Here is a 92,498-nt window from a genome sequence, read left to right on the forward strand (position 1 = left end):
TTGATGTAACTTGAGTTCAGACGTGTGCCATTCCGATCCTCAGTCCTCAGTCCTCAAACCTCAGCCCTCAGACCTCAGACCTCAGCCCTCAGCCCTCAGCCCTCAGACCTCAGACCTCAGACCTCAGACCTCAAACCTCAGTCCTCAGCCCTCAAACCTCAGTCCTCAGACCTCAGTCCTCAAACCTCAGTCCTCAGCCCTCAGACCTCAGACCTCAGCCCTCAGTCCTCAAACCTCAGTCCTCAGCCCTCAGACCTCAGACCTCAGCCCTCAGCCCTCAAACCTCAGTCCTCAAACCTCAGTCCTCAGCCCTCAGTCCTCAAACCTCAAACCTCAGCCCTCAGTCCTCAGTCCTCAGCCCTAATACCTCAGTCCTCAGCCCTAATACCTCAGTCCTCAGCCCTCAGTCCTAAAAATGCGGAACCCGGGACTTGAACCCGGAAGTCCTTGCGAACACTAGAACCTGAATCTAGCGCGTCTGCCAATTCCGCCAGTTCCGCTTATCTTGATTTAGATCACCGATTTACCATTATGCAACAAATTCTATAATTTGTCAACTCCTTTGCTCCGGAAAAGTGAACCGATACAAGGTACAATGCTTCATCGAGTGACAATGAAGATAGATCGCTAATCTAGACATTTGAAATCTTTCCTGTAGAATCAAAACCAAATTTAAAAAAATGCCACCCTATTCCGTGAAATTTGGAGGATAGACCTATTAACCCCCCTCTCAGCCTGACCGATACCTACTCTCTGCCCGAAGAAGACAAGTCCGTCCTGCACATTTGGGGTAGAGCTTCCCTGCAAGGGCACGTCAAGATTAGCGGCGCAAAGAACGCGGCACTAGCAATCATGGCAGGAGCCTTGCTGTGTCCTCAAGATTGCCGAATCCGTAACGTTCCCTCGCTTGTCGATGTCAAGCGCATGGGTCAAATTCTGTCGTCCCTAGACGTGAAGCTGGAATGGAATGGCGACATTCTCGACATCAACGCTAGCCACATTGGACAATCAAAAGCGCCCTACGAGTTAGTTTCTCAGCTACGAGCCAGTTTCTTTATCGTTGGCCCGATGCTGGCGCGACTGGGTGTAGCAAGAGTGCCACTACCTGGCGGTTGTGCTATCGGTGCCAGACCCGTCGATCTTCACGTCCGAGGTTTGCGGGACATGGGGGCAGATGTACAAATCGATCATGGGATGGTAAATGCCTATGTGACTGGGGGCAATCGAAGGTTAAAGGGAGCAAAAATTTATCTGGACTATCCCAGTGTTGGTGCGACAGAGACACTGATGATGGCGGCAACCCTAGCCGAGGGAGAAACAACCCTAGAAAACGCCGCCCAAGAGCCAGAAGTCGTGGATCTGGCTAATTTTTGCAAAGCGATGGGAGCGCGGATTCGCGGTGCAGGCACCAATACAATTGTGATTTCTGGCGTCCCCAGCTTACATTCTGTGGACTACAGCATCATTCCCGACCGGATTGAGGCGGGGACATTGCTCGTTGCAGGGGCGATTACCCATTCAGAACTGAGTCTGTCCCCGATCGTTCCAGACCATCTCACGGCTGTGATTGCCAAGCTGCGGGAAATTGGGGCGACGGTACTCGAAGAAGCGCCCAACCGCCTGCGGATTATCGGAGGGCAAACACACGGGGCAACAGATATTGAAACATTGCCCTATCCTGGTTTCCCCACAGATATGCAGGCGCAGTTTATGGCTTTGCTGACCCTCAGTGAAGGGGACAGCGTGATTAGCGAAACGGTGTTTGAAAACCGATTGCGTCATGTGGCAGAGTTGAATCGCATGGGTGCAGACATTCGCGTGAAAGGCAATCATGCAATCGTGCGGGGAGTGCCAATGTTATCGGGGGCACCTGTACTGGCTACTGATTTACGTGCTTCGGCGGCGCTAGTTCTGGCAGCGCTGGCGGCAGAGGGAAAAACGACAATTCAGGGATTGCAGCATCTAGATCGGGGTTACGAAAAGCTGGAGGATAAACTGCGGAAGCTGGGAGCTAAACTACAGCGGGTGCAGGATGATGACAGTTTGCCAGTTGAAGGTTTAAAGGTTGAAGATAACAACCTGCCAGTTGAAGGTTTGAAGGTTGAAAGTTGAAGGGAGGGTAAATAGGTAACAGGTAGAGTGATGAGTGATGAGTGATGAGGTATTAACTCAAAACTCAAAACTCAAAACTCAAAACGATTACCTTTTTCCCAATTATTTATTCCTTCACAATTTCCGTCAGCGCTGGTTTTAGGGTCGAATACTGATATTCAAAACTTTGGGACAGGGTGCGTTTTGGAAGAACTTGTTGCCCTTCCAAAACGACTTGGGCACCATCTCCCAAGAGACCTTCTAAAACAAAGCCGGGAACTGGCAGCCAGGAGGGTCGATTTAAAACTTCCCCCAAAGTTTGAGCCAATTCGTTCATCCGGACTGGATTCGGAGCTGTACCGTTTAGGGCACCTTCGATTTCTGGGTGGCTGAGTGCAAATAAGATCAGATTCACCAAATCGTCTCGGTGAATCCAGGAGAACCACTGACGCCCTGTACCAATGGGGCCACCGGCAAACATTTTGAAGGGGGGAAGCATTTTGGCAAGTGCCCCTCCCATTCCTAGGACAATTCCAGTTCGCACAATTACCAGTCGCGTGCCGCTGTCTTTGACTTTTTGGGCTTCTGTTTCCCACTCTTTGCAGACAGTGCTGAGAAAATCGTTACCGGCTGAGCTGGTTTCATCAAAGGCAGCCGTTTCGCTGGTGCCGTAGTAGCCAATTGCAGAAGAATTAACCAAGACAGAGGGCTTGGGATTCGCTTGGTTAATCGCTTCTACAATTTTTTGCGTCCCTATCTTACGGCTATTTAGGATCGTCTGCTTTTGTTCTGGAGTCCAGCGCTTTTCCGCAATCGGTTCTCCCGCTAGATTCACCACAGCATCGCATCCAGCAATGGACTGTTGCCAGGAGCCTGATTCAGTGGGGGTATAAGGAATGATTTCGAGATTGGGATAGGTGTTGGCAAGAAAGACTTGCTTCGCTTTAGCGGGGTTACGGCTGAAAACCAATATTTGATTTCCTTGAGCGTGTAGTCGTTCTACCAGCCGAGAGCCGACAAATCCAGTTGCTCCTGTAATGGCTACTTTCATGCTTCTGTCGTTGCCTCGCTAGCGGGGGATTTTTTAGTGTCGTAAGCCATACCATTTACCTCAGCATAGCGATTCATAAACCGCATGAATCGCTCCCAGTGGTCTTCTCGCTGAATTTCAAATTCACAGTCCAGCCGCTGAAAGTTATCCCCTTCAGGCCCGCTGAAAACAAATTTTACAGAAGAAGGCTCAACGCTTATTTCACCTTCTTCATCCGTTAACCGCAGCGCATTAGAAAATTTATTTTTAAAGCTGTTGAATTTTTCTATGGCTTTCAGCTCTTTAAATGTCATCAATACACTACGGACTCCAGAACTGCGATTCCGTCGTAGGCTGACGTTACTGATTTCTTCAGGAATTCCTTCAAAAAATTGAATTAAGGGTGTATTAGAAGTCATGCACAAAATTAATGAAACTCATAAAGTAGTATACAAAAGTTAAACGCCTTCTGAGCGTTGACTCGGTGAGCTAGTGAGTTTAGGAGCGATCGCCTAAAATATTTTTAGCAAGTTGTAGGTGAAAGTGTACTAAGACTGACATCCAAAGTACGGAATTTCAAACCAACTTTTGCCTAACCAGATTTTGAGCAAGTAGCAATAAATTTATTAATTACATATGGTGGAGTGAGATTAAGCTGTATGAATCCCTGTCAGGGATTAAAATAAGCGGTTTTTCAAGCTATTTGCTCAATCATTGTCTTTCCTGTTTGTTTATCCTCCTAGTCTTAACCATCCAAACACATCCCCTACCGTTAACCGCAGTTCTGTTAACAAGTCTGGAACGGGTAGCACGTCGGCTGCTTCCTGCAACAATTCTGGTTGTTGTCCGGGAGGGTAGACTAGCACGGAGCGTTCCTCTGGATCGAGCAGCCAGCCTAATTTGCTACCGTGTTTGAGGCAGTGCAGGATATTTCCGGTTACTTTAGTCTGGCTTGGTTCTGGAGAGAGAATTTCAATTGTCCAATCTGGAGCAGCCTGGAATACATTAGCAACATCCCCATTCTCATCAAGGGGGATTCTATCCCAAGCAAACACCGCCACATCTGGCACGATTGCTCGTCCGCCAAAGGTACACCGTAATTCCGGAAAGGCTAAGGCAATTCGCTTAGCTTCAACTACCTCGTTAATAGCAGTGACTAGCTTTCCTTGTAACTTACTGGGCTTCCCCTGCGGCATTGGTTTTTGGATAATTTTACCGTTGATGTATTCACTGGCTGGTTTAGTTTCTGGTAATTTCAGAAACTCCTCTAGAGTCAGTGTTTTAGTAGGTGTTTGTACCATAAGCGATCGCCTTCTACCTCTGCTATCACCTTTGCGGTAATCGAAAATTTCTCTACTCGTACAGTTTCACTCCCCGAATTGACAAATCCAACAACTCTACGGGATGCATGATGGGAATTGCCTTTTCTTGAAGTTCTAAATGCTTGCTAATTTGGATCGTACAACCGGGATTCGCAGACGCAATTAATTCAGCACCTGTATTGAGAAGGTTCTCAACTTTTTGCTTACCCAATTCTCCAGCAACTTCAGGTTGCAACATATTATAAACCCCAGCACTGCCACAACACAAAGCTGCATCAATAGGTTCCCGCAGTTGGACGCCTGGAATTTGTCGTAATAATTGGCGCGGTTGCAAACTAATTTTTTGCCCATGCAATAAATGACAGGCATCTTGATAAACCAAAGTCAGTGGTTTATCAGAAAGCGGGGAAAGTTTCGCAGTTATTCCTGCTTCGTAAAGAAACTCTTGAGCGTCTTTCACTTGAGCGGCAAATTTTACGGCTTTCTCTTGATAATCAGGGTCATCTTGGAGGAGGTGTCCGTATTCTTTTAGAGTATGACCGCAACCCGCAGCATTGATGATGATGGCATCAACATTTGTACCTTCAAAACTATCAATCATTTGGCGAGCGATCGCTTTTGCTTGTTCTTCCTGTCCTTGGTGATGCGGCAATGCAGCACAACATCCCTGAGTCTTTGGAATCACGACTTCACAGCCATTGGCGGTTAATACCCGCACCGTTGCTTCATTTACCTTTGAAAAGAATAGACGTTGCACGCAGCCCAAAATAACGCCCACCCGATAGCGTTTCTCACCCTCAGCCGGAATCAACTCTGGTAGGGTGTCTACAAAGCTACTGGGAGTAATTTCTGGCAGATTTGATTCCATCGCCGCCAAGCGAGGAGAAAGGCGCTGGAGTAATCCGGTCGAACGAACTAATTTTTGCCAGCCTAATTTCTGATAGACCATCAGAGGCACCAGCAAAACTCGCAGCCGATTGGGATAAGGAAATAGCGAAAAAATAAGTTTCCGATACAACTTGTCTGGCAAACTGCGCGAATAATTACGTTCAATTTGGGGGCGCATGGCAGTAATCAACTTGTCATACTGCACGCCAGAAGGACAGGTTGTGACACAGGCAAGACATCCCAAGCAAGAGTCAAAATGTTGCACTGTGGCAGTATTCAGAGGAATCTCACCTTTATTGATAGCATCCATGAGATAAATTCTGCCTCTGGGAGAATCCATCTCTTTGCCAATCACCCGATAGCTGGGACAAGTAGAAAGACAAAAACCGCAGTGAACGCAGCTATCAATTAACTTGGGATCTGGGGGATGATCGTTATCAAATCCGTTAATTTTAATCGGGTTTGAATCATCTAAATTTGTCAAAGAATTCTCTGATGTTTGCATGGATGGGTGTAATCTTCCCTACTTTTTAGGCGGTATTTTCGGCGATGAAAGCGCTTTGTTCACATTCCACCGACAAAACGATTTGGACTTAAAATATTTTCTGGATCAAATTGCGTTTTGATTTTCTGCATTAAATCCAGGGCATTGCCGGTATAACCCCAGACATCTAGTTGCTGCTTCAAGGAGATAGGCGCTTCCAGAATCGTCAGAAACCCACCGTGAGATTCACAGAGCGATCGCATCTGTTGTAAAAACGCGATCGCTGTTTTCTCTCCAACATCACCATTGCACCGCAATAGCCCCAACCCACTCCCAGCATGAATCAGACACATCACCGATGGGACGTGGATTTGCAGATGAGTCAAAATGGTAGCGGCGGCAGTCGGTAATACTCCTATTTTGCAAGCGATCGCTGCCTCTGTGTGGGATGTCCACATTTGTTCTTGTAACTTCTGCCATAACTCAGCCTCATCGGCATCTGAATACAGGACACCCTGTAAACCCAGATGCTGCCCCACTTCCAACCATCGAGCGCCCTGTTCCTTCACACTCGGCGATATACTTTGAAAGCGAGCGATCGCCCCAATTCCCTCCCCTAACCCTAAACTAGCCACGATCTGAGTTGATAGCAAGTCAACAGCCGTGGGCGTCAAGGCTGAAGCTAGCAAAGTTTTGGTTGCTGCGGCAATTCCTTCGGCTGTGCCAGTCAGCACTACGGTTGCAGATGCCTCAGGCAGGGGATAAACCCGAAACGTAACTTGACTGACAATCCCTAGGGTTCCAAAAGAGCCGGTGAATAGCTTCATCATGTCGTAACCGGCAACATTTTTTACCACCCGACCCCCAGCTTTGGCAATTTGACCATCGGTGCGGACAAAAGAAAGACCCAGTAGCATATCCCGAACTCCGCCATAGCGTTGTCGCAAGGAGCCGCCCCAAGCTGTCGCCACAATGCCGCCAATAGTGGCGTCTTTTGGATAAGCTGGATCTAGAGCAAGAAATTGACTTTGTTGCGCTAAAATCTTTTGCAGTTCGGCAAATTTCATGCCTGCTTCCACCGTAACGGTTAAGTCGCCAACCGCATGAGCGATTAAGCGATTGAGGCGTTCGGTACTGACAACCAAATTGACCCCATCTACCAATCCGCCCCAATCCAGTTTGCTGGCGCTGCCACAGGGTAAGACGCCCCATCGTTGCTGGTAGGCACAAGCCATAACCTGAGCGAGTTCTTCCTCCGTGTGGGGATAAACAATGCAATTAAGGGTGGTTCCCGGTGCAATTGCTTGAGATATTTGTGCTTTTCGGGTGCCTTCTATCTGTTCCCACTGAACAATGCCGGAGCTGGAGAGGAGACTTTCAAGTTTTTGGGCTACGCTATTCATTGCTTAAAAAATCATCTGTGCGATCGCACTCAGGTGGACATGAACACTAGCAAAACATAAGCACGGCACGCAAGTAGCACTCAATTCTCGGCGTAACATCATTTAATTATTTAGTTACAAATTTATTTTTTTTCCATCTCAGGATAGATGTAACACTTCATACTGGTATTTAAGGGATCTATTTCTCTCTCTAGACAGGTTTAATTGAATGGTTCGACGAAAGAATATACCGACATTACAGCAAGCAGGAAGGACGGGGACAACCCGACCTTACGATAGAGAAAACTTGCTAAATCGAATTACGACGCGAATTCGCCAATCTTTAGAGCTACAAGAGATATTGGCGACAACAGCGCGGGAAATTCGTTCCTTTTTAGACATGGATCGGGTCAAAATTTACCGATTTCATCCGGATGCCAGTGGCGAAGTGATTGCCGAATCTATAAATGGCGATCGCTTACCCTCTATGATGGGGCTGCGGTTTCCAGCGGAGGACATTCCTCCCCATGCTCGTGAGTTGTTTGTCAAAGTCCGCCAGCGAGTCATTATCGATGTCGTTTCTAGGCAGAAAACTCAAGAGCAGTTAGATTGTCTATCAACCGGCAGAAATCTAGCAACTAGAGATATCCGCTATTCCCCAGTCGATCCTTGCCACGTCGAATATCTGACGACGATGGGGGTGAGGGCTTCTCTAGCCGTGCCAATCCTGCATCAAAACAGCTTGTGGGGGTTGTTGGTGTGTCACCACGTGTCCCAGCGAAAACTTAGCGAACAAGAGTTGCAAATTGTCCAGCTGCTGGTGGATCAGGTGTCAATTGCGATCGCTCAGTCCCATCTTCTCCAAACCGCACGCGAACAAGCTCAGCATGAGTCAACGATCAACCAAATCAGCAGTCTGCTCCACTCCCCATTAAAAATTTCCGAAATTCGGCAGACCGTTTTAGAAAAAACCGTTAACGCCTTACAGGGTGACGCTGGCAGATTGTATATTACAGCAGATACAACTGGTCAACCTGCTCAACTTTATACCTCTGGCAAGCAGCCAATCCTGCCTTGGATTGAAGAAACTCCCTTTTGGCAACAAATTATCTCCGGGAAACCGAGAAGCGTCAGCATCCCAGGCAGTGCTACTGCAAACCATTACAAAGACAACAATCAAGCCGTCAGTCATCAGAATCTTATCCAGGAATCTTCTGACTCCTGGTTTCTAGAGTCAGAATTTAACCCTCAAAACCATATCCTTGAATCTTCGCGCCACCGCTACGGAGCAGCTAGCGAAATATCAAATTTTAAAAGTCAAAATTTTCTCTACACCATTCCCGATTTATATCAAGAACCACAACTAAAGTATTTAGCCTCTGCTTTCAAGCCAACGACCATTCGCTCTATTTTAATCGTGCCTCTGACATATCATCAGCAATGCGTAGGGTGTCTCACCATCTTCCGCCATGAGATGAATACAGAAACCCTATGGGCAGGGCGTCAGAATTCCGACGAACGCAACGTGCGCCCCCGCCAGTCATTTGAAGCATGGCGAGAAATCACCCAAGGACAAGCTAAAGAGTGGACGCAAGAAGAACTCAAGCTGGCTCAAGCTGTGGGAACCCACCTCTACATGGCAGTAATGCAAAGGCGGGTAGAGGATACAATCCGACATCAGGCGTCTCATGACCTCTTAACTGGTTTGCCCAACCGACTGCTATTCAATGACCGGCTTTCTCTGGCACTAGCAAGCACTCATCTGAATCGCGGCGATATGCTGGCGGTGGTGTTTCTCGACCTGGATGGCTTCAAAACGATTAACGACACTCTCGGTCATGCCGTAGGCGACCTGCTGCTGCAAGGTGCGGCTCGACGCATCGCAGACTGTCTGCGAGAAAGCGACATTGTTGCTCGTTGGGGTGGGGATGAATTCACCATTATGCTGTCCCCAATCACTTGTCTGGAAGATGTTACCAAGATTGCGAAAAGAATTCTGGGTTCCCTAAACGTTCCTTTTCATTTTGACGATGTAGAGACATATCATGATAGCTCTTTACACATCAAGGCGAGTTTGGGGATTGCTTTAGCTCCTTATGATGGGGAAGATGTAGAAACGCTGTTAAAAAACGCCGATGCGGCGATGTACAGAGCCAAGCAACAAGGTCGCAATAATTACCAGCTATATACACCAGCCCTGGGGGCAAAAGCGCTAGAACGACTGAGGTTAGAAAACAGACTTTACAAAGCCTTAGAACGCGAGGAATTTCTGTTACATTACCAGCCGCAAGTAGACTTAAAAACAGGTCAAATTGTGGGCATGGAAGCGCTGATTCGGTGGCAATCTCCAGAACTAGGATTAATTCCACCTTATCAATTTATTCCCCTTGCAGAAGAAACGGGTTTGATCTGTCCGATTGGAGAATGGGTTTTGCGGACAGCTTGCATGCAAAATCGTCTTTGGCAATTACTTGGCTTGCCGCCAATCCGGGTTGCCGTGAATCTTTCAGGGCGTCAAGTTCAGCAACCCAATTTAGTAAAAGTTGTTAAGCAAGTTCTGGCTGAAACTGAGTTGGAACCTCGTTATCTGGAACTCGAAATTACTGAAAGCATTGCGATGCAGGATGTGGAATGGACAATTTCTGTGTTGCAGAAGTTGCAGGATCTGGGAATTCACATTTCAATGGATGATTTTGGGACGGGTTATTCTTCACTGAGCTATCTAAAACACTTTCCGCTCAATACGCTAAAAATCGATCGCTCATTTATTCGCGATCTGATGACGGATACTCATGATGCTGCGATTATCAAGGCAGTCATGGCACTGGGTCATGGACTCAATTTAAAAGTGATTGCTGAGGGTGTTGAAACAGTAGAACAATTGGATTTTTTGTACTCAGTTCAGTGTGATGGCTTGCAGGGTTATCTGTTTAGTCCCCCGGTTCCGGCGGAAGCGGCAACAGAGCTTGTTAAATCTAAGAGGTTAAAAAATAAAAGTTAGAAATTATCAATTTGTAGGACAGGGCGATGCTCTCAATGATTTTGGTGTACGCTAACGCGAAGAGCTGCTTATAGGATGTTTGAAAAGTTGTATTGGCATCAATACGGTTCGGTTAAAAATAATTGTAGGTTGGGTTTCGTTCCTCAACCCAACAAAACATAAGCATTTGTTGGGTAACGTTGCCTCAACCATTCCCTACGCGAACTAACGCGAAGAGCCGCGTCTAGCCGCATACGCTAACGCGATCGCGTCCCTCTTTTTTCGCTTGATACAGCGCCTCATCGGCTGCTGTAATCAGCGCTGCCGGTGAAGACGTTAAACTGGGAACCATGCTGGCGACACCCAGACTCAGCGTGACGTATGGGCTGACTGGTGAGTGGACGTGGACAATCTCTAAGCTTTTCACCATTGAACGGATCGACTCGGCGATGTAACCGGCACCCGCAGAGGGAGTGTTGGGCAAAATTAGGGCAAACTCCTCGCCTCCATAACGGGCAACTAGATCGCTTGAGCGCTTCAGCATCAAACGAATCGCACCAGCAACCTGTCGCAAACAGCTATCTCCAGCTTGATGACCGTAGGTATCGTTGTAGATTTTAAAACAGTCAATATCGCAGAAAATCAGCGAAATCGGCGCTTGTTCTCGTGCCAGCCGCCGCCACTCTTGGGCTAGATATTCGTCAAACCTGCGCCGATTCGCCACCTGAGTTAAGCCATCCAGAGAAGCGATGCACTGCAACTCCCGGTTGGCTTCCTCCAGCTGTTTGAAGAGGGAAGACTGCTGAATTGCGATCGCTAACCCGACGGACAATTGTTGCAACAACTTAATTTCATACGGCTCCCAGTGACGAGATCCAGAGCATTGATGGACGCAGAGTATCCCCCATAAATGAATTTTGGCAGATGGATTCGATAAAGGGGGACGCAAAGGGGCGGCATTTTGGGTTTTGGATTCATTCTTCCCTTCTCGGTTTCCCCCTCCCTGTTCCCGAATCAAGATTGGCACCATCAAATTTGCCTGAATTCCTGCTCCTGCCAGTAACTTCACGTAACTCGCAGGCAGATCCGCTTGGTAAATATCATCCACCGCCGACACATACCCGGTGGTTTGAAACTTTTGGATATATTCCGCCTCAAAGCAGGGGTCATACAGCGAGACATCCAGAATAGATTCACCACCGGGTGCGACAGATTCGACGACAAAGCAGGCACCGCGAGGATCGAGCCGATAAAGAGCAACTCGTTCCGCTTGCAGAAAGTTTCGCACCTCCGCAACCGCTGTGTTGAGGATTTCGTTCAAATGCAACGATTGGCGGATGCGCCCTTGTATCCTCCCTAGCAAGCGCTCCCGCTCAATAGAAGAGTGCAATGCCTCCTCCGTTCGCGTCCGTTCGGTAATGTCAAGAAAGCTCCACACCCTGCCAATGATTTGTTCGCCGAGTCGGTGCGGTGTGGAGTAGCGCTCAAAGATTTTCCCATTTTTTAATTCCAGAATGTCGTCTGCCTTGGCTTCTGGTTGCCTGGAAAGTTCCCAAACCCGTCTCAGATAGGCTTCTGGCTCTTTAAGCTGGTTTTTAAGAAAGATTAGTCGTTTGTCAGCGCGAGGTGAGCCTATCAGGTCTTCTGGAACCTGCCACATCTGAAGAAATTTCTGATTGTAAGTGACAATATCTCCTTCCAGGCTCACTGCCACGATGCCGTCCGCAGTTGATTCAAGCGTGGCGCGAAGCAGAGAAAGCGATTTCTCAACTTTCTCCTCTGCGGCTTTACGCTCTGTGATATCAACGTAAGCGATCGCAACACCATAATCTTTGAGAGGAATGGGAATAGCAGTAACGTTAATCCAGGTTATTTCATCCTGGTCGTTCACAATTCCCATTTCTCGATTTTCAATCACTTTATTTTCTTTTAATGCTCGAACGCTAGCAAATTCTTCCGGTGGCATTGGGGTGCCATCCGGTCGAACGATGCGCCATTCTTTGCTGTCACAGCTTCTTGTTTTATGTTTTTCAGTGGATAAACCGAGAATCTTTTCTGAAGCTTGATTAGCTTCAATAATATTGCCGTTTTTATCGGTAATGCAAATGCCAATTGGAAAACGTTGAAAAATAACTTTGTATTTTTCTTGACTTTCTCTTAACTCGGTTTCTGCCTGCTGGCGCTGGCTAATATTGCACGAAACGGCGATGATTTCTTGCACTGCACCCGTATCCGGATGGCGGATAGTTCGGAGCGTAGTTTTTAACCAGATGTAATAACCTTGCCGATGACGAATCCGGTAGCTAACTGTGCCGATTTCTGGAAAGTTTAGCTGGGTTGAATGTTCTCTTAAAGTAACAGTGTCATTCTGAGCAAATTGCTCCATCACTACCAAATCTTGCGGGTGGCAAAATTCAAGCACCGAGTGTCCCAGGAGTTCATCCGGCTCATATCCCAGTAAAATACTGCATACAGGTGAAACGTAAAGATAAACACCTTCCGGAGTGTGAGTGGAAATCATGTCGGTGCAGTTTTCTGCCAGCAATCGGTAACGAGCTTCCCTCTCAGGCAATTCTAAGTTTGAATAGCCGAAGAAGTTTTCCGGTTTCGGGTTATAGCGATCGCTAACGACTGGCATCAGACTGGTTGGCGTCATGATTCCTACCAGTTGACCGGATTCGTCCTGTACAATCAACAGATGGCGAATCTGATGGTGGCGAAACAGTCGGCTGATGGTTTGGATATCTTGTACTTGGGATTCGTTGAGGGTGATGAGTGGCTGGTTCATCAGTGCAGCGATCGCTACACCTTGAATGTCCCTACCTAAAGCCGTAACTTGAACTAAGTCCCGTTCTGTAAAAATTCCGATCGGGGTTTGTGTTGCTACTTGTGTTGGTTCTTCCGCCGTTACCTGCTGTTGCTCTACCACGATGACACAGCTAGCCTGTGCCCGACTCATCAATGCGATCGCCTCTGTGGCTAGCGTGTCTGGAGTCACTGTCAGAGGGTTACGATCAATTGCTTGATGGAGCGGTAAAGCGTAAGGGTCGAGCATAGAGAATATATTATTAGTTTCTTTAATAAAATTAACCATTTTTATTAATTATCTTAAATCTAAATTGAACAAAGCGCGATCCCTTTGGTGTGTAACACGGTAGGTAGTAAGCATAGGAGTAGCTCTTCAATCACCCCTGACTAGGCGGCTAAGGCTTTACAGACAGCTTTTTAAGCGATGCAACAATTGTATTTTGTAATAAAAAAACTAGCTAGCTAAAAATCCTCACCGAATAGAAGGGCGAAGTCATTAACATTCTTTATCAACTTTCTAGGCAAAAACCGGACGAGACAGCAATTTACTTCTAAAAAAAGTCTAAAATCTGCTGCCAAGGGTGCCTCTAAACAGAACCGGATTTGCTCAAAGGTTAGCGCGATCCGTCGCACTTGCCAACGCTATAGCAGTCCTAAATGATTCGTGAAGGCGAGATACCCGACTTCTCTTACGAAGTCGGGTATCTAAACCGCTGGCATCTCACAACTCAAATAGGATTGCTATATCTAATTAGAAAATAAAAACATCAAACAATAAAATTAATCCTTTAATTTGCTAAATTTGCTAATATATTGCAGTTGTTGTCTTGCTTAAAAGAACGATCTAGTCTAGAGAGAGGTATTCAGTCCTGGGCTTGGTCAATTAAACTGAAGGCGCATTGCTGAATGCCGACGGCTAAACACATATCCAAATCTAGAGAATTCAAAAATCCTAAAATGTTTGACTTTCTTAATCCAATCCTAAAGCGTCATCCAGAACGCAACAAAGCCAACGTTGAAATCTATACTTGGCAAACTTGTCCCTTTTGTATCAGAGCAAAGATGTTGCTCTGGTGGAAGGGCGTCAACTTTACCGAATATAAAATTGATGGTGATGAGGCAGCCAGAGCTAAGATGGCTGAGCGTGCCAACGGGAGTCGAAGCGTGCCGCAGATTTTCATCAATGAGCAGCACATTGGTGGAAGCGATGACCTCTATCAGCTGAATACAGACGGAAAATTAGACCCCCTACTGGCTCAACCCGCCATTTAAGGCTAAAATTAGCCAGCACAGGCGAGTTTAGTTTGTATAGCCGGTACGGGCACTAGCATGGCTATGGAAATTCCGCCACCAGGAATTGAGGACTCTGCGTACCTAGTTCACCGACAATGGATGAGTCGAGCGCTAGAACTTGCCGAGAAGGCGGGTGATGCTGGGGAAGTGCCAGTGGGAGCAGTGATTGTTAGTGCAGATGGTAACTTGATTGCAGAGGGTGAAAATCGCAAAGAGCGCGATCAAGACCCGACTGCCCACGCCGAAATTTTAGCTCTTAGAGCTGCTGGGCAAGCAATGCAGAACTGGCACCTTAACCAATGCACCCTCTACGTTACCCTAGAACCTTGCCCCATGTGCGCCGGTGCGATCGCGCTAGCACGTCTGCGGCTTCTCGTTTACGGTGTGGACGATCCAAAAACTGGCGCGATTCGTACCGTTGCCAATATTCCAGATAGTGCTGGCTCTAACCACCGCTTGCCAGTCATCAGTGGTATCTTAGAGTCTGCCTGCCGCCAACATCTGCAATCCTGGTTTGCCCAGCGGCGCTTAAAAAGTCAAAAGTAAAAAGGCAAAAGGCAAAACAAAAGAATTGCTCTTATTATGTTTACTTTTACTCTGCTAATGACAGCATGAGAACTGTCCTTCTAGTAGAAGACAGATGCCGTAATCATACATAAGCTGGAATTATGGATGCTGTGAGAAGTTTTATTCGTGATGACTCAGTTCGACCCCTCTGAACAAACGATAGAGACACCAAAACCTGTCAAGGTAGTTCCTGTTACTTCCCGTGTTTTACCTTGGCTAGCTTCCTTAGGCTATAAGCTGACGAAATATCTTGTCATACCGTTTTATTTTGGTAAAGCCGAAGTCACCGGACAAGAGAATATCCCCGCTACCGGGCCGGTGATTCTGGCTCCGACCCATCGCGCCCGCTGGGATGCGTTTGTCGTGCCTCACGCCGCTGGACGACCTGTGACGGGTCGTGACCTGCGGTTTATGGTGTCAGCGGATGAAATGAAAGGGTTGCAAGGGTGGTTCATCAGCCGCATGGGAGGGTTTCCAGTGGATACTCGAAATCCGGGAGTTGGCACTTTTCGTCATGGCGTCGAAGTTCTCCGCCAGGGAGAAGTGCTGGTCATCTTCCCAGAGGGCGGCATCTACCAGGATAAGCGCGTTCACCCCCTCAAGTCGGGTTTGGCTCGAATTGCCTTGCAAGTGGAATCCAGCCAACCAGAATTGGATGTCAAAATTGTGCCCATCAGCGTCCGTTACGGCAGCCCGGTGCCGCATTGGGGCTGCGGTATCAAAGTTCACATTGGTTCGCCGATCTCAGTAGCGAATTATTGCAGCAATACGCCAAAACAAAGTGCGAAAAAACTAACCGCCGATTTAGAAGCTGCGCTTAAACAGATAGATGGATGCGAAGTAGAAGAGGTGGATACGCTCTGTGCTGCTCCCCCCTTAGAGAAAGTATCGGGCGCTCAGTCATCGTTTTAAAATCTCTATCGCAATTCTCATTCATTCGCGAACAAAAGCTTTTAGGTAATTGGTAATGGGTAATTGGAGAGAACCCATTACTGATTACGGTTGCCGCTATTTCTATACATCAATTCGGATTGCTTGCTATAGACAATCCCATTTAAGTAGAGACGCGATATGTCGTGTCTCTACAGAGTTTCACGAATCATCTAGAGCGTCAGTCAATTACGGTATTGATCGGGACTTACGCAAAGCTTATACATATAGAGTTTTGTAGGAGCAATCCCCTGTGGTTGCCCCCACATGTGGTGATGTTGCGTAAGTCCTGTTGATAAAAGTCAACTTAAGCCCTGGCGACTGGAAGTTGCGGCTACGCCAACCCCCCTTACCCCCCTTCAAGAAGAAGAGGGGCAGAAGTTGCTTCGCATTTATAAACTAAGCCCGCCTGACGCGGACTAAAGAAAAATCATGAGTTTTGAACTGGAGAAGGCAGGTGCGAGTCTGTATAGCTGCGGTTTCAACCGCCAAGCCAATCTTAAGTGGACACCAATGGGCACGGCAGTGCAGTGCCCTACTCAGACGCCCAAGGTTAATTCCCAGCTGTTCAAAGTCCCAGTATCCATCTGGGCATAATCCACCACCCACAACTGCCAGACGCCTGCTGCGGGTTTGTTGAGGAGTTGCTTGAGTGCGGGGGTATTTTGCAGCGTGTAGGTGGCTTGCAATTGAGTTGTAGAACCCAGCGTGCGACCTTGCAACAGCACCGTAATCCCGTTAGGACTTCTCAAACTAACCTCGATATCCCCTAGAAACTCGTGTTGAATGTTGACGCTGACTTGGATATCTCGTAGGGGGCTGGCGTTAGTCGCGTTAATTGCGCTGGTAACACCTTGGGAGTTGTAGTCGGGAATGGGGACGAGGTTGTCATTGCGTCCTTGCAAAACTTGGGAGGCTTGCGATGGTTGGACGCGCTGCTGTTGGGCAGCTTGAACAGCTTTAAAAGCATTGACTTTGCCATAGCCGAACCACTGAGAGAAACCGTTCGCATCGTAACTGCCCAATCGAAAAGTCAATTGGGGGTCGGAGTCGGGGTCAACTACTTTGTCAGCGGTTTGTTGCAGAATTTGCCTGACTTCTTTTGCAGTTAAATCGGGATTGGCTGACAGAATCAGGGCAGCGACGCCTGCGACAACGGGACAAGCACTGGAGGTGCCGCCGAAGTCACTGGTGAAGTTGTTGCTGTCGTATCCAGCTGCCCCTAGTCGGTCAGTGGTAAAGATGCCCAATCCTGGCAGCAATGCTCTGACTTCGGGGGCGGTACTGACATAGCCGGTTTGTTCAAACCACATTCCTGGCGGCGCATTATTGCTGGGGGCACAGACAGAGACGTTGGTTCCCCAGTTACTGTAGGCAGATTTTTTGTTGAGGCTGGTACAAGCAGAAACCGCGATCGCATCTGGATGAACGGTGAAACCACCCAGCCACTGGGTAGGACCTTTTAACAGGTTATTAGGCCATCCCTGCTCGTTAATCGTGCCGCTGATAGGACGATTCGCATTCCCAGCAGCAAAGACGATGACACAGCCTTTACCGTCCCGTCCTTGGGTCGCGGCACGAGTTAGGGCGGCGCGTTGCCGCAGGGAGAGGGGGAAGTAGACGGCTGCTGGCCCCCAGCTACAGGAAATGACCGCAGCACCGTTGTTGATCGCCCAGTCAAATAGTTGTTCGATGGCTTCGTCATCTAGATAGCCAGTGGTGCGGAGGGGCATCAGGGCACAGCCAGGGGCGACTCCCACAATGCCGGTGCCGGTTTCTTCTGCCACTGCAACCCCAGCACAAGCGGTTCCGTGGTTTTCATTATCGTCTCCAGGTAGCGGCAAGAAGTCTTGTTCTTTGAAGTCTTTAGGGGCAACAATTTTGCCAGTTCCCTGAAAATCCGGGTGGTTGAGGTCGAAGCCATCATCTGCCACTGCGACAACGATGGAACGGATGCCTCTGGTGATATCCCAAGCTTTCTCAACCGAAATGTGAGAACCGGCTGCCATCTGAGATCCGCCAAGGTTGTTGAGATACCATTGCTTGGAATATAGGGAATCTTTGGGTCGGTAGTGCTTTTCTTGTCGCACGACGATGTTGGGTTCGGCGGTGAGTACCTCTTTTCGCCCGATTAAGCGGTTGGCAATTTTGATGGGATTTTCCTGTGCTTGCGGACTGACCTCGAAGACGAAGGTGTTGGGAATCCCGCTGACAGGTCGCAGCAATTGTAAGCCAAATAAAGATGCGATCGCTCTTTGGGTTTCCTCATCCACCAGCGGGGCAAATTGAATTGTCACCTGATCCGTTAGGTAAATTAACGTCTGCGGATTCTCTTTGAGTTTATAGACATGACTGGCAAAGGCGACATCCTCTGATTCTCGTGCCGCCTGCATGGCTTCGTCTCGCTGGGATGGGTCAACAATAAATTCTTGTAGGGGAGGGGTCATCCCGCTTCTACCGGGAATTTCCTGGTGCGCTTGGGCGGGAATTGTTAGCGCGAACTCCTCAGATGTAGCGTCGGAGGTGGCGGGGCGAACCGTGAAGCGATCGCTCACTTTCTCCAGCGCCAGTTCTTCACCCCCCCGCTGTAAAATACGACCCACACTTTCTTCTGGCACACCACCCGCAGATTGGTAATTAGTCATTGAGCAAAATACGATGTTTAATTTTTACTTTCTATTGTCTATTACCAATTTTTATTCCTATCAATTAATCGGCAATTCAACTAAAAAACAGGTTTTTTTAGATGTACTTTCAACTTTAATAGATCCTCCTAAATAAGCTACCAATTTTTGGACGAGTGCTAGTCCTAAACCAGTCCCGCCATGCTTCCACGGGTCATTACTCGGAATGCGGTAGAACTTATCAAAGATACGGGAAAGTTCATTCGTGGGAATCTCGATCCCAGAATTGCTCACTTCGATCTGAAGCTTTTCCGATTTAACATAAACAGCTACCGTAATCTTTTCTTCTGGTGGAGTATACTTACAAGCATTATTCAGCAATTCGGTGAGGATACGTGCCAAACTGAATGGATCCGAAACAAGAAGAGGCAGTTCTTCGGGAATGTTTACTTGTAATATTTGCTGGTATTTTTGAGTTCGCTGTTCAAAAGGTTCTACGATATGGGGAATCCAGTCTTGTAAGTGAATACTTGTCTTTTCTAAAGGATGCGCCCCTGCATTGAGTTGCTGTAATTGCAGTAGATCGTTAATTAGGTTCATTTCTCGGTTGCACTCATCATTCAGCAACTCGAAATAGCGATAAATTGGGTGATCTTCGACCTTTTGACTGGTTATCTCATCATACCAATCGCATTGTTTTTCCATAATAACTTCCAACATTTGAATTGCCATTTTCATGTTGGATACCGGGGTGCGTAATTCGTGAGAAACCGTACTTAAAAAATCATCTTTGAGTTGATTGAGTTTTTCTAATTCATTTACTTGAGCCAGTGAAGCTTGGTAAAGTCGGGCTTGACGAATAGCGATCGCGCATTGATTAGCGACCTGTTGTAATAAACGAATCTCTAGTTCGTTAAAAATATATCCCCGATCGTTTAATAACCACAGATCGCCCAAAACCCCTTGGTTATCAAAAATAGGACAAGCCAAGACTGAAGATTGACCGGAAATCGGCTGAATTGGGTTGGGACCTAGTTTGCAAAATTGCAGATACTTTCCTTGCAACAGTTGGGAGTAAATCGCCGGATTACTTGCCATTTGGATTTCGCTTCCCTCAGCTGAAGGCATTGAGAGCGTGTACTCATAGCAAACCGTGGAAGTAGCCCCATTGATGTCATACAATGCCGTATCGCAATACTTAACTCCCAGCACTTGTGCTAATTCTTGCACGGCTGTTTGCAAAATGTGGCTTTCATCGAGGCTGTCGCGCACTTTATCAGTAATTCGTTTGAGCATCGCTTCAAATTTGAGAGCTTGCTGCAACTGAGCGGTGCGTTCCTGTACCTGGTGTTCGAGGTTTGTGTTGAGCTGCTGCACCTGATGGTAAAGTTCAGATTGTTGAATGGCGATCGCTACCTGGGTTGCCAACGAACAGAGAAAATCTATCTCCCACTGTTGCCATTGCCGAGGTTGCGAACAGTGATGAGCAATCAACAGTCCCCATAACTCAGTGCTATCCGTGCTGAGGGCTAAAGACTGGGGGCTTCCCGGCTCCCCTTCCTCAGTCCTGAGTCCTTTCACCTCAGTCCTGTTTTGCAGGATGGGTACCACCAAATTAGCTTTGACTTGAAACTGAGACAATAAATCGATGTGACACTGTCTCAAACCGGCTGTGTAAATATCCGCCGTGGCGCTGATACGACCGTGTTTGTAAAGCTCGACATAATTTTGAGTAAAGCACGGATCTAAAAGTGTTTTCCCTAAGATCGGAGTCCAAGGCTCATCTACAGATTCCACCTCCACGACGCCACTCCAATCCGGATTGAAGCGATAAATAATCACTCGGTCGGAGGCAAGAAATTGCCGCACCTCGCTGGCTGTAGTATTGAGAATTTCTTCCAAGTTCAGAGATTGGCGGATGCGCTCTAACATCGCTCCCATTAGCCGTTGTCGCTGATTTTGCTGTCGCAATTCTTCCGCTGCTCGACTCGCCTGGAGGAGACGGCGCACCCGTTGGCGCAGCACTGCCCAGTGTACCGGCTTAGTGACATAATCGGTGGCACCTGCCTCAAACGCCTGATTGACGGATTCTCGGTCGTCAAGGCTGGTAATGATTAAAACAGGTGTGCGATCGCCTTGAGGAAGGGATTTTAACTGGCTACAGCAAGCAAAACCATCCAGAATCGGCATCAACGCATCTAGCAAAACAATGTCTGGATGCAGGCTTGTGTAGGCAGCTAAGCCTTCCTCTCCATCACTTGCCTCTGCCACCTTGTAGCCTTCGTGTTCCATCATGCCGCGCAGCTGCATCCGCGTGAATCTGTCGTCGTCAACAATCAGGACGAGGTAGGAATCTGGTTCAGTGCAAGTAATCTTCATCGCTGATTTGATTGTGCTGCCATCTGCAAAGCCGCCTTAACGGTTTCAGACTCTGTTTCGATCTGTACAACAATTTTGGATGCACCAGCAATTTCTCCAGCCCGACTCATCGCTTCGAGCTGTTTACACAAAGTAGCCAGTTGTATTGCACCAAGAGCAGCACTGCTGGCTTTTAAGGTATGAGATGCTTGCCTAAGCGCGATCGCATCTTGGTTACTCGCTGCTGTCCCGATTGCTTGCAGCAGTTTGGGAGCATCTTCTAAATAGCAATTAATCAATTGAGTCAATAAATTTGAGGCGTTACCTCCCACTGTTTTAGCAAATGATTGCAGGGTATTGGCATCAATAGGACTACTGAATGATAATGTTGCGTCACTACCCTGTCCGGACTCAGTGTGGAGTAAAGTAGTGGCTTCGCCCTCTGTTGTGTTGTCTCCCCCACTTCCCTGCACCTCTGCACCTCTGCACCTCTGCAAAGCCTGAACTAACTCTTCCTTTCGGATCGGCTTGCTGATATAGTCGTCCATGCCAGCTTCCAGACACGCTTGGCGATCGCCTTGCATGACATTAGCCGTCATAGCAATAATCCAAGGTTTTGTAGGGCAGGCATCCCCTCTACCATCGGTTGCCAACCCTTCTTGGCAGATGCCACGACTCGCCTCTAACCCATCCATTTCTGGCATCTGCACATCCATCAGCACCAGATCGTAGGATTGACGCCGCAAGGCTTCCAGCACTTCTAGACCATTGTCAACAACATCGGCTTGATATCCCAACTGTTGCAGTAAGTGCAAAGCCACCTTCTGGTTCACCCGATTGTCCTCGGCTACAAGAATTCGCAAGGGGAGAGCTTCGGCAAGGTGGGGCTGAAGCTCAGGTAAAGTAAAGGGCGGGCGCTGCACCTTGATCGGCTCTCGTGCCAACAGACCACTCAAGGTATTGTAAAGCTGAGATTGTTTAATCGGCTTATTCAGGAAGGCTGCAAATTTTACTCGCTCTAACTGTTTTTCCCCCGGTTCTTTGCCAAACGTAGTCAACATCACCACGGGTAATGCCTCAGCGTTAGGTAATGAGCGAATTTCTGTCGCTAGGCTCAAGGCATCCATCCCTAGCATTTGCCTATCTAGAATCGCCATATCAAAACGCTCACCTTGACGAAGCCAGCCTAAAGCCTGGGCACCCGATTCAGTTGCCTTCGTCATCATCCCCCAAGATTGGGCTTGCAAAATCAAAATCTGGCGGCTGGTAGCATTTTCATCCACAATTAACAGCCGTTTTCCAGCTAACTGCGGCTGGACAGCATCGAGTTCAACCAGTGGACAGCCAGGAAAAGATCGGGCGATGACGGTGAAATGAAAAGTGGAGCCGTGTCCAACTTCACTTTCAACCCACATCTGACCCCCCATCATTTCACTCAAGCGTTTGCTAATCGCCAGTCCCAACCCCGTGCCCCCATATTGACGGCTGGTAGAGGAATCAACTTGGCTAAACGACTTAAACAGGCGATTCATTCGGTCTGAAGGAATACCAATTCCGGTATCTTTGACGGAAAATTGGATTTGGTAACAGGTATTTGGTAATGAATAAGGAGGAATGGGTGATTGGTTTTCTTGCCAGTTACTGATTGCCGATTCCCGATTAACCATTACTTCTTTTGCCGTTACTGAAACCACTACTTCCCCGGCAGAAGTGAATTTAATTGCATTACTCAGCAGATTCACCAGAATTTGGCGCAGTCTGATTTCATCTCCCAGCACTATGCTGGGGGTTCCTGTCTCGATTTGGTAAGCGAGTTCTAAGCCTTTTTCATAAGCACGGGGAGCGAGTAAATCTAAGGCAGCTTCAATGCAATCTAACAAGCTTAAAGGTTGTTCTTCTAATTCCAGCTTGCCGGACTCGATTTTGGAGAAGTCGAGAATGTCGTTAATGATTGTCAGTAAGGAATCGCCACTGCTACAAATTATCTCGACAAAGTTCCGTTGCTGGAACGTTAGTTCTGTATTCAACAGTAGTCCCGCCATCCCAATGACTCCGTTCATCGGAGTCCGGATTTCATGGCTCATCATTGCCAGAAATTCACTTTTGGCTCTGGTTGCTTCCAGTGCTGCCATTCGCCGGACAACTTCAGATTGTACGGCTTTTTGAGCGGCGAGTCGCAGTTCCAATTCATCAAGGACAATGGCGGCTAAGTCTGTGAGAGTTGCCTTTTCTGCCTCGGTCACTTGACGGGGTTGATAGTCGATTACACAGATAGTTCCTAAGTTGAAACCATCGCGTGTCTGCAAGGGGGCTGCTGCGTAAAAACGAAGTCCAAATTCCCCAGCTACTAAGGAGTTTGCTAACGTGCGGGGGTCTACTTTGGCATCCAGAACGGTGTAAACTTCTTCTTGCAAAATCGCACTGGCACAGAGTCCGAGTTCGGGTCCAATTTGCTGAACTTCTAGCCCATGATGAGATTTAAACCAGATTCGGTCATGGTCAACGATGCTAATAATGGAAATCGGGACGTTGAAAAACCGGGTTGCTAGGGCTGTGATTCGGTCAAAGGCTCCATCCGGTGGTGTGTCAAGAATGTCGTAGCGGCGCACTGCGGTGAGTCGTTCGGCTTCATTGGAGGAAATCATGGTTTTATAAATAAATTATCATCAGTAATTGTCTGGCTAACATACCTGCGGGTAGACGCCATTCTCATCCTTGATTGCATTCTTGTCATTTTTCAATTTATAATTTTTATTTTTAGAATTGCTCGGAAACTGGCAACCCAGACCATGCTAATTCCTTTTTCAGAGCTTTGAGTTACTGTTGCACAAGTAGCGCGTCTGAGCCTAGGGTTCCTTGCAGGTAGAATGGGAATGTTGCACTGGTGGCGATCGCTTTAAACACAACTGCATCAAGACACCGCAGTACAACTATTTTAGCAATTCCCACGGTCGCCGTCCCTGCCCTGGCGACTAAAACAACGGGCCGTAAGGGCGGTACAGGATGGGTAAGTAACAAGGAAGCGCTTATGACAGCGATTACACCCACGGTCAAACAGTCCCAACCCTTCTATCCAAGTGCTGATGGTGCAGTGGCAGAAACTTATGCTCACCTTTACGTTCTACTGACAACGCTAGAAGTCCTGAGACAATATCTCAAGGGTCGTCAAGCAACTGTTTTGGGCAATCAGTTTCTCTACTACGCTCAGGGTTTTCCCAAGTTGCGAGTTGCCCCAGATGTGATAGTAATTTTTGATGTTGAACCGGGAGGAAGAGACAACTACAAAACTTGGGAAGAAGGTCAAGTTCCAGTTGTAATCTTTGAGATGACTTCTACAGGAACTCAAGCGCAAGATACAGGTTTCAAAAAAACCTTGTACGAGCAGTTGGAGGTTCAGGAATATTGGTTATTTGACCCCAGACGAGAGTGGATAGAAGAGCAGTTGCGGGGGTATCGACTTCAGGGAGAAAGCTATCAGCCAATTACAGATAGCCGCAGCGAACCGTTGCAGTTACGCTTGGCTGTGGAGGGGGAACTGATTGGTTTTTATCGGGAGGATACCGGAGAGAAGTTGTTAGTTCCTGATGAGTTGGTGGAGGCACTTCAGCAGGAAACGCAGGCGCGACAGCAAGCAGAGGAACGGGCGGAACAAGCTGAGGCTCTATTGGCTCGTTATCGAGAACGTTTTGGAGAATTGCCTGAGTAGACTGACTTAGTTTGAATCAGAAGCGATCGCTTTCTTGTCATCCTACTTGAATCCGAAACCAAATTTCCTAATGTCATACAGAAGCTGGGTTACAACTTATCAAAATAGCAACTCATTCTGAAATACTACCCAATGACTATTAACAAAAGCTTCTACATTTCACGAGAAGATTACCTAGAGGGAGAACGAACCAGCCCTATAAAACATGAATATAGACGAGGACAAGTCTATGCAATGGTAGGGGCGAAGAAACCTCATGTTATTATTGCTGGCAACTTAGTAACCCTGTTCAATAATCATCTGAATGATACCCCTTGCCTTGTTCTCAATTCGGATATTAAAGTCAGGATTGAATCAGCAGACTGCTATTACTATCCCGATGTTGTAGTAACTTGTGACGAGCGGGATACAGACTCTACAGAAGACTTCATCCTCTATCCGATCTTGGTGATTGAAGTATTATCTCCCTCAACAGCAGCTTTTGACAGAGGGGAGAAATTTGCTGATTATCAAACGTCGCCATCTTTACAAGAATATGTGTTAATTCATCAATCTCAGATGAGCGTCGAGTGTTTTCGCCTTTCCAATTCAGGCGATTGGGTTTCTCAAATCTATAGACAAGGTGATGAAGTTTACTTTGCAAGTATTGATTTTCGCGGCGATATTGCCTGCATCTATCGAAAAGTGCCTGGAATTCAGAATTCTGATGCGCGAATATGAAAGCGATCGCTTTCTTGTCATTTTACTTGAATCCGAAACCAAATTTCCAACTGATAAAGACCTCGTAGGGAATGGTTGAGGTACGAAACCCAACATTTGCAAAGGTTCGATGGGTAACGCTTACGCTCTACTGGAACAGAATCAGGTTGATGATTAAGGGGAGCGATCGCCCCACCGATAATCACCTCAAACCTGTACCTCACCGACAACCTATTTAAACTCCATCTCCTAGATCGTCTAGGTCATCTACAGTTAATGGTGCTTGAACACTATGGCGGACGTACAACACGTAGACTGTAGTATCTCGAATAGTAAACAACACTCGATATATGTTTTTGGCTTTCCCGTAAAGTAACTGCCGAACTTCTTCAGGAAAAATTTCGCGTTCAACTGCCAAGGCACAGCGCTGGGGCTTCTCTTGGAGTGTTGCGTTAGCGTAGCGGCTCCCCTTGGGAGCATCGCATTCATCAACCCTCGAAACCAGCGATAGGCAAATTCGGGATTACGCTCTCGATACCATTGGTAGGCTTGCTCGATCTGAGCTTCGGCAATCGGAGTAATCTCAACCTGAAATGTCATACTTTTGCTGCATTTCTTGGATGAAATCTCCGATAGGACGAGTTTGACCGCGCTCTAGTTCCTCGAAGCCTTGCTGAATGCCTGCAATCGTTTCTAACTGATCGATCAGTTGGCGCACTTTGGTGAGATCGATTTTGCCAGGATCGAGAAAGGTGATCAGAACTTGGGTGCGATCGCTCACATTCTGCGGCAGTTCGGTGAGTTCAATTTGTCCGTTCTGATAAATGCCTTGGACAGTTTTTAGCATAGGTAGTAATAGGGTTAATAGCTCTCTCAATTCTACTAATTCTCTCCTGTGATATCTGTTGCAATTGTCCGATCAATCACCTCTTTCCCTCTGCCCTCGCCGACAACCTAAAGTAGTGCGCTCATGCTTTGCTTTTCTCGCTTGCGCTATGGCAAGTCTGTAGGTAGGGTAAATTGCTACGAAACTCATCCGGCAAAGAAGATATGGTTTCTAGAAAGGTGGATCATCCCCCTCAAATGAGAAGCTGTTTGGCTTATTATCCTTTAGCAATTGCACACTCGTGATTGCTCCCAAATCTAACAGCTCCTCCCTATCCATGAATATGATATGACGACGGGCGGCAGCATCCAGATGTTCGCTCAGTAAAGCTCTAGCTTGCTTAGTAATGAAGTTAGCAGAAATGATAAAAACATGATCCAGTAGATTCTTTCGATTCGTCTCTGGATCGAATATTGGATGATCTAAAGCCATACGTACTTGAGCTAAGATACCGCTAATGTTGCTGTTAATATCTCGCCCTGCTGCATCGATTTTATCTTTTTTGACTTGGGCGCTGAAGTAGATGAAGTGTCCTGTTGGAAGTTGGTACTTCATCCACAAATCTTTGCCATACTCAAGAGCTTTATCACGATGACCAGTCGCCGTTACGCGCAGGAAGCCTAATTGACGAAAGAGTGGAACAAGAAGTTCTTCAATAAACTCGTCTTCAGAAGCTGTATCTAAGAAAGTTGCAATTTCGTTCCGTCGGCTGAGTTCTATAGGAGAAAGTGGACGTGCTTGGATTTTGGAAGTGGCTGAAGTAATACTCGTTTGAACATTTCTGACGTGACAACGTCCAGCAGCATCAAAGTATGCGTGAATACCGTCTCTACCAAGAACATGATTCAAGTCTACAAGTGCAGCATCACGGTCAAGTTTCTCCCTCTGATAGTCAACAGCATCCATAAGCTCTTGAATGACTCTAATAATTGAATCAGATGGTAGCTGTTGAACTGTTACTAAACCTTGATTCAGTTCTTTGAGTATGGTCTCTACCCAGTACTTTCTGGTATCGCCATCATGTATGTATGGTTGGTCACAGGAATGAAAGAACTGCGTAAGCTGTGAACTTGATCGATATGGGAAGTTATTCCATCTAAATCCTCCACTTCCTCCGCTACCGCCACAAATCAGTTCTGCTAAATCACTAATGGTTCTGAAAGATATTCGCATCAAGTTTTCTGTACAATTAACAATGGCAAATATTGGAGGAATTGTTCTGTCTTGCTCAACCCAACTGTCTCTCGACGGATACCTGAATGTCTGGAAATGTCAACGGCGCGTTAGCGATACTTAACAAAGTTATTGCTCCTTCACGAATGACCTGATGCTACAACATATCGACCATTTTGAGACTCTCGAAACACATTTGCTAACTTTGTAAATAAAATTAAAGCTCTAATACTCTTGAATTTCAGCACAATTGTACTTATCGGATTAGTGAGTCATTAGTTGTAGTATCTTGTTATGCTGCAACATCACCAGATACTGGCTCAAAATGCAGCACCATAATCTGATCTGGACGCAGACCAAGAGACTCATAAGTGCGTCCTGTGCGATCGCTAAATTCAACTTCAAAAGCCCTACCATCGGCAAGGATTTCAACAACTGTACCCACTTGCCCACGCCACAGATTAAACTCAGGCAAATTGGCTGTAAGAGCAACTATATCTAACAACTTGATTGTATCTGTCATATAAACCTCCAACTCTTACAACGGGTAGCAGGTTGTCAATCTTGGAATATCTGAGCCATGTTCGATTATCCAACCGCTACGAACTGTAGCGCTTCTCTCCCCCCATTCAAGCACAAAGCCAAGGGTATAACGTTGCCCGTAGTCGTCCCTTCGCCCTAGCTGTACCTCATGTGTTTTGATAACTTCCAGTAAAATCCTACGTAACTCCTCTGCATCACTAGGAGTTATGCCAAGCATGGATTCAAACAAACGTGCCTTATGTTTGCCTTGATCGTGTGTGGAATTGAGACAGTAATCACGTAACTTACGGACATCAACCACAGCACGCTCTGCATTCGGAATTATCATACAACTGACACAAACGACTCAAGCAAAAAGTCTCTCAACAGATACCTGAACATCGGGAAATGCCAATGGCGCGATCGCACCTTCACGAAGAACTTGTTGTGTAAGATAGCGACCATTTTGAGGCTCTCGAAACACAATTACTCGCTTAGCAGATACATCCAAAATCCAATACTCTTGAATTTCAGCAGATGCGTAGATAGAAGTTTTGAGGTCTAAGTCTTTTTTCAGGCTGGTCTTAGCAACCTCTATGACCCAAAAGATATCATCAGGTTCGGGATGGCGATCGCTGTATGCAGACTCTGGCAGTCGAACAATCGCAATATCCGGTTCGGGTTCGGAGTCAGGTAGTGTAATTGGGCCATTGAAACGAACATCGGCTTTCCCCTGTAGCAACTCCTCCAAGTATTTCGCGCCTCGCTTTGCCGTATTGTAATGAATCGGTGTCTCTGGACTCATTTCAACAATTTCACCTGCTAGCAACTCCACACGGCGATCGCGCAAAATTCCCGCTGCGATCATGCGGTGATAGTCATCCACAGACCATTTAGCTAGCGTCTTCATTGCTCCAATCACTCATTCTTCTTGCTTTGATTGACTCAATTCTAGAGTTTTTAGCATGAGAAGCGAACGACTTCGTCGCGCTTTGCTAACGCACCATCCCCCTCAAACTTCATTCTCCCAAAGCTGAAGCAGTACGAGAAGCGATCGCTCTATTCCATTCAATTCAGCTTTGACCGTTCAAAAACGTCTCAGGGTCAATTCCTGATGCTCGGAGTCGCTCAATCAGCGACTGTAACTGAGCTTCCGCTTGTTCAGCTCGCTGTCTCTGTTGTTCAGTTCGCTGGCGTTCCTGTTCCGCCTCAGTGAGAATCCAGTTTCCCTGAGCGTCATACCAACGCAACCACAAACGCTCAATTCCCTGATATTCACCTTGCCACAAACCCAAGCCCAACTCTAACTCAGGTATCCACACTCGTGGCTCCTGTAACTCTAACTCTTGATAATGCGCTCCCACTATCTTAAAAGCTCGTAGCCGATTGGTATAACGACTAAAAACTATATAGTAAGGAATGCGTAAAATCTGCTCGTAAACCTCCCATTTTCGTGGGGGTTTCTCATTACTCTGAGGCTCAATTGCTTGCCCATTGTCTACAACTTCCTCAGACGCAAGTGGCAGTTCCTGATGAATTTCCCCTAAGTCTTCTTTTTCTGTCCCCGGCGAGAGCAATTCCACAACCACAAAAGGATTCACGCCCTCTTGCCAAACCACATAAGAAAGGCGCATATCGACATCATCATAAAGTCGAGGCACGCCCACAACACCAAACCAATCCGGTCGCTTGTACCATTGAGCGTGACGCACATCATAGTAAAGGTTCATGTCGCTGGCACTGAAGACCCGCGAAGCCGGATAGTGGGTTGGGCAGAACGTGAGACTCAAGAATTGCGCTTGCAAGTCATGAAATTCATCGGGCAAGCCAGGTTCCTCCGAGTCTTCGCTAGGCAGATCGTACATGGTGGGCAGCGTTTCTCTGGGCGATCGCGGCGGGTCAGTTTGAGGAACGGGGTATTTGACCGGAAACATAAAGTATTAGAAAACTGGCTTTATATTAACGCTTCACACCTTTTCCTTCTGTGGTGATGTGATGCCGCGCTTGGTCAGATTTTCTTCGAGTTCCCTGATGAATTCAAAGTCCTCCTCAGGCAGAGGCTGACTTCCACCCCCTAAGAAACCCTCACCGATAGAAGACTTCTTCTTCAGGAAGGTGAACGCCCGCCGGAACTGATGCGGACTTGCCTCAATCGGCGCATCAAAGTGGCAGGGAATAATTCGCTGGAAATTCCAGCTTGCCACCTCGTCCGCCCAATCAAGGACTGCCTGAGGCGCTTGGGTGAAAATGAACGATTGCAGCATCGGTGCCACGAACGGGCGACCGCCCCCTCGCAGCGCCTCGAATGACTGCTGCCAGTGAGCCTTCCATTTGAACGGAAACCAACCGAAATACGCCTTCCTTGACCGCTCCGGCGCTTTCAGGGCATCGCGCAATGCCTGCCACTGTCCGCTCATTTCCAAGGCGCTGGGACGGAGGTACAAAGCAAACAGCGAAATGCGCTGCCATCCCTGGCGACGATTCGCCTCACTATCTTCAACCCTCTCCAAGGCGCTGTCTCTGGCGTGGAACAGCAAGGGATACGGGTCAACTTGGACAATCTCTGGCGGAGACTCTGGCACTGAAAGTACCGAGTCTGTCAGCAGCAGAGTGCGCGATCGCTTGTGCAATAAAGCAACTTCTTCAAACGACCCTCGCCCCAAGTTGATGCTCAGCACCGCATAATTAAAGTCATTAGCAAAGGGCGCATCATTGCTATTCTCCGGAAGTATCTGGGTCCGTTTGCTAGGAAAGCCGAGCCAACTCAGCGGCAGATTTACCGGGAAACTCCACTGGTTCGCAGTCACGAAGACCTGTGCTACAGGAAAGCGTCTGGCGAACGGACCCGCGAAAACCTTATGTTCTAAGCCAGAAGCGGTTGGCAGGATGATGTACTTAACATCGCCGTATTTCACCTCCAACTCCTGAACCAGCCTGATACACTCTCTGGTCGGCGCGACAGGAGCATAGACGAGAAGACCCCCTTCAGAGAGCTTAACGACGGTCATGCGAATCGGTACGACAGTGTAAAGGATGCCCTGCATCTGGTCAAAAGTCCAGATCGTGTCCTTCACGACTTCTTTGCGGAGTGTCCGCCGCCGACTGTATGGGTAGAGTGGCACAGCCAGCCAGAAAGGCCATGACCAGTCCCCAGGTCTGATACTCAAACTATCCTGTTGCCCCTGCCCAAACGATGCCCTCAATAGGTGCGTCTGGTGCGCTTTCTTTCGTGGTTCTATCCACTCCACGACCCCTTCCCCTTATTCATGAATGCTGACGCCTGTGTTTGTCGAATTTATAACTGTTGGAGGAAAGCAAATTTTTGACTCTATAACCGAATTGTTATCTAAGCTCTAGACTCTCATGACAATTAGACTTTAAGCAAACACTAGTTTTCTACCTTATGGGATCAATACTCCCCCGATAAAGCAGACCTAACCCCCTCACAAGGGTAGGTTTTTTAGATTTGGGTAAAGGAGTGGGAGAAAGCCGATTTTTCCGTAGATGATTCATCCCCTTGTCCCCTTGTTTTTGAAAAAGGTTCACAGCAAATTACCCTGACTTTGCCACGGTGAGGACAACTACGCGGCTGTCTACATTTAGAACTTGGACTCCTGGGAATAAAGTAGTCATCGGCACCTTCCAATGGGAGTGACCGCAAATGACTAACAACTCGTTCGCTGTGGCAAGTTCAGCGCGAATTGACTGATTTCCGATGAGTTTGGCGTCTGGCTCATTGGGGCCTTCGTGCAAAATTAGGATATCTGGTAACTCCTTGAGCAGTTGGCGAATGGCTTGATGAAAATCCTTTTCTGAACGACGCCAAAGTTTAGTAGGCTTGCCGATAATACCTGAGATGCCAGCGATGCGAAATCCATCAACCAAAGCGATTTCACCATCTAAGTAGCGGATACCTCGCCCATTTTTAAATGTTTGAATTTCTTGTGGCGTGTTTCCCAAAATGTCATGGTTTCCTGCAACTCCAGCAACCCAACGAAAACGGCGACTGAAAGATTGCCAGACTTCGCGGACATCTCCTTCACCGCCACGCTTATCGCTTCGTGCGTAAAGATCGCCTGCCAAAATAATGCCTGTTGTCTGTGGCGATGGAATCTGTCCCTGGTCAGCTAAAGTTTCTAATTCTTCGGCGACACGATGACCGAGAAGGCGTCCATCTGTGGGATTGATACCCTGTAAATCGCTAGCGACGATGATAGCGTCTAAGCCAGGTGGAAGTGAGTCAACTTGTGCCGATAAAATCGGTAAAACTTGCTCAACCACACCGATATGACCTGACGCAGCGGCGGTAATAAAGGGGATTTGATGAATGGGGTGGTCGGAAATAGAAGCAATCCGCATAGGGCTTAATGGTAGCGTTTGCCTTGAAAAGACGTTGCCATCTTGACGCCAGTTCAACCGCGAAATTGCTGCTATTCCTGGCACTGAGTGATTGGAAGAAAGATTTGGTTTTGATATAAACCTACATTATTTAAACATTTTATAAAAGCAGGGCGTCTACTGGATTGCTCATGATTTTGGTTTAAAAGTGTCCGAAAAGCTAACTTTCGGTTTTGATAGAGTACTAAATCTTGGAGCTTTAAAAGTAACTTTACTGCCTCATCATAAGCTTGCGCCTGTGACTTTTCTAGCAGGCGATTGACATTTTTCCAAGCATCGGCTTCCCGTGTCCTTTCCTGTTTCTCTTCTTTTTATGCCGCTTCAAACAAATGCTTGATAGTCCGTTATGGCTGGTTTTCAGGTTGAGGTCTAGCGATTAGTTCAGATAATTTATTATTAAATTCAAAGGAAAGATTCTCTTCTCCCTAAGCAAGCCGCAGCTATACCCGCTCGATCTTCAGGTAGAGATTTGTCAATTGTTTGAAATTCGTAAAGCTGGTATTCGCTCATTGGTACTTAATAGGCTTACAGTTATTAAGGCACTTTGTTGGTCTCTACATCTTCTAATCGTGTAAGTACAGAGCAGAAGATTCAAATGCTGCTTCAGGTGTTCCGTAAAAGCTACCATGTTTAAACATGGAAAGTTCGTACTTCTCGTTACTGTAGGTATAAAACGAAAAACTCCAGGCTTCCTCATCTCCAAAGTAACGGAGCCTACACAAATGTGTTGGGATATTTTGTATTCGTTCGAGATATTCTTCCCTGGATATCGGAAAATTTGCTAGAGGAAAGTCTGGCTCTATCTGAGGATTTTGATAAGCATCTATATAACAGAACTGGCTGCGAAAGCGGATATCAAGGCGAGTATATTTGCCCGCATAGCGAGCTTCAGCATATTTGAGAATCCGCTGCTTGATGCGTTCTTGAACAGCTTTTGGAATCTTAACTCCGCCAGAGTCAGGATCTTTCACCCAAGGAGACATTAGACCTATCCTTGATTTTGTTATTGATAGTCTAAGTGTAAAATAAATTAGCTCCAGAATGGAAGAGTCCGACAGCCACTAGATCCGCTACTTGCGCCTTCTCCGTTTTGTCTGTAGCATTTTAAGATTGCCTTCCAGAGGCGATCGCGCCTAATCCCCATACTGAGGAGGCACTCTTCAGTATGGGGAGCGATCGCTGATAACAATCAACTAAGTGAATCCTATCAAAATTATGACTAATTTCCTTGAGAAAACTTACCCAAGCATTGCCAATTTTGTTTATAGCTATGGTTGGATTGAAATTGGGCAAGATGAAAACAGTAGTTCTTTTATCAAAGCCTTTAATGAAGGTGGAGATGTTTGGATAGGCGCAGATAAATATGAAAGTTTAGATAAAGCTTTACAGGATTTAGAATCCGCTCTTTGTGAGTGGTTGAAAGAGGTCGAATGAGATCGGCAATCTATGATGCCAGTTGCCGAGAGTGGTAAGCTATTCTTGCCTCCCCGAAGCTAAAATCAAACATATAGCAATCCTAAATGATTTGCACTCTCCCTGTAGAGACGCGATTAATCGCGTCTCTACCTACACTAAGGCGAATACTCGCGCACAACTTAAATAGGATTGCTATAGCCCCCAGATGTCTTATTTCTCGGAAAACGTCCAGCCACGCGCAAAGCGATCGCTCTATAGCAATCTTATTTGATTTGTGAAATATTGTTTTTTAACGAACCGCAGAGGACGCCAAGGACGCAGAGAAAAGAAATAGAGAGTTTTAGTGCTAAAAGTAGCGGATCGACCCTTGGCGGAACTCCTGGCGCGAGATGAACGGGTGAGTGCGAACCTGCGAGGAAGACTTTGCCCGTCACTGACAGCTTTTCTTGACGGAACAAGGCTACAGCTACCAAATTGAAATTCTTGACCTTTCCGCCTAAATTCGCAATGCGCGATCGCATTAGATGAAATCGCTCTAAGGATATCCGAGCTTTTGCTCAGGAAATCTCTACCCTTATTTTTTATATTATTAAAGAATATTCGGAAACTTTTTTAGAGTTTTGTCAATCTAAACAGGGCATGACTTTGGGAATTTATCAGCGGTTGGTCTTAAACGTGGTGAGTCCGACAATGTTAAGATACCCAAAGTTTGTCATCGTTCTGTTTTCAGCCCCCAAATAGGGTTATTTTATGGTATCTTCTGGAACTGCTCGTCGCCTCGGTTTTACCTGCCTTGCTGGCCTACCTTTAACAGTGTCTTTGGCTCTGCTACAACCCGTGCAGGCTCAGAACCAAATCCCTGCTCTACCAGAAGACGCCAGTCAAACACAACCAGATTTAACCGATCCCAACAATCTCCGCCCCATCTCTCAGGAGAGTGGCTTGTTGAGTATGCAAGGAGGGCAGCGTTTGCTGAGTGAGGCAGATAGTGCCGTATCTTCGCAAAACTATACTCTAGCCGCCAAGAAGCTCCAAGAGGCTCGTCAGGTTTTCAACCAGTTGTCCAATTTCTATCAACAACTGGGTTCTAGTTTTTCGGGAATTGATAATCGAGTTTACGAGAGCCAGCGACGCAAGGCTGTAGAAGCTGCTCAACTTCGAGATCGGGCAACTTATCAGCTGGCGCTGGTGCATCGAGCGCAAAATCAGCCAGATTTGGCAGTGCCTTTGTTGATTCAGATTGTTCGCAGCCAGCAGCCGACACGCGATCTCGGCAAGAAAGCTTATCAGCAGCTGCTGGAAATCGGGTTTATCGAATCTCCTGATTCCGCGCCTGCTAATTCTTCGAGCGATCGCTCCAACTCATCTTCCTCTGCACCCAAACGGTAGATTAGAATTAGCAACTTGAAGTGAAACGGGAGTTTAAATGGTTAGCCCAGATCAGGTAGAGGCGATGATCAAAGCCAAAATGCCAGATGCCCAGATTCAAGTTCAGGATCTGACTGGCGGTGGCGACCATTACCAGGTGACAGTGGTTTCGTCGCAGTTTGAAGGCAAAAGGCTTGTACAACAGCACCAACTGGTTTACGGTGCGGTGCAGCAAGCGATGGCTACAGAAGCTATTCATGCTCTAGCACTGAAAACCTATACTCCCCAAGATTGGGAGTCAGCTACGAAGCAAGGTTGAAGCTGAATAAAAATTGCGTTCTCGCGCACTGGCATTACACTAGACAACAGAGGCATTCCAAGCAGAACTATGACGCCAGAACTAAAAGAGCGGATTGACAGCTTGCTCAAAGAGCATAAAATTGTGGTCTTTATGAAGGGCAACAAGCTGATGCCCCAGTGTGGTTTTTCCAACAATGTGGTACAGATTCTGAATACTTTGGGCGTACCCTACCACACGGTTGATATTTTGGACGACTGGGAAATCCGGCAGGGAATTAAGGAATATTCTAATTGGCCTACCATTCCCCAGGTTTACGTTGATGCTCAGTTTGTTGGCGGCTCAGATATTCTGATTGAGCTGTACCAAAAGGGCGAATTGCAGGAAATGGTTGAAGTTGCTTTAGCTTCCTAAAGCTAAGGCAAGCAAACCGAAAATTCCCTCCTTGTTCTTCAACTTAAGAATCAAGGAGGGAATTTTTATGGTGTTTAAGATAACTTGGAACTAAAATTTAAAAGCTAATTCAAAAGCAGTGCAGTCTAAATCATCCTAAATAGCATGATTGACTGGACTAGAGAGTAAGGGATAGTAAGGGCGATCGCTTTTTTTTCAAATCTTTACTTATCGGCTGTATTAAGTTACAAATCCGATCAACGTTAAAGATGATTAGCACCCAGAAGCTCGCTGTTTTCTCCCCAAATCGTATACCTGTGGGCAATTTAACCACATTATCCACAGGCAACTATGGCAAGACCGATCCTGGTAGGCTCAGCTTGACCAATCCAGCCAACCCCAGCTAATAATAGTCTGATTTAGGTTGAGTCTGCGTCATGTCAAAGTTGGATGGATCGTAAATGTAACGGGTAACTTCTTCTTCTAAGCGGTGAATGAGAAAGGGTTCCAGAACGCTAGAATGACGCATAGCTGCGAGATAGCCATCTAAAAACAGCCGCAAATCATCGAAGCGATAACCCCGATTCCACATTTCGACGAGGGCGTCGGTGAGTCTTTGGTAGTAGCGGATGGTTTGAGAGTCCTGTAGCATGGTCGGAAGTATCAGGTGTGAATTAGTATAAGGGGTGAAGTTGGAAGAAGGAAACTTTCGCCGTGAGCGGTTAGCTCAGTTGAGCCTAGTTTCCTAACCAGAACTACAGCGGTTTGGAGTTGCTGTGCGGAAACCGAAAACGGGTGCATACCAGTTTGGTGATGATAGAACGGTTGGTTGTGTTCCTTGAAGATTAAGGGAATAACAGCAAAACTCATACCTCCGATGGCGGCGAGTTGCGCGATCGCTCTCACTTTAGTTTTATCGTAGAAAACCCGATCCCCAACGTCATGCATCCGTCGAGCGATTTGTGCCATCTTTTCCAGCAAGCATTGCAATTTAGTCGTTGCGTGGTTTAAACTGCCGCTGGACAAAGAAAGTCTCCTAAATAAGCAGATTCTTGAACTTTTGTCAACAAAATTTCGATTGTTTAACCGCAATTTCCAATTGCCAGGATAGATTTGCCTGTTGCCCCTTGCCGGGAATATCCAAAAAGCTATTTGTCTGTTGCCTTTTGCCTCACTCAGTGGGTTTCTGGTAGGAAAGACATCCTGCTTGGTCAAGCCGGATATACTGATTTGTTCATCGGAAGCTATTGGCATGGCATCGTTCAGCAAACTTGACTAAACGTTAACCTTGGTTAACTTTCATTTTACTCATTGCTTAGTGAAATGGCAGCTTCGGCTTCAGGCTCTCTCTAAATCGGTAATATTACTCTTAAAAGTATTAAAAATATAAAACAAAAGTTTAAATTTAAAGAGAAAATTTTTAATTTTAATTTTTAAGTTTTAATTGTGTAGCCCCGATCCCTCGTAGCCTTGGTTACAGAATCCTGACATAAGCTTTGTTAAGCTGAAGCTCACCAGCTTGAAGGGAAGCATGCCACCGTGGGATCGATTTGCATTCAGATCATCGAGGGGAACCCGCACCTGCGATCGCTACTGGGCTGGCACTTACAGCAAGCAAGCTACTGGGTGTGTCAATCCGCTGGCGTTCATCAAGGTAGAGAAACGTTTTATACTCGCCAACCCACAGTTGTCATCCTTGATTCCGACCTGCCCGATGGCGATGGAATTGAATTTTGCCGATGGCTTCATCAACACGGACAGGTACTCATCTTGATGCTGTCTGCCCGCAGTCTGGAAGCCGATATCGTCGCTGGGTTAAAAGCAGGAGCCGACGATTATTTGACCAAGCCATTTGGGATGCAAGAATTTATGGCGCGGGTTGAGGCGCTGATTCGCCGTGTCCGCGTCACAGCCGCACCCATGTCCCTAGATTATGGCGACCTAAAAATAGACTTAGTGCAACGCCGCGTCCGCTTCAAAGAAGAATTCATTGAGCTGACGCCCCAAGAGTTCAGCCTGCTTTACGTCCTGGCACAGGCTGGAGGAGTGGCGCTGAGTCGTTCCGAACTGCTGCGCCGCGCTTGGCCTGACGCCATCGATAACCCGCGCACCATTGATACCCACGTCCTCTCCCTACGCAAGAAAATTGAGACCGATCCTCGACAACCCAGCATGATTCAAACTGTCCGCAACGTGGGCTATCGGTTCAATCCAGAGATTCTTAAGGGGGCGGAACCAGCTGCCTTGACATTTGATGACGATTCCAAACCGCTCTCTGCCCATGCTACCCCTAGCATGGTAGGGGGACAGAACCGCCACCGCTAAGATCGACTTTTAAGATAGACTTTGCCGCCTGCCTCAAATCCATCGCTCTTTGGGCTTTCTCTTTGGGCGACTCGGCTACTTGGACAGGACTTACGCAAAGCTTGTACATATAGCGTTTTTTCGGGGTAGCGTTTTTTCGGGTTCAATCCCCCTGTGGTTGCCCTCAGATGTAGTGATATTTGCGTAAGTCCTGTCAAATTCAATAAAACGCTGATGGGCTGAGCTTCGATCAGCCCATCGATTCAGGCTACGGCTGAAGTTTCTCGATCAGCGCCAGTGCTTTTTTGGACTCATCAGGCTTGCCTTGCTTAGCGAAGAGTTCAGAGGCTTTCTGAAGGTCTTCAATGGCTTTCTTGTCTTCTTCTAGCTGGGCATAAGCGATTCCTCGCTGATAGAAAGCTTCTGCTTGATCGGGCTTCAGTTTGATAACTTCGGTGTAATCAGCGATCGCTCCTGCGTCATCTTCTAACTCGGTACGAGCCAGTCCTCGATTCAAGTAAGCTTCATCATCCTTGGGATCGAGTTGCAGCACTTTGCTGTAGTCAGCGATCGCTTTCTCGTAGTCCTCTAGCTCAACAAGAGCCACGGCTCGGTTGTAGTAAGCTTCCGTATCATTGGGATTCACCTCCAGCACCTTCGACAACAGATCGACGGCTGCCTTATAGTCTCCAGCGTCAAGTTTGTCTAACCCCTGTTGGAGCAGCGCCTCAGGATTCCCTTGGAGGCGGGGACTGGTAGGAGCAGGCGGTTTAATTTGGGGACTAGGAGCAGGGGATGGTTCTGACTGGGCACGAACTACAGGGGTCAATCCACCCACTCCGATAACAACTCCTAAAATTGCGATCGCTGTCTTGATGTGGTGCATAAATTTATTTAGTGACGAGTGATTGGGTATTCGACAATCAGTTCAAAAGTCTATACCCACTCTGGTTGAGAGGCAATTATTCGTTGTTCGTAGTAGCTGAACCCGATGATTCTGCTGAGGAAGGTGCGGCTCTGCGCCGCCGCGCCCGTGGAGCTTGTTGTGACTGACTGGCTGAACCGGCTTCCAGACGCCGCTGCCGCCGCGCCCGTGGGGCTTGCCGCACTGCCGGACTAGAGGCAGATTCCACGCGCCGCCGCCGTGCCCGTGGGGCTTGCTGGGACGGACTGGCAGCCGCAGATTCCCCGCGCCGCCGCCGAGAACGACGTGGCGTTTCCGAAGCGGTGGAAGCAGATGCCGATTCCAGACGCCGCCGAGAACGACGTGGCGTTTCCGAAGCGGTGGAAGCAGATGCCGATTCCAGCCGCCGCCGAGAACGACGTGGCGTTTCCGAAGCGGTGGAAGCAGATGCCGATTCCAGCCGCCGCCGCCGACTGGTACGCCGTGTTTCCGAGGCGGTAGAAGCAGATGCCGATTCCAAACGCCGCCGCCGAGAACGACGTGGGGAATCTGAGGCGCTAGTGGAAGCAGATGCCGATTCCAGACGCCGCCGCCGCCGGGGAGTCGATAACTCCGAGCTACGGTCGGAAGATGCCGATTCTGAGCGACGACGCTGGCGAGAACGGCGCTCCCGCTCCGATCCCTCTAGCTGAAAATCAACTGAAGCCCGAACCCCCTGTCGTCTACCAGAGGAAGAATCGAACTTCCAATCTCTTGCGGCTCTAACAGCAGCTTCATCGAGTTCACTGCTACCGCTGGAACGCGACAGCCGAACATTGGTGACATTTCCTTTGTCGTCAACATCAACACTGACCTGGGATGCGCCTTCGACGCCTTGCCGTCTCGCATTGCTTGGATAGTTGGGCTTGTCACATTTAACGCAACCGATTCGGCTCGATCCCGATCTCCTCGAAGGACGTTCTTCATTCCTCTCTCTTGGCTCAGTTCTCGGCTCGGTTCTTGGCTCAGTTCTTGGCTCGGTTCTTGGTTTGAAATTTTCTGGAACTATTGCTACATCCCTTCCACTTCCCGATTCTTTGCTGGTGCCAGTGCCCGTACCCGAACTACTGCTAGTGCTGCTACCCGTACCAGAGCCAGTGCCCGTACCCGAACTACTGCTGGTGCCACTGCCCCTGCCGCTTCCTTGTCCTGAGCCTTCAGTGCTACTGCTCGTACCCGAACCACTGCCTAGCAGACTTCCCGTTCCGGCAGCCACAGTAGAGCCGCCGACGGTACTGCTTTTATCAGTTTGGCTACCACTATTTCCGGCACTTTCTTGAGTTTGTCTGGAGCCGGTGATTCCTCTAACCAAATCTCTAAATCTTTCAGACGTTTGTTGCTGGAAAGAGGGACTCGCCTGTGTTGGAGCTGCTGGCTTGTCATTTTGTGGAGACGGCGCAACGGCAACCGAGCTAGGCTGGGGAATTGGCTGCGAACTACTTGCTGGATTGGGTTCCTCAGTGCGTTCCAAAGACGGCTTCTCTACTGGTTTCGGCGGCACGCTTGCCACTGGATCGGGAGTTACTCGTTTGGGCGTCTCAGCAACGGGTTCTTCACGCTTGACAGGTGTTACTGAATTGGGAGCGACTGGTTGCTCGACTCGTTTGGGCGTTTGAGCTGGTCGGAACGGGGGTAAGTTTACCACGAGCGGCTGCCGTACTGGCTGCGGTACCACTTCAGGGGGTGTGGGCGCTGGTTGTGACGCTGCGGGTGGAGAGGGAGCGATCGCTTTTGGTTCTGTGCGAGGTTGAGATGCGGGCGCAGAAGTTGTATCGGGTGTCCCGCCGCCTGAACCACCTGCTGCAACTGAGCCTGTTTCTGATGCACTGCCAGAGCTAGTTAAGACGCGAGAACCTCCGGCTGCAACTGAACTTGCTGCTGATGGAGTATTCTCTTGTTGAGTTGCCTCTTTTGGTGTATCTTCCTCTGGTTCCAAAGCTTGAAGGCTCTCAGGATCGAGAACTATCACTTCCATTGGCTCTTGTGCAACGATGTCAGATGTTTTCACCCAACGATTGCTCATAGCCAGCACTCCGATATGGAGTGCGAGGGAACCGATGAGACTATAGGCAATAAAAGACCTCAGAGCCTCTTCTTCTTTTTCTCGCTGCTGAACAGCAACACTTGACAATCCCATATATTATTGCAAGTTATTTGCACTTGTTTGGTCAAGGTAAGATGCACCGAAGTAAATGTCAAGGGGTAGAACTAGGGGAATTGGCTGTTGCTACCGTGAGCAAAACCTCTCGAAACTTAGTTTTCATAAGCTTTTCACCCTTGGTATCGGCTTTGTTAAAATTACTCAATAAAAATCATTATTCTCAAAATCGGGAAAAACTGCTTGACATAGATTCTCATTAGGTTTAATTTCTGTTGAGAACTTCTATCAGCTTTAATACTCAAGTAAGCTGGTAGGCAAAGCCTTGTTGATTGCCCTAGAGAAATTAGATGGGAATTAGTAATCTTTTTGCAGCGGGCGGCGTGGTCATGTGGCCACTCCTAGGATTTTCTATATTAGCGATCGCCCTAGTTATAGAGCGTTCAAGATTTTGGTTTCGCATTAACCGACGGCAAAGCCGGGTTGTCCGAGACGTGATGAAGCTTTATCAGCACGATCCAGAAGCTGCTGTACATCGGCTACAGCAGAATGCTGACTTACCGATTGCGCGAATCTTTTTGGCAGCATTGGAACTGGAACAACCCAATCCAGAAGAATTTCGATTAGCGCTGGAAAGTGAAGCGCAAGCAGAGTTACCTGGATTGAAACGATTCAATGTGGTGTTTGAAACGATCATCGCCCTTTCGCCGCTGCTGGGGTTGCTGGGAACGGTTTTGGGATTGATTAACTCCTTTGCCTCGCTGACGCTAGGGAGTGTAGGAGGCAGCCAGACGGTCGGTGTCACGGCAGGGATTAGTGAGGCGTTAGTTTCCACCGCCACCGGATTAATTGTGGCGATCTTTGCCCTAGTGTTTTCAAATGCCTTTCGAGGGTTCTATCAGAGACAGTCGGCACACATTCAAGAGTACGGCGGTCAGTTAGAACTGTTATACCGCCGCCGTTATGAAAAAGGAGAGCCTTCTTATGCGACTACCCGATGAGCCGGATATCCCAGTGCAGATCAACATCGTGCCGATGATCGATGTGATCTTCGCCATTCTGACCTTTTTCATCATGTCCACGCTGTTTTTGACCCGTTCAGAAGGGCTATCGGTGAATTTGCCTAAAGCAGCGACCGGACAAGCTCAAAAATCGACACCCGTTACGGTGTCAATTGACGAGGAGGGAGAAATAGCACTCAACCGCCAGCCAATTGATTTAGGGGAACTGGAAACCGGAGTGCGATCGCTGATTCCGTCCGAACAAGAAACCCTCATCGTGCTAAATGCTGATGAAAGAGTCAATCACGGTCAAGTAGTGGCGGTGATGGATCAATTGCGTAAGGTTAAAGGTGCAAAATTAGCGATCGCTACGAAGAAGTAATCATTCCATTTGATGAAAGGTTATTCGTTATCAGTCGATAGTCATTAGTTTGTTGCTACTAACTAATGACTAATCACTAATTACCTTTTAACCCCAATCTTGAGCGGCTTGGGCTTCCGCTTGGATAAAGCGATCGCGTAAATTACTCCAGTCTATCTGTGTTGCTGAGACATCCTCAAGCAACTGCCCATCCTGCAAATACAAAACCCGATTGCAAAACATTTGGGCTAAATCTAACTGGTGGTTGACCATCACCACTGTGGTTTTTCCCTCGTTGCACAGTTGCGTCAATACTTGCAGGACATAAGCAGCACGACCCGCATCTAGGGCAGAAGTCGGCTCATCAAGTAATAAAATTTTAGGTTGGATAACGAGGGCACGGGCAATTCCTACCAATTGCCGCTGTCCTTGGGACAGTTGCACTTCCGTCCGCCCTAACCAATCTTCTGGGATGTGCAGTTGCTCGATCCATTTGAGCAATTGTTGCTGAATCACCTGTTTCGGGACACCTTGCAAAACCAGAGGATAAGCTAAGGCATCTCTGACAGTCATTCCCAAAAGTTTTGGTTCTTGAGAAACCAGCATTACCTGCCGCCGCAACGGGATAACCGGAAGTTTTTGATAATCTTGATTTTCCAGATAAATTGCACCAGCAGTGGGTTCCAATAGCCGGTTCAATAGCCGCAACAGCGAAGTTTTTCCGGCACCAGAAGGGCCAATCAAACATAAGCGATCGCCCGGAAACACCTCAAACGAAATCTCCTTCAACAAATACTGCGAACCGACTGGCGCGGCTAGACTCACCCGTTCCAGTCGCAGCAAATCTTTTTGTGCTTTCGTGTCTTCGTAGTTCAAAAAATTATGTCAATCGTCCTTGTGTAGTCGCCATCCAAATTGTCCAACCATCTGTAACAAAAAGCAGCAGCGCGAACACTAACAAAATTAGATACATCCAAGGCTGAGACAAAGGACGAACATCAGTTGTATCAATTCCCGTCTTGTCTTCCACCAGTTTAACTAACCGAGCAAAGCCAACGACACGCATCGGTAGCAAATAAGCTTTTTGTTCTGACTTGCTAACAAAGTAATAAACGATTCCACCTTGCCCCGTGGTGCGAAGTTTTAAATCTTTGACTTCTGCCCAAGGTAACGCCCAACCTCTGCGGAAGAAAACCGGAACCCAGCCAGGATAAGTTACCTGGATTTTTTCATCATCCACAATCACCCGTTCGCTGAGGACAGCATATAACGGTACTAACCCCAAGGCAATTCCCAGCCACAGCAACCAAGGCGGTAGGGGTGACGCAGATGCCTGTGACAAAAACGGTAGCGCAATCGTCAGTGCCAGGTAAAGCGCCATCAACGTGATGCGAATCAGGGGGGAAATGCGAAACAGGAAACGACTGGTTGGCGCTGATTCCGGCTGTAATTCAAGATTTTGTGACACGCTTTTAACCCAAAATCTAAAATTTAAAACTGAAATTGCTTTATCCTTGCGGCGTCCAAACAGTTTGAGTGCCTTGTCCCCAAAATCCATCAAATTTGGTGACTTTGACATCTCCTAAAACCTGCGTTTGACAAGCTAAGCGCCGGTTTACCGTGGGAGAATGGGGAGGAAGCGATCGCCTGGTTTTATCTTTCCAGTTGGCTTCGGAAACGTTCCCTTCCACTGCCACTGCACAGGTGCCGCAGGTGCTAAGTCCCTGGCAGTTAATGATTTTTGCCTTGCCATTGTAGAGGTCGATGCCATTTTCTAGTAGCACTTGACGCAGATTGGCACCCGTACTGCACTCAAACGTTTTTCCTTGAGCTGTTACCTTTGGCATAATGATGTATTCAACGAGCCTCTTGAGTGATTGTTTGTCTTAACTTTATTTTTACAGTTCTTTACAGAATCATCTGTTAAATTTTCTCCCTCGGCTACAACTTCCCATGCACTCAGATCAAACAAACCGAATTTGGATTTACGACACGACGTTGCGCGACGGTGCCCAACGCGAAGGGCTATCGCTGTCACTCGAAGACAAGTTGCGAATTGCCCGAAAGCTAGATAAGTTGGGCGTTCCGTTCATTGAGGGCGGTTGGCCTGGGGCGAATCCCAAAGATGTACAATTTTTTTGGCAATTGAAGGAAGAACCGCTCTCCTCAGCAGAAATTGTCGCCTTTTGTTCTACTCGTCGTCCCCATACAACTGCGGCAGAAGATCCGATGTTGCAGCCCATTCTCGCGGCGGGAACCCGCTGGGTGACGATTTTTGGCAAATCGTGGGATTTACAAGTTACAGAGGGTCTGAAGACCAGTTTAGAAGAAAATCTGGCGATGATTGGAGATACGATTGAATATCTCCGCAGTCAGGGGCGGCGGGTAATTTACGATGCCGAACACTGGTTTGATGGCTATAAGCACAATCGGGATTATGCGCTCAAGACATTAGAAAGCGCGATCGCAGCCGGTGCAGAATGGCTCGTCTTCTGCGACACCAATGGCGGCACGCTTCCTCACGAAATTAGCCAAATTGTCCGGGATGTCGCCAGTGTAATCGGAATCAGCGCTCAGCAGTCAGAAGCCAGCAGTGAGTTCAAAACTCGAAACCCCCTGCTTCTAGGCATTCATACGCACAATGATTCTGATACAGCGGTGGCGAATGCAATAGCCGCCGTCATGGAAGGAGCCAGAATGGTACAAGGCACCATCAACGGCTACGGCGAACGCTGCGGCAATGCTAACCTTTGCTCTGTGATTCCCAATTTGCAACTCAAACTGGGATATAACTGTATTCAAGACGAACAACTGCTACATCTGACAGAAGCCAGTCGTTCAATCAGCGAAGTCGTCAATCTTGCTCCCGATGAACACGCACCGTTTGTTGGTCGTTCTGCGTTTGCTCACAAAGGCGGCATCCACGTTTCAGCGGTTGAGCGCAACCCGTTGACTTACGAACATATTCAGCCAGAACAAGTCGGCAACGAGCGTCGAATTGTGATTTCCGACCAAGCTGGATTAAGTAATATTTTGGCAAAGGCTCGCAGCTTTGGCATTGATCTAGATAAGCAAGATCCCGCCTGTCGCCAACTTCTACGCCGCCTCAAGGAACTGGAGAATGAAGGCTATCAGTTTGAAGCAGCAGAAGCGAGTTTCGATTTGCTGATGCGCGAGGCATTGGGACAACGACAGCAAATGTTTGAACTCAAGGGTTTTCAAGTCCACTGCGATATTGTCAGGAATGCTAACGCCCTCGCCACCGTGAAAGTCGCTGTCAATGGCAAAGATATTTTGGAAGCTGCGGAAGCGAATGGTCCCGTTTCGGCGCTGGATGCTGCATTACGCAAAGCTTTAGTCAATTTCTATCCAGAAATTGCTGTATTTCACTTAACCGATTACAAAGTGCGGATTCTCGATAGTGGCGCGGGGACTTCAGCCAAAACTCGCGTTCTAGTAGAATCTAGCAACGGTCATCAGCGCTGGGCAACTGTGGGTGTTTCTAGCAATATCCTAGAAGCTTCTTATCAGGCGGTCGTCGAGGGAATTGAATACGGTTTGCTGTTGCAATCTTCCGCAAGTCGGACGACAGAAGTTGCAGCTACATAAAGCAAATTCAGCAAGTGGGATGAAGGGGAGGGCGCGGCTTCAAACTTTATAGCTTCCTCCTCGCTCCATCGTTTGCACAGCTATATTAGCGTAGAGTTTATTACTACTAAAAGCTTAAATTAATCGAGTTTTTAAGTTTATGTAAAAATCTTTGCAATCATCCTTGCGGCTCCAGAAAAAAGGCATTGTAGTTTCATCAGTTGACTCATAATTATAAACTCGTACAAGGTATCCATTGCCATGTCAGTTAAATCATTAATTTAATGTAATATCCCTGGATTAAATTGGCTAAACGAATAATATACTGTTCAAGCAAAACTGATTTAGTAACCTATAAGTAATATACCTTTCAAAGGTAAAATCAAGCGATTGTTTATGTAAAGTAGTTCCAAAAACTTATAAATTTTTGCAAAGTCATCTCTACCCCGATAATCATTTCTTACTGCTATAATCAAATACTCAACTCCAACCATCATACTTGCTTGAAATATATCTTTAAGAAATTGATAATTATCAACTGCTCTACCAGCCTCAATTTCTAAAACTATTTTGCCATCTTTACTTAAGGCATCAGCATCAAAAGATATATCAACTTTATTGTTTAATCCAAACAAAACTGGAACAGGAATTTTCTGTTCTCTTGCTTTACCTGCTTCAACTAGCATCTCAACCGCTAATAGGTAGGGTCGCAATATATCCAACACTTGATTACTTGAAAGAGTATGGTTAGGTGACTTTATTTGTTCTTCTACTCGGAGAAAACATTCTACAATTGCTTGGCTTTGTTCATTTATTTTAATGGATTTAGGGAAAAATTGATATCTAATCATAATTCATGTTTCTATTGTATAGATTTGATTTTTAAGAATAATATTTAACCTTTAAAAACTTGCAAATTTTTAAAGGTTAAGAAATATATTTTAAGGCAATTAAACATAGGCTTAGCACATTTTTGATAATGGTGTTACCTACTTACCGATAAACTTATAATACTCTTGCAAGTCTCTTTGCTGCTTCTGGAAAACACGTTAATTAAGTTTAATTTGGCTTGATGGTAATCGTCTCTTAAAGTATGCAATGCTTCTTGCATACTTTAAAGCCCTTCCTTGCTGGTTGAAGATGTTTTGCTTATGACTCTATATCTACTGATATTGATAAGATTCCGATAAGTAGCAATATTTCCGAAACCAGAACGCGATCGCATCCTCCTTATAAACCTCACCCCTAAGAGATCGCTACTCAGGCTGTTCCTCATCCTCAATCAGCTCATTCAAAGCTTCAGCCAGGGTTTTGCACAAGTTTGAGCGTGGAGTCCTCTTGTACCAGGTTCTAATCCTGGTGAGGTGATGAGTATTTTGACGTGGTAAATTCTGATTCATTAACGGAAGCGATCGCTTTACTCCTGATGAGAAAGCGATCGCTTTGCGTCAAGCATCCCAAATCCCTGACAATAAAATTAAGTCAATGCGATGTAGAGGCAATTCAACCCGAATGAAAACTGCGATAACTGCCCAGCAACTAGATGCGATGATGCCTGATGCCAGTCAACTGTACAGTGATGAGCCTGAAATGGAAAGTTCTTTGCATTATATGCAACTGCTGTTGCTTGTCACTTGTCTGGAATGGCTGTGGCGTGAAAGAGAGGATTTTTTTATCGGTGCCAATCTCACCATTTATTTTAGTCGGCAACAACTGCGAAATCGTGATTTTCGCGGTCCCGATTTCTTCTTAGTCAAGCAGACCCAAAAACGTCCTCGCAATGCTTGGGTGGTGTGGGAAGAAGATGGCAAGTATCCCAATTTGATTATCGAGTTGCTATCGACTTCTACCGCCACGACAGACCGCACGTTGAAAAAAGATTTGTACCAAGACCGCTTCCGCACGCCGGAATATTTCTGGTTTTCGCCAGATACGCTGGAATTTGAAGGATGGAGGTTGCAGGGAAATCGGTATCAGGAAATTGCCCCGAACGAGACAGGCTGGCGTTGGTGTGAGGAGCTAGGCTTGTATATGGGCGTAGAACAGGGACAGCTACGCTACTTTACTCCAGAAGGCTCAAGCGTCCCGACCCCGGAGGAAGCCGCGAAACTCGCAGTAGAACGCGCTCAGCAAGCTCAAGTGCAAGCTCAACAGGCTCAAGCTCAAGCTCAGCAAGCTCAAGTGCAAGCTCAACAGGTACAAACGCAACTAGAACAAGCACAAACCCAAGCTCAACAAGCACAAACGCAACTAGAACAAACACAAACCCAAGCTCAACAGGCTCAAACGCAACTAGAACAAGAACGACAACGCGCCGAACGGTTGGCTGAACGACTGCGATCGCTAGGTATCGATCCAGAGTAAGCGATCGCGTCATAGCGCCAGATAACTTTTAAGCGATCGCTCTCACCCTATTTACCTACCTTTTGGTAGATGACGGCACAAAAACCGATAGAACTTGCGGAATCACTCGAAATCGGGCTGGCGTCTCCGTTGTTCTTTCCCCATCGGTATTAATTGGATAAGGTCTTCGAGTATATAACTCAATGTCTTTACCCTGAATGGTACGCACCCCCCTACCTGTCGCCGATTTCCCCCGCAAGGCAGCAAATACCAACGGCAGCGTTTCCCACCAATGCTTAATTTCCAAACTATGCAGATCCAGCCTTTGGTCGTCAATGGTGGCATCATCCGCAATCACTAAGCCACTGCCGTAATAGCGACCATTCCCCACCGTAATCTGCAAAGTTTTTACTTCGATAGACTGACCTTCCCAGTGGATATCAACCCAAAAGGGTCGCGCAGTCGCAATTACTTGCACTGCTGTAGCAATGTAAGCAAAAACGCCCCAATGCCGCTTCAATCTTTTGGAAACTCTGCGGTTCACTTCTGCACTCAGTCCCAGACTGGCAATATTGAAAAAATACTGCCCGTTCACCCAGCCCAAGTCAATCCGCTGAATTTGACCATTGGCAATGATTTGACAAGCCTCTGGCAGCGACTGGGGAATATTCAGGGTTCTCGCCAGATTATTGGCGGTGCCTAAAGGCAAAATTGCCAAGGGTAAGTCAGTATCTAACAATCCTTCCACTGCCGCATTGACACTGCCATCTCCACCCCCAATGATGACCAAATCGACCTGTTGGCGGTGTTTCCGAATTAGTTCAGAAAACTGCTTGGGATTTTCACTCTTTTCCTCCACCAGTTCAAAACCCAGTTGTTGCAATTGTTCAACTGCTTGCCGTCTGGCGTCTTGACCTCGTCGAGCATTCGGATTCACTAATAGCAGTGCCCGGTGACTCATTTGTATTGTTTTGAGGGAAATTCGGTCAGCGGAGAAAGAAATCACCCCAATCCTCCCAGCCTCAAGTATATGCTTCCGATTGCAGCAGGCGATACTGTCTGTCTGTGTTGCGAGGGAACTGCCAATGGCTCTCAGGGAAAGAGACGGTAGTAATTTCCGTACAAAAGCCGTCAAAACACTTGCCAGAATACCCTAATATACGCTACAAGGATAAAGGATTGCTTCCCTAGCGCATAGAATTCTACGCATTAAATATCAGAAGCGGGAAGCTTTTTTACTTTCTAGTATTTGCAAAACTGATTTCTAGACCCTATGACTCAGCAAGTAATTCACCCAATGGTGAAAATGCAGCGTCAAATGCATTCACTTGTAACATCGAATATTATCAAGCCCACTGATAAACTCTGGAAAATCGCTCTCCTCTACGGAGATGAGTGGTCTTACTGGAAAAAAGAACTGTTGGAATTTGGATTTACCATGCAAGATCCAGTCAGCGAACTGCTGGCGGTTGAAGCTTGGGAAGACGAGGATTAAAGGCAGGCGGTTAAAGCTTGAGAGAGTTCCTTTGCCGTTTGATAGCGATCGCTCGGTCGGGGTTCTGTCACTTTCTCAATCACTATCCGCAGTTGGGGTGTAATTGTCGGCATCCCTTCAACATTGAATCTGTAAGCCATCCCCCGTCGTTTATAAAACTTTTGGGGGCTTTCACCACTTAACAGAAAAATCAGGGTCGGTCCAATCGCATATAAATCCGATTGCGTCACTGGCTGACCCCGGTCTTGTTCTGGGGCGCTATAATCCGGGGCACCAATGCGTGTCCCTGGTGGCGTGCCAATTTCTTTGACTGCCCCAAAATCCAATACCACCACCTGATTGTCCCGAAAGCGCACCATCAAATTTGCCGGTTTAATGTCCCGGTGGATGAGGGGCGGGTCTTGACTATGGATATAGCCCAAGATGTCGCAGGCTTGAATCATCCACTCAATCGCCTGCTTGAGGTGTACTGGTCCCTTTAGATAGATGCGCTTTTCTAAATCCTCTCCTTGGATCAGCTCCATTGCCAGGTATTTCTTGCCACCCTCCACAAAAAAGTCATAATACTGCGGAATTCCTGAATGATGCAGCGTCTTGAGGGTGCGAGCCTCTCGTTCAAAGAGTTCTCTAGCTTTGGAATTTTGTGCCATATCGGCATTCATTTCCTTTAGCACCACTAGAGCCGCCCCGCGCGGACGTTCGGGGTCCCAGGCAAGATAAGTGGTGCCCATTCCTCCTTGTCCCAGCGTCCGCAACACCTGATACTGACGGATGTGGCGATGTATCTTTACCAGAGGTTGCCCGCAGTGGATGCAGAACAAGTTACCCAGCGGATTTCCGGCGTGAGAACAAGCTGCTTCAGAACTGGCTGCTGGCTGTGGGAGCGGACTACTGTGTGCCCTTTCTCCGGGCTTCTGAGAGAGAGTTGCTGGCTCCTCTTGGCTGCTTTGGAATTTCAGTACCGGCCCTCCTCGCGCCAGCTGGATGAGGGAATCATCCGATACCACTCCCTGGGAAACCAAGATGCCATTGACAAAGGTGCCATTCGTGCCTTGATTGACCAGCAACCATTGCACGGATGGGGTGCCTCCGTTGCTACTGGATGAGTTGCCTACTCTCCGAAGTTCCAGATGGTGCCTGGAAACCATACCATCGTTAAGAACTACGTCATTATCAGGGGCGCGACCAATCCGAATCGTGGATGCTCTTGGGAAGTTCCACTGCTGCGGAGAGGTAGACGATGGATCGAGAAGGGTCAGCGTAACCATAATAGTTTTGAGTTATTAGTTTTGAGTTTTGAGTTTTAAGTTTGAATTCAAAACTCAAAACTCAAAATTCAAAACTTTTAAAACATCTGATGTTGATCCAGGTTGGGTCGCACTTTCGCGCGGATAACCACTGCTGTGATGTTATCGTGACCGTTGTGCTGATTGGCGAGGTCAATGAGTTGCAAAAGACCCTGATCCAGGTTGGCTCTAGAACTCAACAGAGGCAAAAGGTGAGTTTGCCAGTGAGTTTCTATGAGGTCATTGTCTGATAAACCATCGGAACACAAAAGCAGTAAAGTATCTTCATTGAGTTCCAAAAATTGGATATCAGGACGGACAAAATTCTCGTCTCGCGGTCCCAAAGCTTGGGTTAGCTGGTAGGCATCGGGGCGGGAGTAGGCAACTGAAGGTTCTACCCCTCGCTGGATTTCCCGTTGACCGACTTCGTGATCGATAGTAATTTGTTCTAAACCTCGTTTACGGCTGAGACGATACAGGCGACTATCCCCGACATGAGCGATCGCTACCTTAGTATCCTCAATCAAAACCATGACGAGGGTAGTCCCCATTCGTCCAGGGCCAGAACGTTCGTGGTGTTGGTTAATATCAAAAATTGCTTTATTGGCTAAAAGCACTGCCTCCCGAATGCGGTCTTCTGTTGGTAAATGGTTTTGCCAATTGTCTTGGAAATAGCGCCTGACAGTATCCACCGCCATCACACTTGCCACTTCGCCCCCAGCGTGTCCTCCCATGCCGTCGCAGAGAATATAGATCCCCCGTGCTTGGACGGTTCGACCTAATGGAGTTTCCTGCTTTTTAACTTCCGTGTTAATGCCGAAGTTGTCCTCATTGTGTTCCCGTTGCCGCCCGATATCCGTGCAACCAGCATCGTCGAGACTGAGCAACTGCATCGGCAGGATGATCGTGGGCATATCATCGCCCTCGCTGGTGTCAGGGATGGAATCCTCTGAGGTGAGGGGTGGCTGAATCCGAGTTTTGGAGGGTTGAGAATCTTCTTGTTCTTGAGCGATCGCCTTTAGCTGCGATTGCAGGTCTAAGGGGGTTTGAATCTTCCCGCTTTGCAGATTGCCCAAGAGTTGATCCAGAGAATCTAATTGCGATCGCCCTGATAGGTCAAATAATCCTTGCCACACTTGCCCCAAATTTTGCAGTGACAGCGTTGCGTTGGCTGGCTCTCTATACAAGCGTTGCAGGCACAGTGTTTGATCCTCATCCACGCGCAGATTTGATAACTCCAGCAGACTCTGACGCATCTGCCAGGGTTCTAGCGCTACCCACAATTTTGCCATTTCATCTAGCCAGTACAAAATCTGCAACAGCGGAATTTGAGCATAATTGCTCAGGTCATTGAGCAAAGGCCACTGGGAACGGTCTTCTAGCAGCAAAACGGAAGTTCGGTCCTGCTGCCATGCATCGTGAATAGCTGGCAGGGTCGGGTACAACTTATTCTGTAAATCCAAATATGCTTGGGCAATGTTGGGAATACTTTTGGCGGCTAACGAGTTTACATTTAGAGTCTGGTCAATAAAAGTCCGGTTTTTGACCGATTGGGCCGCAGCAGACATCGTTTCTGAGTTACTCGCCGCATTTACTGCTTCAGCACCTTGTAGTTGCTCCATGATGGCTGTCAGCGGAGCTTTTTGGAACGGCTGGCAGTCTAAAACTCTCACCATCACCTCAGCGCTGTCCGCATTGCTTGGCAGAGAGTCTAGCAATTGATAACGCTGCTGGGGGTCTAAATATACAACCTGTGGTGTTACTTGGATGTCCCCACTACTGCTATTTTCACGGGTTGTCTCTGTCGAAGTCTCCGCAGCCGAACTTGAGGCGATTAATTCGTTCTCCGCCATTGGAGTCTCGACATCTGTTGATGAGACAGAAGCGGATGGTGACATGGCAGAAGCTTGAGAATCTGCTGACAAAGTGTTTTCCTCTGGTACAGAGGTTGCCTGCAACTCCTCGACCCCTGAAGCGGTCGGCAAGGGTACAGTTGCCCCGTCTGGCTCAGATGCAACGTCTGCTGGCATTGTAGCCGCGTCTGAAGCCGCAGCCGTTACCGGCTGTGTTGTTTCAGCCAGGTCGATATCTGCAACTCCCATATTCTCGCTAGAATCAGCTGTTGCTGCTTCCGACCCAAGCGTGGGAGAGGCGACTGCGGCGAGTTGCGAGTTTGAATCTTTCGAGAGAATCGCCCACCACACCGTTCCCGTCGTGGCACCACAATTGGGACAATTTACGAGATTGAATGGCACTTGAGTTGTGCATTCAGAACAAACTTTGTGGGTTAGGGAAGTTCCACATTTTTGACAAAACTTGTTGGTATTGGGATTTTCAAACTGACACTGGGGACAGACAAGCATGGCGGAACTTCCTCGATTCCCGTGTGGTATTTTGATTTAAGGGAGACAAAGTAACTGCGATCTAGTTTGCCACGTCACAATCGAAGCTTCCAACTTCGACAGGTAGAAGTCTTAAGGTCAGCGTTAGCAGACGGGGAAGCCATACGCACGTCTTGCACCCTCAATGATTCGTGCTACGTCTACACTACGCGATCGCTATCCACCGAGCGATCGCCACTCGTAACTATTTATGCGACTAGCATCAGTTTGACACAGCTTCTTTAATAGTTCTAACTCAATTGGAGTTAGATCGCGCCACTGTCCGGGTTCCAGACCCACAAGATGCAGGTGAGCTAGAGCAACTCGCACCAGCCGCAGCGTCGGAAACCCTACCGCCGCCGTCATCCGCCGCACCTGCCGGTTCCGACCCTCCGTCAAAGTCATCTCCAGCCATGCTGTCGGCACATTCTTGCGAAAGCGAATCGGTGGATTGCGAGGCGGTAGCAGTGGTTCATCGGGTAATAACTGCGCCAAAGCCTGTCGCGTCCGGTAATCTTGAATCACCACGCCTTCGCGCAAACGTCTTTGCGCCTCTTCATCCGGAATCCGTTCCACCTGCACCCAATAAGTCCGGGGATGTCCAAAGCGAGGATTGCTCAAGCGATGCTGCATTTGCCCATCATTCGTCAACAGCAGCAATCCTTCACTATCCCAATCTAATCGACCCACCGGATAAACCGAGGGAACAAGGATGTAATCTTTCAGCGTGCTGCGTTTCTGCTCAGTTGGACTGTTGTCCGTAAACTGAGTCAAGACGCCATAAGGCTTGTAAAAAATTAGATATCGCTTGTCATCAGTCATTAGTCATTAGTTTAGTTATTTGTCATTAGCTTAAACAATGAATGTGCCAACGCCGCAACTGACGCGGAACTAACAAGTAATGACTAATAACTAATAACTCATTAGTTGATTTTGACCCGGAAACGGATAAAGCCAAAATTACTACCAGCCGTATTAGAAACAGTGCCTAAATTTAGGATAACTGCCCCGTCGGGATTGGTTTGGTTAGAGCAAGCGTTCCCCGTAGGTAATGGAGCTAGCGGCGAGAAAAATGTCCCAGCATCTGTATCTGAAGTATTCGTTTTGGCAGTCACTGTTCCTGCTTGATTCACCGAAATCCCGCTACCTGACCCAAAACTATCGGCGATAAACGTTGTCCCCGATGGAATCGCATCGCAGAATCTGACGTTGTTGACTGGGGCAGTTCCATCAGATAGGAAATAGATAGTGTAGTCCACCTCATCACCGCTTGCCAAAGGCGTTTCTGATCCTAACTTACTCACGCCCACTGGCGACAGTTGAGAAAAGCCCGAAGCATCATCATTCGGGTCATTTTGGTTATTTACAAAGCTACCAAAATTAATCCCGCTAATCGGAACGCCATTTCTCGTTGCATTGGTAATTCGCTTCACCAAACGCAGACGCGGTACTCCAGAAGCAACGACACTTACCACAGTTGGGTCATCATCCCCAGTATCTCCCAGGTTGCCCTGATTAATCCCATCATCCAACTCCTGCGGCAAGTCATTAGATCCTGCAACCCCATCTGTCACAGAGTTATTGACCGTTCCACCTGTCGATGTGGCTCTAGCTTGGTTGATAATCTGCACGCCAGTCGTCGCCGTCACCGTAGCACGGAACTTGATCGTCACCTTGCCACCACCTGCACTTAGTTGACCTTTAGTGGTGGGATTGGTAAGGTTCGTGTCGGTGGTACCGTTGTAGCTAGAGTTCCCCGTAATTGTTGTCCCAGTTCCAGAAGACGTAAAGCTATAACTCCCTGGGACAAAACTCAACTTGCTGGTGTCGATGCTGTCAGTGGCCAGGAAGTTGTTGACAACAATATTGGGAGTGGTGTTGATGTAGGTGATGGTGTATTCAATTACATCACCTGTCGTGACAGTACCACTGCTATCAGTATCGGTAAACAGACGGACAGATTTGGAACCGCTGGGTGAGACAGGATTGACAAAGTTAAGAATGTTGGGGTCAGCACCGCTTTGATTGGGTTGGTTCACATTGCCGCCAGAACCAATATTACTGGGATAGCCCGGATTAGTTCCAGAACCAGGTTGCGTGGGGTTTGTAGAGTCACTGGCATCTGTGAGTATAGGATTGCCATTATCTCCGGCAAAGTTCACTCTCCCTTGGTTAGTAATCGGATTAGCCGCCCCTGGTCTGAGACGGGCGTTAAACTTGAGAGTAACGGTGGCACCAGGGGCTAGGGTTCCTGGTTGGGTGAAAGGCACAGGAGTGCCCGTACCGTTGAAGTTACTGCCAGGGAGACTAGCGGCAAGGGCAAAACCAGCGTCTACAGTAACGGTATTCCGCAGCACCAGCAACTGTGTGGGAATAACGTCGCTGATGACTAAGTCATTAATCAGACTGGATGTGGGATTGCTAACAATGATGGTGTATTGAACGTCATCACCGATGGTAAGTGTGGTTGTGCCATCGTTGTCACTCACAAAGCGGACGGATTTAGTGGCGGTAGGGACAGGGACGGGGACTAAGCCAATGGTCAATCCAGTCTTGTCGGCAGGGCCAGTATCGCCGTAGGGCGTTTGGCTAATGCTGCCTGATGGAGTATTAGCATCGGTGGGGACTCCTCCGGGTGGGAAGCCAGGGGTAGGAGAAGTGGCAGTAGCTTGGTTGAATAAGTTGCCAGTCACTCCACTGCCAACGGTAGCATCCACGGTAACGGTGATAGTGCCATTAGGTGCTAAGACGGCTCCAGCAGCTAGTAAGGTATTGGTTCCAGCACCGTTATAAGCTGGATTAACAGCGGCACTGGTGCCCGTTCCAGCAACAGTGACGGTGGGTGTTGCAGCCAGGGTCAGTCCAGTAGGTAAGGCGTCTGTAATTTGGAACTCGTTGGCGGCACCCGACCCCGTATTTGTATAGATAATTGTATAGCGGACGCGATCGCCCGGTGTCACCGAACTCGTCCCATCTGCATCTGTTGCCAGAGCAACGGATTTTGTACCAGTGACGACGGGTGGAGTGGGAATAGTCGTAGTTTTATCAACAAATTGTGGAGTCGGCGGTTCATTACCAGCTTGCTGGCGTACCTTTTGATCTATAAAAGAAACTCCACTAATTCTTGTAACATCCTGAGGAGGTGCCCCAGGATTAGGAGTTACACACAAAGTAAAAACTTTGCTTTCTCCTGGCTGCAAAATTCCCGTGTCCAAATTTCCATCGCCATCGGTATCTGGAAGAACAGTCGTACCGGCAGCATTTCGCAATTGCACCGTGTACTTCGGATCGGTGCCTGAAAGCGTTAGGTTAATAATATCAGTGGTAAAAAAGTTATTTGTAACCGTAAACGGGTGACAAACTTCGTTGCCAATTGTGGTTGCCAGTGTAGTGTTTTGCGTAATTGTGAAGTTACCTGCTTTTTGGGGAGGCTGATCGAATAGAGGCAGACGGCTTCCATTGCCATTATTCGCTTCAAGAAGACTTTGGTTATTAATATTGAAATTTGTGATTGTCAGCCCCCACCTTCCAGCATCAGCGATCGCATTTAATGAGGCGATTGTATCTCCCCCGTTGTTCAAATCGCCGCCGACACTATTCCAAATACCACCGTCTGATACAGTACCTGCCGTAGTTGCACCATTTGGGCGGATATAACTTATCCCTATATTTCCATTACTATCCAGGTCAAAGTTTCGCAAAAACAGGCTGTTAGTTCCAGGTCCAACCAGAAAAAAGAATGGAAGGTTTTGAGTGGCACCCGCGTCCTTCTGGAAAGTGCCTTGAAACTGACCAATTAGCACTTCGGAAATAGGGACAACAATAGAAAAGCCATTATCATCGTTATTCAGAGTCGCCGTGAAATTCCCAGAGATTGGGCCTGCACCCGTCACGCTCGTAACCTGGTAGATGCCAGGTGTGGTTATGGCTGGAAAGGTGACGGTTGTGCCATTGGCTGAGCCTGATGGTACTGTTTGACTGTTGATCGGTAGTGCCCCAGTCGGACCAAATAACTCAAAGCGGGTGGGGTCAGGTGTGCCACTTACTTCATCTGGTAGTGTCCCGTTACTCTCTGCGTCATTGACACTAATAACAATGCCTCCGGGACCTGCTGCGGCTATATCAGCTTCGGTAATGCTGATAAAGAAGCGGTGAACCCTATCGGTGCTGGCGCTGGTTGCGGTGGTGTACCAGTCCCCAACACCAGGACCGCGAGATCGGCCACTTGTTTGAAAGTTGAGTCCTGGTGTAGATGGCAGAGTTGTTTGAGCTTGGGCACAAGTAGAGTAACAGACTAAAGTTGCAACTAAAGTGATGCTTGGGAAGAGAAATGAAAGAGGGTCATATAAGGAAGAGAAGTTTCTTTTATCCTCTATTTTCCGTCCTTGCGCTTCCTGAGAGTGCTTGAATAACGTCTGCATAATTATAGTTTTTAAGAAGAAATTACTTGGAAATACAGAATTATTGCATTAATGGCGTAGATATCTCTATAGGTTGATGTGTGTTTAAACAGAGAAGGCAGTCGCGCGATCGCCTTCTCTGCTCCCTTTAGTTTAAATACTTGACAATCATCGCAAAAAGTGATTATTTTATTCTGCCGAACGAGTCAGCTGCGCCGAGGAGCGTTCAAGCAATCAAAACGCCAATTTGTTCTAAAAGCAGTTGCATCTGTCGTTACATATAAAAACATGGAGCTAGTTGGGGAAGTGGGTGTTTTGTCATACTTTTTTCTCATTTGTACTGTTGTTAAATCAACTAGGTTAAAACACCCTCAAGCTTGTAAAAACATAGCCAGTACACATCAGTTAATTTTGACGCGGAAGCGGGTAAAACCATAGTTGCTACTCGTTGCATTAGAAATATTACCCAGATTCACAATTACTGCCCCATCAGCATTATTTTGGTTAGAGCAAGCATTTCCCGCAGGCAAAGGAGCAAGCGGCGAGAAAAATGTCCCTTCATCTGCATCTGAAACGTTAGTCCGGGAAGCAATTGTCCCAACGCGATTCACCGAAATTCCCGTACCCGAACCAAAACTGTCGGCGATAAACGATGTCCCTGTGGGAATTGGATCGCAGAATCTGACATTGTTGGCGGGAGCCGTGCCATCAGAGAGAAAATAAATGGTGTACTCGACTTCGTCGCCGCTTCTCAAAGCTGTTTCAGCCGCTATATTAGGAACTCCCACCGGCGACAGTTGCGACCAGCCAGATGCATTGTCATTGTCGCTATTTGGGTCATCTACAAAACTATTGAAGTTAATCCCACTCAGCGGCGCACCGTTTCTAGTCACAGATGTAATTCGCTTTACCAAACGCAAACTCGATCGCCCAGGTGAAGCGACAATTAGCACAGTCGGGTCATCATCCCCAGTATTCGGAAGGTTCCCTTGATCAATTCCGTCATCTACAATTTGAGGCAAGTCGCCATTCCCTTGAATGGCATCTGTAACCGACGAGTTAACGGTGCCACCTGTGGATGTGGCAACAGCTTGGTTGCTAATCTGCACGCCAGCAGCCGCCGTAATAATTGTCTGGAACTTGATGACCACCCGACCACCATTTCCACTCAACGTTCCCAAGGTTGTCGAGTTGGTAAGGTTCGGGTCAGTTGTACCGTTGTAGTTGGGATTCTGTGTCACCGTTGTCCCCGTACCGGAGGCTGTAAAGCTATAACTGCCAGCAACAAAGCTCAATTTACTGGTATCAATGCTGTCGGTCGCTAGGAAGTTAGTGACAGAGGTAGGGGAATTATTGACATAAATAATTGTAAATTCAACCGTATCTCCAGTCGTCACAGAGCCGCTAGCATCTGCATCTGTGGTTAGACGAACTGATTTGATGCCAGTAGGCGTAACTGGGTTAGGTTGAATGGTAGTCGTAGTGCTTGATGTGTTGTTGTTGGGATTGGGGTCGGTCACATCATTCGGTCGCGTAACCGTTGCCGTGTTGCTCAATGGCTCAGATGGAGCGATGGGAGAGATGGCACCTGTTACGGTATAGGTAGCAACAGCTGCGTTGTTGAGATTGACTGTAGTATTAATAGCATTTCCCGTACCGCTAGCTTGTCCGCAACTACCAGTCCCCGTAGTAATGGCGCAAGTCCAAGTGACTCCAGTAATTTGAGATGGGACGTTGTCTGTCACCGTTGCTCCAGTTACATTAGAAGGGCCGTTGTTTGTAACGGCGAGAGTGTAGGTGACAGGGCTGCCTGCAACCACTGGGTTCGTCACCAGCGTTTTTTGAATCTGCAAATCGGCTTCTGATATGGTGATGCCTTGAGCAAGGTCGGTGAGTGTAGATGGGTAATACGTCCAGGTATCAATACCTCTGTTATTACCAAAACCTTGCTCACTAGAGCCTGGAAACACATGAGCACCATTGCTACTGGAAATTCCTCCTAGAGCATCCAATGGGTCGGGTGCTTCGGGGGGAGGCTGTTGATTCTGTGGTATTAAAGGCTTGTCGTTATAGTAAACGGTAAACGGATTGGGAGTCGGTAACGTTGCCGAAGCTGGCTCATTGAGTCGTTGGATGATTAGACCACCTGGGTTGTTTTCAGGATCTAGCAATGGAAAATGAATTTCACCCGCACTGAGTAAGATTTGTGCGCCGTAAGCGATACTACTAGCAGGGATAGTCGCTTCATTCGCATCTAAGCCATCCCAAGGTACAGTGTTTAACCCAACATCTGCGGTTCCTACGAGTACGCGATCGTTTGCATTGCCGTATATCTTGTCTTGGTTGAGATCGAGAATAATCTGATAACTGCCCGATGCCGGGGTGTTAAAGCTAAAATTACCTCCCAATGGCGTAGTCGTACCCGCTTGCCCGTCAGTCCCTTCTGTGCCCTTAAATTTAAAATCAGTGGGAGTTGGGGGTGCAACGGCTGGCGTCAGCAGCCAAACGGAATTAGGAGTCGCTTGAGGCGCACTAGCTGGATTTATAGGTGCAGATAGTGGCAGGTCATTGTTGGGCTTATTAAAGAAAATTTTATAAGTAACATCCGTCCCAAAATCTGGCTGATCCGGGTTGTATATATTACTTCCTGCCAGTAGAACAGATTTGTAAACGGGATCGCCGTTTGGATTGGCTGTAAAACCTTTGTTATTAGCAAAGAAGATAAATCCAAAGGGGTCGAGACCCTTTAGTTTGATTAGGTACTGATAGCCTTCCCTGGTCAGAACAAAAGCTTGGGATTGGAGACTTCGCCCAATGCCTCCCATGTTCAACGGCAAATAATTAGCGTAGGCGCGACCAGGAATAGCTTCACCACTACTACTCCGCACCGTGACATCCCAAGCGCTGACGTAACTGACATTCTTGGGTTGATTCCAGTCAGCATCAGCATTGATGGCAGGTGGGTCAGTAGTACTAGCGGAAATTGGACTGATGAAGTCAATTTCCCAGACGCCATCTTGACCAGATGCGACGTTAATTGTGCAGGGGGCGTAGCCAACTCCAGAACCAGCTTTTTCTGCGGCACGGTTAGGAATAAAACCAGTTCCGGGAGCCGAGACACTACACTGAGACTGAGAACCATTCGGTTGCCGAAACCGGATATTGCCCTGACCACCCCCAAGACCGTAAGCCATAGCACTGGAGCCAAGATTAATCGTCTCGCCTTGTTTAGCGAAAACCCTAATTGTGGTTCGACGTGCAATACCTCCCGTCGTATCGTTTCGATATTCCAAGAAGGGGCGATCGCCAGTGTTGTTGGTCAGTTCCCGACTGCCTTCAGCCGATGCCGCTTGAGTCCAACAGCTAATCGCACAGATGGATAGGGCAAGGCTGCCGAAGCGACAACTCCAGCGGCTAGCGGAAGCGCTAATTTTTTCCAAGTTTTGGGATTTTAACGGCGAACTCACTCTGCTTTCTCTCGCTAGGGGTGAAGACATCAAGATGGGAGGGAACAGATAACGGGTTGATGGCGGAAGAGAGATGGATTGGTAACGATTCCTACTCCAACTGCAAATCTTCTTCTTGGACAAAGAGTTCTAGACCTCTAGCATCTTTGAAGATAAATTCGACCCGACGATTACGGGCATAATCCAGACGATTTCTTCCAGTTACTCGCGGTTGAGATTCACCCAAGGCGCGAATTGTCATGCGTTCTGGGGCAATGCCTTGACGCAGTAAATAATTTCTCACTGCGATCGCTCGCCGATTTGATAAGTCAAGATTATAAGCATCGCTGGCACGGGGGTCGGTGTGACCCCGAAGCTCAATCACGATAGGGGGATTTGCTTGTAAAACTTCGGCAATTCGATCGAGAACTCTGGCACTTTCTGGGCTAATCGTGGCTTTGTCGAGGGCAAAGTGGACGTTAGTTGGCACCTGGATGCGGATGGGTTCTGGCGGCGGTTCTTCCGGCGGCACCTGTACTACTGGCGGATCGGGTGCGGTGGTACATTCAGGAATTGTCGATGGTTCTGGGTTATTCGTTGTCTGTGGTTGTTTACCACCGACTATTGATGAAATTAAGGCATTCGTGGCGGGTTCGGAGGTACCATACTTGGGATTTGTCGCGATCGCGCTGACTCTATCTCCCGGTACCAAATTATTGATATCGAGCGTGAGGCTAAATTTTCCCCGGTCATCCGCTGTAACCGTTGTCAGCGGTTCCCTTAAAGCACCATAGGGCGTCTCGGTATTTTCCTCCACTCGATAAATTGTCACCTGAGAACCCGGATCGGCAGTTCCATACAGATTCGTTTTATTACCCACTACAAAAAATTCGCGGCTAATGAACTGGGGGGCATTAATCGCTGAGTTAGCCGTATCCAAGCGACGATTGGGCGAATTCCGGGGAGGATTTGGACCATCTCCTCGTTGGTAATCTTGGACACCCGTATTTTGTTGAGCGATTAAGTCAATGCTCAAACCGACTAAATTGAAGAAGCGATTGGATTGAATGATATTGCGATCGCTCTTGGGATAAGATGCAACCACTACACCCGGTCCTGTTTGATGACCGATTTGGTTCTCGATCACCTGGTGATCGTTCCCCATCAGGTAAACTGCTGCCCGACGCAAGCGACGACCGTTATAAACAATTCGGTTATTATTAATCTGCGCCGCACCTTGGGGTTTAAATAAAAAGACGCCACTGCCATCGTTGCCGCAAATCAAGTTGGCGCTAACCTGCGTCTTATCAATCATTCCTTCTAAGCGAATCGCATCGGGCATTCCAGCAATCCCGTTGCCAACAATAATGTTTTCTGTCACCTGCAAATTCTCAGCTTGGACAGAGGTAATAATCCCGCTGCCATCGTGGTTAGCAATCCGGTTTCGTTGGATAGTTGTCCCCAAGCTGTTAAATACAAATACCCCAAATGCCGAAGTTTGCTGCGGCACACTTTGATCGGGCGGAATCCCTAACCAGTTGTTTTCAATTACTACATTTTTTGGGGAATTGGAAATGGGTGATGGTTTGCCTTCCCGATTCTCCGTTAACTTTTGACCATTCGCGGCTCCCCTAATCGCAGCAGACTGAGGATTATCGATAAAAATATCTGCGGGTGGCAAGGTAGCAGTGGCGCGATGGCGGGAGGTAAAACCGTAGAGGCTTAATCCGCGAATTGTCACCCCATCAGCAACAACTGTTAAGCCACGGAAGACTTCTTGAGAAGCGGCGGGAGTAATTGTCACTACCGGAATCGGAATTGCAATCTCGACAGTTGCAGTCTCTTCGGCATCATACCCTGGTTGAGTTGTACCATCGACGATTAATCCCGGACGAGCCAATGGTGGCAACACATCAACGAGGCGGATGGTGGTATCTGTTGGCGGCAAATTAAAAGCAATCAGCGTCGTACCAACATTACTTGAAACCAGGCTTTGTTCGGCACGACTGAGACGATCTAAAGGTAATGTACCATTGACAATCTCAATCGCTTCCCGCAGCGTCAAGGCATCATCTGGATTAACTGCTCCATCCTGGTTGCTATTAACAACGACTTTTAAATTTTCTGTCTGAGCAGTTGCAGAAAAAGGCAACAGTAAAAAAACGAAAGGTAAAAGGAGAAATTTTTTAGCGTTCATCTGTAGTCATTAATGATTAGTTATTAGTGATTGATAATTGGTCATTCTTTACCGATTACCCATTACCAATTACCCATTTCCCATTCCCCATTACCTCTCTACCGCTACTGGTTGCACCTGGGATTCTTGCTGCTGAGGCGGTGACACTTTTTGTCGCCCGAAGCCGCCGAATAGTTCATTTACCTTCAGCGTTAAGCCAAAATAAACGCCACCCTCCGACCGATAGCCGCTAAAATCGCGGTCATCTACACTGCCAAAGCTATATCCCAGCGAAGCTCGCAAGTCTGGCGTCACATAATAACCCGCCTCTAGAGCGAAGCCTGTTTCATTAAAATCCGTGTCGGGTTGCCCAATCCAGCGAGCTTCCCCCGCCACATCCCAGCGATATCCCAGCCGGTACGTCGTCCGCAACTGTGCCAGAAATACAGTCGAAGAGTTGCTGAAGTTATTGGCTAAATCGGTGGTGCTGTTCCGCATGGCATACTTGCCATAAAATTCCCACTGCCAGGAAGGAGCATAAATCGCCTCAGCAGCGATGATGTGATCTCTGTAACCCGTGCCACTGCCCAGCAGCAATGTCTCTGGAATCGTCGAGGGGTTGCGGCGATATTCATAACTCAACAAGCCGTTCCACTTGTCAGAGTTGGGATTGCGATAAGCCATGCCCAGCTTGACATTCATCGTGTCTCCCAAGGCGTATAACAACTGGTTAGAAGCACTGGCTTGTTGATAACGCACCAAGGCAGTCAGGGCGGGAGAAAGTTTACCGGCAGCAGTGCCAGAAATCACAGTGTTACTGCCACCAGAGCCATTACGATGCTCGAAGCGGGCAGATGCTTGGAAATTGGGATTGTCAGTATATTCCACCCCAACACTATAGGCATCGCCACCGCTGAGTCCTAAGGCAGAGGCACTCTGCCCCGTGGCGTAGGGCTGTTCAAATCGCGGCCCAGCAGCAGTACGGCTAAACAGGTTGCTAAAGATATGCTCGTAACCTAGATGAACTCGCAATCCTGGGGCAAGCACAATCCGGTGGTTTAGACCGACCGCCCCCTGCCCCGTGATGCTGTTGAAGCCGCTGATGATTGAGTAGCGCCCACTGATAGCAGTGTTTTCGCCCAACTTCTGCTCTACCAGCGTGTCTAGGCTAGTGATGGAATTGCGACCAAATACCCTGGTGTCTGCAAATTGGTGGGCAAGTCGCATAGTAACGCCAGGGAGCGCTGCCCAGTCCAGCCCGAAAGTGGTACGGTCGGGATAAAGGGCGTCGCCGCTATTACCCAAATTCAGTTCATTTTGTGCCCGAAACGTCAGCGCATCACTTAAGGCAACATTCAGGCGAGAGACAATTTGGCTGGCGGAGCTATCAAAGGTGTCGCCAATCCGGTCGTCGCGAGAGCGATTGACGTATTCTAAGCTGAGGTCTGAAGCCCCAAACTTTTGCAGAACTCCAGCGCGAATCGTGGTCAGAGAATTATCGACTCTCTCTCCAGGTGTAGGTTGGGGTTGAGGGTTAAAAATATCGAAAAAGTTAACCCGCTCTAAGGGCGCAGTCCCGAAATTCACCTCGTGGTCGTAGCTAGCAGTTAGCAGCGTGGTTTTGAAGAGTTGGGCGGCAACGTTCGCGCCGTATCTCGTCTGACCGGGCGTAAAACTGGTCGTCGCATTATTAGAAAAATTTTCTTCCACAGAACGGTAATAAGCGCGGGCGAGAATACTCTTAGCTAAAGCTCCATACGCTTCCAGTCGATAAGCATTGCCGTTCACATCCCCATTAAAAGGAGAATTATGCGCTGAGCGGGCATATTCCCCCACAATTTGACCGCTATTCCCTAGTGGGAACAGGAAATCTACACCCAATAGCTCAAAATCCTGCAACCCCTCATCTTGCCGGAAATAGCTAGCTCCAACCCAGGCTTGGCGACTCAACTCTTGCGAAAAGTTATACTGCGCCCGCCCCGCATAAATATTTGTCTCTTCGCTATCAACACCTTCATGCTGATAAGTGACCACAATTCGCTGCACCTGAGTCACGCCAAACGGGTCAAATCGCGTCGCGAAGATGGGACGACGAAATAGCAGCGTCCCCCGGTCGTAGTCAATTTCGTAGTCAGGCCCGCGAACCAGGGGTTTGCGCGATGTCACCGTTCCCGGACGATTAATTTCTTCTGTTTCTAAGAAAACACTCTCACTACCCGGAATCAGCAGCCGACGCGACAAAAAGTAATAGCCACTGGTGCCATTAGGAGCAACAGTATCTCTCTGAAATCCCTCGACATCCGGGCTATAGAGAGCAGTGATTTGCAGATTGCCCAGGTTATAGTTGCCCTTAAACCCGTGTAACTGCCGAGAAGTGGCGCTAAATAGCTGGGAGGCGCGGGCGAATTCGGTAGTGCTGTAATCTCCCCACATCACGTAGTCTGGTTCGGCACCAAAAACAGGGGAAGTGCGTTCCAGACGGAAATACAAGCTGTCTTTTGAAGGGGTTAGATAATCAACAGTGGAGCTATCCCCATAGACCGGATATTGTTGCTCGCAGAATTGCGGTCCCCGGAACAGGGTGGTGATGCCATCGCAAGTTTGATTGAGCGGACGAGCGCTATTATATGCCCCCGTCAGCAGCCACTCCCCCACCTTACCCGTAGCGAAAACCGCAGCACTCAAATCGATATTGGTGCCATCGTCAATCGTATCCGGATTGAGAAACTCCCGGCGCGGTCCCCAGAAATTTGTGCCTGACGGGCCAATCCGCAGATTCACCACGCCCGAAACTAAGGAAGGGCGCAGATTGGTGATGAATTCTACCTGGGTATAAGTTTCTAGGGTGTTAGCAGATATTTCGTCTTGGGTATAAGCGACTGGGTGGTCAGTCGGAGGTACCGGCGGGTATTGAGTATTAGAGGGGATTGGATATTGTTGCAGATTGGGAGACAGGGGATTGGAGTTTGGGGATTGGTTAATCGGTGTAGGTGAGCCGTCTTTCCCAACCCGGATGCCCTCTGACCTAGTACCCTCTGTAGCGGCTCGAATGCGGACTCTCTGCGCTTCCAAGCTGGATTGCAGTTGGGCGGTAAATTGTCCTCCTCTGGCAATCACCTGAAATCCGGCTCGATCTTTGTCCTCGTCAGCACCGACAAACTTACCGGCGCTAGTGGTTAAAGTTACGACTGTGTCTTCGCGGATTAATTCGCCATTGTCATTCGTGATTCTCCCCGCCAGGGCCATGAGACTTCGCCCATCAGCGGGAATCCGGGCATCACTAACCGGCGCAATTTCTAAGGTTTGGGCAGTTGTCTTTTTTACAGTTAGCTTGACACTTACCGACGTGCCGTTATTCGCTTGCACTGTAATTGTGTTCTCGCCCTTCTCTAGAGGGACGTTGTACCAAACCTGAGTGATGATGTTTTGGGCTTCGTCTCGCTCTATCTGTGTGGGTGTTTTGGCATCCAGTGGTTTTTTGTTGACCCTGACTTGTACCTGAGCTTGGGTGTGGTACTGGACGACGAGGTTAGTAGAAGGCTCGCCCAGTACTCCACTTTCAGGGGTCAGAATCCGAACTTCGGTAGGTGCCAGAATCGCATCTGAGTTTAACCGAGGAGGCTGCTGGGCATTCGTTTGAGCGATCGCTCTCAGATCATCGCTGGCGGTTGGTACGGTCGTTGTCGAGTTCTTAGGGGCTGACCCAACCTGTTCCCGAAGTTCGGGGAGGGGTGAAGCCGTCGGTGCGGTATTTTGAGGCGCTACGAGGCTGGGCGCTGATGTTGCTGGTTTTGCCGCCCCTACTGCTTTCTCTACTGAAGGGAAGGGTGAAGCTGTCGGTACAGTATTTTGAGTTAAATCTAGAATTTCTGCTGAATCTTGGACAGCGAATTCAGAATTTGCGTCTAGGACTTCTGAATTCTCTGGTGTCGTCTCTGGGACAGCCGTCTGCTCGATTGCAGGGAGGGTTGTGGAATTTTTAATTGCAAACTCGGAATCTTCTGCCAGTTTGCCTTGAGGTGGTGCAGACAGTTCATTCGCCTTCGCAGAGCGAGGAAGTAAGAAATAAAAAGTAAAAAGTAAAAAGAACGAGAAATACGTCAAAATCCCTTCTTTTGGCGGCTGCTTTTTGCCTTTTGCCTGGTTCATCACTGCTGGCCCTCCCGATAGGTGGGTGTCACTCCGAAATTCATCCGTACTAATCCTCCCGGTTCGAGTTGCACCAGGCGGGACTGACTATTGCGCTCAATAAATTTTTGGTTGGGAGCTAGAGTGTAGCCCGGTAGACTGGTTAAATCCAGCGTGCCGGTGCGATAGCCAGAGATGACATTGGCGAGTGAGAATAAACCGTTGGCATCGGTGGTGATGCGGTTGCCGTCATCCATGAAAATTACGGCATTGGGCAATCCTGGCTCTCCTGGCTGCTGTTCGCCGTCAAAGTTTTTATCGACAAATACTCGCCCTATGAGGGTGCCGCAATCTGACAAAATGCCGGGTCGAATCCGCAACTGATGGCTGGCAATGTTGCTCCTGGTTTCTTGAGCCTGATTTCTACCGTTACCGCGAATGGCGTCTGGCGTTACCACGGCGGCATAAACCACGTTCAGAGTTTGATTCGGATCGAGTTTGGGAAATTTAAAGGTGACTGTCCGGTTGGACGCGATCGCGGGTTGTATAGTGATTCGGGCGGTAGTGGTGCCAGTTGTCAGCGAGGCTTGCAAGGACTCTGGCAAATACCGTAAGCCCACAGGCAGGGTGTCTGTGATGCTGATATTGCTGGCGGCGGCTGTGCCGGTGTTTTTCAACGCCAAGCGATAAACAACGGTGTCGCCCGGTTCCGCAGCGGCGCGATCGCCTGTTTTGATCAGCTCTAGAGCCGCTTGACCCGCTGTTACTGAAGTTTCATTGGATTTCACGCCTTCTGGAGGGAGATTGTCACCCGCAGCCGAGGCGGAATTCAAAATCTCAATCGCGCTCACGGGCAACGACCCAAAGGCAAAGGCAAACGAACACGTTAGGATAGCTGTTAGAGGCACGTAGACACGCCCCAACAGAGGTTGCAGGGATTTCATTCTTCAGAGTTAACTCACGTCAAACACCCCATTGCTGGACTGTTAAAGAGATAAAGAAATTGTGGCGGTAGGCTCCCTGATGCTCCCTGACGGGTATAGACCCTGATTAGGTGAAACTTACACTAGCAGGTTTCTACGATCTACGACAATACCTGTATCTGACTCGCTTTTGCAAGATAATTTTTTAATGAATATTGCTACAAGCAGAATTTTCATTTCTGCCTTAATAAATTTTTATGCCTTTTGGCAGATGAAATAAACTCAAAAACATAATTTCATTGTTTCTGCCTCTGTAGTCGCCGGTTCTTGAGCGCGAAATTGTTAAGAAATTAGCCAGTTTTACTCAAAATCTTAAAGTTCCTGCATTTGGGGCAAATTTAATCAGCGTTGACTCTCTAGGCGCGATGGGATGTTGAAGAATCCATCTAATTGCTCATAGAAAAGAACCCCACCCCTAACCCCACCCCGCAAGCAGGGAGGGGAGCCGAAAAGCAGGTGATGGCAGGGCGGAGGGAAAGGCGGTCGTTTTTTGTGAACTAAAATTCACCAGCTAAGGCGGGAATGCAGCGATCGCACAACAGGGGATGCTCGACAGATTCGCTAACATGAACCGAGTAGTTCCAGCAGCGATCGCATTTTTCCCCGTTTGCTTTATCTACGCCAATCGATAAAGCTGCTGTCTGCGAACTGTATTTTAAGCCTTGCAACGCTTCCGGAGAATCCACCAGCTCTACGAGTGAGGCGATAAACAAGTATCTCAGCTCATCCACACCATTACCCAGTGCTGAGGACTGTAGGCGCTTCGCCTTCCCGAAGGGTGGATGGGGGGCTGAGTTCAAGTTCAAAGGTTGCAGTAAAGAGCGCAACTCAGCATTCGGGACATAAAGTAATACCTTGGCTTCCAGAGAAGATCCAATCATTTTTTCTGCCCTTGCTTGCTCCATCACCTTATTCACCTCAGTGCGGATTTGTCGCAGTTGTTGCCATCCTGCCAGTTTTGGATCGTGCCAATGCTCCTCTAACTTCACCCACCCGGCTTCAAACACGGATTTGTAAGGTGTGGGATAGGGGAGATATTGCCAGATATCTTCTGCCGTATGACAGAGAACCGGCGCGATCGCTCGTGCTAAATTTTCCAGTGCGATCGCCAAAACTGTCTGACAACTACGGCGGCGGAAGCTATCTGGGGCGCTGATGTAGAGCCTATCTTTGGCAATATCCAGATAAAAATTAGACAAGTCAACAACGCAGAAATTCTGCACCGTCTGGAAAAAGCGGAAGAACTGGAAACTCTCCATAGCTTGCGTTACTTCCCCGAAGACTTCTGTCATCCGGTGCAACATATAGCGGTCGAGTTCCGGCAGTTGTTCGTAAGGTACCGTATCTTTAGCCGGGTCAAAATCGTGTAAATTTCCTAGCAAGAACCGCGCCGTATTGCGAATCTTGTTTCTAACATCTCCCATCTGCTTGAGGATGTTCTTGCTGATGGGGACATCCGAAGAATAATCCACCGAGGAAACCCACAGGCGCAAAACATCAGCACCGTAGGGCGGCTCTTCTTTTTGATTTTTGCCCCCATTGATGACAATCAAGGGATCGATGACATTGCCCATCGATTTACTCATCTTGCGCCCCTGCTCATCCAAGGTAAAGCCGTGCGTCAAGACGGTTTTGTAGGGCGCGATGCCGTTTGTTGCCACACTGGTGAGCAAACTCGACTGGAACCAACCCCGGTGCTGATCTGACCCTTCGAGATATATATCCGCTGGATATTGCAATTCTGGGCGCTGTTGCAAAACCGCCGCCCAAGAGGAGCCAGAGTCAAACCAGACATCCATCGTATCGGTACCTTTGCGGTAGGTGCGACCGTTATGGCGATAACTTTCTGGCAATAGTTCTTCTACCGGCATTTCCCACCAGACATCCGAACCCTTTTGGGCAATGATTGCCTGGACGTGGGCGATGGTTTCCTCGTTCAGTAGCGGTTCGTTGGTTTCCAGGTCGTAGAAAACGGGAATTGGCACGCCCCAGCTGCGCTGACGGGAGATACACCAATCGGAACGCTCTGCGACCATTGCCGTGATGCGGTTTTCACCTTGAGCGGGAATCCAGGTAACAGACGCGATCGCTTTTAGCGCCTCTTCTCTAAATCCCTCCACTGATGCGAACCACTGTTCTGTGGCTCGATAGATGGTTGGCTTCTTGGTGCGCCAGTCGTAAGGATATTTATGAACGTAGGGTTCCTCTTTCAAGAGCGATCGCGCTTCTCTTAGCGCGTCAATCACTGCCTGATTTCCATCACCCAACACGTTCAACCCCGCAAACTGCCCCGCTTCTTGCGTGAAGTTGCCATCGGCATCTACTGGCGACAGCAGTGGCAAACCGTAGCGTTGACCGACCTTGTAATCCTCATCCCCATGACCGGGAGCCGTGTGAACCAATCCCGTACCGGAATCGGTGGTGACATAATCGCCCCCAATCACAATCGGACTCTCGCGGTCGAACAGCGGGTGCCGGTAAGTGCTGTGTTCCAAATCTTTACCCGGTACTGTAGCTTGTACCGTGAGATTCGTTGAGAGCGTCGTTGACAACCGTTCCACCAAATCGGCAGCCACCAACAGGTATTTGGTAGAAATCGGGAGAGAATTTGCCTCCAGTTCCACCACTGCGTAGGTTAGTTCTGGATTCACGCTCACCGCTAGGTTGGCGGGAATCGTCCAAGGAGTTGTCGTCCAAATCGCCACACCCAGATCGGGCAAGAATGGTTGCAATAGCGATCGCGCAGCTGGTCCCAGATTCGTCATCGGGAAAGCCGCATAAACGCTGCGCGAGGTGTGAGCTGGGCGACCTTCAGAATCTTCCGGATACTCCAACTCTGCCTCAGCCAGCGCCGTTTTAGAACTGGGACTCCAGTGAACTGGTTTCAAGCCGCGATAAATATATCCCTTCAGCACCATCTGACCGAAAACGCCAATTTGAGCGGCTTCATACTCTGGTTTTAAAGTCAGATACGGATGCTCCCAGTCGCCCCAGACGCCGTAGCGTTTGAAGCTTTGGCGCTGCTCGTCTACTGTTTTGAGGGCAAAGTCTCTGGCTTTGTGGCGCAGATCCAGAGGCGTCAGATTTTGCCGCTCTTGTGACTTCATTTGCTGAAGGACTTTCAACTCAATCGGCAAGCCGTGACAATCCCAGCCAGGAACGTAGCGAACCTTGCGTCCTTGCAGGAGCTGGTAGCGGTTGATGATGTCCTTAAGGATTTTATTTAAAGCATGACCAATGTGGAGCGAACCATTGGCGTAGGGCGGTCCATCATGCAAAACAAAAATTTCACCGGGATTGTTCTGCGACAGTCGCTCGTAAATTTGCTGTTCTGCCCAAAATTTTTGCAGTTCCGGTTCCCGCTTAATAGCGTTCGCCCGCATATCAAATTGGGTTTTGGGCAGATTAACGGTGTCTTTGTAGTTCCCTGTTGCTGTCACAGTTTAATGCCGAGAAATGATGGAGTCCTCTTTCAATTATTATCGGTTACAAATCGCAATATCTTCAAGTTGCGGCGGGAAAAATGAACCACAAAGATGCAAAGAACACAAAGCCAGAAAATGCAACAAGCAGCTATCTTCCGCTTTTTCCTTGGCGCTATGCAGCGTCTTTGCGGTTCATTATCCTCCTAGCCTTGATTTTCAAGTTGGGTTGGGTGGATTTTCTAACGGCTGATTTGCCTGCTCTGTTCCACTCGCTGAGTCACTCGTTTGTGAATCGGCAGTTTCTGGAGGTGAAGCCGGAATATGCTTTTCTTCAGCATCTTCCAGAGCGGCTTCCACCAGTTCGGGGTCGGGAGGGTTCGGGCGAACTGGTTCGGGCACGTTTTCTGGGTTAGCCTCCCACTCTGAGGGTGCTGTTGTGATTGTTTCCCCTGTAGTCGCTGCTTCTACAGATGCTGGGGGTTCCAAGTCATCCAAGTCTCTGTCTTGGACACTTTCTTGAGATGGGATGGATACCACTTCGGGCTGAGAGGGTGCGGGTGAAACGGGTGGTTGATTGAATAACACCGTTTCATCCTCATCTTCATCCAGTATCCGGTTATCCAGCACGGTGACACGGGGTTTTCCGGTGTCGGTGGCTGGCGCAGGTGTCGTCTTGGATGCCCCTGGTGGGGTCGTTCCAGTGCCCGATTTGCTTTGGCGCTGAGTAACTTTACTTGCCGTCTGCTGAGCTTTGTCTTTGAGATTTGCAAATAGACTTGTTACTCGCTGCGGTATGGATAAATTGGTCAGTTTTTCTTGCAAGGCTTCGGGGCTAGGAATCTCAGTCTGCTGCGCTGCGGGGGTAAGACTTCGTCGTAATGTCAGGGTTTCCCAACCTAACCAACCGACTAGGGCTACGCTAGCGATTTGACCTAGCAGCACACCGCCGGTGATGCGTCCAGCACACACCCATAAAACTAGGGCATAGAACAATCCCACCCCACTCCAGATAAAATCACTCTTCCGGTGTATTTCGGGGAAAAAGAAAGCCGCCATGTAAAGGGCGAAGCTACCAACTGCAACAGCGATCGCTAGGATATATGCCAGCATTTCGGGGATGCTCCAAAACTTGTGTCTATGTTTCAATTCTGCTAGAGATTGTTGACTTAGATACAAATAAAAACTAAATCTGCTGTTTCAATTTGATGATTCTTTGGCGAACGAGGCTTTCCTACTCTTGCGACTCTTAATATCTTCTTTAGGGGAAACTCTCAGGATATCGGGCTACTCTGAAGGAAAAGCAACTGTTCAAAAGCATTGCAGAGTTGAACATTGAATCTTATGACACAGCAGAGCTTTGGTGTGATTGGTTTGGCGGTCATGGGCGAGAACTTGGCGCTGAATGTGGAGCGCAATGGGTTCCCCATTTCCGTCTATAATCGCACGCCAGAAAAAACCGATGCCTTTATGGCTGAGCGAGCGCAGGGCAAAAATGTCTATGCCGCTTATTCCATTGAAGATTTTGTCCAATCCTTAGAACGCCCCCGCAAAATCCTGATTATGGTGAAAGCTGGTGCGCCGGTAGATGCGGTGATTAACCAGCTCAAACCGTTACTGGATGAGGGTGACATCATTATTGATGGCGGCAACTCCTTGTTTGACGATACCGCTCGCCGCACCCGCGAATTAGAGCCATCTGGGTTCAGATTTATCGGGATGGGCGTCAGTGGAGGTGAAGAAGGAGCGCTAAATGGTCCTAGCCTGATGCCGGGAGGCACGAAAAGCTCCTATGAGTATCTGGAGCCAATTTTGACGAAAATTGCGGCTCAGGTGGATGATGGCCCCTGTGTCACCTACATCGGCCCTGCTGGTGCCGGTCACTACGTCAAGATGGTACACAATGGCATTGAGTACGGCGATATGCAGCTGATTGCAGAAGCATACGACTTGCTCAAGACTGCGTTGGGACTAGACGCTAAGCAACTACACGAAGTATTCGCCGAATGGAATACTACCGATGAACTCAATTCTTATTTGATTGAGATTACAGCGGATATCTTTAACTACAGGGATACCGACACTCATCAGCCTCTGGTCGATGTGATTCTTGATGCGGCTGGACAGAAAGGTACGGGGCGCTGGACGGTACAGAGTGCGTTGGAATTGGGGATCTGTATTCCGACGATGACGGCGGCGGTGAATGCCCGGATCATATCTGCCTTTAAGAAGGAGCGGGTGGCGGCTTCGGAGATATTAACGGGTCCTAGTGGCAAGTATGAGGGAGATACCAAAACCTTCATTAACCAAATCCGGGATGCTCTCTATTGCTCGAAGATTTGCTCTTACGCTCAAGGGATGGCGCTATTGAGTGCGGCGTCGAAGGCTTATTCGTATGACCTGAATTTGAGCGAAACTGCCCGGATTTGGAAGGGTGGTTGTATTATTCGAGCGGGGTTCTTGAATAAGATTAAATCTGCTTTCAAGGAAAATCCAGAGTTGCCTAATTTGCTACTGGCTCCTGAGTTTAAGCAGACAATTTTGGATCGCCAGGATGCTTGGCGGGAGGTATTGGCGCAGTCGGCGAAGCTGGGGATTCCAGTCCCGGCATTCAGCGCGTCGCTAGATTACTTCGATAGTTACCGACGCGATCGCTTACCGCAAAATCTTACCCAAGCTCAGCGCGATTACTTTGGTGCCCACACCTACGAGCGCATTGACAAAGCAGGCTTCTTCCATACCGAGTGGACTCAAGTTGCCGAGGAAACCATTCAAACCTCTACGCCTGAGCCACTGCAAGCCCAAGACCCTGCAGAAACTGTACGCACGACGATTACATAAATAGCAGTAGTAGGGCGGGCATTGCCCGCTCTACTAGGAACTTGAATTGATGCAAAATCCTTTACAAACTCCCCACAGTGGCTACCACTGGGACGGCACCAGCCAGCGATTCTTTGAAGGTTGGTACTACCGCGTCACCTTACCAGATTGCGGACATACCTTTGCTTTCATGTACTCCATCGAAGATCCCTTGGGTAATCAACCCCACAGCGGCGGTGCTGCCCAAATTCTGGGACCAGAAGATAGTTACCTTTGCCGTACTTTCCCTGATGTCAACAAATTTTGGGCATCGCGGGACGTTTTAGCCTTGGGACACTGGGGCAAAACCGATTTATCAACCAAACCCACCTACCTTCCCCCAGAGGCTTTTGAGCGTCACGTTCAAGATGGCTATCAAGCTACCGCTACTTGGCATCAGGGAGTTTTACACGATCCGGGCACGGGTTCCCAAGCGCGTTGGCAGTATGAGATTAAACCCGTAGATGGATGGGGGAATCAAAATGAGCCACAACAATCAACAGCCGGATGGTTGTCTTCTTTCCCCATTTTTGAACCCGGATGGCAAATTTTGATGGCTCGCGGGCTGGCAACTGGCTGGATTGAGTGGAATGGACAACGCTACGACTTCACCAACGCCCCAGCCTACGGTGAAAAGAATTGGGGGCGCTCTTTTCCTCAAAAATGGTTCTGGCTGAATTGCATTTCAATCCCTATTTCAATCCCTAATAGGGATTTAGAGCAACGCCCTCCTAACAGCCTACATCAATTTACTGATAGGTCTTTTGACGATGAATCCGATTTCGCCTTAACTGCTGGTGGAGGCAGACGCGGGGTGCTGTGGTGGATGGAATCGGTGGCGATGATTGGCTTGCACTATCGAGGCAAATTTTATGAATTTGTACCGTGGAACTCGAAGGTAAGTTGGAATATCGAGCCTTGGGGCAGCTGGCAAATGCAAGCCCGTAACTCTGAGTTTGAGGTTGAGTTAACCGCCACGACAAATCTACCGGGAACTCTCCTGCGTGCCCCTACGGAAAAGGGTTTAATCTTTTGTTGTCGCGACACGATGAACGGTCAACTTGACCTGGAACTGCGCCAACTGCGTGGCGACAAATCTAAAATTATCCTGAAAGCTCACAGTTCCGTATGTGGATTGGAAACAGGCGGTGGCCCTTGGGAAGAAACTTGGCGGTCTACTTAAATTCAGCTGGGTAATGCTGCCCAAGGGCTGCTATGATCGCCTTAGAATTGGGGCTGTAGCTCAGTTGGATAGAGCGAGCGCCTCCTAAGCGCTAGGTCGCCGGTTCGAGCCTGGCCAGTCCCGTTGTCTGCTACTCTCTAATACAGTCACTCGCCCAGTGGAGTGTATCTACGTGGACGCTAGCTGGGATAGGGAATTTTAACGAGTTAGCGATCGCTCTTCGTGCGTATCGCTTCCCATCTAAACACGGCTTTCTCAATTGATTGATGACCCTGAAAATTGGTTCTAGCCGACAAAAAAACTTGTTTTCCAAGCCTTCGCGCTCTAAAAGTAGATATTCTCGGTTACTAATGCTAGCTCTACCCGTGGCGCTGTGGTTTGGGTACAAGGAAGTTGAAAAAAGCCTGGTCAAACCCCAGGCAATGTTAGTTTTGGGTGGCTCTACCTCAGCCTTGGAGCGAGAGAAGTTGGCAGCTCAATTGGCTCGTCAGAACCCAGATTTGCCCATCTGGGTTTCTTCGGGTAGCACTAACAAAGCCTACGTTAAACGGGTTTTTGCCAAAGCTGGGGTTAACCCTAATCGTCTGCATTTGGACTATCAGGCGATGGATACGGTTACGAACTTCACGACACTGGTTGATGAGTTGCAGAGCCTTGGGATTGCCAGCATCTATTTAATTACCTCTGACTTTCATATGCGCCGCGCCAGAGTAATTGGAGAGATTGTTTTGGGCAGTCGGGGTATTACTCTGAAGCCGGTCGTCGTGCCTTCGGGGAACCCGCCAGAGCCGATTGAGAAATCAATTCGTGATGGAGCCAGAGCCATTCTGTGGGTGACTACCGGCTATACGGGAGCCACCCTCGGTCAGTCATCAAATCAGATTAAGCAGGAATCGCTGCCGTTTCTTGCACCAAGACATAAGGCGACACGATCAGAGCGCTGAATCGCTTGTTTTTGTTGTCGTTCCAATCTTGTTTCTGAGCTTCCGAGGGCTTGTAAATCAATTGTTCGCCAATCCAGTGCTGCACGGAGGAAACATCATCATTAGCGATCGCTACCCCGACATCCAGCAAGTCCAGCTCTGGAACTACGATAACCACAGCCTCCCGTTCCGCATGAGGCATCAGCCAGTTCCACTCAGCCTCATCTATCAATTCTGCTAATTCTGCTCTTAAACCCTGCATTTTTTAGTTTTTTGATTTCAGTAAATTTTATTTTAATCTATTTTATAGAAGCTGCTACTCCTCATGACATTCCTCTAAGATTCTGCTTTCATTTCGTCAATTTCAAATAAACTGACAATTACTCCAGTAATCGGAATTGCAATAAAAATTCCGAGTAATCCTGCTACTCTAGCACCTACTAGCAAGGCAAGAAATACGACAACTGGATTAATATTAAGCGAATTTTGCATGATCCGAGGTGCGATAAAATTGTCTTGTACCTGCTGGATTATGATACAAGCCACTACTACTTGAACGGCTAACCAAACACTCTGAGACAATAAAATAACAAAAACGATACCAACCCCTAAAGTAGCTCCAATCCCAGGGATTAGATCGAATAATCCAGCAATAATTGCCAATAGCAAAGGAAACGGTACCTTTAAAATTAAGAAAACTAAAAAAGTAGTAATAGTCAGAAATAAACATAAAATCATCTGTCCTCGAAAAAATCCGAGAAACTTGCGTTGAATTACAAGTGTAAATCTATTTTGTAAATGGGCGGGAACAAGTCTAAGAATAAACTTCCAAAGTTTTTCTCCATCTAGCAGCATGAAAAAAGAAATAACGGCAATTAATATCAAATTAAGAAAATTAGCAAAAAATACTTGTATAGTCGTTAAACTGTAACCAATGCCCAATCCCAGCGATGAGACGATTTGATTTTGAAATTGTTCTTGAATAATGCTCAAATTTACTTGAACATTAAATCTTAAAAGAAATTTTTCTATTTGATAAGCCAGAGGAATTAGAGAATTTAAAAAGGCAGTTAAACTAGAAATTAATTGTTGTCCTTGCGATACAACTGTTAAGCCAACTGTGATAGTAAGACTAGCAATCACGATCATGCCTAGAAAAAAGACTACAGTAACGGCTACACCGTGGGGCAAAAAACGATATAGCGATCGCACGGGATAACTCAGCAAAAAAGCGACAATGGCTGCAAATGTAAAAATGACAATAACTGTTTCAAAGTAAGCTAAAATTCTTACAAACGCCCAGCCTGAAGCAACCAAAAGCAAAAATCTAACCAACGCCAAATTGTTAAGTCGTTGCAAAAGATACTTGGCAGAAGGTTCGCTCATTTTCTTTTTAGGATGGTGATTTAATCCAGAATCCGGCTGATTGACTCATTTTTTCATTGAAGGAGGCAATAGCAGGATATCCAGGCGGTGGCATAACCTAATCCTACAGAAAGCGTAACTGGAAGTACATCATCCCAACGTTTCAATTTTGCCAAGAAAATCTTGTATTTGGAAATCCCTTAACGACCTAAATCGTGCAACGTATGAATCGCCGTCGCGCATTTTTGCGTTACCGCCTGTAACTCATTCCGGTCTGTCGAATTAGGAGGGTCAATTACCTGACCAATTCGCACCGTTACTGGCACCGGACGCGGAACGAGCGAACCTTTCTCAAAAATCGCCTCCGTACCCCACAAACTAACGGGCAGTAGCGGTACCTTTGCCTTGGCAGCAATCAGCGCCGCACCCAGCTTAGGGTCTGAAATCCGGGCGTCTGGCGTCCGCGTTCCTTGCAAAAAGACACCGACCGCCCATCCTTCCTCTAAAAGAGACAGCGCCGAACGAATCGCACTCCGGTCTGCCGAACCCCGCTTCACTGGGTAAGCACCATACAACTTAATTGCCTGCTTCAAAACCGGGACTCGAAACAGTTCTTCTTTCGCCATATAAGCAACGGGTCGCCGCACGCAGCAGGCCAAAATCGGCGGATCAAAATCACTGGCATGATTGCTAACCACTATAAGCGGTCCAATCGGAGGCACCTGTTCAGACCCATAGATACGACCTCGCAGGTAAACATGAAGCACGGGGCTTACCACCGACCACTTAAACAGGTGGTATAGAACTAAACTCGAAACAGGTTCGCGGCTTCTGCCCAGATTAGACAATTCGCTATCCACCGTACTCTCGCTGTAAACCTTTAAACGCCTTGTCTGGTTTTTCTCGTTCCCTGTCCGATCGGGGAAGGAGGGAATTTTTCCATTCTCTCACTCTCTCGCTTTCCCTGTCGCCGTAGTTTATTCTGAGTTCGGCAACTCTGCAACGCTACCCACGTTTTCTAATGTTAAATCGGGGCAAGTGCGTTTAATTAAACCCGTGAGAACTTTCCCTGGGCCAATTTCCACGACCTGCGAAATTCCTTGTACCGGCAATTGTAGGGAAATTTCTCGCCACCGCACCGAACCTGTCATCTGACGGATGAGGCGCTCTTTTAAAATATCAGCGTCCACACATGGGACGGGTTCTACATTTGACAGCACTGGCACTTGGGCAGAATTAAACGGAACCGACTCCAAAACTGCCTGGAACTCGGCAGCAGCTTCCGCCATTAAAGGAGAGTGAAAGGCTCCTGACACATTCAAGCGGACAACGCGCTTAACCTTTACCTGACTTAGCACCGCCTCCACCGCTTCCGGCGTTCCAGAGATAACGACTTGAGCGGAATTGTTGTCGTTAGCTAATACAACGTCTGGGGTCTGCTGAATTTGTTGTTCCAGCTGTTCGCGGTCGAACCCAATCAGAGCCGCCATCATGCCATCGGACGCACTATCCATAAATTCTGCCCGACGTTTGACCAGACGCAACCCAGCCTCAAAGTCAAAGACACCGGCGACGTAGAGAGCGACGTATTCTCCCAGGCTGTGACCGGCAACGAGGTTAGGTTGGTGTCCCCTAGCTTGCATTCGATCCGCCAAAATGCTTTCTACCACATACAGGCTGGGCTGGGTGTAAAGAGTGCGGGATAACTTATCTTCCTGACTCTGACAGATTTCTGGTACAGACCAGCCTAAAATTTGCTCGGCTTGCTCAAATTTAGCCTTCGCCTCTGGCAAGTCTAATAAATCTACTCCCATTCCGATTGCCTGGGAACCTTGCCCAGGAAACACCCATGCGGTCTTTGTCATTGGTCATTGGTAATTGGTAATTCGTAATTGGCGATTAGTAATTGGGAAAAGTTTTCAGTTGTAGAGACGCAATAAATCGCGTCTGAGTTTTGAATTAAAGAAGTTTTTTCTTGCCTCAAAACTTATCCTTAACATTCATAACTTTCATTACCCATTACCGATTCCATATCGAAAATTATCGGAGGCGGAGAAACTCCGACCTCCGCAAAATTAAAAATCTAAAATTGATTTATCTGCCCCATTGGAAAATCGCTGCGCCCCACGTCAGACCAGCGCCAAAACCCGAAGTAGCAATAACATCTCCTGATTTAATTTTGCCTTCTCGCACTGCTTCGTCCAGCGCTAAGGGAATAGAAGCAGCAGAAGTATTGCCGTAGTTAGCAAGATTGCTAAGGACTTTTTCGGCAGGAATTTTTAAGCGTTGGGCGACGGCATCAAGAATGCGCTGATTGGCTTGATGCAAAAGCAGCCAGTCAATTTGTTCAACGCTGATACTTGCTCGAAACATGGCTTTTTCCAGTACTTCCGGCACTTTTTGCACGGCAAAGCGATAAACTTCTTTGCCGTTCATGGTAATGGGGTGGTAAGTGCCAACTTGGACGTTGATCCCAGGAACCAGTTCTTTGAGCTGTGCCGTGTAGGCTAGGTTGAGGGATTTGTGCTGGGTTCCATCACTGCGGAGTTCAAATCCCAGTAAGCGATCGCGATCGCTCGCCTGCATGACAATGGCACCGGCACCATCCCCAAATAACACGCAAGTTCCCCGATCTGACCAATCTACCCAGCGCGACAGAATATCAGCCCCAATCAGCAAGACATTTTGATAGACGCCGGTGCGGATAAACTGCGATGCCGTGACTAGACCAAAAACAAATCCAGAGCAAGCTGCTGTTAAATCAAAAGCTACCGCCTTGGATGCTCCCAGTTGAAACTGAATTGATGAGGCACTCCCAAACAAATCATCGGCAGTTGAGGTTGCCAAAATAATTAAATCCAGGTCTTCTGGAGCAATCCCAGCCATTGCGATCGCTCTTTGTGCCGCGAGTGTGGCGATCGCACTTAAGGACTCCTCACCCGCCAGCCGCCGCTGACGAATCCCCGTGCGGCTGGCGATCCAATCATCAGAAGTTTCTACCAGCTGAGTTAGTCCTTGATTATCCAGGGAAACTGAGGGGATCGCAGAGCCGCTTCCGGTAATGGCGACGCCGACGCCTGTTTGTTGCAACATTGCTCTCCATGCTTGCTGGGGTCTTTAGGTATCAGCTATCAGCATTTTAGCTTTTAGCTAAATCGATTAATTTTAAACGATCGACGCTGGAATGTCACATTTTACCCTTCATCCTTCATACTTGCCGCTATTCACCGATTGCCGATTGTTTAGCACTGATATCTTGAGACTGAATTCGCTCCAGTACCTGATTATCAACAGCTTCTTTCGCCAAGCGAATCGCGTTAAAAATCGACGGAGCCTGGGAGCTACCGTGGCTAATAATACAAATGCCTGCCACCCCCAACAACAAGCAACCGCCATGTTCCGCGTGGTCTACCCGCTGCTTAATCCGCCTCAAGTTTGGTTTCAACAAAGCCATGCCGAGGTGCCCGCGCAGTCCTTGAGGTAACTCTTCCTGGAGGATTTGCAATACCGCCTCACCAACCGCTTCAGCAAATTTCAACAAAACATTGCCAGCAAAACCATCGCAAACGACCACATCAAAGTTACCCGTCAGGACATCTCGCCCTTCGGCATTGCCAGTAAAGCAAATTTGTGAATTCTCTTGCAGCCTTTGGTAAGTGCGAACCGCCAAATCGTTCCCCTTACACTCTTCTTCACCAATGTTGAGCAACCCCACTTTGGGAACGGTTACACCCAGCACATACTGGCTGTAAATCGATCCCATCAGTGCGAACTGCTCCAAAAATTTAGGACGACAATCGACATTTGCGCCGACATCGAGAATTAGCACCGATTTACTGGCTACCATTGTTGGCAAAACTGCCCCAATGGCGGGTCGGTCGATACCTCGAAGGCGTCCCAGTCGCAGCAGAGCCGATGCCATAGCGGCTCCTGAGTGACCCGCTGAGACCACTGCTTGGGCTTGTTTTTGTTTTACCAAATCCATTGCTACGTTGATCGAAGCCTTGGGCTTGCGTTTTAAACCACTTAGAGGCTCCTCGTGCATTTCAATTGTGCCCTCAGAAGGCACAATTTGAGGAAGATGAGAACTGGTGTGTTGCCCTAGGGAAGCTTCAATCTGATGAGGATCGCCCACCAGCAAAACCTCTACGTCTAATTCTTCCTGTGCCCTAAGCGCTCCAGCAACGATTTCGGCGGGGGCGTGGTCGCCACCCATAGCGTCAATTGCGATCCGTGCGCGAGTCGATCCCATTGCTCAAAGTGATATAAACCTTAAAAATTCTACCAGTACCCGATGACTCCTGGAGAAACCGGGTCAATCCGGGAGGATGAAAGAGGACGGAGCAAGGATGAATAAAAGAAGGGTGAAAAAAAATGGTACTTCTAAATAGGTAAAGATAGGGAACTGGCGATCGCAGAGAGTTTATCCCTTTTCGCTCAACCCATTACCCATTTTTTTTTCCTGCCTGTGCTTTACATATACGCGGACTCCCGAAAAAATATCTTCATTCTAGCGGAAGCGATTTCCGCCTTTGGTCTTTGTTGTAGCTTGCACATCCGGCAGGCTCTTTGTTTAGCGAATAAAGGAAAGTGAGGAATGTTGCAATTATTTGGCTCTGGATTGGTGGCGCTGTGGATGACTATGGCTGGGGTGAAAACAACTGAGATAGATACTGCCCAACTGATAGCGTGGCGGGGCGTTCCCTTGTTTTCCCTATCGATGGCGACCGACCCGGTAGCTGAAAACACGATGCGGCAATACTTGAAGGGCTGGAGCGCTAAAGGCATGGGGGCGGCTGCTCAAGGGGTGTGGATTCAGTCGGGGTCGATGCCGCTGGCAACTCACCAGGGAAATATTCCCTTACCGGCTGCTTCTTTGACCAAGATTGCGACTTCTACCGCTGCCTTGGAGACTTGGGGTCCGGGTCATCAGTTTGAAACCTCAATTGGTGCCACCGGACCAGTGAGAAATGGGGTTTTGCAGGGAGATTTGGTGATTAATGGCAGTGGCGATCCCTTTTTTGTATGGGAAGAAGCGATCGCCCTGGGTAATGCCTTAAATAAACGGGGCATCCGCCGCATTAACGGAAATTTGGTGATTGTGGGCGATTTTTACATGAATTATCAATCTCACCCTTATTTGGCGGGTCAGCTGTTCAAACAAGCATTTAACCCCACCTCGTGGCCCAGAGATGCCCAATATCTATACAACTTAATGCCGCCAGGAACGCCGAAGCCACAAATCGCGATCGCGGGTTCTGTCAAAGTTTCGTCAATTACAATTCCCAAGCAAATTTTGTTGTTGCGCCATCGCTCAATGTCGTTGGCACAAATCCTCAAGGAAATGAACATTTACAGCAACAACGACATGGCGGAGATGCTGGCAAAATCTCTTGGGGGGGCACCCGCCGTCGCTCAGTTAGGGGCTACCTCTGCCGGTGTCCCCCAACAGGAAATTCAGCTGGTAAATGGCTCTGGGTTAGGGGTAGAAAATCGCATTTCGCCCCGCGCTGTCTGCGGAATGCTGACGGCGATTGAAAGTTACTTGCAACCTCATCAGCTGACGGTAGCCGATCTCTTCCCGGTAGCGGGACGCGATCGCCGGGGAACGATGGTATCCCGCCACATCCCCACAGGCACGATTATCAAAACTGGCACTCTGCGCGATGTAAGTGCCCTTGCCGGGGTAATGCCGACACGCGATCGCGGTCTGGTTTGCTTTGCCATCATCAACCGGGGTGGCGATGTCGATGGCTTCAGAAAACAGCAAGACCAAATACTTCAAAAACTCGTGCAACGATGGGGCGTTGCCCCCACTCTACCAGCCGCGATTCTTCCTAGCACGGGTAGACCTGATATTGCTGGATTTCTCGGTGACGCCAGTCGCAATGAAATTCTCTCAGACTTTCAGGCGCGACGATAATTTAGTTACAGCGGGCAATTGTGCCCGCCCTACCACTAACGCTTTATCGCTGATTAAGGAATAATTTCCGTCACCACCCTGCTACCACTGCCACTAGCACCACCACCAGTGACAACAACCGTTTGACCTTGAAACTTGCCGACTGCTCTGGAACCCGTCAGGTGCAACGGCGGGTCAACTTGTTGATGATAAATTACATTGCCTTGGGCATCGAATTCTTCAGTCGGAATATTCCAAGTCACCTGATTGGCGTAAAGTTGGGATTGATTCCGACTGCCGACGCCTTGGACGCCACCAACCAGACGAGCCACTTTTCCCTTCAGATCCACCTGACCCTGGTTCCCCGTTAGCGTCACTTGTTGCTGCCGATGCACAATTTTCACGGGTTGGTCTGACGTAACCATTTGGGTGTTTAAGTTCCAAGTGACAGAATTCCCAGCGATTTGCACCGGCGGCTCTAAAGAAGTCATCTGTACATTCTTTGTCAGCGTTGCCGTCTTCGTTTTCAGGTTTACCTGACCGGAGTCTCCCACTGCTTGGTCTGTCACGCGATTGCCCGTGTAGCGGTCAATCTGGATGTGGCGATCGCCAATTACCATCTGCTGGGGAATTTGCCACACTAAATGCTCGGTTCTTATTTGTACCGCTGGGTCTTTCGATGTGGCGACAATTTGACCCAATAATTCCATTTGCTGCGACCGACTAAAATATCGTCCTTCCTTCGCTATAATCTCCATCTGTTGATGGGTGCCGACGAGATTTTGACGCATTATCAAAAGGTCTTCCTTCGGTCGCCACTCTAATTCATTCCCCTTTAAAACTGCCCCATTCCGAGGGTCTGTGGCAACAATCTGACCCTTAAGAAATATTTTTTTACCATCCTCTTGAACTTCCCCACTATTTGCAGTAATTTTCATAACCATTTTTCCATCTTGGAACAAATCCCCGCTGGGATTTTGGATGCGAGCAGCTTTCTTATCTTTGGTGTAAACCGCCTGCTTCGCCTTCACTTTCCACAAAGGTCGTCCCTGCTCATCTGCCTGATCCAGGGTCACATTTTGAAATACCAAACTTCCCTCGAAATCCGTCACGGAGGCAGTATCTTTCTGCAATTTTTTTTCCGTGCGTTTTTCGGTATTACAAGCAGTGACTAAAAAAGTGAACATTAAAAAGTAAATAGGCAAAAGAAATAATTTTTTGCGAGAAGCTACTTTTTTCATTTCTTTTGCCTATTTTTTCCTAATTTGCCTTATCTTTCTTCTTGGTCATCCATAAAGCCAATGCCCGAAAGTGGACGGTAGGTATAATTTTGTCTGGGCGTCTTTTGGATATCTTCTTTGATGCTATCCAGGTCAATGTATCGATCTGATACGTTGATCAAACTGTCGCTGGTCATGGAGCGCAAACTGACCACTTCCACGCGGACACCCCGATAGCTAACGGCATCGACAGCGTAAGCTAAATCCCCATCGCCGCTAACGAGAACAGCGGTATCGTAAGACCCCACTAAAGCCATCATATCGACGGCAATTTCCACATCCAAATTGGCTTTTTTAGAGCCATCCGGCAGCTGTACCAAGTCTTTGGCAATGACACGGTATCCATTGCGACGCATCCACAACAGGAAACCCTGTTGTTTTTCATTCGTGCGATCGACTCCCGTGTAAAAGAAAGAGCGCAACAAGCGAGACCCAGCGGTTAAGCGGCACAGCAATTTGGTGTAATCAATTTCTATACCGAGCTGTAGTGCTGCGTAAAATAGATTTGATCCATCGATGAAAATTGCTACACGACCGCGATTTTCTAAAACCTGTTCTGGCGTAAATACAGAGTCGTTACTGCTGAAATTATTCAACATGATTGTTATGCCTCGATTTTTTTATGAAAAAAGCAATTAGCGATTTTGATGAACTTTTAGCTTTTGAGAGAGCGGTCTGTACCAGAGTCTTTACTTTTGTATGTAGCAGCAACCCAAGGATCAATCCGCTAACAGCCAACAGCTATTAGCTACTAAGACGAAACTATTTAGGCAAGTTCCAGCCTTGGAAAAACCGGTCTGGCTTCACCTAAAGCTTGTCTTGCAGTTAGTGTTCCCCAAGTGGCATGGGCGGAAAACGCAGCCGAAACATCTATTAACGTTTTGTTATTAAAGTCAATTGAAAAACCTAGCTGTTGGTAAATGTCACTGCTGATGGTGGGAATAATTGGTGACAGCAGATAAGCTGCTAGTCTAACAGATTCTAGAACCGCATACAGGACTTGTTCGACGACCTGCTGTTGCCCCTGTTTGTATAAAGTCCAGGGAGCTTGATCGTCAATAAATTTGTTGCTGGCTCGAATTAGAGTGAAAATATCTGCGATCGCTTCGCTAAAAGCCAGAGATTCATAAGCTTGAGCTACGCGATCGCCTAAACCAAGGCCAATTGCTTTAATTGTGTTATCGGGGATGTTTTCAGCTGAGCAATCAGGGACGATGCCATTGCAGTATTTCTTTGCCATGTTCAACGTCCGATTGAGTAAATTGCCCAGGTCGTTTGCTAAGTCAGCATTGAGAATATTGATAAACCGAGTTTCGTTAAAATCTCCGTCTTGCCCAAATTCAATCTCCTTGAGAAAATAGTAACGAATGGCCTCAGCCCCGTAACGTTCGACCAAGGCGACGGGATCGATAGTATTACCCACCGTTTTACTGATCTTTCGTCCGTCTTTCGTCAGAAAGCCATGCCCAAATATTCGACCGGGTATCGGCAGACCAGCTGACATTAACATGGCAGGCCAATAAACCGCGTGAAACCGCAGAATGTCTTTACCAATCAGGTGCATATTAATCGGCCACCACTTGGATAAAGCATTCTCTAGCGTTGGTTCGCTATCCGGTTCAAGCAATGCCGTGACATAGCCCAGCAAGGCATCAAACCAGACATAGATGGTGTGGCTGGGATCGACGGGTACAGGGAAGCCCCAGTCTAAATTCACTCGCGAAATGGAGAAGTCTTGAAGCCCCTGACTGACAAAGCTCAAAACTTCATTGCGGCGAATTTCTGGCTGGATAAAATTTGGTTGCTGGCGATACAAATCTTCCAGCTGGTTTTGGTACTTAGAGAGGCAAAAAAAGTAGTTTTGTTCATCCCGCCACTCGACTTCTTTATTGGGGTGGAGGGGGCAGCGGTGTCCTTCTAGGAGGTCGCGCTCATCTTTGAATTCTTCGCAGGAGACGCAGTACCAGCCCTTTTGTTGCCCCAAATAAATGTCATTTTTTTCCCAGACGCGCAGGAAAAACTCTTTGACAATGGCGTGGTGGCGGGAGTTGGTCGTGCGGATAAACCGATCGTACTGGATGTTGAGCTTTTGCCAAAGGACATCGAATCCAGCCGCAATTTCATCAGAGTGAGCTTGTGGTGCCAGCCCTTTCGTTTCTGCTGTGCGCTGAATTTTCTGTCCATGCTCATCCGTGCCAGTAATCAATAGCACGGACTTCCCCCGGAGTCGTTCAAACCGAGCCATCACATCCGCCGCCATCGTTGTATAAGCGCTGCCAATGTGGGGTACGTCGTTCACATAATACAGCGGTGTAGTAATTGCAAATGTATTTTTACTTGTATGGTTAGCACTCATAAATATAAAAAACAACCCCCTTTCTTGCTTTCGATCATATCCTTCGGGCTGCAATTTTGTATCTTTTCGTTATCTTGTCTTGAGAGTTTCACTTAGCTCCTGGCAATATAAGTATAAATTGTCACTTTTTTTTGACTGCTTGAAAATTGTAAAAAATCTTTACTGATTATTTCTACCCTAAGAGATTCGTATACGCGCGGAAGTTACGTTAATAATTGTATTAAGAAAAGTTAAGTTTTGGGGCGACCGATCGCTTTTGGTCAACGAATAAAGTCCAGGCTAAGTAGAAAATGGAGAGTTAACTCAAGAGTCTAGAGAAGTCTCCCTCTCGACTCTAGCCATTTACAATCAAGCCGATTGCCTGTTGGCTGTAGCGATCGCGCTTCCTGCAAGAAAGCCTATAGAAAGCATGTCTTCAGATAACCCATTACAGATTTCTCGCTTGCTGCTTTCGGCACTGGGAACGCAGATGTATATTTACCATCAGGATCGCGTTCCTCAAGAAGGTGGCGTTTTAGTGGTGAGCAATCATCGCAGCGTCATGGATGCGCCAATACTGATGGCAGCTTTAAATCGTCCGATTCGCTTTGCCTGTCATCACTACATGGGACAAGTGCCCGTGATGCGGGAGATTGTCAATCAGCTAGGTTGTTTCCCTTTAGAGACGCCAGAACACCGACAGCAAGATTTCTTTAACAAGGCGATTAGGCTGTTGCAGTCCCAGCAGGTGGTTGGGATATTTCCAGAAGGTGCCCAACCGATGGTAAACCTAACCCAGCCGAATCAAATGAAAACTTTTCACCGGGGATTTGCCCATTTGGCTTTGCGCGCGCCGGTGCAAAATTTGGCAATTTTACCTGTCGCGATCGCCTCCCACGAAGAAACCAATAACTCAGCAGTACCCCTGCGATTATTAAGTTTATTTGACCCTTCCGAACCCCTATTTAAACAGGCAGGCTGGCATCCGATGGTCGTTTACCGTCGATCTAGCATCCTGATTGGGCGTCCCTGTTGGATTACGTCTCAAGCGCGGGAACAATATCAAGGAAAGCAAGCCAAAACTGTTGTTGCCAGTCTTATCAATTACTGTCAGGAAGAAATTGCTGGTTTACTTCGTCAGGTTTGTTATTAGTTCACAAGTATGGGAGCCTGCGGTAGAATAAGAATTAATACCTACGTCTAGAGGCAGATGACTTATGGGTAGACAAATGGCACAGTCCGCTCTCAGTAGTCGTCACCTTGAAGAATTGGGACTTTCCCTAGTTGTTCGCCGAAGTGCCTTGAGTCCTCGAATCGTTCGCACCCGCTCCGAAGAAAGCAATAAATCTTTGACCTGTTGTTTTTAAATGGATATTACGAAATGCCAGACGTAAAAAGCCATCCATGTTTTCTCACCCCCAGGCTGTTAAATCCAGACTACCCACTGTTTGTGTTCCTACCAGGCATGGATGGCACGGGTCAATTGCTGCGAACGCAAACGGAGGGGTTAGAAGCAGCCTTTGATATTCGTTGTTTGGTAATCCCCGCCGATGACTTGACCAGATGGGACGATCTCACGGATCAAGTGGTAGCGCTGATTGAAGCAGAAGTGGAAAAACAACCACAACGGTCAGTTTATCTGTGCGGCGAGTCATTTGGGGGCTGCTTGGCGATGAAAGTAGCACTGCGATCGCCCGAACTATTTGACCGAATTATTCTGATCAACCCCGCTTCTTCCTTTAATCAGCGACCTTTGCTGGCTTGGGGATCGCTGGTGAGTGGCTGGATACCCGAAGTCCTCTACCGAGTGGGATCGGTGTGGTTATTGCCGTTTTTGGCTCATTTAGAACGGGTTACACCGCGCGATCGCCGTGCGCTTCTAGACGCTATCCACTCCGTACCCCCAAAAACTGTCCTTTGGCGACTGTCCCTGATCAGAGATTTTGATGTTGATGCTTCCCAATTACGTCGCATCACCCAACCCACCCTGGTGATTGCCGGAGGCACAGACCGGCTACTTCCCTCTGTAAGTGAAGCAAAGCGCTTAGCTTCTTGCCTACCCGACAGCGAAATGGTAGTGCTGCCGAAGAGCGGTCACGCCTGTCTCTTAGAAGCTGATGTCAACCTCTATGCAATTATGAAAGCTGAAAATTTTTTAGAACGTCGGGATGAAGCTTCCCTATTGGCGGTTTCTTAGTGATTAGTCCTTAGCCATTCAGAAAGAGAACTAAATTAAAGCTTGTCATTTTGTCGGCTGAGTTATCCCCCGTGCAGAGGGGTTCTCGGCGTTGAGGGCGTGGCTTTTGAGGTGGATTATTCATTTGCTGTTACTAAGGAATAATGACTTTTACCAGGGATTGCCAATCATTGTAAAAGCAGACCAGTAATAAGGATGAGAGAGGACTTGATTTCCAATTCCTAGCAATTGGGGTGGAAATCCAATACTCAAATGGGTTTGATTTGTCTACTTCGCGGCAAAAAGATATCCCCACCGCGAGTCCGCAACTTTCCACCCTCCAGCCGCACCTGCCCCTTGAGCATCGCCAACTGAGCCTGACGTAGCGCCTCTGCCTTAATCGGAGCTGTTTTTAATTGCTCGTAAAATTCTGTCATCAGCCCCAGAGTCCCCTCATCGCTGACATACCACAAACTTGCCAACGCCGATTTCACACCTGCTTGCACGGCTAATCCCGCAAAGCCCAACTCCGCTTGCTCGTTCCCTACTGCTGTGCGGCAGGCACTCAGCACTAATAACTCTACAGGTGGGTTATTCCAACCCAATTCCCGCCACTGATCGAGCCGCAGCTTGGTGTCCCATAACTGAATGTAGGAGTTGCTGGGCGAACCTGGATTAAACTCTCCGTGAGTTGCCAGGTGTACAATCTCAAACGGTTGTTGTTGACGCTGTGCCTTCAAATTCTTGAGAGTAAAATCCTCATTGAGAAAGGACTTGCCTTTCCACAGATAGGGCACAATTGCTGATAATTCCCTCGGTACTGCGGGTAAAGGATTTTCATCCGTAAACGTTGAGATCCCCATTGCCAAAACTTGAGCATTTTTCAAACTCTGGTAGCGAGTATCAGTGAGGCTAAGGCTGGGCATCAAACCAACGCTGTAGCGCTCAAGGATAAACGCTTTACCATCGTGGAGGGCAGCGATGGGGATCGTGCGTAGACCCCCATCCATGAGGAAGACAAGATTCTGGATACCGAGTTTTTGTAAATCTTTCTCTAGGGGTGCTAGCAGCCATTGATACATCTGCTGAGAGGGGGCTATGTAGCCACGAGAGCTTTTAACGTTAGTCACTTGCGTCTGGAATTGGTCAGCAAGTTTGAGAACTTTTTCCCGTGTTGCACCCGTAAGTCGTTTCCGAATCGGTTGTCCCTCTGCCGTCACCAGTAGGAGTTCCAGATGATCTTGAGGATTTTCTGTTTTTTGTGGTTCTAGGCTGTGCGTATTCTGGTGAATTGAGGAGGATGGGCTTTTTGCCTCATTTGCTGTCAAAGTTGTGGGAATAAAAATGGCATAAATGAGTGCCGCTTTGATCCCGCTGGATGCCTCGATGCCTTGCAGGGTACTACGGGCATCGGTAAGGCTCATCGGGGGGGTATCGTTCACGCCCAGATATTGTTCGTATTCCTGGGTGAAAGGTTCGTCAATTTGAGCCAACGCAGAATCAACTTCCACTAGGGACTGACTGGTACTGCCTGGAGGGGAAAGCGCAGTAGTCCCCTGCGGTTGTGATGCCTCTTGCTGTGGGATTTCGACTGGCTGCGAGGGGGTTTTAGCGGGAATCAGATCGGGAGTCGGACTGAAGGTGATGATTTTAATGTTGCCCTGGATGTAAGTGGCAGGCGGTACGGGTACTGAAAAGATTGTGGCAATCGTATTGCTTGCCCCGCTAGTAATCGATCCAGCCGTTCCGTTGAGGGTAGCATTGCCGATGATGAAGGGAGTTGTGGTGCTGCCGTTGTGACGGATGGTGATGTTACCGCCGTTGGTTCCGCCAGCGGTGGAAATGCTGGAATTTAGGCTGTTGCGGTCTGCAAACGTGCCTGTAGCCCGAAAGAATTTACCAGCAGTAATGTTCACAGTTCCTCCAGTGCCACTTCCCAGACTTTGGGCATTGATGGTACTAGTAGTAAGATTGCCGTTGTTAGCCGTTAGGGCGATCGCTCCCCCGTTGCCACTCTGCGAGTCAGAAGACAAATTTTTGGTATCGATCGATCCCGTAATGCTGTTGAGGGCGATCGCTCCTCCATCATTATCAATTGACCAAGATTCCACATTACCTGTGGTAATGTTGCCGAAAGCTTCTAGGGCGATCCATCCCCCGTAGCCTTCAGAGGAAGTTGCATCTAATAACCCAGTATTAATCGTTCCCTGGTCACTGTAGAGGGAGATATCACCGCCATCATTATTAATTGACCAAGATTCCACATTACCTGTGGTAACGTTGCCGAAAGCTTCTAGGGCGATCCATCCCCCGTAGCCTTCAGAGGAAGTTGCATCTAATAACCCAGTATTAATCGTTCCCTGGTCACTGTAGAGAGAGATATCACCGCCATCATTATTAATTGACCAAGATTCCACATTACCTGTGGTAACGTTGCCGAAAGCTTCTAGGGCGATCCATCCCCCGTAGCCTTCAGAGGAAGTTGCATCTAATAACCCAGTATT

74 protein-coding genes, 2 tRNA genes and 1 pseudogene are annotated in these 92,498 nt (G+C 48.0%); 26 read left to right on the forward strand and 51 right to left on the reverse strand.

The features are described 5' to 3' along the window. Positions 1-24 precede the first annotated feature (24 nt). Positions 25-435 carry a hypothetical protein gene (locus AC2VDX_RS13990; protein ID WP_486928181.1) on the forward strand — a complete coding sequence of 137 codons (411 nt, stop codon included), beginning with the start codon at positions 25-27 and terminating at the stop codon, positions 433-435. Here the strand turns inward: AC2VDX_RS13990 and AC2VDX_RS13995 are convergent. Then, positions 417-500 (reverse strand) — tRNA-Leu (locus AC2VDX_RS13995). The genes AC2VDX_RS13990 and AC2VDX_RS13995 overlap by 19 nt on opposite strands. A gap of 202 nt (positions 501-702) precedes the next feature. On the opposite strand from AC2VDX_RS13995, the gene murA reads away from it, so the two are divergent. Further along, entirely contained in the window at positions 703-2,112 is a 1,410-nt protein-coding gene (murA, locus tag AC2VDX_RS14000; protein WP_378181707.1) for a UDP-N-acetylglucosamine 1-carboxyvinyltransferase, read from the forward strand. A 106-nt stretch (positions 2,113-2,218) separates the two neighbouring features. On the opposite strand, the gene thyD is transcribed toward murA, so the two are convergent. The 5 genes from thyD to AC2VDX_RS14025 all read right to left on the reverse strand — a co-directional run bounded on the left by thyD (position 2,219) and on the right by AC2VDX_RS14025 (position 7,218). Beyond that, positions 2,219-3,142, reverse strand: a complete 924-nt coding sequence (thyD, locus tag AC2VDX_RS14005) for a thylakoid membrane protein ThyD (RefSeq protein WP_378181710.1) — start codon at positions 3,140-3,142, stop codon at positions 2,219-2,221. Beyond that, a complete protein-coding gene (psb28, locus tag AC2VDX_RS14010) occupies positions 3,139-3,540 on the reverse strand; it encodes a photosystem II reaction center protein Psb28 (RefSeq protein ID WP_378181713.1) in 402 nt (133 codons plus the stop codon). The genes thyD and psb28 overlap by 4 nt, the downstream gene beginning before the upstream one ends. A 312-nt stretch (positions 3,541-3,852) precedes the next feature. Next, positions 3,853-4,422 carry a Uma2 family endonuclease gene (locus AC2VDX_RS14015; RefSeq protein ID WP_378181716.1) on the reverse strand — a complete coding sequence of 190 codons (570 nt, stop codon included), beginning with the start codon at positions 4,420-4,422 and terminating at the stop codon, positions 3,853-3,855. A 52-nt stretch (positions 4,423-4,474) separates the two neighbouring features. Then, the gene (locus AC2VDX_RS14020; protein WP_378181719.1) at positions 4,475-5,836 is read right to left on the reverse strand and encodes a (Fe-S)-binding protein; all 1,362 of its coding nucleotides are present in this window, start codon (positions 5,834-5,836) and stop codon (positions 4,475-4,477) included. Positions 5,837-5,895: 59 nt separating this feature from the next. After that, positions 5,896-7,218, reverse strand: a complete 1,323-nt coding sequence (locus AC2VDX_RS14025) for an FAD-binding oxidoreductase (RefSeq protein ID WP_378181722.1) — start codon at positions 7,216-7,218, stop codon at positions 5,896-5,898. Between the two features lie 208 nt (positions 7,219-7,426). On the opposite strand from AC2VDX_RS14025, the gene AC2VDX_RS14030 reads away from it, so the two are divergent. Beyond that, a complete protein-coding gene (locus AC2VDX_RS14030) occupies positions 7,427-10,198 on the forward strand; it encodes a bifunctional diguanylate cyclase/phosphodiesterase (protein WP_378181725.1) in 2,772 nt (923 codons plus the stop codon). Between the two features lie 223 nt (positions 10,199-10,421). On the opposite strand, the gene AC2VDX_RS14035 is transcribed toward AC2VDX_RS14030, so the two are convergent. Continuing rightward, complete coding sequence (locus AC2VDX_RS14035) at positions 10,422-13,232, reverse strand: diguanylate cyclase domain-containing protein (protein WP_486928182.1); 2,811 nt, start codon at positions 13,230-13,232, stop codon at positions 10,422-10,424. Between the two features lie 710 nt (positions 13,233-13,942). On the opposite strand from AC2VDX_RS14035, the gene grxC reads away from it, so the two are divergent. The 3 genes from grxC to AC2VDX_RS14050 all read left to right on the forward strand — a co-directional run bounded on the left by grxC (position 13,943) and on the right by AC2VDX_RS14050 (position 15,757). Beyond that, a complete protein-coding gene (gene grxC, locus AC2VDX_RS14040) occupies positions 13,943-14,257 on the forward strand; it encodes a glutaredoxin 3 (protein ID WP_378181731.1) in 315 nt (104 codons plus the stop codon). A 63-nt stretch (positions 14,258-14,320) separates the two neighbouring features. After that, the gene (gene tadA / locus AC2VDX_RS14045) at positions 14,321-14,824 is read left to right on the forward strand and encodes a tRNA adenosine(34) deaminase TadA (RefSeq protein WP_378181948.1); all 504 of its coding nucleotides are present in this window, start codon (positions 14,321-14,323) and stop codon (positions 14,822-14,824) included. Between the two features lie 150 nt (positions 14,825-14,974). Further along, positions 14,975-15,757 carry a lysophospholipid acyltransferase family protein gene (locus AC2VDX_RS14050; RefSeq protein WP_378181734.1) on the forward strand — a complete coding sequence of 261 codons (783 nt, stop codon included), beginning with the start codon at positions 14,975-14,977 and terminating at the stop codon, positions 15,755-15,757. A 557-nt stretch (positions 15,758-16,314) separates the two neighbouring features. Here AC2VDX_RS14050 and AC2VDX_RS14055 read toward each other — a convergent pair. The 4 genes from AC2VDX_RS14055 to AC2VDX_RS14070 form a co-directional block, all read right to left on the reverse strand. Then, entirely contained in the window at positions 16,315-18,420 is a 2,106-nt protein-coding gene (locus tag AC2VDX_RS14055) for a S8 family serine peptidase (protein ID WP_378181737.1), read from the reverse strand. Between the two features lie 60 nt (positions 18,421-18,480). After that, entirely contained in the window at positions 18,481-20,778 is a 2,298-nt protein-coding gene (locus AC2VDX_RS14060; RefSeq protein WP_378181740.1) for a GAF domain-containing protein, read from the reverse strand. Then, positions 20,775-23,402: a GAF domain-containing hybrid sensor histidine kinase/response regulator gene (locus AC2VDX_RS14065; RefSeq protein WP_378181743.1), complete on the reverse strand. Its 2,628-nt coding sequence runs from the start codon at positions 23,400-23,402 to the stop codon at positions 20,775-20,777. Before AC2VDX_RS14065 ends, AC2VDX_RS14060 begins: the two co-directional genes overlap by 4 nt. Positions 23,403-23,574: 172 nt before the next feature. After that, on the reverse strand, positions 23,575-23,775 hold the full coding sequence (locus tag AC2VDX_RS14070; RefSeq protein WP_378181746.1) for a hypothetical protein: 201 nt from the start codon (positions 23,773-23,775) through the stop codon (positions 23,575-23,577). Positions 23,776-23,785: 10 nt separating this feature from the next. Between AC2VDX_RS14070 and AC2VDX_RS14075 the strand changes: the two genes are divergently transcribed. Together AC2VDX_RS14075 and AC2VDX_RS14080 are read left to right on the forward strand one after the other, a co-directional pair. Beyond that, a complete protein-coding gene (locus AC2VDX_RS14075) occupies positions 23,786-24,463 on the forward strand; it encodes a Uma2 family endonuclease (RefSeq protein WP_378181749.1) in 678 nt (225 codons plus the stop codon). 132 nt (positions 24,464-24,595) lie between these two features. After that, positions 24,596-25,183 (forward strand): Uma2 family endonuclease, encoded by a 588-nt coding sequence (locus AC2VDX_RS14080; RefSeq protein ID WP_378181752.1) that lies wholly within the window; start codon positions 24,596-24,598, stop codon positions 25,181-25,183. Positions 25,184-25,397: 214 nt separating this feature from the next. Here AC2VDX_RS14080 and AC2VDX_RS14085 read toward each other — a convergent pair. From AC2VDX_RS14085 to AC2VDX_RS14130, 10 genes and pseudogenes are all read right to left on the reverse strand, one after another. After that, positions 25,398-25,762, reverse strand: a pseudogene (locus AC2VDX_RS14085) (type II toxin-antitoxin system RelE/ParE family toxin). Beyond that, on the reverse strand, positions 25,746-26,009 hold the full coding sequence (locus AC2VDX_RS14090) for a hypothetical protein (RefSeq protein WP_378181755.1): 264 nt from the start codon (positions 26,007-26,009) through the stop codon (positions 25,746-25,748). The pseudogene AC2VDX_RS14085 and the gene AC2VDX_RS14090 overlap by 17 nt, the downstream one beginning before the upstream one ends. 210 nt (positions 26,010-26,219) lie before the next feature. After that, the gene (locus tag AC2VDX_RS14095) at positions 26,220-27,221 is read right to left on the reverse strand and encodes a hypothetical protein (protein WP_378181758.1); all 1,002 of its coding nucleotides are present in this window, start codon (positions 27,219-27,221) and stop codon (positions 26,220-26,222) included. 292 nt (positions 27,222-27,513) lie between these two features. Further along, positions 27,514-27,744 (reverse strand): DUF4926 domain-containing protein, encoded by a 231-nt coding sequence (locus tag AC2VDX_RS14100; RefSeq protein ID WP_378181761.1) that lies wholly within the window; start codon positions 27,742-27,744, stop codon positions 27,514-27,516. 15 nt (positions 27,745-27,759) lie between these two features. Then, positions 27,760-28,092 (reverse strand): DUF6883 domain-containing protein, encoded by a 333-nt coding sequence (locus AC2VDX_RS14105; protein WP_378181763.1) that lies wholly within the window; start codon positions 28,090-28,092, stop codon positions 27,760-27,762. 18 nt (positions 28,093-28,110) lie between these two features. Beyond that, on the reverse strand, positions 28,111-28,653 hold the full coding sequence (locus AC2VDX_RS14110; protein WP_378181765.1) for a Uma2 family endonuclease: 543 nt from the start codon (positions 28,651-28,653) through the stop codon (positions 28,111-28,113). A gap of 163 nt (positions 28,654-28,816) precedes the next feature. After that, positions 28,817-29,677: a Uma2 family endonuclease gene (locus AC2VDX_RS14115; RefSeq protein WP_378181768.1), complete on the reverse strand. Its 861-nt coding sequence runs from the start codon at positions 29,675-29,677 to the stop codon at positions 28,817-28,819. 33 nt (positions 29,678-29,710) lie between these two features. Then, on the reverse strand, positions 29,711-30,946 hold the full coding sequence (locus AC2VDX_RS14120) for a DUF4336 domain-containing protein (RefSeq protein WP_378181951.1): 1,236 nt from the start codon (positions 30,944-30,946) through the stop codon (positions 29,711-29,713). A 349-nt stretch (positions 30,947-31,295) separates the two neighbouring features. Then, the gene (locus tag AC2VDX_RS14125) at positions 31,296-32,102 is read right to left on the reverse strand and encodes a metallophosphoesterase family protein (RefSeq protein ID WP_486928183.1); all 807 of its coding nucleotides are present in this window, start codon (positions 32,100-32,102) and stop codon (positions 31,296-31,298) included. 602 nt (positions 32,103-32,704) lie between these two features. Next, entirely contained in the window at positions 32,705-33,124 is a 420-nt protein-coding gene (locus AC2VDX_RS14130; protein ID WP_378181773.1) for a hypothetical protein, read from the reverse strand. A gap of 214 nt (positions 33,125-33,338) precedes the next feature. Between AC2VDX_RS14130 and AC2VDX_RS14135 the strand changes: the two genes are divergently transcribed. Next, complete coding sequence (locus tag AC2VDX_RS14135) at positions 33,339-33,575, forward strand: hypothetical protein (RefSeq protein ID WP_486928184.1); 237 nt, start codon at positions 33,339-33,341, stop codon at positions 33,573-33,575. 245 nt (positions 33,576-33,820) lie between these two features. Here AC2VDX_RS14135 and AC2VDX_RS14140 read toward each other — a convergent pair whose 3' ends face one another. Continuing rightward, the gene (locus tag AC2VDX_RS14140; RefSeq protein ID WP_378181779.1) at positions 33,821-34,078 is read right to left on the reverse strand and encodes a hypothetical protein; all 258 of its coding nucleotides are present in this window, start codon (positions 34,076-34,078) and stop codon (positions 33,821-33,823) included. A gap of 229 nt (positions 34,079-34,307) precedes the next feature. On the opposite strand from AC2VDX_RS14140, the gene AC2VDX_RS14145 reads away from it, so the two are divergent. The 3 genes from AC2VDX_RS14145 to grxD all read left to right on the forward strand — a co-directional run bounded on the left by AC2VDX_RS14145 (position 34,308) and on the right by grxD (position 35,637). Beyond that, complete coding sequence (locus AC2VDX_RS14145) at positions 34,308-34,946, forward strand: hypothetical protein (protein ID WP_378181782.1); 639 nt, start codon at positions 34,308-34,310, stop codon at positions 34,944-34,946. Between the two features lie 37 nt (positions 34,947-34,983). Continuing rightward, complete coding sequence (locus AC2VDX_RS14150; protein WP_378181785.1) at positions 34,984-35,244, forward strand: BolA family protein; 261 nt, start codon at positions 34,984-34,986, stop codon at positions 35,242-35,244. A 69-nt stretch (positions 35,245-35,313) separates the two neighbouring features. Further along, on the forward strand, positions 35,314-35,637 hold the full coding sequence (grxD, locus tag AC2VDX_RS14155; RefSeq protein WP_378181788.1) for a Grx4 family monothiol glutaredoxin: 324 nt from the start codon (positions 35,314-35,316) through the stop codon (positions 35,635-35,637). 382 nt (positions 35,638-36,019) lie between these two features. Here grxD and AC2VDX_RS14160 read toward each other — a convergent pair whose 3' ends face one another. Both AC2VDX_RS14160 and AC2VDX_RS14165 read right to left on the reverse strand, forming a co-directional pair. Continuing rightward, complete coding sequence (locus AC2VDX_RS14160) at positions 36,020-36,268, reverse strand: DUF6761 family protein (RefSeq protein WP_378181791.1); 249 nt, start codon at positions 36,266-36,268, stop codon at positions 36,020-36,022. A gap of 11 nt (positions 36,269-36,279) precedes the next feature. After that, the gene (locus AC2VDX_RS14165; protein ID WP_378181794.1) at positions 36,280-36,642 is read right to left on the reverse strand and encodes a hypothetical protein; all 363 of its coding nucleotides are present in this window, start codon (positions 36,640-36,642) and stop codon (positions 36,280-36,282) included. Between the two features lie 513 nt (positions 36,643-37,155). Here AC2VDX_RS14165 and AC2VDX_RS14170 point away from each other — a divergent pair. After that, complete coding sequence (locus AC2VDX_RS14170) at positions 37,156-37,941, forward strand: response regulator transcription factor (RefSeq protein ID WP_378181797.1); 786 nt, start codon at positions 37,156-37,158, stop codon at positions 37,939-37,941. A 247-nt stretch (positions 37,942-38,188) separates the two neighbouring features. Here AC2VDX_RS14170 and AC2VDX_RS14175 read toward each other — a convergent pair whose 3' ends face one another. Then, positions 38,189-38,806 (reverse strand): tetratricopeptide repeat protein, encoded by a 618-nt coding sequence (locus AC2VDX_RS14175; protein ID WP_378181800.1) that lies wholly within the window; start codon positions 38,804-38,806, stop codon positions 38,189-38,191. Between the two features lie 76 nt (positions 38,807-38,882). Beyond that, positions 38,883-41,000 (reverse strand): TonB family protein, encoded by a 2,118-nt coding sequence (locus AC2VDX_RS14180; RefSeq protein WP_378181802.1) that lies wholly within the window; start codon positions 40,998-41,000, stop codon positions 38,883-38,885. 311 nt (positions 41,001-41,311) lie between these two features. Between AC2VDX_RS14180 and AC2VDX_RS14185 the strand changes: the two genes are divergently transcribed. Together AC2VDX_RS14185 and AC2VDX_RS14190 are read left to right on the forward strand one after the other, a co-directional pair. Then, complete coding sequence (locus tag AC2VDX_RS14185) at positions 41,312-41,962, forward strand: MotA/TolQ/ExbB proton channel family protein (RefSeq protein ID WP_378181805.1); 651 nt, start codon at positions 41,312-41,314, stop codon at positions 41,960-41,962. After that, positions 41,946-42,344, forward strand: coding sequence for an ExbD/TolR family protein (locus tag AC2VDX_RS14190; protein WP_378181808.1), 399 nt, complete (start codon positions 41,946-41,948; stop codon positions 42,342-42,344). The genes AC2VDX_RS14185 and AC2VDX_RS14190 overlap by 17 nt, the downstream gene beginning before the upstream one ends. 87 nt (positions 42,345-42,431) lie before the next feature. Here the strand turns inward: AC2VDX_RS14190 and AC2VDX_RS14195 are convergent, their stop codons facing one another. The 3 genes from AC2VDX_RS14195 to AC2VDX_RS14205 all read right to left on the reverse strand — a co-directional run bounded on the left by AC2VDX_RS14195 (position 42,432) and on the right by AC2VDX_RS14205 (position 44,170). Further along, positions 42,432-43,199: an ABC transporter ATP-binding protein gene (locus tag AC2VDX_RS14195; protein WP_378181811.1), complete on the reverse strand. Its 768-nt coding sequence runs from the start codon at positions 43,197-43,199 to the stop codon at positions 42,432-42,434. 4 nt (positions 43,200-43,203) lie between these two features. Continuing rightward, the gene (locus AC2VDX_RS14200; RefSeq protein WP_378181954.1) at positions 43,204-43,704 is read right to left on the reverse strand and encodes a hypothetical protein; all 501 of its coding nucleotides are present in this window, start codon (positions 43,702-43,704) and stop codon (positions 43,204-43,206) included. A gap of 127 nt (positions 43,705-43,831) precedes the next feature. Beyond that, positions 43,832-44,170 (reverse strand): 2Fe-2S iron-sulfur cluster-binding protein, encoded by a 339-nt coding sequence (locus AC2VDX_RS14205; RefSeq protein ID WP_378181814.1) that lies wholly within the window; start codon positions 44,168-44,170, stop codon positions 43,832-43,834. Between the two features lie 106 nt (positions 44,171-44,276). Here AC2VDX_RS14205 and cimA point away from each other — a divergent pair, with 106 nt between their 5' ends. Further along, positions 44,277-45,932, forward strand: a complete 1,656-nt coding sequence (cimA, locus tag AC2VDX_RS14210) for a citramalate synthase (RefSeq protein ID WP_378181817.1) — start codon at positions 44,277-44,279, stop codon at positions 45,930-45,932. Positions 45,933-46,255: 323 nt separating this feature from the next. Here the strand turns inward: cimA and AC2VDX_RS14215 are convergent, their stop codons facing one another. Beyond that, positions 46,256-46,762 carry a hypothetical protein gene (locus AC2VDX_RS14215; protein WP_378181820.1) on the reverse strand — a complete coding sequence of 169 codons (507 nt, stop codon included), beginning with the start codon at positions 46,760-46,762 and terminating at the stop codon, positions 46,256-46,258. A 530-nt stretch (positions 46,763-47,292) separates the two neighbouring features. Between AC2VDX_RS14215 and AC2VDX_RS14220 the strand changes: the two genes are divergently transcribed. Both AC2VDX_RS14220 and AC2VDX_RS14225 read left to right on the forward strand, forming a co-directional pair. After that, positions 47,293-47,427, forward strand: coding sequence for a hypothetical protein (locus AC2VDX_RS14220; RefSeq protein WP_378181823.1), 135 nt, complete (start codon positions 47,293-47,295; stop codon positions 47,425-47,427). After that, positions 47,424-48,275: a Uma2 family endonuclease gene (locus AC2VDX_RS14225; protein ID WP_378181826.1), complete on the forward strand. Its 852-nt coding sequence runs from the start codon at positions 47,424-47,426 to the stop codon at positions 48,273-48,275. Before AC2VDX_RS14220 ends, AC2VDX_RS14225 begins: the two co-directional genes overlap by 4 nt. Before the next feature lie 55 nt (positions 48,276-48,330). Here the strand turns inward: AC2VDX_RS14225 and AC2VDX_RS14230 are convergent, their stop codons facing one another. Continuing rightward, on the reverse strand, positions 48,331-49,215 hold the full coding sequence (locus AC2VDX_RS14230) for a lipid kinase (RefSeq protein WP_378181957.1): 885 nt from the start codon (positions 49,213-49,215) through the stop codon (positions 48,331-48,333). A gap of 312 nt (positions 49,216-49,527) precedes the next feature. Between AC2VDX_RS14230 and AC2VDX_RS14235 the strand changes: the two genes are divergently transcribed. Beyond that, the gene (locus AC2VDX_RS14235; protein WP_190415607.1) at positions 49,528-49,749 is read left to right on the forward strand and encodes a DUF4327 family protein; all 222 of its coding nucleotides are present in this window, start codon (positions 49,528-49,530) and stop codon (positions 49,747-49,749) included. Here AC2VDX_RS14235 and AC2VDX_RS14240 read toward each other — a convergent pair. The 10 genes from AC2VDX_RS14240 to AC2VDX_RS14285 all read right to left on the reverse strand — a co-directional run bounded on the left by AC2VDX_RS14240 (position 49,746) and on the right by AC2VDX_RS14285 (position 73,084). Then, entirely contained in the window at positions 49,746-51,017 is a 1,272-nt protein-coding gene (locus AC2VDX_RS14240) for a protein kinase domain-containing protein (RefSeq protein ID WP_378181829.1), read from the reverse strand. The genes AC2VDX_RS14235 and AC2VDX_RS14240 overlap by 4 nt on opposite strands. A 77-nt stretch (positions 51,018-51,094) precedes the next feature. Then, a complete protein-coding gene (locus AC2VDX_RS14245) occupies positions 51,095-53,398 on the reverse strand; it encodes a serine/threonine phosphatase (RefSeq protein ID WP_378181832.1) in 2,304 nt (767 codons plus the stop codon). Between the two features lie 195 nt (positions 53,399-53,593). Next, the gene (locus tag AC2VDX_RS14250) at positions 53,594-54,238 is read right to left on the reverse strand and encodes a pseudouridine synthase (protein WP_378181835.1); all 645 of its coding nucleotides are present in this window, start codon (positions 54,236-54,238) and stop codon (positions 53,594-53,596) included. Positions 54,239-54,339: 101 nt separating this feature from the next. Then, a complete protein-coding gene (locus AC2VDX_RS14255; RefSeq protein ID WP_378181838.1) occupies positions 54,340-57,837 on the reverse strand; it encodes a beta strand repeat-containing protein in 3,498 nt (1,165 codons plus the stop codon). Between the two features lie 380 nt (positions 57,838-58,217). Continuing rightward, on the reverse strand, positions 58,218-61,283 hold the full coding sequence (locus AC2VDX_RS14260; protein ID WP_378181841.1) for a hypothetical protein: 3,066 nt from the start codon (positions 61,281-61,283) through the stop codon (positions 58,218-58,220). A gap of 91 nt (positions 61,284-61,374) precedes the next feature. Continuing rightward, positions 61,375-63,459 carry an OmpA family protein gene (locus AC2VDX_RS14265; protein WP_378181844.1) on the reverse strand — a complete coding sequence of 695 codons (2,085 nt, stop codon included), beginning with the start codon at positions 63,457-63,459 and terminating at the stop codon, positions 61,375-61,377. 90 nt (positions 63,460-63,549) lie between these two features. Beyond that, a complete protein-coding gene (locus AC2VDX_RS14270) occupies positions 63,550-67,587 on the reverse strand; it encodes a porin family protein (RefSeq protein WP_378181847.1) in 4,038 nt (1,345 codons plus the stop codon). Next, positions 67,587-68,510: an isopeptide-forming domain-containing fimbrial protein gene (locus AC2VDX_RS14275; RefSeq protein WP_378181849.1), complete on the reverse strand. Its 924-nt coding sequence runs from the start codon at positions 68,508-68,510 to the stop codon at positions 67,587-67,589. The genes AC2VDX_RS14270 and AC2VDX_RS14275 overlap by 1 nt, the downstream gene beginning before the upstream one ends. 536 nt (positions 68,511-69,046) lie before the next feature. Beyond that, complete coding sequence (gene ileS / locus AC2VDX_RS14280; RefSeq protein ID WP_378181852.1) at positions 69,047-71,989, reverse strand: isoleucine--tRNA ligase; 2,943 nt, start codon at positions 71,987-71,989, stop codon at positions 69,047-69,049. Between the two features lie 201 nt (positions 71,990-72,190). Continuing rightward, positions 72,191-73,084 carry a Ycf66 family protein gene (locus tag AC2VDX_RS14285; RefSeq protein WP_378181855.1) on the reverse strand — a complete coding sequence of 298 codons (894 nt, stop codon included), beginning with the start codon at positions 73,082-73,084 and terminating at the stop codon, positions 72,191-72,193. Between the two features lie 231 nt (positions 73,085-73,315). On the opposite strand from AC2VDX_RS14285, the gene gndA reads away from it, so the two are divergent. The 4 genes from gndA (at position 73,316) to AC2VDX_RS14305 (ending at position 76,957) form a co-directional block, all read left to right on the forward strand. Next, complete coding sequence (gene gndA, locus AC2VDX_RS14290) at positions 73,316-74,812, forward strand: NADP-dependent phosphogluconate dehydrogenase (RefSeq protein WP_378181858.1); 1,497 nt, start codon at positions 73,316-73,318, stop codon at positions 74,810-74,812. 49 nt (positions 74,813-74,861) lie between these two features. Beyond that, positions 74,862-76,013 carry a tocopherol cyclase family protein gene (locus AC2VDX_RS14295; protein WP_378181861.1) on the forward strand — a complete coding sequence of 384 codons (1,152 nt, stop codon included), beginning with the start codon at positions 74,862-74,864 and terminating at the stop codon, positions 76,011-76,013. Between the two features lie 49 nt (positions 76,014-76,062). Beyond that, positions 76,063-76,136 (forward strand) — tRNA-Arg (locus AC2VDX_RS14300). 227 nt (positions 76,137-76,363) lie between these two features. Then, a complete protein-coding gene (locus AC2VDX_RS14305; protein WP_378181863.1) occupies positions 76,364-76,957 on the forward strand; it encodes a YdcF family protein in 594 nt (197 codons plus the stop codon). Here AC2VDX_RS14305 and AC2VDX_RS14310 read toward each other — a convergent pair. From AC2VDX_RS14310 to plsX, 6 genes are all read right to left on the reverse strand, one after another. Continuing rightward, positions 76,896-77,198, reverse strand: a complete 303-nt coding sequence (locus tag AC2VDX_RS14310) for a DUF2288 domain-containing protein (RefSeq protein WP_378181866.1) — start codon at positions 77,196-77,198, stop codon at positions 76,896-76,898. The two genes, AC2VDX_RS14305 and AC2VDX_RS14310, sit on opposite strands and share 62 nt — an antisense overlap. Positions 77,199-77,272: 74 nt before the next feature. Beyond that, positions 77,273-78,322, reverse strand: a complete 1,050-nt coding sequence (locus tag AC2VDX_RS14315) for an AI-2E family transporter (RefSeq protein ID WP_378181869.1) — start codon at positions 78,320-78,322, stop codon at positions 77,273-77,275. Positions 78,323-78,501: 179 nt separating this feature from the next. Then, positions 78,502-79,140, reverse strand: coding sequence for a lysophospholipid acyltransferase family protein (locus AC2VDX_RS14320; protein WP_378181960.1), 639 nt, complete (start codon positions 79,138-79,140; stop codon positions 78,502-78,504). Between the two features lie 138 nt (positions 79,141-79,278). After that, positions 79,279-80,166, reverse strand: a complete 888-nt coding sequence (gene fabD, locus AC2VDX_RS14325; RefSeq protein ID WP_378181872.1) for an ACP S-malonyltransferase — start codon at positions 80,164-80,166, stop codon at positions 79,279-79,281. 229 nt (positions 80,167-80,395) lie between these two features. After that, positions 80,396-81,394 (reverse strand): beta-ketoacyl-ACP synthase 3, encoded by a 999-nt coding sequence (locus AC2VDX_RS14330; RefSeq protein ID WP_378181875.1) that lies wholly within the window; start codon positions 81,392-81,394, stop codon positions 80,396-80,398. 127 nt (positions 81,395-81,521) lie between these two features. Further along, entirely contained in the window at positions 81,522-82,553 is a 1,032-nt protein-coding gene (gene plsX, locus AC2VDX_RS14335; RefSeq protein WP_378181878.1) for a phosphate acyltransferase PlsX, read from the reverse strand. Between the two features lie 345 nt (positions 82,554-82,898). On the opposite strand from plsX, the gene AC2VDX_RS14340 reads away from it, so the two are divergent. After that, positions 82,899-84,224 carry a D-alanyl-D-alanine carboxypeptidase/D-alanyl-D-alanine-endopeptidase gene (locus AC2VDX_RS14340; RefSeq protein WP_378181881.1) on the forward strand — a complete coding sequence of 442 codons (1,326 nt, stop codon included), beginning with the start codon at positions 82,899-82,901 and terminating at the stop codon, positions 84,222-84,224. 53 nt (positions 84,225-84,277) lie between these two features. Here AC2VDX_RS14340 and lptC read toward each other — a convergent pair whose 3' ends face one another. From lptC to metG, 3 genes are all read right to left on the reverse strand, one after another. Beyond that, positions 84,278-85,444, reverse strand: a complete 1,167-nt coding sequence (gene lptC / locus AC2VDX_RS14345) for an LPS export ABC transporter periplasmic protein LptC (protein WP_378181884.1) — start codon at positions 85,442-85,444, stop codon at positions 84,278-84,280. 29 nt (positions 85,445-85,473) lie between these two features. Next, complete coding sequence (locus AC2VDX_RS14350; protein WP_378181887.1) at positions 85,474-86,082, reverse strand: LabA-like NYN domain-containing protein; 609 nt, start codon at positions 86,080-86,082, stop codon at positions 85,474-85,476. Positions 86,083-86,249: 167 nt separating this feature from the next. After that, positions 86,250-87,893 (reverse strand): methionine--tRNA ligase, encoded by a 1,644-nt coding sequence (metG, locus tag AC2VDX_RS14355; RefSeq protein ID WP_378181890.1) that lies wholly within the window; start codon positions 87,891-87,893, stop codon positions 86,250-86,252. Positions 87,894-88,248: 355 nt separating this feature from the next. Between metG and AC2VDX_RS14360 the strand changes: the two genes are divergently transcribed. Together AC2VDX_RS14360 and AC2VDX_RS14365 are read left to right on the forward strand one after the other, a co-directional pair. Further along, positions 88,249-88,971 carry a lysophospholipid acyltransferase family protein gene (locus AC2VDX_RS14360; RefSeq protein WP_378181893.1) on the forward strand — a complete coding sequence of 241 codons (723 nt, stop codon included), beginning with the start codon at positions 88,249-88,251 and terminating at the stop codon, positions 88,969-88,971. Between the two features lie 228 nt (positions 88,972-89,199). Further along, positions 89,200-90,015 carry an alpha/beta fold hydrolase gene (locus AC2VDX_RS14365; RefSeq protein ID WP_378181896.1) on the forward strand — a complete coding sequence of 272 codons (816 nt, stop codon included), beginning with the start codon at positions 89,200-89,202 and terminating at the stop codon, positions 90,013-90,015. Between the two features lie 248 nt (positions 90,016-90,263). Here AC2VDX_RS14365 and AC2VDX_RS14370 read toward each other — a convergent pair. Continuing rightward, a partial coding sequence (locus AC2VDX_RS14370) for a CHAT domain-containing protein (protein ID WP_486928185.1) occupies positions 90,264-92,498 on the reverse strand: 2,235 nt, incomplete at its 5' end.

The organism is Coleofasciculus sp. H7-1, from assembly GCF_057473865.1.

What these genes read in the sequence shown, in the direction of transcription:
- AC2VDX_RS14185 (WP_378181805.1), top strand. Translation starts at nt 41,312, where the DNA reads ATGGGAATTAGTAATCTTTTTGCAGCGGGCGGCGTGGTCATGTGGCCA.
- AC2VDX_RS14095 (WP_378181758.1), bottom strand. Translation starts at nt 27,221, where the DNA reads ATGCGAATATCTTTCAGAACCATTAGTGATTTAGCAGAACTGATTTGT.
- AC2VDX_RS14255 (WP_378181838.1), bottom strand. Translation starts at nt 57,837, where the DNA reads ATGCAGACGTTATTCAAGCACTCTCAGGAAGCGCAAGGACGGAAAATA.
- grxC (WP_378181731.1), top strand. Translation starts at nt 13,943, where the DNA reads ATGTTTGACTTTCTTAATCCAATCCTAAAGCGTCATCCAGAACGCAAC.
- psb28 (WP_378181713.1), bottom strand. Translation starts at nt 3,540, where the DNA reads ATGACTTCTAATACACCCTTAATTCAATTTTTTGAAGGAATTCCTGAA.
- AC2VDX_RS14100 (WP_378181761.1), bottom strand. Translation starts at nt 27,744, where the DNA reads ATGACAGATACAATCAAGTTGTTAGATATAGTTGCTCTTACAGCCAAT.
- AC2VDX_RS14025 (WP_378181722.1), bottom strand. Translation starts at nt 7,218, where the DNA reads ATGAATAGCGTAGCCCAAAAACTTGAAAGTCTCCTCTCCAGCTCCGGC.
- AC2VDX_RS14055 (WP_378181737.1), bottom strand. Translation starts at nt 18,420, where the DNA reads ATGACTAATTACCAATCTGCGGGTGGTGTGCCAGAAGAAAGTGTGGGT.
- AC2VDX_RS14365 (WP_378181896.1), top strand. Translation starts at nt 89,200, where the DNA reads ATGCCAGACGTAAAAAGCCATCCATGTTTTCTCACCCCCAGGCTGTTA.
- AC2VDX_RS14270 (WP_378181847.1), bottom strand. Translation starts at nt 67,587, where the DNA reads ATGAACCAGGCAAAAGGCAAAAAGCAGCCGCCAAAAGAAGGGATTTTG.
- AC2VDX_RS14060 (WP_378181740.1), bottom strand. Translation starts at nt 20,778, where the DNA reads ATGAAGATTACTTGCACTGAACCAGATTCCTACCTCGTCCTGATTGTT.
- fabD (WP_378181872.1), bottom strand. Translation starts at nt 80,166, where the DNA reads ATGACAAAGACCGCATGGGTGTTTCCTGGGCAAGGTTCCCAGGCAATC.
- AC2VDX_RS14130 (WP_378181773.1), bottom strand. Translation starts at nt 33,124, where the DNA reads ATGTCTCCTTGGGTGAAAGATCCTGACTCTGGCGGAGTTAAGATTCCA.
- AC2VDX_RS14125 (WP_486928183.1), bottom strand. Translation starts at nt 32,102, where the DNA reads ATGCGGATTGCTTCTATTTCCGACCACCCCATTCATCAAATCCCCTTT.
- AC2VDX_RS14215 (WP_378181820.1), bottom strand. Translation starts at nt 46,762, where the DNA reads ATGATTAGATATCAATTTTTCCCTAAATCCATTAAAATAAATGAACAA.
- tadA (WP_378181948.1), top strand. Translation starts at nt 14,321, where the DNA reads ATGGAAATTCCGCCACCAGGAATTGAGGACTCTGCGTACCTAGTTCAC.
- AC2VDX_RS14075 (WP_378181749.1), top strand. Translation starts at nt 23,786, where the DNA reads ATGACAGCGATTACACCCACGGTCAAACAGTCCCAACCCTTCTATCCA.
- AC2VDX_RS14145 (WP_378181782.1), top strand. Translation starts at nt 34,308, where the DNA reads ATGGTATCTTCTGGAACTGCTCGTCGCCTCGGTTTTACCTGCCTTGCT.
- AC2VDX_RS14190 (WP_378181808.1), top strand. Translation starts at nt 41,946, where the DNA reads ATGCGACTACCCGATGAGCCGGATATCCCAGTGCAGATCAACATCGTG.
- lptC (WP_378181884.1), bottom strand. Translation starts at nt 85,444, where the DNA reads ATGAAAAAAGTAGCTTCTCGCAAAAAATTATTTCTTTTGCCTATTTAC.
- grxD (WP_378181788.1), top strand. Translation starts at nt 35,314, where the DNA reads ATGACGCCAGAACTAAAAGAGCGGATTGACAGCTTGCTCAAAGAGCAT.
- AC2VDX_RS14160 (WP_378181791.1), bottom strand. Translation starts at nt 36,268, where the DNA reads ATGCTACAGGACTCTCAAACCATCCGCTACTACCAAAGACTCACCGAC.
- AC2VDX_RS14090 (WP_378181755.1), bottom strand. Translation starts at nt 26,009, where the DNA reads ATGCTAAAAACTGTCCAAGGCATTTATCAGAACGGACAAATTGAACTC.
- AC2VDX_RS14310 (WP_378181866.1), bottom strand. Translation starts at nt 77,198, where the DNA reads ATGCAGGGTTTAAGAGCAGAATTAGCAGAATTGATAGATGAGGCTGAG.
- AC2VDX_RS14275 (WP_378181849.1), bottom strand. Translation starts at nt 68,510, where the DNA reads ATGAAATCCCTGCAACCTCTGTTGGGGCGTGTCTACGTGCCTCTAACA.
- AC2VDX_RS14180 (WP_378181802.1), bottom strand. Translation starts at nt 41,000, where the DNA reads ATGGGATTGTCAAGTGTTGCTGTTCAGCAGCGAGAAAAAGAAGAAGAG.
- AC2VDX_RS14245 (WP_378181832.1), bottom strand. Translation starts at nt 53,398, where the DNA reads ATGCTTGTCTGTCCCCAGTGTCAGTTTGAAAATCCCAATACCAACAAG.
- AC2VDX_RS14030 (WP_378181725.1), top strand. Translation starts at nt 7,427, where the DNA reads ATGGTTCGACGAAAGAATATACCGACATTACAGCAAGCAGGAAGGACG.
- AC2VDX_RS14105 (WP_378181763.1), bottom strand. Translation starts at nt 28,092, where the DNA reads ATGATAATTCCGAATGCAGAGCGTGCTGTGGTTGATGTCCGTAAGTTA.
- AC2VDX_RS14265 (WP_378181844.1), bottom strand. Translation starts at nt 63,459, where the DNA reads ATGAACGCTAAAAAATTTCTCCTTTTACCTTTCGTTTTTTTACTGTTG.
- gndA (WP_378181858.1), top strand. Translation starts at nt 73,316, where the DNA reads ATGACACAGCAGAGCTTTGGTGTGATTGGTTTGGCGGTCATGGGCGAG.
- AC2VDX_RS14080 (WP_378181752.1), top strand. Translation starts at nt 24,596, where the DNA reads ATGACTATTAACAAAAGCTTCTACATTTCACGAGAAGATTACCTAGAG.
- AC2VDX_RS14305 (WP_378181863.1), top strand. Translation starts at nt 76,364, where the DNA reads ATGCTAGCTCTACCCGTGGCGCTGTGGTTTGGGTACAAGGAAGTTGAA.
- AC2VDX_RS14020 (WP_378181719.1), bottom strand. Translation starts at nt 5,836, where the DNA reads ATGCAAACATCAGAGAATTCTTTGACAAATTTAGATGATTCAAACCCG.
- AC2VDX_RS14330 (WP_378181875.1), bottom strand. Translation starts at nt 81,394, where the DNA reads ATGTTGCAACAAACAGGCGTCGGCGTCGCCATTACCGGAAGCGGCTCT.
- AC2VDX_RS14315 (WP_378181869.1), bottom strand. Translation starts at nt 78,322, where the DNA reads ATGAGCGAACCTTCTGCCAAGTATCTTTTGCAACGACTTAACAATTTG.
- AC2VDX_RS14360 (WP_378181893.1), top strand. Translation starts at nt 88,249, where the DNA reads ATGTCTTCAGATAACCCATTACAGATTTCTCGCTTGCTGCTTTCGGCA.
- AC2VDX_RS14015 (WP_378181716.1), bottom strand. Translation starts at nt 4,422, where the DNA reads ATGGTACAAACACCTACTAAAACACTGACTCTAGAGGAGTTTCTGAAA.
- AC2VDX_RS14225 (WP_378181826.1), top strand. Translation starts at nt 47,424, where the DNA reads ATGAAAACTGCGATAACTGCCCAGCAACTAGATGCGATGATGCCTGAT.
- AC2VDX_RS14285 (WP_378181855.1), bottom strand. Translation starts at nt 73,084, where the DNA reads ATGCTGGCATATATCCTAGCGATCGCTGTTGCAGTTGGTAGCTTCGCC.
- AC2VDX_RS14230 (WP_378181957.1), bottom strand. Translation starts at nt 49,215, where the DNA reads ATGAGTCACCGGGCACTGCTATTAGTGAATCCGAATGCTCGACGAGGT.
- AC2VDX_RS14340 (WP_378181881.1), top strand. Translation starts at nt 82,899, where the DNA reads ATGTTGCAATTATTTGGCTCTGGATTGGTGGCGCTGTGGATGACTATG.
- AC2VDX_RS14295 (WP_378181861.1), top strand. Translation starts at nt 74,862, where the DNA reads ATGCAAAATCCTTTACAAACTCCCCACAGTGGCTACCACTGGGACGGC.
- AC2VDX_RS14050 (WP_378181734.1), top strand. Translation starts at nt 14,975, where the DNA reads ATGACTCAGTTCGACCCCTCTGAACAAACGATAGAGACACCAAAACCT.
- AC2VDX_RS14175 (WP_378181800.1), bottom strand. Translation starts at nt 38,806, where the DNA reads ATGCACCACATCAAGACAGCGATCGCAATTTTAGGAGTTGTTATCGGA.
- AC2VDX_RS14235 (WP_190415607.1), top strand. Translation starts at nt 49,528, where the DNA reads ATGACTCAGCAAGTAATTCACCCAATGGTGAAAATGCAGCGTCAAATG.
- AC2VDX_RS14065 (WP_378181743.1), bottom strand. Translation starts at nt 23,402, where the DNA reads ATGATTTCCTCCAATGAAGCCGAACGACTCACCGCAGTGCGCCGCTAC.
- AC2VDX_RS14110 (WP_378181765.1), bottom strand. Translation starts at nt 28,653, where the DNA reads ATGAAGACGCTAGCTAAATGGTCTGTGGATGACTATCACCGCATGATC.
- AC2VDX_RS14250 (WP_378181835.1), bottom strand. Translation starts at nt 54,238, where the DNA reads ATGACTGATGACAAGCGATATCTAATTTTTTACAAGCCTTATGGCGTC.
- AC2VDX_RS14205 (WP_378181814.1), bottom strand. Translation starts at nt 44,170, where the DNA reads ATGCCAAAGGTAACAGCTCAAGGAAAAACGTTTGAGTGCAGTACGGGT.
- AC2VDX_RS14200 (WP_378181954.1), bottom strand. Translation starts at nt 43,704, where the DNA reads ATGGCGCTTTACCTGGCACTGACGATTGCGCTACCGTTTTTGTCACAG.
- cimA (WP_378181817.1), top strand. Translation starts at nt 44,277, where the DNA reads ATGCACTCAGATCAAACAAACCGAATTTGGATTTACGACACGACGTTG.
- plsX (WP_378181878.1), bottom strand. Translation starts at nt 82,553, where the DNA reads ATGGGATCGACTCGCGCACGGATCGCAATTGACGCTATGGGTGGCGAC.
- AC2VDX_RS14350 (WP_378181887.1), bottom strand. Translation starts at nt 86,082, where the DNA reads ATGTTGAATAATTTCAGCAGTAACGACTCTGTATTTACGCCAGAACAG.
- AC2VDX_RS14240 (WP_378181829.1), bottom strand. Translation starts at nt 51,017, where the DNA reads ATGGTTACGCTGACCCTTCTCGATCCATCGTCTACCTCTCCGCAGCAG.
- AC2VDX_RS14115 (WP_378181768.1), bottom strand. Translation starts at nt 29,677, where the DNA reads ATGTTTCCGGTCAAATACCCCGTTCCTCAAACTGACCCGCCGCGATCG.
- AC2VDX_RS14150 (WP_378181785.1), top strand. Translation starts at nt 34,984, where the DNA reads ATGGTTAGCCCAGATCAGGTAGAGGCGATGATCAAAGCCAAAATGCCA.
- AC2VDX_RS14140 (WP_378181779.1), bottom strand. Translation starts at nt 34,078, where the DNA reads ATGCGATCGCGCATTGCGAATTTAGGCGGAAAGGTCAAGAATTTCAAT.
- thyD (WP_378181710.1), bottom strand. Translation starts at nt 3,142, where the DNA reads ATGAAAGTAGCCATTACAGGAGCAACTGGATTTGTCGGCTCTCGGCTG.
- AC2VDX_RS14035 (WP_486928182.1), bottom strand. Translation starts at nt 13,232, where the DNA reads ATGCTCGACCCTTACGCTTTACCGCTCCATCAAGCAATTGATCGTAAC.